General features: G+C 51.9%; 86 protein-coding genes and 2 rRNA genes (2 of these 88 cut by a window edge). 44 read left to right on the plus strand and 44 right to left on the minus strand.

Features of this window, described 5'->3' with window-relative positions; all coding sequences use genetic code 11:
- The 8 genes from hisC to SH302x_RS03560 form a co-directional block, all read right to left on the minus strand.
- Positions 1-787 carry the 5' portion of a histidinol-phosphate transaminase gene (gene hisC, locus SH302x_RS03525; protein ID WP_479367365.1) on the minus strand. Its footprint begins 308 nt before the window's first position, so only the first 787 of its 1,095 coding nucleotides appear in the window; the start codon lies at positions 785-787; its stop codon lies off the left edge, out of view.
- A gap of 1 nt (position 788) precedes the next feature.
- Positions 789-2,147: a histidinol dehydrogenase gene (gene hisD, locus SH302x_RS03530; protein WP_479367366.1), complete on the minus strand. Its 1,359-nt coding sequence runs from the start codon at positions 2,145-2,147 to the stop codon at positions 789-791.
- Between the two features lie 41 nt (positions 2,148-2,188).
- Positions 2,189-2,935: a YebC/PmpR family DNA-binding transcriptional regulator gene (locus SH302x_RS03535; protein WP_479367367.1), complete on the minus strand. Its 747-nt coding sequence runs from the start codon at positions 2,933-2,935 to the stop codon at positions 2,189-2,191.
- A 100-nt stretch (positions 2,936-3,035) separates the two neighbouring features.
- The gene (locus tag SH302x_RS03540) at positions 3,036-4,145 is read right to left on the minus strand and encodes a hypothetical protein (protein WP_479367368.1); all 1,110 of its coding nucleotides are present in this window, start codon (positions 4,143-4,145) and stop codon (positions 3,036-3,038) included.
- A 76-nt stretch (positions 4,146-4,221) separates the two neighbouring features.
- Positions 4,222-4,692 (minus strand): 30S ribosome-binding factor RbfA, encoded by a 471-nt coding sequence (rbfA, locus tag SH302x_RS03545; RefSeq protein WP_479367369.1) that lies wholly within the window; start codon positions 4,690-4,692, stop codon positions 4,222-4,224.
- 41 nt (positions 4,693-4,733) lie between these two features.
- A complete protein-coding gene (gene infB / locus SH302x_RS03550) occupies positions 4,734-7,673 on the minus strand; it encodes a translation initiation factor IF-2 (protein WP_479367370.1) in 2,940 nt (979 codons plus the stop codon).
- A gap of 243 nt (positions 7,674-7,916) precedes the next feature.
- Complete coding sequence (gene nusA / locus SH302x_RS03555; RefSeq protein WP_479367371.1) at positions 7,917-9,311, minus strand: transcription termination factor NusA; 1,395 nt, start codon at positions 9,309-9,311, stop codon at positions 7,917-7,919.
- Positions 9,312-9,508: 197 nt separating this feature from the next.
- Positions 9,509-10,666: an ADP-ribosylglycohydrolase family protein gene (locus tag SH302x_RS03560; RefSeq protein WP_479367372.1), complete on the minus strand. Its 1,158-nt coding sequence runs from the start codon at positions 10,664-10,666 to the stop codon at positions 9,509-9,511.
- A 502-nt stretch (positions 10,667-11,168) separates the two neighbouring features.
- On the opposite strand from SH302x_RS03560, the gene SH302x_RS03565 reads away from it, so the two are divergent.
- The 8 genes from SH302x_RS03565 to SH302x_RS03600 all read left to right on the plus strand — a co-directional run bounded on the left by SH302x_RS03565 (position 11,169) and on the right by SH302x_RS03600 (position 20,222).
- Positions 11,169-12,428, plus strand: a complete 1,260-nt coding sequence (locus tag SH302x_RS03565; RefSeq protein WP_479367373.1) for a c-type cytochrome — start codon at positions 11,169-11,171, stop codon at positions 12,426-12,428.
- Entirely contained in the window at positions 12,425-13,477 is a 1,053-nt protein-coding gene (locus SH302x_RS03570) for a COX15/CtaA family protein (RefSeq protein ID WP_479367374.1), read from the plus strand. Before SH302x_RS03565 ends, SH302x_RS03570 begins: the two co-directional genes overlap by 4 nt.
- A 38-nt stretch (positions 13,478-13,515) precedes the next feature.
- Positions 13,516-14,547, plus strand: a complete 1,032-nt coding sequence (gene cyoE / locus SH302x_RS03575; RefSeq protein WP_479367375.1) for a heme o synthase — start codon at positions 13,516-13,518, stop codon at positions 14,545-14,547.
- Between the two features lie 39 nt (positions 14,548-14,586).
- Entirely contained in the window at positions 14,587-15,540 is a 954-nt protein-coding gene (locus tag SH302x_RS03580) for an ABC transporter ATP-binding protein (protein ID WP_479367376.1), read from the plus strand.
- A gap of 41 nt (positions 15,541-15,581) precedes the next feature.
- Positions 15,582-16,088, plus strand: a complete 507-nt coding sequence (locus SH302x_RS03585; protein ID WP_479367377.1) for a DUF420 domain-containing protein — start codon at positions 15,582-15,584, stop codon at positions 16,086-16,088.
- A gap of 34 nt (positions 16,089-16,122) precedes the next feature.
- Positions 16,123-17,040 carry an ABC transporter permease gene (locus tag SH302x_RS03590; RefSeq protein ID WP_479367378.1) on the plus strand — a complete coding sequence of 306 codons (918 nt, stop codon included), beginning with the start codon at positions 16,123-16,125 and terminating at the stop codon, positions 17,038-17,040.
- On the plus strand, positions 17,037-17,777 hold the full coding sequence (locus SH302x_RS03595) for an SCO family protein (RefSeq protein WP_479367379.1): 741 nt from the start codon (positions 17,037-17,039) through the stop codon (positions 17,775-17,777). The genes SH302x_RS03590 and SH302x_RS03595 overlap by 4 nt, the downstream gene beginning before the upstream one ends.
- Positions 17,778-17,894: 117 nt before the next feature.
- Complete coding sequence (locus SH302x_RS03600; RefSeq protein ID WP_479367380.1) at positions 17,895-20,222, plus strand: outer membrane protein assembly factor BamB family protein; 2,328 nt, start codon at positions 17,895-17,897, stop codon at positions 20,220-20,222.
- Between the two features lie 44 nt (positions 20,223-20,266).
- Here SH302x_RS03600 and SH302x_RS03605 read toward each other — a convergent pair whose 3' ends face one another.
- Positions 20,267-21,640 carry a protein-L-isoaspartate(D-aspartate) O-methyltransferase gene (locus SH302x_RS03605; RefSeq protein ID WP_479367381.1) on the minus strand — a complete coding sequence of 458 codons (1,374 nt, stop codon included), beginning with the start codon at positions 21,638-21,640 and terminating at the stop codon, positions 20,267-20,269.
- A 316-nt stretch (positions 21,641-21,956) separates the two neighbouring features.
- Here SH302x_RS03605 and SH302x_RS03610 point away from each other — a divergent pair, with 316 nt between their 5' ends.
- The gene (locus tag SH302x_RS03610) at positions 21,957-22,475 is read left to right on the plus strand and encodes a hypothetical protein (RefSeq protein WP_479367382.1); all 519 of its coding nucleotides are present in this window, start codon (positions 21,957-21,959) and stop codon (positions 22,473-22,475) included.
- Between the two features lie 2 nt (positions 22,476-22,477).
- On the opposite strand, the gene yidD is transcribed toward SH302x_RS03610, so the two are convergent.
- Positions 22,478-22,750 (minus strand): membrane protein insertion efficiency factor YidD, encoded by a 273-nt coding sequence (yidD, locus tag SH302x_RS03615; protein WP_479367383.1) that lies wholly within the window; start codon positions 22,748-22,750, stop codon positions 22,478-22,480.
- Between the two features lie 113 nt (positions 22,751-22,863).
- Between yidD and SH302x_RS03620 the strand changes: the two genes are divergently transcribed.
- A complete protein-coding gene (locus SH302x_RS03620) occupies positions 22,864-23,658 on the plus strand; it encodes a hypothetical protein (RefSeq protein WP_479367384.1) in 795 nt (264 codons plus the stop codon).
- Here the strand turns inward: SH302x_RS03620 and SH302x_RS03625 are convergent.
- Positions 23,655-25,172: a CehA/McbA family metallohydrolase domain-containing protein gene (locus SH302x_RS03625; RefSeq protein ID WP_479367385.1), complete on the minus strand. Its 1,518-nt coding sequence runs from the start codon at positions 25,170-25,172 to the stop codon at positions 23,655-23,657. The two genes, SH302x_RS03620 and SH302x_RS03625, sit on opposite strands and share 4 nt — an antisense overlap.
- On the opposite strand from SH302x_RS03625, the gene SH302x_RS03630 reads away from it, so the two are divergent.
- The 3 genes from SH302x_RS03630 (at position 25,171) to SH302x_RS03640 (ending at position 28,219) form a co-directional block, all read left to right on the plus strand.
- Positions 25,171-26,130 (plus strand): DnaJ C-terminal domain-containing protein, encoded by a 960-nt coding sequence (locus tag SH302x_RS03630; RefSeq protein WP_479367386.1) that lies wholly within the window; start codon positions 25,171-25,173, stop codon positions 26,128-26,130. The two genes, SH302x_RS03625 and SH302x_RS03630, sit on opposite strands and share 2 nt — an antisense overlap.
- Before the next feature lie 41 nt (positions 26,131-26,171).
- The gene (rnpA, locus tag SH302x_RS03635; RefSeq protein WP_479367387.1) at positions 26,172-26,540 is read left to right on the plus strand and encodes a ribonuclease P protein component; all 369 of its coding nucleotides are present in this window, start codon (positions 26,172-26,174) and stop codon (positions 26,538-26,540) included.
- Between the two features lie 128 nt (positions 26,541-26,668).
- Positions 26,669-28,219: a lipopolysaccharide biosynthesis protein gene (locus SH302x_RS03640; protein WP_479367388.1), complete on the plus strand. Its 1,551-nt coding sequence runs from the start codon at positions 26,669-26,671 to the stop codon at positions 28,217-28,219.
- Between the two features lie 572 nt (positions 28,220-28,791).
- Here the strand turns inward: SH302x_RS03640 and SH302x_RS03645 are convergent.
- From SH302x_RS03645 to SH302x_RS03660, 4 genes are all read right to left on the minus strand, one after another.
- Positions 28,792-29,262 (minus strand): hypothetical protein, encoded by a 471-nt coding sequence (locus SH302x_RS03645; RefSeq protein WP_479367389.1) that lies wholly within the window; start codon positions 29,260-29,262, stop codon positions 28,792-28,794.
- A gap of 435 nt (positions 29,263-29,697) precedes the next feature.
- A complete protein-coding gene (locus SH302x_RS03650; protein WP_479367390.1) occupies positions 29,698-31,401 on the minus strand; it encodes a vWA domain-containing protein in 1,704 nt (567 codons plus the stop codon).
- A gap of 11 nt (positions 31,402-31,412) precedes the next feature.
- Complete coding sequence (locus SH302x_RS03655; protein WP_479367391.1) at positions 31,413-32,831, minus strand: magnesium chelatase; 1,419 nt, start codon at positions 32,829-32,831, stop codon at positions 31,413-31,415.
- A gap of 281 nt (positions 32,832-33,112) precedes the next feature.
- Entirely contained in the window at positions 33,113-33,580 is a 468-nt protein-coding gene (locus SH302x_RS03660) for a hypothetical protein (RefSeq protein WP_479367392.1), read from the minus strand.
- 495 nt (positions 33,581-34,075) lie between these two features.
- Here SH302x_RS03660 and hflK point away from each other — a divergent pair, with 495 nt between their 5' ends.
- A complete protein-coding gene (gene hflK / locus SH302x_RS03665) occupies positions 34,076-35,053 on the plus strand; it encodes an FtsH protease activity modulator HflK (RefSeq protein ID WP_479367393.1) in 978 nt (325 codons plus the stop codon).
- A gap of 64 nt (positions 35,054-35,117) precedes the next feature.
- Entirely contained in the window at positions 35,118-36,164 is a 1,047-nt protein-coding gene (hflC, locus tag SH302x_RS03670; RefSeq protein WP_479367394.1) for a protease modulator HflC, read from the plus strand.
- 35 nt (positions 36,165-36,199) lie between these two features.
- Here hflC and ilvD read toward each other — a convergent pair whose 3' ends face one another.
- On the minus strand, positions 36,200-37,879 hold the full coding sequence (ilvD, locus tag SH302x_RS03675) for a dihydroxy-acid dehydratase (protein WP_479367395.1): 1,680 nt from the start codon (positions 37,877-37,879) through the stop codon (positions 36,200-36,202).
- A 134-nt stretch (positions 37,880-38,013) separates the two neighbouring features.
- Between ilvD and SH302x_RS03680 the strand changes: the two genes are divergently transcribed.
- The gene (locus SH302x_RS03680) at positions 38,014-39,312 is read left to right on the plus strand and encodes an NAD(P)/FAD-dependent oxidoreductase (protein ID WP_479367396.1); all 1,299 of its coding nucleotides are present in this window, start codon (positions 38,014-38,016) and stop codon (positions 39,310-39,312) included.
- A 21-nt stretch (positions 39,313-39,333) separates the two neighbouring features.
- Here the strand turns inward: SH302x_RS03680 and SH302x_RS03685 are convergent, their stop codons facing one another.
- On the minus strand, positions 39,334-40,524 hold the full coding sequence (locus tag SH302x_RS03685; protein WP_479367397.1) for an NAD(P)/FAD-dependent oxidoreductase: 1,191 nt from the start codon (positions 40,522-40,524) through the stop codon (positions 39,334-39,336).
- Complete coding sequence (thiO, locus tag SH302x_RS03690) at positions 40,521-41,738, minus strand: glycine oxidase ThiO (protein WP_479367398.1); 1,218 nt, start codon at positions 41,736-41,738, stop codon at positions 40,521-40,523. Before thiO ends, SH302x_RS03685 begins: the two co-directional genes overlap by 4 nt.
- Before the next feature lie 236 nt (positions 41,739-41,974).
- On the opposite strand from thiO, the gene SH302x_RS03695 reads away from it, so the two are divergent.
- From SH302x_RS03695 to SH302x_RS03705, 3 genes are all read left to right on the plus strand, one after another.
- Positions 41,975-43,564 (plus strand): serine/threonine protein kinase, encoded by a 1,590-nt coding sequence (locus SH302x_RS03695; protein WP_479367399.1) that lies wholly within the window; start codon positions 41,975-41,977, stop codon positions 43,562-43,564.
- Positions 43,565-43,689: 125 nt separating this feature from the next.
- A complete protein-coding gene (locus tag SH302x_RS03700) occupies positions 43,690-45,597 on the plus strand; it encodes a c-type cytochrome domain-containing protein (protein ID WP_479367400.1) in 1,908 nt (635 codons plus the stop codon).
- 81 nt (positions 45,598-45,678) lie between these two features.
- A complete protein-coding gene (locus SH302x_RS03705) occupies positions 45,679-47,277 on the plus strand; it encodes a Ppx/GppA phosphatase family protein (RefSeq protein ID WP_479367401.1) in 1,599 nt (532 codons plus the stop codon).
- 47 nt (positions 47,278-47,324) lie between these two features.
- Here the strand turns inward: SH302x_RS03705 and SH302x_RS03710 are convergent, their stop codons facing one another.
- Positions 47,325-48,635 carry a Gfo/Idh/MocA family protein gene (locus SH302x_RS03710; protein WP_479367402.1) on the minus strand — a complete coding sequence of 437 codons (1,311 nt, stop codon included), beginning with the start codon at positions 48,633-48,635 and terminating at the stop codon, positions 47,325-47,327.
- A 284-nt stretch (positions 48,636-48,919) separates the two neighbouring features.
- Between SH302x_RS03710 and SH302x_RS03715 the strand changes: the two genes are divergently transcribed.
- A complete protein-coding gene (locus SH302x_RS03715) occupies positions 48,920-50,032 on the plus strand; it encodes a glycosyltransferase family 4 protein (RefSeq protein ID WP_479367403.1) in 1,113 nt (370 codons plus the stop codon).
- A gap of 26 nt (positions 50,033-50,058) precedes the next feature.
- On the opposite strand, the gene SH302x_RS03720 is transcribed toward SH302x_RS03715, so the two are convergent.
- A complete protein-coding gene (locus SH302x_RS03720; RefSeq protein WP_479367404.1) occupies positions 50,059-51,195 on the minus strand; it encodes a lactonase family protein in 1,137 nt (378 codons plus the stop codon).
- Between the two features lie 210 nt (positions 51,196-51,405).
- On the opposite strand from SH302x_RS03720, the gene asnB reads away from it, so the two are divergent.
- The 3 genes from asnB (at position 51,406) to SH302x_RS03735 (ending at position 55,934) form a co-directional block, all read left to right on the plus strand.
- A complete protein-coding gene (asnB, locus tag SH302x_RS03725; RefSeq protein ID WP_479367405.1) occupies positions 51,406-53,322 on the plus strand; it encodes an asparagine synthase (glutamine-hydrolyzing) in 1,917 nt (638 codons plus the stop codon).
- Positions 53,323-53,532: 210 nt separating this feature from the next.
- Positions 53,533-54,867 (plus strand): glucose-1-phosphate adenylyltransferase, encoded by a 1,335-nt coding sequence (gene glgC / locus SH302x_RS03730; protein WP_479367406.1) that lies wholly within the window; start codon positions 53,533-53,535, stop codon positions 54,865-54,867.
- 14 nt (positions 54,868-54,881) lie between these two features.
- Positions 54,882-55,934 (plus strand): GGDEF domain-containing protein, encoded by a 1,053-nt coding sequence (locus tag SH302x_RS03735; protein ID WP_479367407.1) that lies wholly within the window; start codon positions 54,882-54,884, stop codon positions 55,932-55,934.
- Positions 55,935-55,976: 42 nt separating this feature from the next.
- Here the strand turns inward: SH302x_RS03735 and mch are convergent, their stop codons facing one another.
- From mch to lpdA, 3 genes are all read right to left on the minus strand, one after another.
- A complete protein-coding gene (mch, locus tag SH302x_RS03740) occupies positions 55,977-56,921 on the minus strand; it encodes a methenyltetrahydromethanopterin cyclohydrolase (RefSeq protein WP_479367408.1) in 945 nt (314 codons plus the stop codon).
- A gap of 29 nt (positions 56,922-56,950) precedes the next feature.
- Positions 56,951-57,448 carry an rRNA maturation RNase YbeY gene (gene ybeY, locus SH302x_RS03745; RefSeq protein WP_479367409.1) on the minus strand — a complete coding sequence of 166 codons (498 nt, stop codon included), beginning with the start codon at positions 57,446-57,448 and terminating at the stop codon, positions 56,951-56,953.
- An 88-nt stretch (positions 57,449-57,536) separates the two neighbouring features.
- Positions 57,537-58,934: a dihydrolipoyl dehydrogenase gene (gene lpdA / locus SH302x_RS03750; protein ID WP_479367410.1), complete on the minus strand. Its 1,398-nt coding sequence runs from the start codon at positions 58,932-58,934 to the stop codon at positions 57,537-57,539.
- Between the two features lie 279 nt (positions 58,935-59,213).
- Here lpdA and SH302x_RS03755 point away from each other — a divergent pair, with 279 nt between their 5' ends.
- From SH302x_RS03755 to SH302x_RS03770, 4 genes are all read left to right on the plus strand, one after another.
- Entirely contained in the window at positions 59,214-60,077 is an 864-nt protein-coding gene (locus tag SH302x_RS03755) for a leucine-rich repeat domain-containing protein (RefSeq protein WP_479367411.1), read from the plus strand.
- Positions 60,078-60,094: 17 nt separating this feature from the next.
- Positions 60,095-60,757, plus strand: a complete 663-nt coding sequence (locus tag SH302x_RS03760) for an NAD(P)H-dependent oxidoreductase (protein WP_479367412.1) — start codon at positions 60,095-60,097, stop codon at positions 60,755-60,757.
- 404 nt (positions 60,758-61,161) lie between these two features.
- A complete protein-coding gene (locus tag SH302x_RS03765) occupies positions 61,162-61,461 on the plus strand; it encodes a flagellar biosynthesis anti-sigma factor FlgM (protein WP_479367413.1) in 300 nt (99 codons plus the stop codon).
- 127 nt (positions 61,462-61,588) lie between these two features.
- Positions 61,589-62,116 carry a Fur family transcriptional regulator gene (locus tag SH302x_RS03770; protein WP_479367414.1) on the plus strand — a complete coding sequence of 176 codons (528 nt, stop codon included), beginning with the start codon at positions 61,589-61,591 and terminating at the stop codon, positions 62,114-62,116.
- Here SH302x_RS03770 and SH302x_RS03775 read toward each other — a convergent pair whose 3' ends face one another.
- The 3 genes from SH302x_RS03775 to pdxH form a co-directional block, all read right to left on the minus strand.
- A complete protein-coding gene (locus SH302x_RS03775; RefSeq protein WP_479367415.1) occupies positions 62,117-63,145 on the minus strand; it encodes an endonuclease/exonuclease/phosphatase family protein in 1,029 nt (342 codons plus the stop codon).
- A gap of 19 nt (positions 63,146-63,164) precedes the next feature.
- Positions 63,165-64,589, minus strand: coding sequence for an adenylosuccinate lyase (gene purB, locus SH302x_RS03780; RefSeq protein WP_479367416.1), 1,425 nt, complete (start codon positions 64,587-64,589; stop codon positions 63,165-63,167).
- A gap of 99 nt (positions 64,590-64,688) precedes the next feature.
- Complete coding sequence (pdxH, locus tag SH302x_RS03785; protein ID WP_479367417.1) at positions 64,689-65,339, minus strand: pyridoxamine 5'-phosphate oxidase; 651 nt, start codon at positions 65,337-65,339, stop codon at positions 64,689-64,691.
- Positions 65,340-65,615: 276 nt separating this feature from the next.
- Here pdxH and SH302x_RS03790 point away from each other — a divergent pair, with 276 nt between their 5' ends.
- Positions 65,616-66,218 (plus strand): YqgE/AlgH family protein, encoded by a 603-nt coding sequence (locus SH302x_RS03790; RefSeq protein WP_479367418.1) that lies wholly within the window; start codon positions 65,616-65,618, stop codon positions 66,216-66,218.
- Positions 66,219-66,231: 13 nt separating this feature from the next.
- Positions 66,232-66,567, plus strand: coding sequence for a cold-shock protein (locus SH302x_RS03795; RefSeq protein ID WP_479367419.1), 336 nt, complete (start codon positions 66,232-66,234; stop codon positions 66,565-66,567).
- On the opposite strand, the gene SH302x_RS03800 is transcribed toward SH302x_RS03795, so the two are convergent.
- The 4 genes from SH302x_RS03800 to SH302x_RS03815 form a co-directional block, all read right to left on the minus strand.
- Entirely contained in the window at positions 66,564-71,534 is a 4,971-nt protein-coding gene (locus SH302x_RS03800) for an SdrD B-like domain-containing protein (protein ID WP_479369235.1), read from the minus strand. The two genes, SH302x_RS03795 and SH302x_RS03800, sit on opposite strands and share 4 nt — an antisense overlap.
- A 51-nt stretch (positions 71,535-71,585) precedes the next feature.
- Positions 71,586-72,737, minus strand: a complete 1,152-nt coding sequence (locus SH302x_RS03805; RefSeq protein ID WP_479367420.1) for a WD40 repeat domain-containing protein — start codon at positions 72,735-72,737, stop codon at positions 71,586-71,588.
- 243 nt (positions 72,738-72,980) lie between these two features.
- A complete protein-coding gene (rph, locus tag SH302x_RS03810) occupies positions 72,981-73,685 on the minus strand; it encodes a ribonuclease PH (RefSeq protein ID WP_479367421.1) in 705 nt (234 codons plus the stop codon).
- Between the two features lie 99 nt (positions 73,686-73,784).
- Positions 73,785-74,777, minus strand: a complete 993-nt coding sequence (locus SH302x_RS03815) for a fatty acid desaturase family protein (protein ID WP_479367422.1) — start codon at positions 74,775-74,777, stop codon at positions 73,785-73,787.
- Positions 74,778-75,404: 627 nt separating this feature from the next.
- On the opposite strand from SH302x_RS03815, the gene rbp reads away from it, so the two are divergent.
- The 6 genes from rbp (at position 75,405) to SH302x_RS03845 (ending at position 79,108) form a co-directional block, all read left to right on the plus strand.
- Positions 75,405-75,761: an RNA-binding regulator gene (gene rbp, locus SH302x_RS03820; RefSeq protein ID WP_479367423.1), complete on the plus strand. Its 357-nt coding sequence runs from the start codon at positions 75,405-75,407 to the stop codon at positions 75,759-75,761.
- A 280-nt stretch (positions 75,762-76,041) separates the two neighbouring features.
- Complete coding sequence (locus SH302x_RS03825) at positions 76,042-76,674, plus strand: RNA polymerase sigma factor (RefSeq protein ID WP_479367424.1); 633 nt, start codon at positions 76,042-76,044, stop codon at positions 76,672-76,674.
- Positions 76,675-76,741: 67 nt separating this feature from the next.
- Positions 76,742-77,017: an anti-sigma factor family protein gene (locus SH302x_RS03830; RefSeq protein ID WP_479367425.1), complete on the plus strand. Its 276-nt coding sequence runs from the start codon at positions 76,742-76,744 to the stop codon at positions 77,015-77,017.
- 3 nt (positions 77,018-77,020) lie between these two features.
- Positions 77,021-77,440, plus strand: a complete 420-nt coding sequence (locus SH302x_RS03835) for a rhodanese-like domain-containing protein (RefSeq protein WP_479367426.1) — start codon at positions 77,021-77,023, stop codon at positions 77,438-77,440.
- Positions 77,441-77,682: 242 nt separating this feature from the next.
- Positions 77,683-78,015, plus strand: a complete 333-nt coding sequence (trxA, locus tag SH302x_RS03840; protein WP_479367427.1) for a thioredoxin — start codon at positions 77,683-77,685, stop codon at positions 78,013-78,015.
- A gap of 181 nt (positions 78,016-78,196) precedes the next feature.
- Positions 78,197-79,108 carry a PIG-L deacetylase family protein gene (locus SH302x_RS03845; protein ID WP_479367428.1) on the plus strand — a complete coding sequence of 304 codons (912 nt, stop codon included), beginning with the start codon at positions 78,197-78,199 and terminating at the stop codon, positions 79,106-79,108.
- Here the strand turns inward: SH302x_RS03845 and SH302x_RS03850 are convergent.
- A complete protein-coding gene (locus tag SH302x_RS03850) occupies positions 79,105-79,716 on the minus strand; it encodes an RNA polymerase sigma factor (RefSeq protein WP_479367429.1) in 612 nt (203 codons plus the stop codon). The two genes, SH302x_RS03845 and SH302x_RS03850, sit on opposite strands and share 4 nt — an antisense overlap.
- Positions 79,717-79,893: 177 nt before the next feature.
- On the opposite strand from SH302x_RS03850, the gene SH302x_RS03855 reads away from it, so the two are divergent.
- The 3 genes from SH302x_RS03855 (at position 79,894) to SH302x_RS03865 (ending at position 85,096) form a co-directional block, all read left to right on the plus strand.
- The gene (locus SH302x_RS03855; protein WP_479367430.1) at positions 79,894-83,148 is read left to right on the plus strand and encodes a serine/threonine protein kinase; all 3,255 of its coding nucleotides are present in this window, start codon (positions 79,894-79,896) and stop codon (positions 83,146-83,148) included.
- A complete protein-coding gene (locus SH302x_RS03860; RefSeq protein ID WP_479369236.1) occupies positions 83,148-84,188 on the plus strand; it encodes a glycosyltransferase family 9 protein in 1,041 nt (346 codons plus the stop codon). Before SH302x_RS03855 ends, SH302x_RS03860 begins: the two co-directional genes overlap by 1 nt.
- A 158-nt stretch (positions 84,189-84,346) precedes the next feature.
- The gene (locus SH302x_RS03865; protein WP_479367431.1) at positions 84,347-85,096 is read left to right on the plus strand and encodes a hypothetical protein; all 750 of its coding nucleotides are present in this window, start codon (positions 84,347-84,349) and stop codon (positions 85,094-85,096) included.
- A gap of 644 nt (positions 85,097-85,740) precedes the next feature.
- On the opposite strand, the gene SH302x_RS03870 is transcribed toward SH302x_RS03865, so the two are convergent.
- The 3 genes from SH302x_RS03870 to SH302x_RS03880 form a co-directional block, all read right to left on the minus strand.
- Positions 85,741-86,238, minus strand: coding sequence for a hypothetical protein (locus SH302x_RS03870; RefSeq protein ID WP_479367432.1), 498 nt, complete (start codon positions 86,236-86,238; stop codon positions 85,741-85,743).
- A 96-nt stretch (positions 86,239-86,334) separates the two neighbouring features.
- Positions 86,335-86,442 (minus strand): 5S ribosomal RNA (gene rrf / locus SH302x_RS03875).
- 120 nt (positions 86,443-86,562) lie between these two features.
- Positions 86,563-89,468, minus strand: a 23S ribosomal RNA gene (locus SH302x_RS03880).
- Positions 89,469-90,150: 682 nt separating this feature from the next.
- On the opposite strand from SH302x_RS03880, the gene SH302x_RS03885 reads away from it, so the two are divergent.
- Positions 90,151-91,395, plus strand: a complete 1,245-nt coding sequence (locus SH302x_RS03885) for a glycosyltransferase (RefSeq protein ID WP_479367433.1) — start codon at positions 90,151-90,153, stop codon at positions 91,393-91,395.
- Positions 91,396-91,540: 145 nt separating this feature from the next.
- Here the strand turns inward: SH302x_RS03885 and SH302x_RS03890 are convergent, their stop codons facing one another.
- Positions 91,541-91,903 carry a hypothetical protein gene (locus SH302x_RS03890; protein WP_479367434.1) on the minus strand — a complete coding sequence of 121 codons (363 nt, stop codon included), beginning with the start codon at positions 91,901-91,903 and terminating at the stop codon, positions 91,541-91,543.
- A gap of 957 nt (positions 91,904-92,860) precedes the next feature.
- Complete coding sequence (locus SH302x_RS03895; RefSeq protein ID WP_479367435.1) at positions 92,861-93,133, minus strand: hypothetical protein; 273 nt, start codon at positions 93,131-93,133, stop codon at positions 92,861-92,863.
- Between the two features lie 279 nt (positions 93,134-93,412).
- Here SH302x_RS03895 and SH302x_RS03900 point away from each other — a divergent pair, with 279 nt between their 5' ends.
- The gene (locus SH302x_RS03900) at positions 93,413-96,373 is read left to right on the plus strand and encodes a multiheme c-type cytochrome (protein WP_479367436.1); all 2,961 of its coding nucleotides are present in this window, start codon (positions 93,413-93,415) and stop codon (positions 96,371-96,373) included.
- A 138-nt stretch (positions 96,374-96,511) separates the two neighbouring features.
- Positions 96,512-98,341, plus strand: coding sequence for a CRTAC1 family protein (locus SH302x_RS03905; RefSeq protein WP_479367437.1), 1,830 nt, complete (start codon positions 96,512-96,514; stop codon positions 98,339-98,341).
- A gap of 28 nt (positions 98,342-98,369) precedes the next feature.
- On the opposite strand, the gene SH302x_RS03910 is transcribed toward SH302x_RS03905, so the two are convergent.
- Genes SH302x_RS03910 through SH302x_RS03920 form a run of 3 tightly spaced genes read right to left on the minus strand, consistent with a single transcriptional unit; the run spans position 98,370 to position 103,608 of the window.
- Positions 98,370-99,965 carry a hypothetical protein gene (locus SH302x_RS03910; RefSeq protein WP_479367438.1) on the minus strand — a complete coding sequence of 532 codons (1,596 nt, stop codon included), beginning with the start codon at positions 99,963-99,965 and terminating at the stop codon, positions 98,370-98,372.
- Positions 99,966-100,010: 45 nt separating this feature from the next.
- Positions 100,011-100,571: a hypothetical protein gene (locus SH302x_RS03915; RefSeq protein WP_479367439.1), complete on the minus strand. Its 561-nt coding sequence runs from the start codon at positions 100,569-100,571 to the stop codon at positions 100,011-100,013.
- Positions 100,546-103,608 (minus strand): tetratricopeptide repeat-containing protein, encoded by a 3,063-nt coding sequence (locus tag SH302x_RS03920; RefSeq protein WP_479367440.1) that lies wholly within the window; start codon positions 103,606-103,608, stop codon positions 100,546-100,548. Before SH302x_RS03920 ends, SH302x_RS03915 begins: the two co-directional genes overlap by 26 nt.
- Positions 103,609-103,893: 285 nt before the next feature.
- On the opposite strand from SH302x_RS03920, the gene SH302x_RS03925 reads away from it, so the two are divergent.
- Positions 103,894-104,136: a hypothetical protein gene (locus SH302x_RS03925; protein ID WP_479367441.1), complete on the plus strand. Its 243-nt coding sequence runs from the start codon at positions 103,894-103,896 to the stop codon at positions 104,134-104,136.
- 155 nt (positions 104,137-104,291) lie between these two features.
- On the opposite strand, the gene speA is transcribed toward SH302x_RS03925, so the two are convergent.
- From speA to SH302x_RS03945, 4 genes are all read right to left on the minus strand, one after another.
- Positions 104,292-106,190: a biosynthetic arginine decarboxylase gene (gene speA / locus SH302x_RS03930; protein ID WP_479367442.1), complete on the minus strand. Its 1,899-nt coding sequence runs from the start codon at positions 106,188-106,190 to the stop codon at positions 104,292-104,294.
- Between the two features lie 495 nt (positions 106,191-106,685).
- Positions 106,686-109,937, minus strand: coding sequence for an efflux RND transporter permease subunit (locus SH302x_RS03935; RefSeq protein WP_479367443.1), 3,252 nt, complete (start codon positions 109,935-109,937; stop codon positions 106,686-106,688).
- Positions 109,938-109,949: 12 nt separating this feature from the next.
- A complete protein-coding gene (locus tag SH302x_RS03940; RefSeq protein ID WP_479367444.1) occupies positions 109,950-111,326 on the minus strand; it encodes an efflux RND transporter periplasmic adaptor subunit in 1,377 nt (458 codons plus the stop codon).
- Between the two features lie 268 nt (positions 111,327-111,594).
- Positions 111,595-112,557: a class I SAM-dependent rRNA methyltransferase gene (locus SH302x_RS03945; RefSeq protein WP_479367445.1), complete on the minus strand. Its 963-nt coding sequence runs from the start codon at positions 112,555-112,557 to the stop codon at positions 111,595-111,597.
- Between the two features lie 159 nt (positions 112,558-112,716).
- On the opposite strand from SH302x_RS03945, the gene ilvN reads away from it, so the two are divergent.
- Positions 112,717-113,250 carry an acetolactate synthase small subunit gene (gene ilvN, locus SH302x_RS03950; protein WP_479367446.1) on the plus strand — a complete coding sequence of 178 codons (534 nt, stop codon included), beginning with the start codon at positions 112,717-112,719 and terminating at the stop codon, positions 113,248-113,250.
- A 333-nt stretch (positions 113,251-113,583) separates the two neighbouring features.
- The gene (locus SH302x_RS03955) at positions 113,584-114,282 is read left to right on the plus strand and encodes a hypothetical protein (RefSeq protein ID WP_479367447.1); all 699 of its coding nucleotides are present in this window, start codon (positions 113,584-113,586) and stop codon (positions 114,280-114,282) included.
- Positions 114,283-114,597: 315 nt separating this feature from the next.
- Here SH302x_RS03955 and SH302x_RS03960 read toward each other — a convergent pair whose 3' ends face one another.
- Positions 114,598-115,343: the 3' portion of a YceI family protein gene (locus tag SH302x_RS03960; RefSeq protein ID WP_479367448.1), read on the minus strand. The gene runs 43 nt beyond the window's last position; only the last 746 of its 789 coding nucleotides appear in the window; the start codon falls outside the window, past its right edge; the stop codon is at positions 114,598-114,600.

The raw sequence follows: 115,343 nt of genomic DNA on the forward strand, positions 1-115,343 counted from the left end.
ACCAAGCTTGGTCTGCCATGGCCGCAGTCGCTGCCGCATTCGATAATGCATCGGTGTTGTAGCTATCTTTGACCTTTCGCAGCATTGCGATCATCTGAGGATGCGCAACCAAAAAACCAAATCGCAAACCAGCCAAAGCATAAGATTTGCTCAGCGTTCTTGAAACCATGACATTGGGATAACGTGCTGGTAGATCCAGGCAATTAAAAGATGCGAAATCTCCATAAGCCTCATCCACCAAGACCGGACAATCCATACGATTTGCCAAATCGATAATCTGTTCGCGACTGACCATTGTCCCCGTGGGTGAGTTTGGGTTCGGAAGATAGATCAGTCGTAAACGATCTCGCGATTGCATGAACGCGGATGAGAGCGACCAGTCTTCAGCAAAATTGATCTCTTCGATATTCGCGTCTTGGATATGTCCTAAAGTGCGGTAAAGAGTATAGCTGGGGTTGGGGAAACGAATCCAATCCCCTTGTCCGACAAAGGCCCGCGTGATGATGGTCAAGATGTCGTCGCTGCCATTTCCGCAAAGGATCTGATCTGGGGATACCCCTAAAACCTCTGCGGCTTGATTTCGAAAGCCAGTCGCCAGCGGATCTGGATACCGCTCTAAACGAATCGCTTCCTTTTGAACCGCTGCCCACACCCTGGGGCTTGGTGGATACGGATTCTCGTTCGTGTTGAGCTTGATGGTTTGCGCGTCTGCGGACTGTTCGCCGGGGATGTATGCCGCCATCTTTTGGATGTTGTTGCGAAAGTATCCCTCAATTGGTTTTGACATGCTATTCTTCCCTTCGGATCGCAACGCTTTGGCGATGGGCGGTGAGGCCTTCTTTGGTGGCCAACAGGCAAACATCTGGCGCAATTTCCGTTAGTCCTTGGCGATCAAATTCAATTACGCTGCTGGATCGCAGGAAATGGTTGCTGCTGAGCCCTGAGGCCCAGCGCGCGGTTCCCCCAGTCGGCAGGACATGCGATGGACCTGCGGCATAATCGCCTAACGCTACTGGTGAGTATACGCCCAAGAAGGTCGCGCCTGCGTTTCGAATCTTCGGCAACAACTCCCTCGCATTCTCGATCGCGATGTGTAAATGCTCCGGTGCCATCAACCGAATGATCTCACAAGCTTGATCCGCATCGCGGACATGGATATACGCCCCGTATTCGTTTAACGAATCAATAATCAGGTCGCCGCGGTCCAGTGCACTGACTTGCTGCTGCAGTTGGTCATCAATGGCCTGAATGGTTTTCAGATCCCAACTTACTAGGACACTGCTGCCTGGCGAATGTTCGGCTTGAGACAGTAAATCGGTGGCAGCAAACGCTGGCGGTGTCGAGGCGTCGGCCACCACAATGACTTCGCTGGGGCCGGCGATTGAGTCGATGTCGACTTCGCCAAAGACGTACTTTTTGGCTAGTGCGACAAACAGATTGCCGGGGCCAACAATCATGTCGACTTGGGGAATCGTTTCGGTTCCATACGCCATCGCCGCCACTGCTTGGGCTCCACCAACCGCATACAATTCGTGCAAGCCTAACTCATAGCACAACGCTTGGATGTCGGGATTGAAGGCTCCCAGTTTCGTCGGCGGAGCGACTACAGCAATCTCCGAAACCCCGGCTGCTTGAGCGGGAACGGCTGTCATTAGCAGCGATGAAGGATAGGCTGCCGCGCCGCCTGGAATGCACAAACCGACCCGTCGTAGCGGCGTATATCGCTGTTGCAACGTCACGCCTGTTGTTGGGGTGGTTATAACGTCGCGGTGAAGAATGGCTTGTTGGAAATTGAGGATACGCTCGCGAATGCGTCGGACGGTTGCCAAGAAAGCGGGATCGCATTTCGCATGAGCTTGTTCGAGCTGGTCCAAAGGAACTCGATAGCCGTTGCCAGCAGCATCATACTGGTCAAGCTCGCGACTATAGTGCAGGACTGCATCGTCACGACGCTGTCGAACATCTTGGCAGATACGTTCGACCACTTGAATCGGCGCTAGCGCGGCACCAAAGACACGCAGTGTCAGTTCGCGCCCGCGCGGACTAACGATATCTCCACTGGGTGATAATTTTTTACGAAGCAGATTTAACTGAGGTGAAACGTCACTGGAGGTTGCATCAAGCAAAGGGATTCGAAGGTGCGACACAGTTATTCAACTTCAATAGCGAAGGAAAGTAGCCCGACACATCAGGCAAACGAACTTAATTGCAAGTCAGTGAAACTGACATTGGACGAGACCGATTGGACATCATCATGGTCTTCCAATTGCTCCAGAAGCTTTGCGATCGAAGTTGCCGTTTCATCATCCACCTCTACCGTAGTGCTCGGGATACGAGTGATCTCCTTCATTTCGATGGCGAATCCGGCCGCTTCGATTGCATCGGTCAAATCTGCATACACTTCGGTCGCACAGACGACCTCCAATTGTTCTCCATTTTCATTGACGTCATCGGCACCATTTTCCAGGGCGAGTTCCATCAACGTCTCCAGCGAAACGGTGTCACGCTTCAAAACGATCACTCCCTTGCGTTCAAATAAGTACGCGACGCAATTGGTCGATCCCAGCTTTCCACCCGCATTATCAAAAATCTTGCGGACTTCAGACGCGGTTCGGTTGCGATTATCGGTCATGATATCGCATAGGACCGCAACGCCCCCGGGACCGTAACCTTCGTAGAGGATTTCTTCGACATCCCCGCCGTCTAGTTCACCGGTTCCTTTTTTGATAGCGCGTTCGATATTGTCTTTGGGCAGTGAGACTGCTTTTGCATCGAGAATAGCTGCACGCAAACGAATGTTTGCAGAGGGATCTCCTCCGCCCATTTTAGCGGCCACGATAATGGCCTTGCTCAGCTTGCTCCACAGCTTGCTGCGTTTGCTATCAACGGCAGCTTTGCGATGCTTGATATTGGCCCACTGGGAATGGCCGGCCATTACCGAACTCCTTTATTTCAATGAATGCACGTATGCAGAAAAAGGGGAAACATTTGTAACCAGCATAGTCTATTGCTCGATTCAAATTGGATAAGAGCAATTATCGCGGCTTTTTCTTGGTCAGCGACTGAGCGGTTTTGGAAGGTTTCGCTGGAGCCTTCTTGGAAGCCGCCGGTTCTTTTTTGGCAGGGGGCTTCTTCGCAGGCTTGGCGGCTGGAGCGGGGCGACTGGTCGCTTTCGCTTTCGCTGGTGCGGCTGGCTTGTCCTTGGCAGGCTTACTGTTTTTCGCCGGTGCCGGTGCCGGTGCGGCTGGCGGCTCTTCTGGCTTTTTCTTGGTCGCTGGCTTGGCTGCCGGTTTGGTCACTGCTTCGGCCTTCGGTGGGGCGGCGGCTTCCGGTTTGCTCGCCTTTCCTTTCTTGGGCGGTGCGCTGACAGGCTCTACCTTCTTGGCTGCAGTTGCCGAAGCTTTACCTGCGGCTGGCTTTTCAGCATGGTCGGCCTTTGCTGGAGCTGCGGGCTTTTCTTGTTTCTCAGCTTTGGCGGGAACCGGTGGCTTGTAGGTGATCTTCAGTTCTTTAAAGACGGCCGCGACAGTCGCATGCTTTGGATTGTTCTTGAAATCAATTGCCAACTGGTGCAGCAATTGAGCGAACTCGGTCCCTTTGCTTTTCGGTATGGTCCGTTCCAATCCTGGAATGGAGCCCTTCTTGGCTTCCGCTTCTGTGAGCAGTTCTGTAACTATTGCCAAATGAAGCTCTGCAGGACCGACAGGAATTGCATGCCCGCCAAACGCATTCTGGCTAACATAGCTGCTCACAAAGTGGGTCATGCCTTTCAACCCAGTCAGGAACTCAACCGACTTTGCGAGGTTCCCTTTCTTCAAGTCTTCAACATCAAACGCGTATCTGGTTTCATACAGTGATTGCAGGATACGTTTGAGCCGCTGTGCGCATCCGACGCCAACGGGACCAGCCGATATCAATTCGGACAGTTCGATGGCCGTGGTAACGCGGATCTCATTGTAATCGACGTACATCTGCAGGATCTTGGCAAAGCCTTCGTCTGCCTGCTCGAATGTCGTGTCTTCCAAAATACAGCCGTAGACCAAATGGTCCATGACGGTACGTTCGGAAGCAACAGAAACGGTCTTGTAGTGTTTGCGAAGCGACTTAAAAAGCTGCTCGATCTTACCAGAACGAGAAGTACTCATGTTTGCAAGCTTGTGCGGGTTGAACGGTGTGGCGGATTAAAGGGGGAATAAACGTTAGCTCTTGGCGTTGGCGATTCTAAGTCTCTTCCAGATTGGATTTGTTAGCCGATGAATGGTCGTCTAAGTCTGTATCTTCAAGCTCCTGGTCGATTGCTGATTCGGTTGGTAATTCTTCGGACACCGCAGGAGCATCCGCGCCTTGACGTTCTTCAGCAATCTGTTCCAAGATTTGCGTGACGGCCAGTTGCTTCTTCACGCCGTCGTCCAGCATGAAGGTCAGCCGCGGGGTGTAGCGAGTGTCGATGCGTTCGGCGATTCGTTGCTGAAGGAAACCTGCGGAATTTTGCAGTCCGCGCAACGCCGTTTTTTGCTGGACCGGACTGCCCATGATACTGACATAGACTTTGGCTTCACGCATATCAGGCATGACTTCAACGCCCAACACAGTAACATTCTGGACGCGAGGGTCCCGCAATTCGGTGAGGATACTCGTGGAGACAACTCCACGAATCGCTTCACCTGCCTTTAATAATCGACGGGAACTCACAGGACCGCTAACCTCTCGTGTAGTGATAGTTGGCTGGATGCTTAATCCAGCTTACGTGCGACAGATTCGATCTTGTAAGCTTCCAACACATCGTCTTGTTTGATGTCGTTAAAGTTGGCCAGCTTGATACCGCATTCCATTCCGCGAGGAACTTCTTTGACGTCATCTTTATGGCGTCGCAGAGTGTCCAATGCGTAATCCCCGATAGTGCGTCCGTCGCGATTCAAGCGAATTCGACAACCGCGTTCGATGGCTCCTTGAGCAACATAGCAACCGGCAATCGTTCCCACCCGTGATACGCTGAAGACTTGTTTGACCAACGCTCGACCAAGCTCCACGACTTTTTCTTCGGGACGTAGTCGGCCTTCGACCAACGCTTTGATGTCTTCCGCCAGTTTGTAAATGATGTCGTAGCGACGGATTTCGACGCGACGAGCTTCGGCCATCTGTCGGGCAGCTTCGTCCGGGATGACATTGAACCCGACGACTACCGCATCAGAAGCTGACGCCAAAGTTACGTCCGCCACGCTGACACCACCCACAGATTTCTGCAAGACCTTGATCTCGACTTCCGGGTGTTCCAGTTTGGATAGTTCTTTTTCGATCGCTTCCAACGAACCACGCGTATCGGCTCGGATGATCAAGTTCAGCGGTACTAGATCTTCGCCTGGACGAAGCTTTCCGGATTGCAGCAGTTCTTGGAAGGTTTCAAACGAAACCTTCGTCGAGGAGCCAGACAAGTTGTCTTTACGAGCACGATTTGCACGCGCTTCGGCAATCTCGCGGGCTTGGCCAATATCGTCAATGACGTAGAACCTTTCGCCAGCCTCTGGAGCAGTTTCCAGGCCGGTGATATTCACTGGCACCGAAGGACCTGCTTCCGACATTTGCTTGTTGACAAGCAGCGTGTCGTACAAGGCTTTTACGCGACCGAAACTCGAACCGCAAACCACGACATCGCCGACGCGTAACGTTCCGTTTTGAACAATGGCTTTCGCGATCACACCACGATCGGCCGCTTGTTCGCTTTCAAGGCAAATACCGGTGGCGGCACGTTTGCGATTGGCGCGATACTCATGAAGCTCTGCTACCGTCAGCAGCGTCTCCAAAAGTTCGTCCATTCCTTGACCGGTGATGGCACTGGTTCCAACGACTTCGATGTCACCACCCCAAGCACTTGGCGTCAGTTGATGCTCTGTCATTTGAGTCATCACGCGATTGAGGTCAGCGCCAGGCAAATCGATCTTGTTCGCTGCGACCACGATAGGAACGCCAGCCGCTTTCGCGTGAGAGATCGCTTCTTCGGTTTGTGGCATGATGCCGTCATCGGCGGCGATGACGAGCACTGCAATGTCGGTGACATTCGCACCGCGAGCACGCATCTCCGTGAACGCTTCGTGACCTGGAGTATCCACAAACGAAATTTTTCGGCCATCTTTGTCGACTTGGTAAGCGCGAATCGATTGAGTGATCCCGCCTGCCTCGCCGCGAACGATCTTTGTGCCGATCAGGTAATCCAGCAGCGATGTCTTGCCGTGGTCAACGTGGCCCAAGAAGGTAACAATCGGCGATCGAGGCTCGAGGTCTGCCTCTGCATCTTCGGTCGCTTCGTAATCGCTGAGCAGTTTCTCTTCTACGTTCTCATGTTCTCGGAACTCAAGGTCCAAGCCCAAATCGGTCGCCACCATAACTGCCTGTTCGGCATCTAGTTGCGCGTTGATGTTTAGCAAGTTGCCTAAGGTCATCAGGGAGCGGAGCACGCGAGCCGCAGGAACCCCGGCAGCCTCGGAGAAGCTTCGCACGGTGCAAGGCAATTCAAGAATCACCTTCTCCTTTCGCGAGATCGTGCCAGCAGGCTTACGTCGGATCGGTTTCATGCCGCGGCGTGGCGAATCATCATCCGCGTCTTCGACGCTTAGGATTCTATTGGAGCGACTTTTGCGTTCGCGACGCATGTCGGCTAGCGAAGCAGTTTTACCGCCTGCGCGTTCTTCGGCTTCGTCGACGACAGGACCGCGTTTGCTTTTGACTTTTGCTTTATCCGCGTTCGCTTTGAACTCGGTCAATGCACCTGCGCCCGTCTTCGCTTGGGCCGCTTTGGCGTTCTCTTGCTTGACGAAATTTTCAAGCGGCGCGTTCATGCCCTTTCGCGATCCCGCAATCATATCGGGAGTCAAGCGAACATCAGGCCGCATCGGCGCGGGTTCTTTGGATACGGGTGGTGGAGGTGGGGTCGCGCCCTTGGGGATACGCGTTCCAATATTGATGATAGGTTCGCGAGCAGGTCGCTTCTTGCGTTCAATCGGCCCTTTAGCACCGCTGTCAGCAGGGCGGTTACGAGAACTCAAATCGCGAACAGGACCGCCGACTTCGGGAGCGACGTAGTCGCGACGGGCACCAGGGCCGCCCGAACTTTCGCGTCGTACGGGAGGCTTGGTCGATCCCGTGGCTTTTTCCGGCGCAGATTCCGAGACAACCTCAGGTACCGCCGTGCTCGTCGCAGCATCGTCCGCTGGTGGTTCCGAACTGGCCGCTAGTTCCTGTGCGGGCGCAACCTCTTTTTTGGCCGCTGTTTCCGCTGGAGCAGAGCTTGTGCTGGATTCTTGCGTTGCAGAACGATTTGTGGTCAGCGGCGCTGCGCTGGCCGCGGTACGTTTGGCACCGGGTTTGGCACCCAGTTGCCGCATGGGATTGGTATCCCGAATCGTTGGCCGTTCGGGCACAACGGCGGGACTAACGCTCTCCGAAGTCCCAGGTTGGGCAGTCGGGGCAGCAGTTGCAGCTTGCGGGGCGGCGGGGGTTGGAGCGTTACCGCTGCCAGACTCGGCCGCACCAGCGACGTGGCGACGAATGCGATCCGCTTCGTCGTCCTCTAAATTGGCAAGAGGCGACCCCTTGTTGGCAATACCCAACCGATTACACAGTTCAACAACTGCTTTGGAGTCTAAATTTATTTCTTTGGCGAACTGAAAAATACGCATTGCGTAAGGCGCGACCCTTAGACTTTTATCTTGAGCGATTCGCAACTTGGGGAGAAGATCTAACGCGTGCAATCTGGTTGACGCATCCGCTCGCCGAGGGCAGGAATCACTGCTTGAACTATTCAAAACACTTTACATAAATGCCTCCAGAACAACCGCTGCACTGAAGATTGCCCGCCACGAAGCTGAAGCTTGCAAGCGGGTTGGGATGGTCGCGGCATGTGTGTCGCAACCATTTAACTGTTAGGCCGCATCATCTTGGTCGGTCGACCCCCCATCGGACGGCTTTTTCTTCTCGTCTACTTCCTCTTCTGATGCGGGCTCTTGTCCCGCAGGCTCCTCTGCTGCTGACTCTTCCCCTGAAGGCAGTTCCGCCGCAGGCTCTTCCTGAGGTGGTGGACTGGCTTCAGCAATTGCCTGCGGGCTGGCGGCACCGCGGTAAGCATTCTCTTTCTCGTGCTTCTCGACCCGCTTTCGCTCGGCTTCTGCTTCTTCTTGCTCTTCAGCTCGAAGCTCAGCCTGCTCCACTAACGCGTCCACTTCCTCCTCGCTCAATCCACCCATATCCATCAAAACGTCGGGCTCAATCACCGATAAATCATCGTATGACAAATAGCCCTGCTCCACTAGGCTTTGCGCCAGTTCGTCGGTCATTCCGTCCAGCGCCATGAAGTCGCCCACAGCTCGCTCGATTTGCTTCTCAAGCTCGTCGGCCGTCATGATCTCGATATCCCAGCCGCACAGCTTACTGGCCAGCCGAACGTTCTGACCATATCGACCAATTGCCTGAGAAAGATGATCTTCTCCAACCAAAGCAATCGCACGACCAATCATATCGCACAGCAAAACCTGATCGACTTCGGCTGGCTGCAACGAGTTCGGTATCAATACTTTAGGGTCGTCACTCCAGCGGACAATGTCGATGCGTTCACCGGCTAGTTCACTGGTAATATTTTTAATTCGGTTGCCACGCATCCCGACGCACGCACCGACACAATCCACTCGCTGGTCGCTGCTGAAGACCGCTACTTTCGAACGGTAACCAGGCTCGCGAGACACCGATTTGATCTCGATGACGTTCTCGGCAATTTCGGGGATTTCTTGTTCAAACAACCGCTGGATCAAAGTCGCTTTAGTCCGGGAAAGGATGATTTTGACCCGATTGCCGGACGCTTTCACTTCATAAATAACAGCTCGAATCCGCTCGCCGTTATGGTAGGATTCACCAGGGATTCGCTCACTATTTGGCAAAATCGCTTCGATGTTTCCAAGCTGCACCACCGTGACACCGCGTTCAACACGTTGCACAACGCCAGTCACCAATTGCCCCACTTGGTCCTGAAACTCATCCATCCGGGCATCGCGTTCGGCCTCGCGGACTTTTTGAATGATGACCTGTTTGGCTGTCTGTGCGCCAATTCGACCGATTTCTTCTTGGTCCAGCGTTTTTCCATCGACGGTCGCGGAAATCACTCCGTTCTGTCGGCCGATCGCAATCAAGATTTCGGCGGTTTCACCGAACAACTTTTTGAAAGCAGTCACCAGCGCTGACTCGATCGCCTGAAACACAAACTCGCTATCGATATTCTTCTCGCGATGTAGCGAATCGACGATTCTAAGCAGTTCTTGAGGATTCATGCGCAATATTCGCAGACGGTTGACGCCTGCGACGATCCAATCGTTGGTTGGGCAATTGTTATTCTATTAGTACACCCCTAGCTGGCCTCCCACTTTCATCAATTGCTGTCAATGAAACTAGACTCCCGCGGCAGCCTACAAGCATCAGGAATCGAGCAAAATTATCGGCGGGAGGCCAATTTGTCAACCGCTGAGGGCTATTTGCGAGCGAATAAAGACGAACTGGACGTCAGAATCTTGCGCATTAGAGTACGCAGTCCGATCAGATGGTGTGAAAGCAGCAGGCTGGCGGCGGGCGACCGAACTCCATGAGCATTGACTAGATCGTCTTCGCCGTGCGGCCACTGCAGCAACCGGTCGATGAAAGCGTCAAGCCATACTGCGGAGACGGGCCACCAGTGGTGTCGCCGAACAATTTCAACCGGCAGGCAGCGTCCTTCGCTTGAAAGTGTCGCTAGTCCGCTATAAATCGAACAACGGGCTGCTGCCAGTCCGCCCAGTTTAGCCGCTTCCACCATGCCCGTGCTCCATTCGGTTGAGTGGAGTAGCCAAGTGTAAATCGCGGAACAGACCGCAAACCGAGGGTCTTTTGCGACCACAGCCCAGTCGCTCAATGGCTGCAAATATGCGGATAAGTTTTCAACGCCTTCGCCGGCCGAAAGGGCTTCGTGCATCGCCTCTAGCCACTGCAGGACCGTCTTTTCATAAGTGCCTTCCGTCAGCCAAGCGAGGGTGTCCAGGGCGTTGCACTCGCCTGGAGTTTGCTCAAATGTCGCAAATTGCGTCGCCCTGGCCGCCAATTTGATAAATCCAGCCAAGTCCAATGTCTCGTTTTCAGCATCGACGCCTGCCGCTTCCAGCAAGCCCTTGGCCCACGTGGAAATACGATTGGTGGTGCCCTGAAGCGAGGTGCTCATGAAGACAATTGCTGGCAGCAGTCGATCGACCGAACCGGTCTTGCTCGAGATAAACGGGTTCTTGATCTGCATCGTGATCAGCCGCTGGACGCTTTCGACGCAAAACGGCAGGATTCGGGCAAGCCGGTGGCCTGACAATCGCCAGCTCAGCGAGGTCGAAAATTGGGTCGGGTTGGATCGGCATTCCAGCAGCGATTGGCCAGCAGAAATCGCGATGTGCGTCATTATTCCATGTCGCCGCGGAAAGCTTCGCAAAAACGCTAAATCGTTCCCGCACATCGTGCTCAAAAGTCGCCCGGCTTGCTCTTTAGTGCAGCCTTCAAATTGCAATCCAAAGGCCTCGCCAATGGCAATCGCAAACAACGAAGATTCAATGGCCGACTCTCTCAGTGCAGAAGCACGAGGTATAGACCACGCGTCGCTGGAAGGGGAGAGCATCTCCGGCCAATTCTCTCTACTAGGATTCTTTCGCTTTAACATCTAGCAGTCCGCAAGGCGGCTTCTTCTATTAAGGGGCACTAGTCTGCATCTGTTCAACAAAAGTCGCCTGAGCAAGTTTCGGACCGCCTCTTGTGGAATACCCACAAAACCGCAAAATGCTTGCTTACTGAACAGTTTACTATCCTAGTTCTCAAAAAAGCGGCACGCACGACGATTTTTACTGAACGGCCGTAAAAACGTTGCCTGCAGCAGCCTTTAACGGTTGTGACTGCTCCGGCAGTCCTGCTGGTTCCACTTCCACTGATGAACTATCGGAAGTGTGGGCTGTCACTGCCTGTCTCGTTTCTCTAGGCGTGCGACCATTTACGCCTAGGCATGCGGTGGTTACTGTTCAAAATGATATTTGTCTCTGACGGTCACAATGTTTGGTCTTAAAACATCTTTTCCAAAGATTTTCGAAGAAATGATGGGGCGGCGCATTCTTCAACCAGTTAACGCGATGCGGTTACAACGAGTCTTGCTCGTTTTGGCGTCAGCGATCATCTGCGCGGGCTGCTCCCCAGAACCTCTGGCATATCAAGATCACCTGCTTGCCAAATTCCGCGCCGAGCACGAGTCGAGTTTGGAGCTCTCGGCTGCGACTCAATTTGTTTCCAATGTTCTTGAACGCGAGTTCGGGACATTGGACCAGCCGAAACTGCCAACTGTGATAGCCAAATCGGAACGTTATCGCTCGCTGATCAATATGGATTTCGTGCGTCGGTCTGCCGGCCCCGTCCGTCGCGAAAAGGATCGCGTCGAATACGGACTGTTCCGAAAGCACTGTGCAGTTTGCCATGGCGTGTCGGGAGATGGTTATGGCGCAACTGCTAGCCTTTTAGATCCTTATCCGCGTGATTTCCGCCGTGGAACATTCAAGTTTGGGGTCCAAGGTTCTGGTAAACCTCCCAGCCATGCAGATTTGGTCCGCATCATTTCACAAGGGATTCCCGGGACTGGGATGCCAGCCATGGCGACGTTGGACAATAGCACTCACTTCCAAGACGATTCCGAAACGCTCGCTCACTATGTGCAGTTTTTGGCTATGCGGGGAGAAGTCGAGCGGTTGATGTGGCTGAAAGTCGTGCCAGAGTTGGACGAAGACCAGTGGATGCCGCTGCGGGAGCTCCGCGCCGCCCAGCCCTTTCCGGCCAGTGTTCAGGACGAAATCGATGGCGTGACGACCGCTGTTGCCGACAGATGGCAGGCGGTAGTCGGGGGCGAGTTTAAACCCACTCCCAACGAACTTGCGTACCGATGGCCGGAGGATCTAAATGGGCCGAAGCGCGACCCGATGTTGGCCTCAGCTAGTCGTGGGCAAGAGCTCTTTCAAAGCGAAATAACGGCTTGTGCGCAATGCCACGGGGTGGATGGCAGTGGCCAAGGTCGGTTGCTGGACTATGACGAGTGGACCAAGGACTGGACGATTCGAGTTGGCATTGATCCAAGAATCAAAGAGCAATGGCAACCGCTCAAGAAACTTGGGTTGCTCAAGCCAGTAGCGGACAAGCCTCGTAACTTAAAGTTTGGCGCGTTTCGAGGCGGAACCGACCCGGACTTTATCTTTCATCGGATTGCATATGGTGTAGACGGTACTCCGATGCCCGCAGTGCCGAGGGCCGCTTCTTCGCCGATCGGTTTGACTGATGATCAGATTTGGGACTTGGTTAATTATTGTCAATCGTTAGCCTACGATGACGTTGTGGAGGTTGCACCATGAGCGCCTCGGACGTGAAAGCCAAGCCAACTTTGGTCGGTGCCAACGATACTCTTTCCTCTTCAGAAGAGGCCGGAGGCAATTCGCCGCGGAGATGGGCTTTGGCGGTCGCTTTGACTATCTTCCCTTTAATTTGGATGGGTGGTTTGGTTACGACGCATGACGCGGGTATGGCTGTGCCTGACTGGCCAGGCACCTTTGGATACAACCTTTTTCTATATCCGATCAGTACTTGGGTGTATGGTCCGTTCGATTTGTTTGTTGAGCATGGTCATCGCTTGCTGGTCGCGCTGACCGGGTTTTTAGCGATTGGGCTTGTGTGGTCGACGTTTCGTCATGGCTCTTCCGCGAGCTTGAAACGTTGGTCAATTTTGTTGCTGCTGGCAATTATTGCTCAAGGCACCTTAGGCGGAGTGCGTGTTCTGCAAGTGAACCGAGTGATGGCGATGGTTCATGGTTGTACGGGCCCGCTGGTGTTTGTGCTGGCTTGTTATGTGGTGGTTTTGGCGGGTCGCGAGAGATCCGCGGCCGCTCGTCGGGCAGCGGCAAGTGGTTTGACACCGAAACCGCTTTTTCGTGGTTATGCGCGGTTCGCAAAGCTGGTTACATTATTGGCGTTTGTGCAATTGGTCTTGGGGGCATCACTGAGGCATCTCAACGTGAACTTGAGACCGGTGCAGTTTATGAGTTTGACGCATCTGCATCTGACGGGGGCCTTCTTGCTGACCGTGGCGATCATGCTGCTGTTCATCCTGTGGGCCTTGAGCGCTCGGCGTCCTGTGCCTCCGCTGTCGGGCAGATTGACGAACTGGCTGCTTTTGTTGGTGATTGTTCAAGTTTTATTGGGTTGTTTAACGTGGTACGTAAATTATGCGTTGCCATGGAGCGGCTTGTCGCCGACACTATCGACTCATGTAAATCACTTGAAAGGGATCTGGGAAACGATGATCGTGACGGCCCATCAAGCCGTCGGGTCTGTGATTTTGGTGTCTGCTTTTAATTTGGTGCTTCGTATTCAGGAACGCTCGCAAGCTGCAACGACCGCTGGCTGAGCCTGATTTTAGGAACGCTTGGAACGACCTTTATTACTATGAATAGTCTAACTTGCACAATGGACGAGAGTGTCGCAACCAAAGCGTATCCTGGTGAGCCAGCGCGGCTCGAAATAACCTTGGCCGATGCGTCTGCGAGCGCGGTGCAAGATCCATTTTTGAAAGCTCCACAACCTGTTGTGCAAGCGGCATCGATCTCGTGGCAGCAAGACTATCTTGCACTGACCAAGCCAAGGATTCTGATGATGATCCTTATCACGGTCGGCGCTGGCGCGGTGTGTGTACCCGGCTTTGCTTTGACATTTCAAAACTCCGTTACGCTGCTTGGAACTTTGATTGGTACGATGTTTGTCGCGGCTAGTGCGTCGGTGCTGAATCAAGTGATCGAAAAGAATAATGATGCCGCGATGCGACGTACGAAGAATAGGCCCTTGCCAGCCGGTCGCTTGACGGAGTTTGAAGCGACCGTGTTCGCTTTTGCCTGCGTCGCATTCGGGCTCGTGATTCTCGCAACAGGCACCAACGCGGTTGCGACGTTGGTGGCGTTCATGACTTGGTTGCTCTACGTCGGCGTATATACTCCGATGAAGACCACTTCGGTCTGGAATACAGCGGTGGGAACGTTGCCCGGTGCAATGCCTGTACTGATTGGTTGGTGCGGATTAAACGGTTCATTGGCGGATTGGCGCGTCTGGGCGATCACAGGCATCGTTGTCTTATGGCAATTTCCACACTTTATGAGTATCGCTTGGCTGTATCGCGAAGATTATGCTAACGCTGGCTACCGGATGTGGACCACAGAGGAATCCTCGGGCGTTGTCGCAGGTTGGCACGCTTGGATTGGAGCCGCGGCCCTTATTGCCGTAAGCGTTGCTGCGATGTTGCCTGCCTCAGGGCTGGGGTGGGTATTGGTTGTAATCTCCTGTCTAGTCAGTGGCCAGCAGTTGCTTGCGGCCATTCGCTTTCATCAACATCGCAACGATGTAACGGCTAGGAAGCTGCTGCGTAGTTCGCTGCTTGTCTTACCATTGCTGATGTTGTGCGTTGTCCTGCAATCGCTGCTGGGTTAATTCTTTTGGTTTTAGTGTAAGTTTGATAGGACGATAACAATGGTTGATCCAGCCGACGCTGCAATTCTTATTCGCAACCTGACTTATCGCTACGGTGAACGTGTTGCCATCGAAGCTTTAACGCAGTCGATTCCGCGGGAGCAGGTCTTCGTGATCTTGGGGCCCAACGGCAGTGGAAAATCGACGCTCTTTAAGTTAGTTTCGACCTTGATACCGTTGCAAGAGGGCGAAATCTTCGTTGATGGCATTTCTGTTGGCCAACGTCCTGCTGAAGTACGACAGCGAATTGGAGTCGTCTTCCAGCATCCAAGCTTGGATCGCAAATTAACGGTTCAAGAAAATATCGAATGTCAGGCTGCCTTAGTTGGTTTGCGAGGCGAGAAGAGGCGCAAGCGCATCGCGGAGTGCATGAAATTGATGAAGTTGACCGATCGTGCAGATGAGCGAGCCGAGAAACTTTCAGGTGGATTGAAGCGTCGTGTGGAACTGGCCAAAGGGATTTTGCACCACCCTGCCCTGCTGCTGCTGGACGAACCAAGCACTGGATTAGATCCAAACGCCAGACTCGACTTGTGGTTTGCTTTGCAAGAACTGCGCGATCAACACGGAACAACTGTCGTAATGACCACACACTTGTTGGAAGAAGCGGAAAAGGCGGACACGATCGCGATTATGAATCACGGGAAACTTGTCGCACAGGATGCGCCCGAAAGCCTTCGACGCGCGATGGGGCAAAGTGTCCTGACGCTTCGCAGTCGCAATCCGGAAGGTACTCAAAAGTTGGTCCAAGATCGTTTTGGCTGGGCCAGTGAGATTGTCAATACGGAAGTTAGAATCCAGCAATCGGACGCGTCGGCACGAATCTCGGAAGTGGCTAGCACACTGGGCGATTCGGTCGAAAGCGTGACGTTGGCTAGGCCCAGCTTGGAAGATGTGTTTATTGCGAAAACTGGCGAGAGTTTTGTCCGATCGTCGGTAGATCGAGGAGCATGATGTCGGCCGTACCCACCAAATCCGTCGATGGAAAGTCGACGATGTTGCTGATTAATCTGATTTCGATTGTGGTTCCCATCCTCGTGGCATTACTGCTGGGGATTCGCACCAAAGTGAATCTTGGGGCCTGGACGGCTTGGCTGCCCCATGGCATCGGTTTGATCAACACCTTGACCACGCTGGTGTTGATAGCTGCTTGGGTGGCTATCAAGAAAAACCGGTTTCAGTTGCATGGTCTCTTGATGACGACTGCGGTCGCTCTGGGGGCCATATTCTTGGTTTGCTACGTCATCTACCATCTGTCGAATCCTTCGACGGCTTACGGCGGGACAGGCATATGGCGTGGTGTATACTATTTTACTTTGATCTCGCACGTGCTATTGTCATTGGTCGTATTACCTCTTGTGCTGCGAGCATTTGCGTTTGCCGTGACGCGGCAGTTCAATCGCCACCGATCACTGGCAAAGTATGCTTTGCCAATATGGTTGTACGTATCGAGCACTGGAGTCATCGTTTATTTGATGATTTCCCCTTACTATCCGAAGTAGTTTTACTTCCTTTGCTGGACTAAGCTGGTTTTTCATGAGCAATTCGACTCTCGCTGCAGACCAAGATCGCGACACGCCGCAAGTCGGTTCGACGAGGTCCGCAAGTTCCTCGCGGCCATCCGCGGCGATTTCTGCTGGCGTACCGCGGGCATTGGATGTTGCGTGGATGTTGGCATGGCGAGAATGGATTCGTTTTTTTCGCCAACCTCATCGTGTGATCGCGGCTTTGGGACAACCCATTTTGCTGTGGATTTTGTTTGGGACTGGTCTGCACGGCGCTTTTCGCAGCGACGGTGACCAGGACTTCATGACGTATTACTTGCCGGGCACGATCTCGCTGATTTTGTTGTTCACCGCCATTTTCGCAACTATTTCCATCATCGAAGATCGCCGCGAGGGGTTTCTGCAAAGCGTCCTGGTCTCGGCAGCACCGCGATGGACCATTGTGCTGGGCAAAGCAGTAGGGGGTGGGGCTATCGCTTGGGTTCAAGCACTCGTTTTTCTGGGGTTGGCTCTGTTGGTGGGTACGGCCCAGTTCTCCACCGATACGCTTTGGTTGATTCTCTTGATGGCTGTGGCTGCTGTGGGCGTAACGACGCTTGGCGTTTGCTTCGCTTGGCCAATGGACAGTACGCAAGGCTTTCATGCGGTGATGAACCTTGTGTTGATGCCGATGTGGTTGCTTAGTGGTGCGTTTTTTCCAATCCCTGCGATGGCTGCCGATCAATCGATTGGGCAAACAATTATTCATTGGTTGATGCGACTTAATCCTATGACCTATCCAGTCGCTGGTATGCGACATCTGTTGGTTGAGCCATCGGCCGTTGCTTCGACATCGACCTGGGCTCCCTCGTTAGCTGCCGCATGGGTGGTTACCATCCTGGCTGCCATCGTCGGAATGTTCGCAGCGACGATCGTGGTAAAAAAGAACAAGTTAGGAGATGCACAATGAGACGTTTGGTCTTGGTGGTGTTGGGAGCGATTGCTGGAATCGCCGTCGTGTTAACGACAAATTATCAACGTATCTTTCGCGGTCCAGAGGATAACCAGCCGCCGCTGGCTTACGTCGCCTCGAACGATGATGGACAAATGACGGCTCTGGTTGATCGACCAGCCGATCCCGGTCAGCGCCGTGAAATTGCCGAAATGATGAAGGAGATCTCCGCTTTGGACGACGACAAGTGGACTAAACGTTTTGTGCTGACCGGAAGCGATGGTAAGGAGCTTTCGTCGGACGATCTCAAAGGCCAGCCCTATGTCGCCAACTTCTTTTTTTCTAACTGCCAAGCGACCTGTAAACAACAGACGGACCAAGTTCGATTGTTGCAGCAGAAGTACAAGCATGACCCGCTTCGCTTGGTAAGCATCTCTGTGGACCCAGAGCACGATACACCGGAAGCTCTGGCTGCTTATGCCGTAGCCGCCGATGCGATTCCGGGCAAATGGCTGTTCCTGACCGGAGATATGAAGCAGATCTCGAAAATTGGCGGCGAGATGTTTTTGATCGGTGGCATGCGCCAGTACATTCACCCCGACCGATTGTGTTTAGTGAATGCAGAAGGAGTTCTGGAAGGCAAGTATAACTGGCATGACCTGGGAGAGATTCAAGCCTTGCATCAACACATCGATCAACTGCTTCAGAAGACTGGTTCTACAAACACGGCATCAAAGCTCCCGGTGGCCGAGTGATTTCGCCCCAGTGATTTAACCACAGCGATTCAACCCGACTACCGGAACTGGACATCGCGTGGTTTGATCCGTGGCCTGCCTCCCATGTGCCTTCTCCTACGTTGGAAGAATCTGGTAATGTCGATTCGCTCCAAAACTCTTGCGACCCTTCTTTTTAGCTGGTTTTGGCCTGCGTCAGACTGGTGCCCCACTCACGCCCAGCAATCGACTCAAGGCATTTCGGTACCGGACGCATTACGACTGGATATGGGCACCGCGGCGATCCTGGCTAGGGCACAGTCTGCGGACGTTACTGCTTCCGACGATTTGAGTTTGTCTAGCTTGGAGTCGGTGGCCGCGAACGCCGATGCGGGTTTGGTCCCTGTGCCCGATCCGTTGTTGCCAACACAGATGGCGATGCAACGGTTTATCAATGGTCGCTATCTGGCGGCCAGTCAACTCATACAATTAGCCTCGAAGCATCCAACGCTGCCGCTCGCTGCCGATGCACCGCCGACGGGGACTGGTTGGCTTGAAGTCCCATCGCTGTATCAACTAGCGGCCCGCGGCACCTCGCAAGCAGAACCACTTCGAACGATTGACCGCTACCTTGAGATCGGCTGGACCAAACGAGCGCGAGCCCTGCTCTACAACATGGAACCCAGTTTGCGATCAACTATACCAGCCAGTGGCAGTGATGAAGCCAATGCAGCAGCAGGCGTAGAAGACGCAGCCCTGCACCGCTGGAGGGCGATTTCTTGGGCGGAGGCGCAGTCTCGATTTGTGAAAGCCCCGCCAAAAGGTTCCCTTGAAGAATTCAATACCCGAGCGTCGACGCAAATCTGGCAAGCCATAAGCCGTTCTGAAAGTAGACAAGCGCTTGCTGTACAGTGCTGGCTGCGATTGATTTACTGCTCCGTGCTAGAACGCGATCTTCCGCGTTTTACAATTGAATCGCAATTGGTCAAGCTTGCTATGGGCCAACTGCCGTTCGCGCCAGACGCATTGTTACCAGGATTCAACTCAAACGCTTCCTTGCCAACCGTCGCGGATGTCGTTGACGGCTGGCGCGATCGATTGAGCCAAAACTCGCGGCTTCAGGATGCCATTGAAAGGGAAGAATTCAATAAGGATACTGGCACAAAACGACCGGGACTGGGATTATTAGCTTCCATTGCCGAACCTTTGTGGGAGTATCGTTTTGAGGATCAAAACTACAATGCGCCCAAGGCCTTTTTGCCAGGCTATCCGAGCCCGCCATTGATTATTGCCGCGTCTGGAAAGCCCGAAAGGCAACTCATGGCGGTTCGTCGTAACAACCAAATATACTGTCGCATCGACGACAAAGTGTTCCCTGGGACGACGGGAGCCACTGCAACCAGAGCTTTGCCAAACTCGTTGCGATCTGGCGGACTGCCATTGAGTTTGGTCGATGACGCGTCGATGGGCGGATTGGCTTGCGACGGCGAAATCGTCTACGGACTCATTGATTCCGGTCTGCGTTCATCTGCTGCATCCGATGTGCTGCGCCAAAGCGAATTGATCGGCGTGGACTTGAGTCGTCATGCAACGCAACTGCCGCAGACACCTTTGACTTATCAAAGCCTCGTCACAAACAACGCAACAGAACGAGCGCAGCGCCGCTTTATTGGAACACCGCTGTGGGCCGATCAGAAGTTGTACTTGCTTGCTACGGAACTGGATGCGAAGTCTAGATCCTCGTACAGGGTTGTTTGTGTCAATCCAATAACCATGCAGCGGATATGGAGTTCAGTCGAGTTTGGATGGAGCGGCGCGATAGCCAGTGCGAGCGTCGCCAACAACGTGTGCTTGATGCTCTGTGATGGACGCTTGTTTGTTGCGACAGGGGCAGGTACGATCGCCGCGTTAGAAGCCAAAAGCGGGGAGTTGCTGTTTCAGTGGAACTATGTGGACAAGAGCAGCAGTTCCTTTCGTCCCCTGTTGATTCATTTTAGGCGAAGTACGTTAGTGGCAACTCGAGATCTTGTGATTTGCAGTCCCAGCGATAGTCAACATACTTTTGCCATCGATTGGAATGATGGGCACCTGCACTGGAGCAGCGACGATGAACTGCTTGAGCGAAGTCCGCAAGTTGTTGGCGTTATCGATCACCAAGTCGTTTGTATTGGCGATCGGATCAGTTGGCTGAACGTGGATACGGGGCAAGTCGAACGAGTGGCCGAATTGCCTGCCGTCAGTGTTCCGCCCAGCGGCCATGCTGTGCTTTATCTCGATCAGATTGTTTGGACTAATGGTGAGACGATCTTTTCTCATCCCGCAATTTCTGCGGAGCCTACGCAACCGTACTCGATGCGACGCATGTCAGAACTTGATCGGATGAACTTCAAGTCGGCAGAGCCGCTTTCTTTTGCAATAAGCGACTCGGTGCTCAGCATCGTAACGCCATCGCTCTGGCAAGCGTATCGGCTCCCTGAGGCGCGTTAGCAATATCAGACAGAGCGACCTATTCAAGCGACGATTGATTGGAGCTAGCGGCGGTTGGCTTCAATGGAAATACCGTCAAAGCGGACAGTGCCTGTGGCACCAAACAGACCAATTTGGACAATCGCTTCTCGACATCGGGGAGGGACTCGGACGACTTGTTGATCCACTTTCCATTTCGTTGTCCCCGTGTAAGGTCCCAGCCAGTAGGTGCCGATTTGTTCGCGATTCTCGTCCAACAACAGGATGTTGATGATAGGCACATCGGTAACGGACTTGCCAGGCTTGACGTCTTCAGCGATCGCTGCACCTCGGATCTTGATCATTGGCGTTTCGCGTCCATCTAGCTTGAAGCCCTGGATCAAGAGCGACGGGAGCTCTCCCTTTTGGCTGCTGAATTCCACGCAACGTTTGCCGAATGGGGATTTGGGGTCGTCGACCAGTTTGGCGTTGAACTCGTAATACCAGCCTGGGATGTAACCGGGCGTAACCACTTTTTCCTCGAAGTCGCCGTTGACAATCTGCACGCCTTTGACGTCTTTTGCTTCACGTTTTGCTTCGGCTTCGCCCGTCATGGGAACAAACAAAGTGGGCCGGACCGAGAGGCTCTCCAGCTTTCCGTCACGTTTTCGGAAAAGGTGCAAGAGTTGTTGATGTCGCTTGCCGACCGGGATGATCATGAGCCCCCCCTCCTCTAATTGTTCCAGCAGCGGTTGCGGGACCTTTTCAGGCGAACAGGTCACAATAATTTTTTGGAAGGGTGCCTTCTCTGGCCATCCTAAATAGCCGTCCCCGATTCGGGTGTAGATATTCTCATAACCTAGGCCTTTGAGAAACTGACTCGTTTCGATTCCTAACTGTTCGACAATCTCGATCGTGTATACCTCTTTGACCAACGGCGATAAGACGGCAGCTTGATAGCCACTCCCGGTGCCAATCTCCAACACTTTGTCGGTGGGCCGCGGATCGATTGCTTCGGTCATCACCGCAACGATGTAAGGAGATGAAATGGTTTGGGCTTCGCCGATCGGTAATGCTTTGTCATGGTACGCTTGATCGCGAAGCGCGTCCGGGATGAAGGTGTGGCGAGGCGTAAAGCGAATCGCTTCTATCGCGCGTGGGTCTTTCAATCCGCCCGGAATCAAGATTCGGTTGATCAGCTCGTCACGCTCTGCCTGCAACAGGCCTAACTCGCTGCGTACTAGCGAAGGCAATTTGGCCTGAATGCGTCCGGCGACTGCTTCCACCGACAAATCTAGCTTCTGCTCTTTGACCGGCGCAGCGGCCGGAGGCTTGACGGGTGTTTTCTGAGCTGGCGGCTTGGTTGGCAATGCGGATTGAGGGGGCTGTTGGGCCGCCGCTGGCGAGCATTGGCAGACCAGCGATACCACCGTTAATCGCAATATTTGTCGAAAGTTCATAAGAAAATGCCTCGCGAATGTTTAAAGTACCAACATCACCAAGTCTATCATAATTACCTGAGTTTGGATCATCACCCCGCATGCCCCAATCCGCAAAGAACTGGAAGTGGAATGAGGTGAGTCGCAATACCGTCAAGCTTTTGGTCCGGTGCGAATGCCTGTTGCAATATCAACGTTCCTCGCACGGAGGAGGTTTGTATCGATTTTACGGTTGAGGTTTAGCAGCTTGAGAAAACGTGGCAGGGGCAAGCTGCAAATACCGATGCTGGACAATGCGGAAAAGGGAGTTTCCATTCTATCACATGGCGCAAGTTCTATGAGTACGTTCACGACGCGGATCCACAGCAAGCTCGTAAACATTTTGACCACGACACGTCCAGGAATCAGGCATCGATTTCTGCTGGTCGGAGGAGTTGCCACCGCAGTCATGCTGACGTCGTTATCGAGCGTTCCCGCACAAGAACGCTGGCATACGAGCGTTCCGTTTTACAACCCTTCTAATCCTAGACCTGATTTGCTGCCTCGCGGGTTGTACAACGCCTGGGTGCCTTATCGCAAGGAGTACAATCGCCCTTCCTACTTGGGTGGACTAGCGGCTCATGTGATTGAACCCACCAGTCAAGAAGCAATGTCCTGGGAAGAGAATCATGCGTTGGGTTACTACAAGACCCACCGACCGACTCCGGTTCGCGGCTATTACTATCCTAAGCCTTGGGAAGTGCTCAATGTCGGCGCCCGGCCCTCGGGGGAAGAAGTAGACGATCGCTTCAAGCCCGCCGAAGAAAAGAATGAATTGGTGCCATCCAACCCATCGCCGGCGATTCAGCGTTACTAGGCTCATGGTGGATCATAGCCACCTTTGCTGAAGGGGTTGCAGCGCAGAATTCGCCATATCCCTTTGAGTGTGCCGAGGACAAAACCGTGCTTTTGCAACGCCTCGAGCGTGTAGGCCGAACAGCTCGGATAGTACTTGCATCGCGCTCCCAACAGTGGACTGATCCCACGTTGGTAAAACCGGATCGCGAATATCGAGGCGGTCACAAATAGTTTATTTAGCAAGCTAATCAAACGCATTCTTGAAATCATCTGGACGTAGGCAGTCGAATCCATTTACGATGCGGTTGCCAACAGGCTTTGGGCATTTCAGCAGCGCAAAACAAGGTCATTTGGCACGTTGGTTACGCAGCTTGCAATGGTTTTTTCTCAAGCGGTCACGATACTAGATGTTAAAGAAGAAAGCAGATCAAGGCAAATACGAGTCATTTCCGCGGCATCGGCGGATTGTGCTAGACATTTGCGACGCTTCGAAGACGGTCCCCAAGTTTGCGGTGGATCGGAAGATTCAGTTGGAACGAGTATTCCAAGCGAGGAAGTCTGCTCCAACACGAATCGGCTGGGCCGCTATTTTCGCTCGAGCGTACGCTTTGGTTGCTGCTGACGTACCCGAGTTGCGTCAGACTTATATTTCGTATCCATGGCCGCGGTTGTACCAGCACCCAACTAGTGTGATTAGCATTACGGTAAATCGATTTGACGAGAAGATCGGCTGTGACCGTTTATTGTGGGCTCGTATTCGCAATCTGGAAACGCTGTCACTGGCAGAAATTCAGGCCGCGATTGACCAGTATCAGCATGGGGACACAGCAGATTTGTTTCGCGACGGGCGTCGTTTGGAAGCGATGCCAGCGCCCCTGCGAAAGTTTTCATGGCATTTGATGATGCGATGGATGGGGCGTAAGCGGGCTCGTTTGTTAGGCACGTGCAGCTTGTCGACACTAGCGACTTACGGCACAACGAATCACGCGCATCCTTTGATAGTCACCACTTCGTTGAGCTACGGTCCGCTAGATGATAACTACTGTAGCCAAGTGACCTTGCAAGCGGACCACCGTGTTGTGGATGGAGCTGTTGTGGCTCGTGCGTTGGTAAGTCTGGAAGAAGTATTGAACAGCACCGTGGTGTCCGAGCTTACCAAACGAGTGGGGCAACAACGCAGCGGGGCGCGTCTTGCTGGCTAGGGTGCATTGGCCTGCAGCGATTGTTGCAACCAAAAACGTTGGGCTTTGGTCAACCATGGCTGATACTGCTGGGCAAGATTGGGATCGGTTTCGATTTGTTTCTGCGCGGCGGCCAGCCAATCTTGAAAAAACTGGACGGCTTGTCGACTGATGCGACGTTGCTCGTTGAATTCGATATAGGTTGGAGCCGTGCTGGCGATGCGATAGCTGTCTGGATAAGCGGTCACGACGCGTACCAACATCCACCCGCTTTCTTGGTAGGGTAGCTCAGGGAATTTTCCTCTCCGTGCATGTTCTTCAAGTTTCGCTTGATACATGGTCTGCCCATTGAAGATGACGTCCAAATAATCGACCTCTTCACGAACCGTCAGGTCCGCTTGCAAGTCCGCGTAGACGCTTTGACCGCCCTGCCCTGGCAAAATAGTTCCTGGGGGTAGGCCATTGACGGTCAGCCTAAGCAGAGGCCCGTTGGTCACAAAGGTGAAGCCATGTTTGAAGTTCTTCCACCAGGTTTCCGGGTTTTTGGGTTGGTCTGGGTCAATCCAGGTGTAGACGCGATTGTAACCCGCGATGGTTTTGCCTTGGGCATCGAAATGGCTGCCTGCTGACGGGGTAACGCGAAATCCGGCTTCGAGTAGTTGCCAATAGATGAACTCGACCAGCCGTCCCAATCCTTTGACTCCAGTAAACCTTTTGGGGTCAGGATTATAAAAGGCGTGTTGAACGTTCAGCGAGGCACTTCGCTGCAGATGACTTGAGAGGATTTGAACGGCGTCAGGTGGAGCGACGGCCAGCAGAATGGGCAGATCGCGTTGCCACAGTTCCGAAAACTCGACGGTCCACTGTTCTCGATCCAAGTCCTGGAAGTGTTCCAGGAAGTCGAGGGCGTTTGTGGCTGCCGCGATCGATTCCGGCAACTGCGCGTCAGCAGATGCAGGATGCAAAACGATCGACATGCCGCCGCTGGCGGTGGGGATGACAAACGAGTTCAGGGTCGCCGCCAGCGTGTCGGACGTTGCTGCGACGACTTCCGCATCGGCCGAAAGGTCGTTTCTCGCCAAGCTGACGCTGAGGTTGAGTGCATCGGCGGCCGCCCAACGACGTAGTTCCTTGTTAGGCAGCGGGCTGGCTAAATCGCCGCTGAACCAATTCAGCTTGTTCATTTTGGTAGAATGGACAAACATGACGTCGAATTGGTCTTGAGCGTACTTATCGAGCTGAAAGCCGCCTTCGATATCGGCGAACTCGATCCCGCGTGAGGCCGTAAACTCATATTCACCGGGAGCCGGCTTGAGTTTTACGGTATCTTCGAAGAGGATCGTAAAACCGCTGACAAGATTCGCCCTTGATTTTGGAAATCTTTTGGGAGCTTTCGTCGGTTCGACTCGGCAAGAAACCGGCTGGCCCGTATCTTTGTCGATAAAATTTAACTGCAGCGATTGAGCTCGCAGGCTGCTTGCGATTAAGCTTACGGCAGTTAAGACGACTATTGATTGTTTTCTGAAAACGTACATGGCAGACGACTACTACAAAACGTTAGGTGTATCGCGAAGTGCTTCCAGCGAGGAAATAGCTAAAGCATACCGCAAGCTAGCGCGGAAGTACCATCCTGACTTGAATCCTGATGACGCTTCGGCAAAAAAACGATTTCAAGAGATTCAAACTGCGTACGACACGCTCAATGAACCCGAGAAACGCAAGCTTTACGATCAATTCGGGCCGGCTTATGAACAAATGGGTGCTGGTGCAAATCCCTATGCTGGCGGAAATCCGTATGCGGGAGCTGGTGGAGGTGCGGCGTTTGATTTTGGTGACATCTTCGGCGGCGGCAAACGCAGTGGCGGCGGCGGATTTGGCGGTATCGATTTGGAAGATTTGATGCGGCAGTTCGGCGGTGGCGGCGGGCGCGGTTCAGCTCGCAATGCGGCTCCGGCCGGCGGCGATCTCAATGCAGAGATTGCGATACCACTCAAACTAGCTGTCTCGGGCGGTACCACTTCGTTGCAAATCGATCGCGGCGGCAAGCTGGAATCGATCGAAGTCAAAATACCCGCAGGGATTCGCGATGGGAAAAAAATCCGATTGCGTGGGCAAGGTGAAAAAGGGCTAGGTAGTCGAGCGGGAGATTTGCTGCTGACGGTTCGTTTCCAGCCGCATCCTAACTATCGCGTGGACGGGGATAACCTAGAACTTAAGCTGCCCATCACGCTGGGAGAAGCCATCCACGGCGCCGCGGTTGATGTTGCCGCTCCAGGCGGCACCGTTACCCTGAAAATTCCTCCGAACTCCTCCAGTGGCAAGCGATTGCGGGTCCGTGGACAAGGCTTGCCTAAACGAGAGGGGGGAGCGGGAGATCTGTACATCGAGCTGATGATCAAATTGCCAGAAGCCCTGGATGCTCAGGCACTGGAAGCCATTTCGATGGTAGAAAAGTCATACTCGCAATCGGTCCGAAAAGACATCGCATGGTGATGCGGCATCTAACCATGCATGCCATCGCGACATAGAAAACAATGATGAATCCCAAGGGCGATGAGCGTTTTCCGGCTAAGCTGCGACTGAAGTTAAAGCGTGATTTTGACCGCGTATTCAAGGCGGGCAAAGTGGCAGCCGACGGCGTGCTTGTAGTCCATGCGGTGGCGAATGAATTGGACTACAGTCGGATCGGTATCTCCATCGGCCGCCGATATGGAAAAGCTCATCAACGCAATCAGTTCAAGCGTTGGTGCCGAGAAGTCTATCGCAAACATCGCGGACAACTACCTGTCGGGTTGGATTTGGTGGTTCGGGTGAAGGCACATGCCAAGCCGAACTATGGCCTGATTGAGCACTCGATGCCGGGCTTGATCCGGAAAATAGCTAAGCGTCTGGCCCGAGAATAGTTTTCAATGGAGGGTTTCTCCGACTAGTCGGAATAATCGATCTATTCCGTAAAGCTTGCCGACAAAATGGTCGCGAGTTGTTGCTCACCACAGGCCTACGGATTGTTTATGAGGCAAAATTGGAAACTATGCCTCATCGACAAAATGCTCTGCAGACCGATTCTCTCGCAAAGGGGATCGGTTTTCTCGCCGTCGCGAACCTAGCGCAACGCGCTATCGGTTTTGCGCGGAATTTGGCATTTTGCTACTTTTTAAACAAAAGCGAAGTTGGCGTTTGGGCGTTGGCCAGCAGTTTTTTCGTGCTAGCTGCACCGCTATCCGTTCTCGGTCTACCAGGTTGCTTTGGCCGTTACGTGGAAACGTTTCGCCAGCAAGGACAACTCTATAGCTTTGTCCGTCGAGGGTTAGCGATATCCATCGTCGGCGTGCTGCTACTGAGTTTTATTCTGCTGGGTTTTTCCAGCCCCATGTCTAATTTAATCTTTGGGCATGAAATCGAGTTCAGCCAGATGCTGCTGGTCATCGTGACGCTGGTTGCCGTTGTCGCATTCAACACCGTGATGGAATTGCTGAGCGGATTGCGTCAACCGACGGCGGTCTCGCAAATGCAATTAGTAAGTTCAATTGGCTTTTCGGTCCTCAGTCTTCCGCTGGTGATATGGCAGCCTCAGTGGACTACCGTCGTGGCCTGCTTTGCCATCTCGATGGCCATTGGCATTGTGCCTGGGATTTACCGTTTGCGTAAACGCTGCCATTCTGCCTTTCAAGCCAAAGATATCGTTCATCATCGAACCTTTTTACTGCGAGTGGCCCCTTTCGCAGTGACGGTCTGGCTAACCGATTTATTGACTAACTTATTCGATGTGGTGGATCGATATATGTTGCTGCATATGGCTAGTAACGACAACGCGATCAATCAAGGGCTCGTAGGTCAGTTTCACACCGCTCGCATCTTGCCCGTCCTCTTCTTGTCGTTGGCGTCCATGATGGCTGGTATGTTGCTGCCGTATTGGAGTAGTGACTGGGAATCGGGGAAACGCGATAAAGTTGAAAGGGATTTCAATATGTCCGTTAAAATGGCGTCGCTGTCGAGCTGGTTGATTTCATTGATCGCGATCTTCTTTTCGCCATTGTTGTTTGAGTTCATCTTTCAGAATCGTTACACGATTAGCCAAGTGTGCTTTCCGTTGGCTTTGACGCACTGCGTTTTTGCAGCGATCGTGATGTTGCAGTGCTCCGCGATGCGCTGCGTAGAGGCTAACCGTTATTCGGTGATTGTTCTCCTATTTGCCTTTAGCGTCAACGTCGTCGCCAACTACTATGCAGTCCCGGTGTACGGAGTGGCCGGGGCGATGCTGGCTACCTTGGTAGCTACTATCGGAATGATGGTCGTAAATGCCAGTGTGCTGTCCAAGTTCGCTATCAAGCCGGACCGGCAGACGGCTATGCTGATGTGCCTGCCTATCGCAATCGTTTTTCCATTTCTGCTGAATGTGTTTTTGTTGGCCGGACTTTTATTGATCGCAGGTCGAACCGATTGGATTCTTGATGCTAAAGATCGAGAGTCGTTAGATTCGGCCTTACTGCCGCTGCTAAATCGATTTGGCATTCGGCTGACATCTTTGTGGCCTGTGAGCCTGGGCGATCATCCTGAAGCGGTATATGAGGGGTCTTCCTAGGTCCGTTCCCAGCGGATGACCTTGTTTGGCGAAATCAGCTTCTATCTGCGAGAAGCGAGGGCTGAAGACTGGTGGGCAGCGATGCTACTACCCGGGACTGCTGTTACCCGTGAAGGAATATACTTTTCAGAGCTATCATGTTTCAGTAAACATAGAGGTCGCAGCCGAATCGCGCAAGCCATCCGATGTTTCCAGTTAACCACAGTTCTTTGCCGTGCAGTTCGATCTGCCCAGTAAAAATCGGTACGTCGTTTTCCTAAAGAGAGCGTCGCTCGGTTGCAGGAATCGCAAAGTGCTACTCTTGCGCAAATGGTAAACTGCTGACTCAGATCAGCGGCCTAAGCATTAAAACCGCTTGCTTACCCAATTCGGCGAGTCGTGGGTTATCCATGAACTGGATTGACGGTGGTAGAGGCTGCTATGAGTTGCATCGATCCGCTCGCAGCACCAGCGATAAGAGGGCAGACAAACTCGAGGTTCTGCAAACGTGCGATGGAGTTTGTCGAAAGTTGTGTGCTTGGTGTGATATGACACCACAGGTGCCATATGCTCTTTCAAGAACGCCCGACTTCTTAGAAGGCGGTGATTTCGTCGCAAGTAGCTAGCTCGCAATTGGAGCTAAGCGGCCTTTGAAAGCCTAGGGAGCGAACGACTTCGAGGATCTCGCTGCAAGTTGGGAACATGCGCCCGTTCTTGCGTTTGTATTCATCCATAGCTTTGATAAATACCTCGTCGATATCGGCCCCTTTGCCTGGATTGGTGTAGCCCAGAAGATCGATGACCTCGAGGATTTCACTGCAGGTTGGGAACATGCGTCCATGCTTGCGTTTGTAGTTATCAACCGCCTTCATGAATTCGACTTCATCGTTGGAGTAGTCGCGTTCACAAGTCGTTGGGTCGATTTGTCGGCGGCGGTCTTTTCTGCGCTTTTCGACGTTGCCTGAATTGCGAGTTACATTGACCACTCCATGTTCGTCACGACGTTCGCCACGACGACGGTCAACGGTAACGATACTTTCACCAGCGCGAAACTCAGTAGACATGAAAAACCTTGCGAAAAGTCAGGGTGATGAGTTGATCGGGCTAAATCCTGTAGATTGATTTACCCATCAGAAGTTACCAGCGCGGAAAACTTGAAGCCTTCGTGGCTTTAGAAAATCTCGTTAAAGCTTCGCTAGCCGGCTCATCTTTGGCTGGCTGTGAGGGTGGTAACGGTTATTCGCCCAGCTTTCCGGTAGTCCAGCAGCTAGGCCGCGGCGTTTAAGCCAGAGTCGCGTGATTTCAGTCCGCAGTGAGTCCAAGTCCGGCAACGTTAAATGCTCTAGTGCTTTGTCACAGCTAATTTTCAGGGTACGACGGACTTCCAGCACGTCGAAGTTAACAACATTTCACCGACGGACTGGAAGTCCGTTGTACAATTCGACGCTCACTTCAAGCTGTAGCAAAGCACTAGGATGCACTTTAGGGCATAGAATGAACTAACGCAGAATCTCGCGTTTGCGGCTGACATAATCCCAGACAACAAAGCGATCGAGGTCGTTGCCAGAGGTGAAAAAGACTCGGCCTTTCGTTGATTCGGCTAGTCGATAGGCAAATCGGATATCCTCTTCGCTTTGCGACCAACTGGGAACCAGGAACATGTTGATGGTAATGCCATCGCGGGCGCATGCGATTCCTTCCTGCATCGTGGCCTTTTCCGTTCGTTCGTCGGGTGGATACAGCAAGTACAGCATCTCGTCTTCGAAGTGGGCTGTCGGCAGCCCATCCGTGATCAAGATGATTTGCTTGTTGACTGTATCGGCGGTAGCCAAGTTTTGCCGAGCCAGCCTCAGGGAATGTTGGATGTTGGTAAAGTGTGGGTGGATTTGAAATTCATTGATGCTTTCATCGCTCATATCCGCCTTCAATCGTACCCACGGATTATGTACCGTCACCGGTTTGGGCATCAAATCGATGATGGCACCAGGCTGGCACATTTTGGCGAACGTGTACATTTCAATGAATCGCAAAAAATCACCCGGATACTCGCGACTGATTAGGCCTTGAAGTGCCAACGCCATGCGTTTTACGTTCATATACTGACCGTCATATCGCATGGAGCCGCTCATATCCATGATTACGACTGTGGCGCATTTTGGATTATTGCGAGTGCGATGGACTTCAAGATCCCCACTGCGCAGTCGCACTGGATTGGCGGTTGGATCGCGAAGCAAGGCATTGATTACCGATTGTGTTGTGTCCAGGTTGGCCAACGAGTCTCCAAACTCGTATTGCTTGGTCGATGGCAGTTCGACCGCGCCGTCCCCGACAATTCGCCCCATATGTCGGCCACTGCGGGAAGCCTGCAGATCACTGAAAATTCTCTCAAGCAGTTTCGCCTGGAAAATCTTGTACGCTTTGGGAGTTAACCGATAGCCACCGTCGCTTTGCCGGTCGAGACCTTGGCGTTCGGCAAGCTCACGGACGTAGTTCTCAATTTGGTTACGCAGTTCTTCCAACTGTTGCATGTCGCCTGGTTCAGCGTACTTTGCCATGGCCTCCATATCGATGATACCGATTTGAGCGGTCTTCTCGGCTTCCTTTAATTGCCGCAGTAGTTCGTCGATCTCCTCCAGTTCTTTTTTGATTTCCAACGCTTGCGGAATCGTCATTGACTCATGTCCGAAGAAGGCGTATTTCGATGCGAGTTCTTCGATCTGGTACTTGTTGCCAAGTGCGTCAATTGTCCGCATGATATCGCGAGCGGCTGTTCCTGCGTCGTTATCCGACTGGTACCATAATCGTTCCAGTTGATAGATTTGCTCGCCACGAACTGCAGATTGAAATGGGCCGCGCAGTGGCTTTGGTAGCTGAGCAGCACTGGCGGTTTTGCGAAACTCCTTGTCCACTTTTTTCACGACGGAATCGGTTTCGTATTTCTCTAAGATCGCTCGTTTCCGCTGTTCCAGCATTGCCGTCAGCATGTCGATGCTAGGCCCTAGATTGGCGATTTGACTGGGATCTAGATGAACGGCACGAGCAAGTTCTTCATCGGTCAACTCTCGTTGCTGGCCGAATGCCAACGCATGTTCAAACGCTCCAGAGACCAAGTCTGGGGGGGGCTCGGTTGGAGATGGAAATTCGGTCGGGTTGTACTTCTGATAAGTGTGAACTACACCGCCTAATGTGTTGCGTTTTGCCATGCTTGTTCTCGTTAGAATTCGTAGTGAATTTTGCCGCGTTTGGCGGCTCTGGAGATTCGATCCATGCTGTAGAGGCCGGCCAGGACGAATTCAACGCACGATGCGCGAACGGCAGGGTTCTCGGTCGCATTGACATCGAACGCTTTGTCCCAAACTGGCGGTACATGTTTGAGGCGTTCGGCGTATCCTTCGCTGGGCAACATGTCGCCGACTTCGACACGAACACCCTTACTGAAGATCTCGGAAATCTCATCCAACCCAAACTCATCTACATACTTTTTGAAGACTTCCTTGATCGCATTGGCAATTAAGGCATCCAAGATTTGACGTTCGCTCATTTGATGCGAGCCCATCATATCCACTTCAAGTTTGCCCAGTGACGATGCGTATAGATGGCCAAGGTCGCTAATACGCGGCACTGCAACGGTTTCACCGAGCACCGCTGCGCGTTGACGTGCCGATGCGATCATAACGCGATAGTTGGCTAAGGAGAACCGAGCCGAAACACCCGATGCTTGATCCACGTATTTGCTACGTCTCGCTTGCATCGTGATCTCCTCAATGATCTCCGCCATAAAGTAAGGGACTTGCACAGGATAATCGCCCGATAATTCGTGCGAGACCTCTTGTTGCAAGATCTCGATTCCCATATCGCGGTCGTCAGGATAGTGCGTTTGGATGATACTGCCAATTCGATCCTTCAACTGTGGAATGACCTTGCCACTGCGATTGTAAGTCGAAGGATTCGCTGAGAATAAAATGAATACGTCTAAATCGAAGCGAATTGGATAGCCGCGAATTTGAACATCACGCTCTTCCAGAATATTGAATAAGCCCACCTGCACCAGTTCATCCAATTCGGGCAACTCATTCATGGCGAAAATGCCGCGATGCATGCGAGGGATCAGTCCAAAATGCAGGGCTTGTTCGGTACCCATCCCCACCCCTGCGGTTAGCATCGAGGGGTCGATCTCACCGATGATGTCAGCGAATTTGGTTCCGGGACTGAGACGCTCAGCGTAACGGTCGTCACGATGCCACCAACCGATTTGAACATCTTCTGGTGAGTGATTGGACAGATACTCTTTGCCGGCTGATGTAATGGGAGCCAGTGGATCTTCATGTACCGGACAGTTAGGTGCTTTTAAGTAAGGCACCCATTCATCCAGAAAACGCACCAGCAATCGCATCAGACGACTTTTCGCTTGACCCTTCTCTCCGAGAAACAACATGTCGTGTCCCGAAAGGATAGCGATGTTGATTTCTGGAATCACCGTGTTGTCATATCCAACAATGCCCGGAAAAAGCTCTTCGTTGGCCGCCAGGAGGCGCAGGAAATTATCCCGCATTTCTTGCTTAACAGTTTTGCTTTGCCAACCACTAGCGACCAGTTCAGATAGGTTTGATGGCAAAGACTCAACAGATGACATAGTCTGGCTCACAAAAGACTCCTTGTAGCCTGTTCGAAAATACGACGGCAAACGACGCATGCACACAACGATAGAGGCTGGCAACCGAAAAGCAACTCGGCGAATCCGCCACCAGCAAGAACCGTAGCACTCCTCTAGTCTATCATGCTTGGCTAGTCTCCGTTCCAGCAATCGGTCGGCTGTACACAAAACCGATGCTGTTTTCTAGCCGCTACATTGATTGCATTGCTGAATTCCACCTCGACCGGCGGTAACCGCAACCTGGAGTCGCCAGCAGATCGCTAAGCGTATTTAGAGTGTCCGTCGTGTGCTTTGATCATGGCCAGCATCCCACGGATCTCGCTGAGCGTGGGGTCGGTCGAACTGTCCCGAAGAATTGCGGTGTCTGCCAAGGCCGACGATTCATCGGGGCCATTTGCTTCAAAGGCGAGAAGCGGTTCGGGGGCAAGGCCAAGGGATTCTTCGTCGTCACGAACCAGCAATGGCGACAGATTGACTCGCTCGGAGCGAGACCTGCGTCGTCGGGGATCAAGCAACCGATAGGCCGATGTTAATATGGAGGCAACATGCGAGCTACCATCGTAAAACATCATGGACATCGCGAGTTCGCGGCGTTTGCGAACCTGTCTGGTCGCTGCATTGCGAATCGATTCAACCGACGATTCACGCGTGCGGACTTCCAGCAAGCGATAATCTTGGAGCGATTGAGCAGGATTAGGACGAACAACTTGTTCTATAACGGCGTTCATGATGTTTTCTTTATTTGGTACCTCCTTACACCAGTGGGCTTCAAACCCAACGGCCGGAAAAAAGTTCCGAGCCGATTCCGGGCAGACCAAGACGCGAGGCCTTTCGACGCGAAAATTGGGTCTGCTACAACAGTCATATCGACCAATCATAGTTCGATTAAAGACTGAATTGGTTCACTGGATTAGCCGCAAACCGGTCGCTTCTGCTCAGAGGGTGTTTAGTTTGCCATTGAATGAATTCTGCGAGTTATTCGCATCCCCGTCGCGAATATTTGCCACACGCAATTTTTCTTTTTGACAGTCCGGCAAAATGCGGATTTTGACCTGAGAGGTTAGTTTTCAAGATTTGGGCGCTTTACGCGAACTAATTTGGCCTACAGTGTGTAGGTAGAAGAATCAGGAGCCCCCCCAGGTGGGCGCCCGCTCCCAAATGGCTACTGAGATTCTGTTTATCTATCCAACGTTCACGTCGATTCTTTTTTGTAGTGCTTCAACATGAGTCAACAAACTCCCCAAATCGAGCTCACGCCACAACAAATGGGCAGTCTCCTGCTGTTTGGCTTGGCGGCAATGCTGATCGGTTACGTCGTGGTGACGGGCATGTACTCGGTTTCCGCTTCTGAGCAGGCTGTCGTGCTGCGTTTTGGAAAGTACCATCGTACGGTTGGACCAGGCTTGCACTTTAAAGCCCCGTGGATCGATCAAAGGATTGTCGTCGATCAATCCGAGCGGTCGTTGCGACTTCCTCATCCCGACGCTGGCCCCGATAATTTTCGCAAGACTTCCACCGCTTACTCCGACCAAGAAGACAAACTGATCCTCACGGGCGACCTATTCGCCGCAGTCGTCGAGTGGACCGTCGTGTGGCGTGTCACCGAACCCAAAGACTACGTTATCAATTTTGCTGGCGATGAAGGTGAGGTAAAAGATGTGATCGTGGCGGTTTCTCGCAGCGTGATGCATCGCGCAGTGGGCGATTATTCCGCCGAGGAGCTGCTAACCGGCAAACGTGAAGAGATCACTCAAATCGCGCTGAAGTCCCTGTCGGAAAGATTGGCCAGCTTTGGTAGCGGAATCTCGATTACTGATCTGCAAATGCAACGCGTGACCCCTCCTGAACGCGTGCGTCCAGCATTCGACGATGTCAACGCTTCGATTCAGCAGCGAGATCAGTCGGTCAATGAAGCCTACCGCGAACGCAATCAGTTGATCCCTACCGCGGAAGCTCAGCGAGATCGCTTGATCCGCGAGGCGGAAGGCTATGCATCGCGTGAACTGGCTGAAGCTCAAGGGGAAATCTCTGCACTGCTGTCGAAATATGAGAGCTACAAACTCGCTCCCGAGATTACTCGCAAGCGAATGTATATCGAGATGATGGAGAAAGTGCTGCAACAAAGCGGCCCGAAAATCATCCTCGACAGTAACGTCAACAGCCCGCTACCGCTGTTGAATTTGTCACCCAAGGCCCAATAAAAAACGGCAGGGCTCGTACTGTTAGAAATACCTCCTTCCAAGTCGTCATGGATTCCAAGTCATCATGGATCACCCCTTTATGAAATATGTCGTTTATTCCCTAGCTGCGTTGGCGATCGGGTTAATTATTGCGCCGTTCTTTGTGTTCATTGTCGATGAACGCGAAATGGCTGTCGTGCTACGTTTTGGGAATCCAAAGGAGTCATATACCAGTCCAGGCATGTATTTCAAAATGCCTTTTATGGATTCGGTGCAACGCATTCCAAAGTACTTGCAGTTTTGGGGCGACGATCGCAACGATTTCTTGCCGGATCTGCCTACCAAGGACGACAAAAAAGTGGAACTGATCCCGTGGGCCGTTTGGAAAATCAACGATCCCAAGATCTTCGTGCAGCGTTTGCGAACGATGGACAATGCAGAACAACGTGTGGCTCAGATCGTGCGCAGTTCGATTCGCGATATCGTAACTCAGTATGATTTGGAAGAGATCGTGCGCAGTACCAATCGAGCGATCGAGACGGGCGAATCGGAAGTGGCGACGCCCGTCGAGGAACTGCCAGAAGGTATCGCCGCAGATTTGATCGAAACGGTGGCCGATAGTAGACCCAAAGGCGTGCGCTTTGGTCGAGCGGAGATTTTAAATCGCATCAAGATTGAAGCTTCACGTCGTTTGGCATCTACCGGAGGCGATACCGAGGCCGTTGGGCGAGGGCTTGAACTGATCGACGTCGGTATTTCAGAAATCGGATTCGTGGACAGCGTTCGCAAGAAAACATTCGATCGATGGGTCGCCGAACGCCAAGCGATCTCGGCTAAGAACATCAACGAAGGCGAACGGCTGAAAGCCGCAATCATTAACCAAACGAAGTCAGAGGTTGCGAGAATCGAGGGCGAAGGCCAGCAACGCTCCAGCGAAATCCGAGGGAAGACCGACGCCGAGGTTATCAAACGCTTTGCAGAAGCGATCGAGAGTACCGGCGACTTTTATGTTTTCGTACGTACATTGGAAGCCTACGAGAAATCGTTTACAGCCGATACCCAAATCATTCTTTCCACCGACAGTCCATTCTTTGGTTTGTTCAAAGAAATGGAAACTCAATCGGCACCGTGACGCTAGGGCAGCGACATTGCAACGCTCTACGAGTCTTACTCGTCGGTGACGCAGCCTTCCGAAGCGCTCTTGACGTTCTTGATGTACTTATAGAGTGTGCCGCGAGAAACCTTTAAGGGGGGGGCTTGCCATTGTGCCAGACGGGACTTCATTTCTTCGTCGCTGACGGCAACGGAGAGTTCGTTCTTGGAAGCGTCCAGGGTCACGATATCGCCATCTCGAACTAACGCCAGTGGTCCGCCGACTTGCGCTTCGGGAGTCACATGTCCCACGATGAAACCATGAGAACCGCCGGAGAATCGACCATCGGTCAATAACGCGACGTGTGCTCCCAAGCCTGCTCCCATGATGGCTGATGTGGGCGTGAGCATCTCTGGCATTCCGGGGCCGCCTTTAGGCCCTTCGTATCGAATGATGATGACATCACCCTTTTGGATTTGTTTCTGTTCTAAAGCCGCCAGCATGTCTTCTTCACTGTCATAGCAGCGGGCTGGTCCGGAGAAGCGAAGGCCTTCTTTGCCCGTGATCTTGGCTACGGCACCTTCCGGAGCGAGATTCCCTCGCAGGATTTGAATGTGTCCGGTAGGTTTAATGGGGTTATTAACCGGTTGCACGATCTTTTGGCCTTCTTTCAAGCCAGGTAGATCTTCAAGATTTTCGGCTAAGGTTTTTCCTGTCACGGTCATGCAACTACCATCCAGGAATCCTTCGGCCAACAAATACTTCATGACTCCAGGCGTGCCGCCCACGCTGTGGAGATCCTCTTGAACGAACTTCCCAGAAGGCTTGAGGTCTGCGAGATAAGGAACGCGGTCGCTGACCTTCTGGAAATCATCGATAGTCAACGTTACGCCGACCGAACGAGCCATCGCCAACAAATGGAGGACGGCGTTAGTGGAACCGCCTAAAGCGATGATCACTACAATTGCATTTTCAAAAGCCGCGCGAGTCATGATGTCACGGGGCTTTAAATCCAGTTCCAGTAAGTTCAAAATCGCTTTGGCAGCGCGTTTGCATTCATCGACCTTGGCAGGGTCCTCGGCGGGAATCGAAGCCGAATAAGGCAGTGCCATCCCCATGGCTTCAATAGCGGAAGCCATAGTGTTGGCCGTATACATCCCACCGCAAGCGCCAGCTCCCGGACAGGACCGCCGAACGATTTCCGCGCGCGTGGCCTCGTCGATCTCGCCAGATAGGAATTGTCCATAGCATTGAAACGCCGACACAATATCCAACGATTGTCCGTTCCAGCGACCGGGGCGAATGGTACCACCATAGACCATCAATGCGGGGCGGTTTAACCGTCCCATGGCCATCAAGCAACCAGGCATGTTTTTGTCGCAACCCGGAAGCGCGATCAAGGCATCATACCACTGTGCTCCCATGATGGTTTCAATGGAGTCAGCGATCAGATCTCGCGACTGTAACGAAAAGCTCATGCCGTCGGTACCCATCGAGATACCATCGCTGACGCCCACTGTGTTGAACCGCATGCCGACCAAGCCGACTTCCGTAACAGCCGCTTTGACATGATTGGCTAGATCCAGCAAGTGCATGTTGCATGGATTGCCTTCGTACCAGACCGAGCCGATTCCCACTTGTGCCTTATTCATGTCCTCGCTGCTCAGACCGGTGCTGTACAGCATCGCTTGAGAAGCGCCTTGACTTTTGGGCTGAGTGATACGACTAGAATAACGATTGAGAGCTTTCGACATGGTAGGAAACTGGTCTGATGGTAGAAACGTGGTTTGTTCGGTAATTCGCCGATCGGATAAGATAAGTAGGATAACTGTTGCTTGAGCAAGCTCAATAGGCATCCCAACTAGAGAAGGACCCACGAGGAAAGTTCATGGCAAAAGATAGTCAAACGAAAAAAAAACAGGTCGTCATCATCGGCGGCGGGTTTGGCGGCTTGGCCGCAGCGAAAAAACTGCGTCACGCAAACGTCGATGTCAAACTGCTGGATAAAAGAAACTACCATCTCTTCCAGCCACTTCTGTACCAGGTAGCGACCGGTGAACTATCGCCTGCCAATATCGCTTCTCCGTTGCGGGGAATCCTTCGGAAACAAAAGAACACACAAGTCCTCATGGGGGAAGTCTGCGATGTGGACCTAAGGGCCAACACACTGAAACTGACTGAAGGGCAAGTAATTCCCTTTGATTATCTGATTGTAGCGACCGGTGCGACCCACAGTTACTTCGGCCGAGATGAATGGCAGCCTTATGCCCCAGGACTAAAAACAATCGAAGATGCCACAGAAATACGTAAACACATCCTGTTTGCGTTCGAAGAAGCCGAGAAAGAAAATGACCCGGTGAAACGCGACCAATGGATGACGTTTGTGATCGTGGGCGGTGGTCCGACTGGCGTGGAGCTCGCTGGGGCGTTGTCGGAAATTGCCAATCATACGCTGCGCTACGATTTTCGATGCATGAACCCAACTGATACAAAAATCCTATTGGTCGAAGCTTCCGAGAATCCGCTGGACATGTACCCTGAGGAATTAACGAAGAAGGTGAGGCAAAACCTGACCGACTTAAAGGTCACTTTTGTCAATAATTCGAAAGTCACAGATGTTTGCGCGGACCGAGTGCTGATTACCGCCAAGGATGGAACTGTTCGCGAAGTGTTGACCAAGACGGTGATTTGGGCTGCTGGAGTCTCCGCCACACCGCTTGCTAGAAAGCTGGGGGAGGCGTCAGGCGCGAGTGTGGATCGTGCGGGGCGGGTGAGTGTGCAGCCTGATTTGACGCTGCCCAATCATCCGCATGTGATGGTGATAGGGGACATGAGTCATTTCCCAACCGAGGAAGGCCGACCATTGCCCGGACTTGCTCCCGTTGCGATGCAGCAAGGCCAATTCGCCGCTCGGCGAATCGAAGATCTGATCCGAGGGCGAACCTCCGCAACGAAATTTGAATATAAGGACCGTGGATCGATGGCCGTTATCGGGCGGTATCATGCCATCGCACTAGTAAAAGGATTCAAGTTCAGCGGCCTGTTTGCATGGTTCCTATGGATCTTCATTCACATACTCATGATCACGCAGTTCCGCAATCGTCTGCTTGTCGCGATGCAGTGGGGCTGGAACTTTTTTAGTCGCGATCGCTCGGCACGATTGATCACGGGGGAAGCTCCGGAGTGACTCGAAGGCCCTGGCGTTGGCTTATGCTTGGCTGGAGATCACTGCGTAAAGATTTAGGTCTTCGCGGCCGCCCAGTAGTGCAAACAATTGTCGAATCTTTTCATGAGCGCCGCTTAACTGCGTAGCGTAGTCATTGGGACTGACCGACGGCATGACGTAGTAATGCGGTTCGGATGTCGTAAACGATAACTGCTCTTGCGGAGATGCTGGCAGAGGCCAGCGGTCGGATTGATCTGACAGATTCACATAGAGGCTTTGGCGTAAAATCGAATCATCAAACAACTTGGCGTTCGAGTTGAATACGTGATCAAAGACAATTTCAACGGTTGAATCATCGGCCAGCAGCAGCGTTGAATGGAGTTGTTCGCCCAGCGCTTTGATTTCGGTAACGCCATAACCCACTAGCACGTTGGCAGCTACTTTTGGCTTGCTGGCCGCTTGGGAGATGTCTTTGAGAAACGAGTTGGCGGCGGATTGTTGATGGGGGCGTACTAGCCAAATGAGTGTTGTCGGGCTATCCCAATTCAGTTGGTAATACTCCTGGAAGAATCGCTGGCTGTCCTCGTGGAAGTCAACGAGCAAAGTTTTCTTCTCCAAAAAACGACGTTGTTCAAATCGGTCATCGAGTGGGAATTCGTTTAGCAAATTTGCTTCGCAGACCGATTGTCCAATAGCCTGAGTGCCTCCTGGTCCAAGCCCTTTCTTGCAGCCCGCATAGCCTCGGCAGTCAATGATGACGTCGGCACGCGAGGTGTAGCGTCCGCGATTTCTCGAGTCCACCGCAACATAAAATTCATCGTTGCATCGTTCCTGGATGTCAGTTAGTTCGTCGAAGTGGAAATTAAGCCGCCCGACGGTTGTAACGGGAGTATTGAATTGTACGTGGTCGTGCAATAGGTCCGTCTTGGCCAGGGGCGTTAAATAGCGAGATTCAAACTCAGCTCCAGTCCAGACAGCGTTGCCATCGGGTTTAACGATGGATTCATCTTGAGCGGCCAAAGCAGCCCAACCCAGCGGGGTCGTTAGCTGATCCACGCTGGCCTTTAGAGTGCGCTGGTGCCAACGTTTCATGCGGCGCGCCGGACGGCCGTTATCAAAGAGCAGTACATCATAGCCCAAAAAACGAGCGTATAACGCCGCTTCGATACCGATTGGCCCGGCCCCTATAATCGCGATGGTGGCGGGCGATTCGACTTCTGCATCCCAGTTCATATCGATTGTTGTTCCGTAACGGTGTATGTTGAAGAACGCATAGCTGTACCGCGGAGGATAGCACCGCGACTTACATGGAACGGAGCTATGTCCAAAGGTGGATTGGTTTTATTGATAATCGCTTCCACAATCTGTGCGGTGGCTGGGGCTAAATGTAGCCCGCTGCGAAAGTGCCCTGAGGCAATGACAATTCGATCTTGATCGGGAAGTTGTCCAATGTAAGGCAAGCCATCAAAGGAGCCAGGACGCAAGCCTGCCCAAGCGTTAACAAAACTGCGTTCATTGCAAATCGGCATGGTGGCAGCAACCCACTCCTTTAGTTCCGCTACTTTTTCCGGAGTGGTGGTCGCATCAAAGCCCACTTCTTCTTCGCAAGAGCCAGCCAGTACGTGACCGTCGAGACGCGGTACAAAATAGCGATGGCCGTCATTGATGATACAAGTAAACGGTGGCTTAGCGAACTTGTACAGCAACATCTGGCCACGGACTGGCAAGATGCCAGTTTGGATGTTCAGATGCGCGAGCAGTGTTTGAGCCCACGCCCCGTTCGTGATGCAGACAAATTGCGACTGCCAAGCACCATCGAGCGTTTGGATATTGACTTGTTTGTTTGAATCCTGAGTCACACGAGTGATGTTGCAATGCTCCACCAGTTGAACACCACGTTGGCGGCAAGCGGCCACGAGTCCTTGGACAAGTCGTGGATTGCGAACGGTGCATTCGTCTAGAGTGAACCATACGTTCATCTGTGCGTTGTTGGCACGCAGTTTTTCAACCATCCCAGACAAATCAGGGTGGAGCGAGCTCAAATGTCCAAGTTCCCACCGCATATGCTCAATGCCCAATTCGTCCCAGTGCTGCTGTTGCGCCAGCAATGTGGCGGCTTCGCCAAGCGATCGGGCCAAATAGACCCCGCCGCATCGCCGAAACTCAGGATCAATACCGGTCTCACGTTGGATTCTCTGCGTCCATTGCGGGTAAAGTTGGTGCGATATGGACCTGAGTTGGTCGATTGGCTCAGAAGCTGCTACATGGTTTGCTGCGGCGGCAGGCAATATTCCAGCACCAGCCCAGCTTGACCCACCGCCAAAAAGTCCTTGATCGATCACGCGGACTTGTCGACCACTGCAAGCAAGCTGCCAAGCGACCGCAAGGCCAATCACACCGCCACCCACCACGGTGACTTCGCACGGAGTTTCAACGGAATAGGACATGGTTGGCGGAATGGCGCGGTGCAATACGTGGAATTTACGTGTATGCTAGAATTTCGGAACAAGCAGGATAGACTAATGAAACTTGACAGACGACGATAGCATGTTCAAGTCGGTTGCGAAGAGGTTTATTCCGCGAATCGCAAAAAACCGCAAGTGAAGGATCCCCTTTTTGGAGGCTACGGAATTGGTTGCCGCGTTTCTTTTGACGCGGTAGCAATTTGGTATAGTGTAGAACCATGGCCAAAGTTACCAGCGCACAATTTGTTGAACTCGCACATAAAAGTCAGTTGGCGGCTGAAGATGCGATCAACAAATGCGTTAATGAGCTGAAGGCGGTCAACCAAGGGGAATTGCCCGCTGATCCCGTGGAAGTGGCCAAGGCGTTCGAGAAAGCGAACTTGCTGACACGATGGCATTGCGAAAAGATGCTTCAAGGCAAATACCGAGGCTTCTTCTTAGGCAAACATAAGTTGCTAGGGCATCTTGGCTCGGGCGGTATGAGTACGGTCTATCTCGCGGAGCACATGGGGATGCATCACAAGCGAGCCGTCAAGGTTCTCCCAAAAAGCAAGCTGGGAAATAATTCATATCTGCTACGATTTCAGCAAGAGGCGAAAGCGATCGCTTCGTTGAACCACCCCAACATTGTTCGAGCCTACGATATCGATAATGAAAATGACACGCACTACATCGTAATGGAGTATGTGGAGGGGGCCGATATTCAGAACGTTGTCAAAAAAAATGGCCCATTGAGTTATGATCTGGCGGCAGATTACACGATGCAAGCGGCCGCTGGGCTGCAGCATGCTCATGAAATGGGGCTGATCCATCGCGACGTGAAGCCAGCGAACTTGTTGGTCAATCGCGAGGGGAAGGTTAAAGTCCTGGATTTGGGCTTGGCTCTGTTTGCTGATGAAGAGCAATCTTCGCTAACCATGGAGCATAACGATAAAGTGTTGGGCACCGCGGATTATTTGGCACCAGAGCAAGCCATCAATAGTCACAATATTGACTATCGCGCCGACATTTATTCGCTGGGCTGCAGCATGTATTACATGTTAACGGGACGCCCCCCCTTCCCCGAAGGAAGTATCGCGCAGCGGATTGCAAAGCACCAGAAAGTAATGCCCGACGATATTCGAAAGTTCCGTCCCGATTGTCCGGGTGAACTGGACGGAATCTGTGTCAAGATGATGCAGAAGGATGCTCGGTACCGCTATGCCGATTGCAATCAAGTAGTCGAAGTCTTGCAAAAATGGCTGACCAACTATCGCCAAAACGTGATGCCGGCGAAGGCAAGTTTGGGGGCTAGTGCAGGTGGTGGGACAGCCGTCCTCACGAAGATGGGTGACAGTTCAAACAGCATCTCGGGCACCTCGCTTTCCAGTGGCCGTAATCTGGCCTCCAGCAGCAGTGGCATTAATCCCCTGACGACATTATCGGCCAGCGACTCCGGCGTGCTGCGAAAGATAGCGGAATCTAGCGGCTCGTTCATCAGCAGCCAGATTGACTTGGAGAAAGACACCAATGCTCCGCTCGGTCACCGTCGGAAGGGCGGCTCGTCTAAGGACATCGCCAAAGAGCAGCAGAAGTCTGTTGAACGAATCAGCCAAATTGCTCAGGCCAATGCCAAACGCACACAAGCGGTACAGCAAAAATCTGCCTCCATCTCGCCGGGCCACTCTAATCCCTTGACCAAGCCCATTGGAGCTGGGGCGGCTGCCAACCAGCGGCCCTTCCCTACTTTACTGGTCACGCTCGCGGCGGTCGGAATGTTGATCGCCGCGGTGGTGCTTGGTTTCTTTATTGCCAAGTGGGTCGGTTAGCTCCAAAAGTTTTGGAGTATAATTGAGCAGAATCTTCGGTCCAAATTTGACCACAAGATCGTTCTACCTTTGGGAAAAGTGACGCTTATCAACGCCGGGCAAGTCGGGAAATCATGGTTAAATTGATGATGCAACCAAACTGGGCTGTCAAGTTTGCAATGATTCTTTTGACGTCGGCCGCAAGCAGCGCAGTTTGTCTCGCTCAAGCCAATACCGCATTGCAGCAGCAGTTTGCGGCATATCAGCAAAGTTTGGCGAAAGCCGGGGAAGCATTTCAAAAAAAGGCTTTTGATGATGCCGGCAAGGAGTTGGCCGGTGCCCAGGCGGTCATGAAGCAACTGTTGCTGGCCACGAAATCGACCTCTCAACGAAATGGCTTGAAGCCCCATTACGAACGCCTGTTGCAGGCGGCCTCAATGGTCAAAGGTAGTGGCGGTCAGGTACAGGATTTTCCTACCTGGGCTGATTTCGTAAAACAGTCTCTCGCGGAAAAGGAAAAGACCGATGACCAGCCGCTGACACCGGCAACGTCGACCGCTGGCGTTAGTTTCACCAAGGATATCGCGCCGATTTTGGTGCAACGCTGTGGGAACTGCCATATTCGTCGTACTTCAGGCCAGCTTTCGATGGCAACTTTTGAAGCGATCCAAAGGGGGGCTCGCGGCGTGCCGTTGATTACGCCAGGAAATGCGTCGGCTTCGCGAATCATGGAGGTCATTGAAGATGGAAGTATGCCTCCTCAAGGGAATCAAAAGATGACCCCGCAAGAGTTAGCGGCGCTTCGCAAATGGTTGGACGACGGAGCGGCCTTTGATGGCACCAGTTTGACGGCAAACATCAGCAATTTAAACGCTGCAGCCGCTCCCGAACGAGAAATGATGGCAGATGATTTTAAAGCGCCGGAGAAATTAACGGTCAGTTTCGCCCGCGATATTGCTCCTGTGCTCGCGGAGAACTGCAGAGGTTGTCATGTTGAAGCACAGATGGTCCGCGGGAACTTTAATATGAACACCTTCGCTCAGATGCGAAACGGTGGTGCTAGCGGAGTGGTGTTTCAGCGAGGTAAGCCCCAGGAGAGCCTTATTGTCCAGAAGCTGAGAGGTACCGCTGGGCAGCGCATGCCTGTGAATCGGCCCGCTCTATCTGAGGAGGTAATTTCTAAGTTCGAAACTTGGATCGCAGAAGGAGCAAGCTTTGACGGTCCAAGTGCTGACATGGCGATGGCTCGTGTCGCAGAACTGGGTTGGGTCGCCAGTGCAACGCCGGACGAACTGCGAGCCAAGCGATTGGAGACCGCACTAGCAAATTGGAAACGAGTTTACGGGGCGAGGGAGGCGTTTTCCTCTAGTGGCGATCATTTTGTGGTGCTGTCTGATACCAGCACTCAAACGGCTGAAAGAATCCAATCAATCGCTGCCGCGTTGCACGACAATTTGGCAGGAGCACTGGGCGTCAAGAACAAGGTCCTTTTCCCCAGTGGAGCGACGATCTTTGTTTTTGAAAAACGATACGACTACAGTGAGTTTGGAAAGATGGCTGAAAACCGTTCCTTACCTGCTAACTGGACTGCGCATTGGCGTAACGAAGGTGTCAATGCCTATGTCGCACTGACCATTGGAAGTTCAGACGATTCGGCGATCCAGCGAGACTTGAAAATCAACCTCGCATCATTATGGGCCAGCTCTTTTGAGGGCATGCCGCGATGGTTTGCGGACGGGATGGGGGCGTATGCTCATGCCGCACGAGCCGCCCGCAATGACGCTTTGGTGAGCAAGCTGGAGCAGAACGCACAACGTACCATTCCCACGATGAAGACCGTTCAGCCGTTGCTCCAAAACAGCATCAATGAAGAGGACGCAGCCGCGATTGGTCTTTTGACTGTACGAGCTTTGAATCAAGGTGCGAATCGCAAACGTTATGATGCCTTCCTCAAGTCGATGCAGAACTCCCGCAGTTTCACTGACGCCTTCTCGGCCACTTACGGCCCACTAGATATTGCCATTGCGGGCTTTTTGGGCTTGCCGCCAAAGTAGGTTGACCAATTCGGTTCAACAAGCCAAACTTAGTGGCTCCATAAGCATCACCAAGCATCGCTCCTGTCGATAGAGACCTTCATGTCCGCTGTCTCAGTCCCTCGTAGTCCAACTCGCGAAGAACCAACCGCAACGCCAGTGGCAGTCATCGACATCGGTGCCACCAGCATTCGCATGGCGATCGCTGAGATTTCCGCTGGCGGTCGTGTGCGTTTGTTGGAGAGCCTAAATCAAGCGGTTGCGATTGGAAAAGACACATTTACCACCCAGCGGATCCGACGCAGCTCGATTGAGGAATGTGTGCGCGTGCTGCGAAGCTATCGGCGCGCCATGCAGCAGTATGGCATCAATCGTCCTGAGTACATGCGCGTCGTCGCAACTTCGGCGGTTCGCGAAGCGATCAATCGGTTGGCTTTCATCGATCGAATTTATATTGCGACGGGGTTAGTGGTTGAAACCCTGGATGAGGCCGAAGTGAACCGCATAACCTACATGGGCATCCAACCGCTTCTGCAAACCGATCCCTCGCTGGCCAATACCAAAAATGTCGTTGTGGAAATCGGAAGTGGTAGCACGGAGATCCTGGTTGTCCGGCATGGAAACGTATTGTTTTCTAATTCCTATCGACTTGGATCGTTGCGGATGATCGAACAGTTGGATCGATTGAAGACGCCGGGCGCCAAGTATCGATCGATTATGGAAACGCAGATTCGCCGCTTTGTGGAACTGATGCATGATCAAGTGCACGGTGACTCGAAAGTTGAGATTGTCGCGATGGGCGGCGATATCCGGTTTGCGCTGAAGAATCTAAAGAGGGAAGAAGATGTCCACGCTATGGCAACATTGTCAGTGGCCGCTTTGTCCCGATTGGCCAATGAAGTGTTGGATAAGACCGGCGAAGAGGCCGTTCAACAGTATGACATCAGCTTTCCCGACGCGGAAACGGTAGGCCCTGCCCTGCTGTGCTATGTTCGACTAGCAGAACGATTTGGATGCACCCAAGTGCACGCGGCACCGACGAACTTACGCGATGGACTGTTATCGGATTTCGCCAATCTTGAAAAGTGGACGGCTGAGTTCCGGAATCAAATCATTCGTTCAGCGATCAATTTGGGACGCAAATTTGGGTTCGATGAAAAGCATGCCAAGCACGTCGCAATGTTGGCTCGCAAGATTTTTGCGGAACTGCAAGAAGAGCACCAACTGGATCAACGGATGGAACTGGTACTCTATCTGTCCGCTTTGCTGTATAGCATCGGGCAGTTTATCAATGTGCGTTCCAATCACAAGCATGCGATGTATCTGATTCGCAATAGTGAACTGTTTGGACTTTCACGAAAAGACGTGTTGTTAGTGGCTTTGGTTGCACGTTACCATCGTCGGTCCAGTCCGCAGTCGGACCACGAAGGCTATGCAACTTTGGAGCGATCGGAGCGCGTTGCGGTTTCCAAGCTGGCTGCTATCTTGCGGATTGCTATTGCGCTGGATGAAACGCGGTCGCAACGCATTGTGAACTTTCGCTGTCGACGTGAAAGTGATCGGTGGATTTTGACCACGACCGACGTCGAGGATCTGTCGCTGGAACAGTTGATGGTGCGTCAAACCGGTAACCTATTTGAAGAGGTTTTTGGTATGAGCATCATGCTGCGTGCCATCCGCCGAAATACCAGCGGGCAGTAAGATTCAGCGGGCAGTAATACAGCGTTTGGTTCTGCGCAAACAGTGCACTAGACCGCCAACTCCCAGGGCTTGCGATACTCATAATGCAGCAGACGATTGGCCTCTTCGTCATTGACGAACTGCTCGTTGGCTGCGTCCCATTCCAGTCGGCGACCTAAGGCTAGTGAGATGTTGGCAATGAGCGTAAAGGACGTGGAGCGATGGCCGACTTCAACATCCGCGTTAGGTCGCTTGCGGGATTTCACGCAATCCAGAAAGTTTCTGGCGTGGAACACGGTCAATTCGTGGTTGTTGCCACCCTTACGTCCGGTTTCGGGTTTGCTCATCGGCCGAGCGGTTTGGAATTGCCCAGGCTTTTCTGCGATGATTTCGTAGTCTTGTTCGCCAATGTACGCAACGCCGGTGGTGCCTCGCAGTTCAACGTCCCCACGTGGGAGCATGGGGATGCCACTGGCTTCGTACTGGCCGAAAATAGCCAATGCTCCGGATGCAAATTGAAAGGTCACTTCGAGAGTGTCAGGAATGGTTCGGTCATCATCCACGGCAAACCTTCCGCCCATGGCGCAAACGCTTTTGGGTGCCTCTTCACCCATGGCCCAGCGGATTGCGTCCAGGTAGTGAACGCCCCAATTGCCCATCTGTGAGGAGTAGTCTTGCCACCAGCGAAACTTATAAGGAGCAATGTTGTCTTGGTAAGGTCGCTCAGCACGCGGTCCGAGCCAGGTGTTCCAATCGAGTTCAGCGGGAGGTTCGGTGGGCTGCAATCTGCCAATGCCGATTGGAGCCATGTTGCTGACGCGGTAAGCGCGAGCGACACTCACTTTGCCAATCAAGCCTTCGCGGATGCGCGGGGCCATTTCCAAGTACAGAGGACTGCTGCGACGGTGGGTGCCGACTTGAACGACACGGTCATACTTGCGAGCCGCATCGACCATCGCTCGGCCTTCCCGGATCGTCATCGAAAGCGGTTTTTCCACGTAGACATCTTTGCCAGCGGCGCATGCGTGAGTGGATTGGATTGCATGCCAGTGGTCGGGAGTGGCGATGACTAAAGCATCGATATCCTTGCGGTCTAGCAGCGTACGGAAGTCACTGCACAGTTCTACTTTGCCGTCCACCTTGGCGGCGGCTTTTGAAAGTGAGCGAGTGTCGATATCGCAGAAGGCGACGATATCCGCGTCCGCGAGTTCCTTGAATGCATCAATCAGTTGACCGCCGCGGTTAGCGGTCCCAATAAATCCCAGTCGAACTCGTTCGCTAGCATTGGCTCGAGCTTTGTGTGTAGCAAGTGAAAGCAGTGAAGCGCCGGCCAGGGCGGTGGTTTGGAAGGTACGTCGATTAGGGGCGGGACTTGTCATAATGGATGTGCTCCTTGTTGGCGGCAGAAATGCTGGGTGGGGCTAACAGTATAACAGGAAAAATCGCGGGCGGTCGGCCTGGAACGACTGCGTGTTTGCTGGCATTTCAGGTTTGCGAAGCGTTAAAATGGGGAAAGGATGTTCATTCTGGGCTGGACATCGCCATGCGATCTGCCGTACTTTCATTCCGGTCGTTGGGGTTCATCGAAATGAACTCGGATTGGAAGCTGGTCACTTGAAAAGGACGCCCGCGGATGTCGTTCGCCCCCATGAGAATCGCTCTGATGTCCTCCCAGAAAGATTGGGGAGGTGGAGAGCAATACCTCTGGTCTTTAGGTCAGGGATTGATCGAGCGCGGACATGAGATTCTGTGGGTTGCTCCGCCGCAAAGCAAATTGAGTGAACGAATTCAGCAGCATCATTACAATCAGCTCAACTTGGTCGGACGCAAGCCGTCGCCAGTTGCTCTGTACGGGCTAAGACGAGAGCTGCAACAACAGAAGATACAGGTTCTGCACGCCAATGATTCGCATGCGGTTCTATGGGGGGCGTTGTCGGCGATCGCACGAACCAACATTAAGCGGGTCGGGATGAAGCATACGGTGTTTCCGATTCGCTCTAGCGTAAAGTACAACTGGTTTCTGGACAAAATGGTCTGCGTATCTCGCGCTGTAAAAGAGTTATGTCTGGAGTCCGAGATTGCCCCCAAGCGTTTGGAGGTGATTTACGGAGGTATCAATCCACCGGTCTATGATCGATTGCAAGAGCGGTCCAATGTCTGCAAGAAGCTTGGGATCGATCCCGGCGTACCGCTTTATTCTGCGGTTGGTAGTTTGATTTCCTGCAAGGGCTTTGACACCTTGATTGAGGCGGCTCGTCATTTAAGACTTCGGATACCGGAGTTCTGTATGGTCGTTTGTGGTGAGGGGCCGATGCGCGGAGAACTGGAGCATCAGATACGTCAGCACGGTTTGGAGCGTCATGTTCGCTTGATTGGTTTTCAGGATGATCCAACCTCTTGGATCGCAGCGTCCGACGTATTTGTGCATCCAACCAGATCGGAAGGGCTCTCGCTTGTCACCATCGCAGCCCAGATGGTATCGACTCCGATCGTAGCGACAGAAGTAGGCGGATTGCGAGAAGTGATGCGTTGTAGTGAGACTTCTCGTCCATTGGGTTGGATACTTGGAACGGACAACCCTTTGGACTTGGTGGAATTGTTGGAGCAGTCCTTGTCCCAGGTAGCGAAACGTCGATCGTACGTTCGTGAGGCTTATCGCTCAGCTACCACCCGATTTCATTTAAGCCGCATGATCGACCGATTTGAACTTCTGTATGCAGATCTCTTAGGTCTTAAAATCAAGCAGCGTGGTCAACCCCACCGATTCGCTGCGTAGCGTTTGGTCGGTCAAAGTTCGCTGCATCAATCAGGAATGAATTTAATGCAAGCTGGGGCTGGAACGGTGATGTGCTTGCCCGTGTTGGTAAGGTCGCCGGAGGTTGTGTCTAGTTTCAAGATGTAGATCGAATCGCTTTGCTGGTTTTCGGCAAGGATAAACTTGCCGGTGGGATCAATCCGAAAGTTGCGGGGCGTACGACCACCCGTTTTGCAATGACCGATTAAGCGCAGGTGGCCATCTTCTGGATTCACCGCGAAGGTTGCGATCGAATCGTGTCCACGGTTTGATCCAAAAACAAATTTGCCATTGGGGTGAACTAGGATTTCAGCGGTCGAATTTCCATCTTCAAAATCTGATGGGAGCGTAGGAGCGATTTGCTCGATCTTTGAACTGCCAGAGTTTTCATCCCAGCGCACGACAGTGATCGTGGATAGAAGTTCATTGATGACATAATAAACGTTTTGCGTGGGATGGAATGCAAGGTGGCGGGGGCCTGAACCGCCTGGCAGCCTCAAATTGCGTTCTGGATTGGCGATGAGCTTCTTATTGACTCGGTCAATTTCGTATACGACGACTTGGTCGATTCCCAAATCGGCGAACAACGCGTACTTGTCAGATGGATCGACGACGGCGCAGTGGGCATGCGGTTCCTTTTGACGTGAGGCGTTGACACTGCTGCCCTCATGTTGGATGGCATGAGAGCATGGAGCCAAGGAACCATCGTAGTTGATGGGGAACATGCAAATCGATCCGTCGCCATAGTTAGCAACGAATGCGAAAGTGCCTTGTGAGTCGGTTCCGACATAACAGGGGCCTTGGCCTTGAGTGTCTTGTCGATTGATTTCTTCCAGGCTGGATAATGGCTGGTTGGCACGTAGAGCAATCAGAACCGGTGCGGCTTTAGCGCCGTCATTTCTGGCCGCTTCACTGACGCAGTACCAAACTGGCAACGAAGGGTGTTTGCAGAAAAATGAAGGACGATCTAACTCGATCAGCAGTTTGGGATCCGCAAGAGCAGGCTTTGTGACATCGAGTTCCGAGAGGTATAAGCCTTTGCCATAACCGCCGATCAGAAACGGGAAGACGGTCGTCTCCGATGATTGTTGTGTGTTGGATGTTGGTTGGGCCGAGGTTGTTTGCTGTGCTGGGGCCGATGACATTAGGGGAGCACCTCCAAGAATGATCAAGCAAAATAAGGCGAGTGGACTTAGTGATCTTTGTGGCGTTGGGCTAAACTGCGGCATACATGAACCTGAATAAAATACTAAAATGAAGAAGGTGCCTTGCAGCACACCCAGTTTGGGCAGTTCCCTATTGTAGGGAATCCAGTGGGCTTTGTGGGATGGGAAGGGATGAGTTAGTAAAGCAATATGTGCGGAATCGCCGGAGGAATTTGGGCATCGAACCAGTACGCTATCAGTCCGGCTTTGTTGGATCGAATGACAGATGCTTTGGTGCATCGCGGGCCGGATGACCGTGGGATTTACCGCCAAGAATTGCCGTCGGCTAGTTCGTTGAACCCCCATCCGCTTGGGGTTGGGCTTGGTTTTCGACGATTGTCGATCATCGATTTGGCTGGTGGGCATCAACCGCTGAGCAATGAAGATGGGACGATTTGGATCGTTTTCAACGGCGAAATCTACAACTACCGTGCTCTGCGAAATCGGTTAGAAGGAGCTGGGCATCAGTTTTCTACCCACTCGGACACCGAAACGATCGTGCATTTGTACGAAGATCTAGGCACGGAGTGTTTTTCGCATTTGAATGGCATGTTTTCGATTGCGATCTGGGACTCCAGGAAGAATCAACTGGTGCTTGCGCGTGATCGCGTTGGAAAAAAACCGCTGTTTTATGCTCAGCAGAAAGAACGTTTCAGTTTCGCCAGCGAGTTGAAGAGCTTGGTGGATGTGCCGGGCATTGATTTGGAACTTGATCCAACGGCTATCGACCATTATTTAACCTACCAGTACGTGCCACATCCGATGACGATCTATCGCGGGGTTCGCAAGCTGCGGCCAGGTAGTTTTGCGGTGATCAAGCAAGGAGAGTTTCAAGAACAATCGTTTTGGAATGTGGACTGGGCCGTTGATAGTTCCTTGAATCGCCAGCAGACGATTGAGGCGATTCGCGAAACATTCATCGATAGCGTGAAAGTTCGGCTTCGCAGCGATGTACCTATTGGGGCGTTTCTTTCTGGAGGCGTCGATTCCTCGTTGGTTGTCGCTGTCGCTCAGCGGGAGTTGCAGGAGCCATTGCACACCTTTGCGATTGGATTTCCAGAAGCGGACTTTGATGAGACTCGCTACGCTCAAATGGTCGCGGATCACGTTGGGACAAACCATCAGCGTTTTGAGGTTACTCCGGATGCTGTTGGTATCTTGGACCAGCTTGTGTACCACTACGATGAACCCTTTAGCGACTCATCGGCGATACCGACATGGTACTTATGTCAAAAGACACGCGAGAAAGTCACAGTAGCCCTCAGTGGCGATGGTGGAGACGAATTGTTCGCCGGTTACGAGCGTTATCAGGCGTTGCTATTGTCGCAACGCTACCGACGTTTTATTCCGGCAAAAGCGTTGCTTGCAACTGGTATCTTGCAACGGTTTCCTGATCGCGGCAAGCAACGTTCGTTTGTCCGCAGGTTGCGTCGGTTCTGTGAAGCGATCGATCAACCCGCGCCGCTACGTTACCTCAACTGGCTGCAAATCTTTGGTGAGAGCATGAGGTCGGAGTTGTATCAGGAGGGATTCCTGTCATGTTTGCCGCCACAGGATCCATTCGGTTTTCTGTCGCAAAGCTGGAATCGAATAGGCAATCGAGGGTTGGTGAGCCAAGCGTCGCTGGCGGATCTGCAAACCTATCTCCCTTGCGATTTGATGACCAAAGTGGACATTGCTTCGATGGCTCATTCTTTGGAAGCTAGGCAGCCTTTTTTGGATTATCGTTTAATGGAATTGGCAATTGGCATCCCCGGTGATTGGAAGATGCGCGGGGGACGCGGGAAAGTCCTATTGCACGAGGCATTCTCGGACCTATTGCCCAAAGAAATTTGGACTCGCAAGAAAATGGGGTTTGGCGTTCCCATCGCGAAATGGTTCCGTGGCGAACTGCGTGAGAAGCTGCAAGCGACTCTTTGCGGAGCTGATTGTCGCTTGAATCAATTCTTACGGCCTGAGGCGATACAGCGTTTGGTCCAAAGGCACCTCTCGGGAGCCTCCAATGAGGGCTACCGATTGTGGAATCTTTTTGTACTGGAATTGTGGATACGCAGGTGGAAGGGTTAGTCGTCTAAGAAAAAATTGTTACAACTGTAAGAGTCGATCCATGCGTTACTGCTTTCTCAGAATGCATTTGACATCGGAAGCATCGTTTAAGCATGCAAGCTGCCATGAATCGCCACATAAGAACTGCTTCTAAGTCCGAATGGAATTAGGACAGTCAGATCAGCGTCGCCCGATAGCAATCTGCAGGCATGGACATGATGGAAAGGCTTGATGACTATGAAGGATACGTTAGCCGTAATTTTGGCTGGTGGAAAAGGAACTCGCTTAGAGCCTTTGACATTAGACCGTGCTAAACCAGCGGTGCCATTTGGCGGCTGTTACCGAATCATTGATTTTGTATTATCGAATTGTCTGAACAGCGGATTGCGTAAGATCCTTCTTCTGACGCAGTACAAGGCGGTAAGTCTTGATCGTCATATCAACGCAGGCTGGCGGCAGTATTTTTGTCGTGAACTTTCCGAGTTCTTGGATATCTTGCCGCCGCAGCAGCGGATTGATGAGAGTTGGTATCGCGGGACTGCAGATGCAGTCTATCAGAATATCTATTCGATAGAGAAAGAGGCCCCAAAGCACATTATCGTGCTGGCCGGTGATCACATCTACAAGATGAATTATCGTTCCATGTTGGACTTCCACATTCAAAGCAAGGCCCAGCTAACGATTGGTGCTTTGAAGGTAGATCCCGAGTCCGCGACGCAATTCGGTGTCATGGAAATCGACTCCGACAGTCGCATTCGGGGCTTTGCAGAGAAGCCAACGCACCCAAAGACAATCCCCGGCGACGAAAATGCCTGTTTGGCATCCATGGGGATCTATATTTTCGACGCCAAATTCCTGATGGAACAATTGTGCGCTGATGCTGCCAAGCCCGACACTGATCGTGATTTCGGAAAGAACATCATCCCTTCGGTAATCCATAGCCACCGCGTATTTGCCTATCCCTTCCGCGATGAGAATGGCAAGCAAGACGCTTATTGGCGCGATGTAGGCACCTTGGATGCCTACTACGAAGCAAACATGGATTTGGTGTCGGTTGATCCCTTGTTGAACTTGTATGACCAAGACTGGCCGATTCGAACTTTTCAACCCAATCTGCCACCACCAAAGTTTGTTTTTGGTTCTGCGCAGGACAGTGATCGCAAAGGGGTCGCTATCGATTCGATGGTCTGCTGTGGTTGTATTGTCAGTGGGGGAATCGTCGAACAAAGTATCTTGGGACCAGGCACTCGGATCAACAGTTACGCTTCGGTTCGAGAAAGCATTTTGTGTGATGGAGTGAATGTGGGCAGACACGCTCAGATTCGTCGAGCCATTATAGACAAGGGCGTGAAGATTCCACCCGGCGTCTCGATCGGTTTCGACCACGACGCAGACCGTGCGCGAGGCTTCACCGTAACGGAGTCGGGCATTGTCGTGGTCCCCAAGGCCAGTCGATTTGGAAGCTTGAGCAATGTTCACAATGACCAACATCAATTGCATATGCACTTGAATTCAACAACAATCGACATGAAGTCCGCGCAGCATGCAGACTTTCCAGCGACCTAAACAGGGATGAATGTGTGAACGTCGATCCAGCGGTCTTCTTTACGGGCGTTTTCATTGGAACTGGGCTGCTGATAGTCGGCTTGGCCATTGGCTGGTACTTAGGACGCCGCGCTGTTGGTTTAGCCACGGTGGAACATGAGTCGCGTGAACAGCGGCAAGTGTTGGACTTTATTCGTAACTTCGCTTCGTTTACCAGTGAGTTTGCGGGCGATTTCTCGAAGTACCAAGCCAAATTGACGACGTTGTCGCAGCACGCTGAAGCAAAAGCAAACGGAGCGACGTCCGACGATGTCAAATCGCTGATTGGCGAAATTTTGGATGCTAATCGCAGTCTGCAGGCTCGGCTGGATTCGGCTGAAGTTCGTTTGGAAGAGCAAACACGCGAATTGTCGGAGTACCTTACCGAAGCTAGGACGGACGCACTGACGGGTCTGGCCAATCGACGAGCATTCGATCAAGGTATCGATGAGATCTTTAAAGCTTGGAAGGACAAGAAAGTCGTTTTCGCGTTGGCTCTGTTGGATATCGATTTCTTCAAGAGTGTCAACGACAACTTAGGGCATCCCGCCGGTGACGCGGTGTTGGTCGAAGTAGCCAATCGCCTGCGAAGCTTTGCTGGTACGGAATTCAAAGTGGGGCGTTACGGTGGAGAAGAATTCGCGATCCTGTTGGTTTGCAATTTGAAGACAGCCGCGGCGCATGTCGAGCGTTTGCGAATTTCGATTGCTCAAGCACCTGTGGTGATCGAGCAGCAGGACGTGCGTGTGACGGTATCGTGTGGCGTGGCGGAGATTCGTTCCGAAGAACGCGTTGGAGATGTCTTTCGACGCGCCGATGAAGCCCTTTATGCTGCAAAAATGGCCGGACGGAATCGCGTGTTTTTGCACAACGGTAATATCTGTGAACCGTATGGCAAACCAGGCGATCCCGAGAAGGCTCGCTTTGCCAAAAGCGAGGAAGTCAAGTCACGTGACTTGCCTGAGCCAGAGGTTTCAGCTATCGAAGGTGCCAAGCGAAAACTGCAAGCTCGCTTTGATGAAATCGTGGCTAAAGAATTGCAACGATAATCAGGCGATATTGGCGGAGTTTTTAATAGCAAGTAGCAAGTTCTAAAACGACCAACCCGTCGACAGTCTGCCAGCAGTGTGCGACTGGCCTGTCTTCATGTCGTTGATTGTGACCATAGCCGGTGCAAAAAGATTGGCATCGACCTTGTAAAAGTCATGGCCATACGCCGCGAAGATCTCGGCAAATGGCTTGCCATAGTCACCTGAGGCACTGCTTGGAATCCGATCGAGTATGGGTATCAGTTGACTTGCATCTTGTGCCCATAACGTCACATGTCCGGTGTACAGGATAGCGTCGTTGGTTCTGCCTAGAGCGGACAAGAAGTCGCACGCGGTCGGTGGGATCGGTGCCCATCCAATCGCTGATTCGACAGACTTGATATCACCGCCCAGGGTGTGGATTTTGTGTAAAGCCGTCTCGATACTCCTGGCCACAATTTGCATACAGCCAGCGATCGATGTTGTGGGGGCCACACAAAGAATAACTTGTTGCGGTTGTACTCCACACTGGTCGGCAATTTGGCTGACCACTGAATCATCTGGCAACTTTTCCGTTTCCAGAACTCCGACGATTACGTTGCTGGTGTCGGTCACTTGGAGTTCCTGCAATACGGCCTCGCGTCCTCTTTTCAACCGCATCGGTCCTGAGCCCATGGCGAAGAATGAATCGGACTTAATCGGCCAGCCTGCGTACTGAGCGCCCATGCAGGCGAGCCATGCGTGGTCGGTAGTTACTTGCAAAATGGGAGCGTTGGAAAGGCTGTAGTTGGGTGCAAGCACTTGTACTTTACCGAGATCTCCCATGCAAACGGTACTCAACAAGATGCCCGCTTGGATCGATCCCAAAGCTTGAATTCCGAAATCGTATAGCGTCGCGCCGGACTTCAGGACATGCTTGTTGACTCTTAATTCGGCAAGGTGGTTTTCGGCCGAGTCGAGTAGTCTGGCAACTTGGCTGTTCAGAGACACGGTGGGCGAGTGGTTCATGCTGGTTGTACTTTTACTTTCGATAAAGTCTAAGCTTCATCTGCTGGGTCAAATTTCGCGCGTTCATCGAAGTGAGGGTGGTTCGCTGCTTCGGTGATCCCTTGCGATAACAAATAAGCTCGCTCTTGGGCACGCATGAATTGGATGTCGGTTTCGTTGTCGTCGTCGTAACCCAGAAGATGCAAAGTACCATGAATAGCATAAAGCAAAAGTTCTGTGTCCCCATCCCAGGGCAATTCTTTCGCAACCTGGTCGGCCGTTTCGCGGCTAATCAACAGTTGCCCATCCAACATTTCATCTTCTTCGGACAGCAAGAAGGAAATTACATCGGTCGGGTAATCGTGTTCCAAATACTTGCGGTTATAATCTTGGATGGTGGTATCATCGAGCACAGCAATCGAGATTTCGCCTTCGTCGAAACCGTGGTCGGCAGTCAGTTGCACCAGCACGCGTTGGATGCGATCGAATTCGGCTGGTGAAACAGGCCGTTGCGTTTGTTGGTCGACAAAATGTATTTTGACTGGCATGAACGATCGAGTCGAATAGTAAAGGGGATCAAGCCAGGTGCCGTATAGAGTGCCGCTGGCTCTGGTTCGTTATGGCGTGTGGCTGGTCTTAGGCTGAATGTATTGCTCGACCGTCGACAGCCAAAGCGGCTTCGTGCACAGTTTCAGCAAGCGTAGGATGAGCGTGGCAGGTCCGAGCGATGTCTTCACTGCTGGCTCCGAATTCAATCGCGGTTGCCGCTTCGGCAATCAAGTCCCCTGCCCTGGCTCCAATGATGTGGACACCTAATACGCGATCAGTTTTTGCGTCGGCCAAAATCTTCACGCGACCTTCGACATCGCCCAGAGTGCGAGCGCGGCCGTTGGCCCCGTAGGGCGAAACGCCTTTGCGGTATTCTATCTTGGCGTCGATCAACTGTTCTTCGGTCTTGCCAACGGTGGCGATTTCTGGATGAGTGTAGATGATTGCCGGTATGCAGTCATAGTTGATGTGCGAGTTGATACCTGCAATTCGTTCGACGCAGACGACGCCTTCTTCCATTGCTTTATGAGCTAACATGGCTCCGCCGATCACATCGCCGATGGCAAACAGATTTTTGACACCGGTTTGAAAGTTGTGATCGACTGCAATAAAACCACGCTTATCAGTTTCTAAGCCAACGCTTTCCAGTCCTATGTTGTCGCTGTTGGGAGATCTGCCTGCGGAGAGCAGGACTTTGTCGCATTCGATTGGGTCTTGATCCTTGCACTTCACAACGCAGTGATCGTCAACCACTTTGGCACTTTCAACCCATGAGCCGAACTGCACTTGTAAGCCCTGCCGAGCAAAGATGCGCTGAGCGATTTTCGCAATTTCTTGGTCCATGGTGGGAAGCATACGATCCATCGCTTCCAGGATAGTGACTCTTGAGCCCAGGCGACTCCACACGCTGCTGAGTTCCAGGCCGATGTAACCGCCGCCGATGACGACGAGTCGCTCAGGGACTTTGTCAAAGGACAAGGCCATGGTGCTATTTCCAATATGGACGCCATCTTCTTCGATCCCACGCATGCTGGATGGGCGAGAGCCAGTGGCGATCAGAGTGTGTTTGCCTCGCAGCAAGATGCTTTGGCCGTCGGATTGTTCGACCACCACCGTGTCGATGTCTCGCAACTTGCCACGGCCATGGAAGCCTTGGACTTTGTTCTTCTTAAACAGCATGCCGATGCCCTCGGTCAGCGTTTTGACGATTTTGTCCTTACGTTCCATCATCTTCCGGAGGTCCAGTTGGACCGTGGGGGTATGGATTCCATGTTCATCCATACCGTGTGCGATGTCATGGTACAGATGGCTGGATTCCAGCAGCGCTTTGCTAGGGATACAACCGACGCGAAGACAGGTACCACCAAAGACTGGGTTGTCATCGATGCAGGCGACCTTCATCCCAAGTTGCGCACCTCGGATGGCTGCCACATAGCCAGCGGGGCCACCACCCAATACCACCAAATCAAATTCGTTCGTATTCATTGCTTTAAATCAAAATTGCAAGGACAATTCTAGTTCTGACATTTAGCGTTCAGCATAACGGGCCTAGGGCATAATCCAAAGGTATGGACCGGATTTTATGCGTAGCTTGGACGGTCCGAGCGTCGAGCAGCTATCCTGAGGGTAGCAAAACGCAGCGTCCACAACTATTATGCAAGGATTGATATCGGATTAACGGCCTTTTGGGCTCATGCCGCCGCAGTATGTCGGCTGATTCGGTTCCCCGCCCTGCCTATCCTCCCGCCAACCCTACCCGCAAAGATGATTAGCAAATTACTCGGTTTCTGTTGTCTGAGTCTCGCGTCGCTATGGACCATGTACAGCGCCACAGCCGAATCGGTTTTTCCTGACAAAAATCTAGAGGCTGCCGTTCGCCGCGAAGTTTTCGAAAAGCGACATAACAGCGAACCCTTGACTGCTGAGGATGTGAAGCGGATATCGCAAGTGGTCGCTGGCAACGCGAGTATCGAATCCTTGGAGGGCTTGCAGCACTGCGAAGCATTAATGCGGATTGATCTTCCCAATAATAAAATCAGCGACTTGAGCCCCCTGGCCAATCTAAATCGGCTGCAATCGATCAATTTGGCCGATAATCAAGTAGCTTCGATTGAACCGCTGCGGTCCGCAAAAAACGTCCAGTACTTGAAGATCAGCAACAACAAACTAGCCGACATCGGTGCCTTGGCTGAAATGTCGAACATGAGAGCGCTCTACATCGATCACAATCAGATCGAAAGTTTGGAGCCTATCGCTGGTTTGGCAAAGCTCACTTCTTTGTACGCGGGCTCTAATCCAATTCGCGATTATGCAGCGATCGGAAATCTCCCTTGGCTCAGCACGTTGGACTTGCAACATGGCAATATTGCAGATTTGCATTTTTTGATGCCACTGCAGCAGGTGCGAATGCTGAACCTTAGCCACAATTCACTGACGGATCTTTCAACCTTGATCGAAATGTGTCGCGCGGATTTAGAGGATCGCCGACGGTTTGCGCCTTACCTTCGCCTATATATTGAAGATAATCCGTTGCCTGAAGCCACCAGGAGCCAGCAGCTCAGTGAACTGAAGGAAGCTGGCGTGCGGATTTTTGATGGTCACGAGGCTGTTCCACCAAGCCAGCAGTAGAAAGATGTCAGTTGTCTATGGATCAAGAGATTCGACGTAGCCACTTATTACAACAATTGAACTGGCGTTATGCCGTCAAGAAGTTTGATCCTGAGCGTAAGATTCCTACTGAAGATTGGTTGATCCTGAAGGACTCCCTGTTGCTGGCTCCTAGCAGCTTTGGTCTGCAGCCCTGGCAGTTCGCCTTAGTAACCGACCCGGTGCTCAAAAACCAATTCGTCGAGCATTCTTGGGGGCAATCGCAACCCAAGGATTGTTCTCATCTGGTAGTTCTCTTGGTCCGGAAGCAAATCGATGCAGATTTTGTCGACCGCTTGATGCATCGCACGGCGCAATTGCGAGACTTGCCGGTGGAAAAGTTAAGCGCTTATCGTAGCGTCATCTTGCAGTTCCTTGACCGTTTGACCGCTGATCAGAGGGCGGCTTGGATGACTAGGCAAGTCTATATTGCGCTTGGCCAATTGATGGCCTCCGCTGCCATGCTTGGAATTGACGCGTGCCCTATGGAGGGGATTAACCCGCAGGAATATGACAAGCTGCTGGGGCTGGAGTCCGCTGATTACTCGACGGTCGTCGCTTGCGCATTGGGCTACCGAGACGCCTCCGATTACACCAGCTCATTGAAGAAGGTCAGGTTTGAACCTCGCGAAGTGTTTCTGGAGTACGGAGCTGGCTTGTAGCGACCGATGCGCCTACCGAAGGGGAACAGTATGGGGCTTGGCCCATTTAGATATGCTGCGTTCAGCTCAGCTTTCGAACCCGACTCGGAATAGGTTCGCCAATACGACGGCGAATTGAAAAATCTTCCACCGATTGTAAGGCTTTGACAAAAGCGTCTTTTTCAGAACCTTTATCCAGCCTGCCTGTCTTATCGCTATTGACGCCGACGGGCTTGATTTGAGATATTTCCAGAGGATTCCAGAAGCGGCGAGAGGAATTCGCGGCGTTGTTTGAGCAACTTGCTGGAAGAAACACGGATTGGCACGCAGGCTGCATTACAGTTGCAAAAGAATCGCGGCTGCCAGATAGGTCAGTTTGCTGTAGAATCAATGTCTTGGAAGACAATTCGAACACAGGGGAAAGCATGATGCAAATCACCAACAATTTCGGACTCAACGCGCTACAATCTTTGCAGAACACCAATCGCGCGGCAGGTGCGGCAGGTGGAGCCGAATTAGCGGCCCAAGCTACTGGCATTTCCAATCCGACAGATCAAGTGGAATTCTCATCCGAAGCGCAAGCGATCTTGGCGGGCGAAGCAACCGACACCGAAAATCGCACGCAGCGAATCGCTGATATTCGTCGGCAGATTGCCGATGGCAGTTACGATTCTGACGAAAAAGTTCTGGCTGCGTTGGATCGTTTTATTGACATTTACGGCTAATTTTTAATTCGCGATGGCCGAATGATTTCGCCCTTGGCGAATTTGTTGGTTGGAATTCGGGGGATCAGGGCGTAAAATACCGTGGTCCAAAAAGAAGCCAATCAAACATAAAATGAAATACCCGCTGATGAACGATCCCGCAATCGTAACTGAAGATAGTTCGGCATCCTTGGGAAGCGTTGATGTTGCATTAACTCCGCTTGCCCGATTCGAAGAATACTTGCAGAGCCGTGGCCTGCGCAATACAGAACAACGTAAGTTTTTGGTGGAGCAGGTTTTCTCGCAGCACCAACACTTTGACGCTGACCAACTGATGGACCAGCTACCGCGAAAAGGTCGCGCGAATTATGTCTCGCGTCCAACGGTATATCGAGCCTTAAAGGAGTTTGTTGACGCGGGGCTCCTCCGCACATTCGAATTGGACGGTCGAGCTGTCTATGAGCACGACTATGGTTACCCGCAGCATGATCACATGTATTGCGTCAAGTGCCAGACGCTGATTGAATTCCAAAGCGAAGAATTGCTTGAGTTACGAAACGCGGTTGCTCGTAGCCACCGTTTTCGAGTGCAATCCCATCGCTTTGTGATTGAAGGTGTTTGCGAAGACTGTTCACGCAGTCGCAATCGAACCCGTCGTGCTCAGGATCGCGTGTGATCAGTCGTCATCTTCGCCGATTTCGATCACAGTGTAGACCAAATAGTGATCGGAAAACTTGCGACGATAGCCTCGGATTTCGTCATCGCTGCTTCCCGCGCGCATCACCGTGAGAGTGGACTTTTGGAATTCAGGCTGACCCTTGGGGATGAAGATTCGGTCGAAAGGTGCGCTTGAGTAGCCTTCGCCCCAATTGGCCGTTGTGCCTTCATCAGCCTCATTCAAGTCTTCGAAACCGCCCTCTTTCAGGATCGTCGGGCCTACATCGTCATCAGCGAGGAAGTTAAAGTCGCCCAACAGAACAATGTCTTCGTCTTTGAGTGCCTTTTTAAGGCTGTCCATTTTCTCTATCAGAACCTTTGCCTCTTCGGCCCTGTGTTTCTTCGTCCAGTCGGGATCGTCTTTGTTCTCGTTTCGGTTTGACTTAAGATGGATTGGAATAAAGACCACATCGGTCTTGTTTTCGCCGAACGAAAGCTTGACGGCGTTGGCCCGACGTTCCCAGAATTTGTAACCGAATGTTTCGTTAGGCTCGAACTCCACTGCGTAAGGTTCGCCAACCAATGTGGCTTTGTCGGTGCGCCAGGCAAGTCCGATGTGTTGGCCGCGGACAATAAAGTCTTCCATCGGCTCGGTGTATTTTGTTTTGGGGAATAGTATGTAAGTCCACTTTTGGTCATACTTCTCCTGCATGACCTCGAACGTGGCATCGAGCTCTTTGCTTCGGAGCGTCTCGGTCGATTCCACGCCAATCTCTTCCAGCGCCAGGACCGCGACCTCCGACTTGTGAATCCATTCGGCCAAGTCCGCTGGTTTCTGAGCAATGTCTTTGCTGGGGCGTCCACGCATGTTGGGATACCCAAGCCATTCGATATTCCAAGCGCCAACCTTTATTTCTTCGGCTTGCGATGTTTGGGGAAGAGCTCCAAAAGTTAGGGTGCAGAACATACAAGCCGAAATGGCTTGGAGCAACCGGCTGAAGTACTTTTGGGATATCGAAGGGTTGAAGTTCATTGCGTGACTTGGCATCGTTTGGTTTCTGCTTTCATTAAACATGAATTTCGATCGAAAGCTCATTTGGCTCTTCCGATCGCAAGGGATCAACAATTTCTTGCACAAATTCTATAACCTGCTGCGGAGCTCGGCCAACGAACAATTCAGGTTTAGCCAAGGCGTCAATATCCACACCAGCAAATGTTTGGTCGGCTTTGATACGTTCCAACAAATCATTCGGGCGACCTTCTTGTTTTACGACGGCGGCTGCTGCGTGCGAGTGGACGCGAATGGCTTCGTGCAGTTCCTGGCGGTCGCCGCCCAGCCTGACGCCTTCCATCATAATTGCTTCGGTAGCCATGAAAGGCAATTCAGCGGCTAAGTTTGCATGAATTGTCTTGGGGTATACGACTAGACCGCTGAAGACGTTCTGCATCAGCATCAAACACGCATCGATCGCCAAAAACGCTTGCGGAATGACTAAACGACGATTTGCACTATCATCCAAAGTTCGCTCTAGCCATTGAGTCGCCGCTGTCATAGCGGGCGAACTCTGCAGGCTCATCGCAAACCTAGCCAGAGAGCATATTCGCTCGCAACGCATCGGATTACGCTTGTAAGCCATCGCAGAGGAGCCGATCTGATCCTTTTCGAACGGCTCTTCAATCTCCTTCTCGTGTGCAAGCAGACGCAAATCGGTCGCAATCTTATGGACGCTCTGCGCGATCTGCGATAGGCAATCCAAAATCTGGGCGTCGATCTTGCGAGGGTACGTTTGACCGGTTACTGCGTAAGCGCTTGGAAAACCGATTGCCGCTGAGACACGTTGTTCTAACTCGCGGACTTTTTGATGGTTGCCGTCAAAGATTTGCAGGAAACTGGCTTGCGTCCCAGTGGTTCCTTTTACGCTGCGCGCTAGCAGCGAATCGAGACGATGGTCTGCTTCTTCCAAATCCAAAACCAAATCATACGCCCACAATGTCGCTCGCTTTCCAACGGTCGTGGGCTGCGCTGGCTGATAGTGCGTGTACGCCAGGCAAGGCAGGGACGCGTGCTGCAGCGCAAAATCACTAATCGATTCGATGCAGCGCACCAATCGTTTGCGAACCAGATTCAATCCATCGCGGATCATGATCAAGTCGGAATTGTCGGTGACATAGCAACTGGTCGCTCCCCAATGGATAATTCCTCGGGCGTTTGGGCATTGGTCACCATAAGCATGGACATGAGCCATCACGTCATGCCGCAGTCTCTTTTCGTGCTGGGCGGCGACATCCAAATTCAGGTTGTCGCAATGTTGTTCTAGTTCCTCGATCTGGGCATTGGTAATGGGCAGCCCTAACTGCTGTTGAGCGCGGGCCAAAATGATCCATAAACGCCGCCAAAGTCGGATGCGCCGAGCGTTGCTCCACAGGGAGGCCATCTCGCGCGAAGCATAGCGAGTGATGAGAGGGTTACTGTAAGTTTCTTCGCCTGACAAAATAGTGCGCTTTCAAAGAGAGCTGAGGTGCGACGCTGATGTTGTTGTGCCCTGCGAGTCGCCTTCGTATGGGCCATTGGGTATCGAAGTTTGTTTTTTCTAGGGAGCTAGTCGTTCAATGCTCCAGCTTTGATCTTTTGCCAAGCGGTAGCGATAGCGGTCGTGCAAACGCGAGGGACGCCCCTGCCAAAACTCAAATCGTGTTGGTTTGACACGCCACCCACCCCACCAGTCTGGGCAAACCAACGGCTCTTCACCTCGCTGGACCGCCGCAAGTTTCGCATCGCGAATCGCTTCCAAGTCCAGTTCAAAGTCAATGACTTCCGACTGGTTGGAGACGATCGCACCAACCTGGCTGTCTTTGGGACGAGATTCAAAGTATTGGACCGACGTTTCGCGACCAGTTTTTTCTGCGACGCCATCGATTCGGATTTGGCGTTCAGCGTGCGGCCAGTGAAAATTCAGCGAAACCACCGAATTGATTTCGATTTGTTTCGATTTTTCGGAGTTGTAGTTCGTAAAGAAGTAGAACCCCTGCGAGTCAAAGTGTTTCAGCAGTACGATACGGCTAGAAACTTGGTTGTTGGCCGAAGTTGACAAGGTCATGACATTTTTTTCGAACCATTCAGGCAACTCTTGCGTCTGAAGCTCTGAGAACCAGGTGTAAAACTGATCGAATGGGGATTTTGCCAAGTCTTCGAACTTTAAGTTTCCGAAGCCGTAGTTGCGACGCAATTCTTGGATTTTCATAACGAAAGCTATATCCGTTAGTTAAGTTCTAGTCGGGATGACCGTTAGAGCTTACGTTGTACCGTAGAGATCGCGAATCGCAAACTAGCAAACCGCCGCAGCAGCACTGCCCGAAGGTGATGGGACCGCTTAAAAAGCAGGCGCTTCGGTCCGCAGTTTGCATCTACGATAGGAGGCGAAAGCTCGGAGTGTCAAAAATGTTCTCAACTCTGATTGTTTGATGATGTATATTTGGTTCATCGGGAAATTGGTTAAGGGAAGGCAAAACGGCAAAGCATGAATACACGTGTGCCAAACACTCCGCAAGCAGCCAACGTTCGGTTCCAACTTTCGGGACTCCTGCTGGTGGCTGCACCTATGCTCACCGATCCAGTTTTTGGACGATCGGTGTGCCTAATTTTAGAGCATTCAGATGCTGGCAGCGTCGGGATTGTTCTCAACCGAGCGTTTTCATCGGATGTAAAAGAGCTGTGGAGCCACTTAACCGAAGGGCAAGACAAAGTATCTTTGCCCCCAAACCACCTGAATTTTGGTGGTCCTGTATCGGGACCAGTGTTGGCGATTCACGACCAAGAAACATTGGCGGAAGCTGGCGGCGGTGCGGGCGTCTACGTGGCCGCGCAAGTCGAAAACCTGAAGAAGCTGACGCAACTCTCACCGGAGCATTACCGGTTATTCGTCGGCCACGCCGCGTGGAAACAAGGCCAACTGGAAAATGAAATTGCGGAAGGCTACTGGTATCCGATTGGGCTGGATAGCAACTTGGTTTTTGCTCACGAAAGCGAAATGTGGCCAATAGGAATTCGCTCTGTGGGCACCGCGGTGATACAATCTGTGTTTGCTCCAGAACATTTGCCCGAATCCCCGCTGTTGAACTAAGGTCCCGTCTCGTATGCGAATTGGTCGCGTTATCCGTGTTTTCCCTGAGAAAAAGTTTGGTTTTATTGAAACCGACAATTTACGCGAGGATGTCTTCTTTCATTTTTCGACCGTCGAAGAAGGGGTTCGGGCCGATTATTGGGAGTTCGGGCAAGAAGTTGAATTCGAGCTGGACGAACTGAAACGCATGGAAGGCGAACAATTGCGAGCTACGCTCGTACGTCTTTCCGACCGCCCACAAGAAGTAAAAATTGAAGAAGGCGTTCTCAACTCTTTCTCGCACAAGCACCACCCCCGCGCCAGGCAACGCAAGCCATCCTGGCGGGGTGAAAAAGGAAAACAGGACTAGCGAGTCGATGGTGTGGACGTCGATCCACCTTCAACCACACGCAGTTGATCGACAATCGTTTGATCGCGATGCAAGGCCGCTTGGTCAATACCATCGCCATCAAAGTCGCCGATCACGTATTGTCCAACTTCTGACTCCAGTTCAAATACGCGGTCGGTAACGTCTTCAATTCCATTGTGGTTGGAATCCACAATCAATTTGTTGCCGCGAATGACTGCGATTTCATCGATGCCGTCGCCATCGAAGTCGCCCACTACGGGCACATCGCCAGGGCGTCCAAATTGGAACAAGTCGTCGGTTTCGCGGTTCCATCTGCCGTCGCCGTTGCGGTCGATGCGCCAGGTTCCGTCTCGGAAAACGCCTACGGTGGAGATGCCGTCACCGTTAAAGTCACCAGCGATAGGCTTATCGCCACGTACCCCATGACGGAAAGTGTGATCGATCACGTCAGTACGTCCAGGGCCTTCAGTGCCACGTTGTAACCAACGCTCACGCTGCTTGTTTGCGACCTCTTCCTGAGGAATGTTCTTCGGACGACGCTGCAGTTGGTTTTCAGAATCTGGCAGACCGGACTCTCGTTCGATAGCCTCATCATCGCCCGCCCATTGTGGGCCGAAGACGCCGATGTCATCCTTGCCATCTCCATCCCAATCGCCGATGACGGGAAGGTCACCTTTCTCGCCAAGCTTGACCCACATGTCTTGATCGTCCCAGCGGCCATTGCCATTGATATCGATCAGCCATTCGCCTTCCAGGTAGAGGGCTAGTTGATCAACGCCATCGCCGTTGAAATCGCCCGCCAGCGGAATCGCATTTGGGACATCAAATGCATTGCGCGAGACCAATCGCATTTTATTGGATTCTGTTGACACGAACGACCAGTTCGAATCCTTCATCTTCGCCACCTTCCAGTGGTACACATCCAGCATGCTTGCCACGTCGGCCAGTTGTGCTTTGTTGATAAGTTTCGCGTTTAGACTACCGCGAGGTGTCCCCGCATTGATGATGCTCAAGTGCCACGTATATTCCGCTGACGCCATACCCGCGATCAAGAGATCTGGAAGATAGCCTGGAGGCAGAGCGGGCGGAATCTGCAGGATTGCTTGTGGAAAAAGCGCTGGCGAGTAAGGTGGCACAATGAGCGGAGGCGGTGGATTGCTGATCGGCGGAATCGGAACTGGAGGCGTATTCTTGACGATCAAGACTTCCGAGAAATTGTTCTCAATAGAACGCTGGCCGGGTTGTACGGTAATCAGCAAGATGGCATCGCCACGCGGATCAGTCGCTTCATCAAGAGCGAGGAACGAAAGTAAAGCTGCTGCTTGAGGATCATTAGCGATGTCTTCCGCATTGACGGTGATACCACCTGTCGAGCCTGCGGTGTCCAGTCCATCGACATAGCCGTCAGGTTGGATCTGATAGACGCTATAAACACCACCTCGCAAGCCGGTGAACTCAAAGTAGCCATTGGCGTCGGTGGTTACGCGGATGCGGTCGCCGCTGTAAACACCTGGCAGCGTGTTTTCAATGGGGAATGGCTGGCCATTGATTAATCGCAGCTCCAACACCACGTTTGCAATCGGGATATCGCTTGGTTTGCGGCTGCCATCGCGGAAGGGTCGAAGCGCGTCTGGAACTTCTCCCGTTTCATTGACCAGTGCTGGTCCATCCTGGAACACATAGCCTGAAATGGTCGCCGGTGGGACCTCGCAGAAATTGAGGTCTTCCAGCGATTCACCGCCTTGTAGATCGATATCGCTCAGTAAGTCTGCGACGCTGGTGTTGGCTCGGCCCGCAGGAGCGGTTTGACCGCCTTGAAAGAATCCATTCGGTTGAATCTGTCGAATGGTGTAGCGCCCGGGCTGAAGATTCTCGAATCGATAGTTCCCCTGGCTGTCGGTAATTCGAAACTCGATGACTTGCCCGGAACCATCTAGCAATTCAACACGCACCCCGGCAAGTGATTCTTCGTCGGGATCTTGAAAGCAATCGCCGTCTAAGTCGGCAAAGACCGTACCGCTCAACGATGCAGGCAGGACCTCGCAAAAGTTGTAGTCGACCAGGTCAGCACCACCAAGGATGTCGATCGAGCTAATTAGGTCAACGATGGATGCATCGCCTCCGCCGCTACCGGCTCGTTGGCCGCCTTGGAAGTAGCCTTCCGGTTGGAACTGTCGGACCGAATACCGGCCGGGAGCCAGACCTGTAAATTCATACGAACCATCGGCACGAGTTCTCGTGGTTTGCAGCACAAAGCCATTGCTGTCGATCAGATCGACTCTTACGTTGGCGATGCCCGGTTCACCGGGTTGCACCAGGCAATCGCCGTTGCTATCGATGAAAACATAACCAGCGATTTGAGCGGGAGGGATTTCCGTAAAGTCGTAATCGGTCAGCACCGCGCCGCTATCGATTTGAAAGCCGCGGATGTAATCCAACTGCGATGTATCGCCGCCTCGACTGCCTGCATAGGTTGCCCCATTGAAGAAGCCTTCAGGTTGAACTTGATGCACGCTGTATTGCCCTGGACGAATATTAGTAAACTGGTACTCGCCGTTGGCATTGGTCGTAGTTGTTTGAATGATACTGCCGTTCGAATCCAGTAGATGGATCGTGACGCCACCCAATGGTCTTTCGACAGGCATATCAATCAAGTTGTTGTTGTTTACGTCGACTATCACGCGTCCGGAAAGAGTGGCAGGTCGAACTTCACCAAAATCATAATTGATGCCTGCTCGTCCGAACGGCAACTCAATTGAGCTGATCGTGTCATTGCCAGTAAGTACACCGACCTTTTGGCCATTGATTGTGCCCACGCTATCACGCCCGTCCAGATAGCCTGCAGGCTGGGTCTGACGCAGTTCGTAGACCCCCGGCCCAAGGAAGCTGAAGGAGTAAAAACCATTCGCATTGGTCGTCACGGTCTCGACTAGTTGTCCACTACTGTTGTAAAGATCGATGCGCACTCCAGACAGCAGCGGTTCGTTTGCTTGGCGGATACCATCATCGTTCAAGTCTTCAAAAACGTGTCCTGACAGTTGGGCGGGCGGTAGCTCGCAGAAATTGTAGTCTGTACCGGTTTGCCCCGGACGCAGTTCCACGGCGCGTATCTCGCTGGTGCCAAACACGGATCCCACAGCCGATCCATTGATCCGTCCGACCGATGCGCTGCCATCGATGACGCCAGCGGGAGTGACCTGTCGGATCTGATAGATGCCAGCAGGAAGGTTGTCGAACTTGTAAGCTCCTTGTGCATCTGTCTGAGTTGAAATAACAACAACACCGTTGATGTCAACCAACTGAACTGTTACGCCTGCCAATGGGGTCTTAGCGCCAGGCTCGGTCGAATCACAACTAAAGCCCGGATTCACCAGGCAAACAAACCCTGAAAGTGCGCTGGGCGGTAGTTCGCCGAAATTGAACTCAATTCCTTGCTCATTTCCGAACAGTTGTATTTCGTTGATAACATCGTTGACGATTGTTTGGCCACGTGTTTGGCCGTTTACACGACCAGCAGTGTCCTTACCGTCAAAGAACCCCGCGGGTTGCGTGACTTGAATCACGCGATAGCGGCCCGGCGGCAAATTGTTAAAACTGTATGCCCCGTTGGCGTTCGTCGTGGTGTTCCGAACAATGACCTCGCCAGTGATCGTGGAAATCGACTCCAAACGAATAGGCACCCCGCTGATGCCTGCTTCGCCGTTGTCACGATTTCCATCATCATCCAAATCTTGATAAACAAAACCGCTGATTGTCGTCGGTTGAGCTTCCGCAAAATTCAGTTCCGTCGCATGCAAATCGCCAAGTAGAATGTCGATTTGAGTCAGAACATCCGCGTTGGTTAAAACGGTGGAACCTACGCTAGCGCCGGTGTTGAGACGACCAGGAGTTGCGCCGACGCTGTAGTAGCCGTTAGGTTGAGTCTGACGGATCTCATAAGTCCCCGGCATGAGGTTGAGATCAATACCGAACTCATAACGTCCGTTATTGTCGGTTGTCGTGCGATGGCCCGTACTGATGAACAGGCTGCCTTCTTTGCGATACAACTCCAGGCTAACGCCGCCTAGTAACTGCTCACCTGCATCTCTTACAAGATTCAGGTTGTTGTCGACATAGACAATACCAGCGATCGAAATGGGCTTGGGGACCTGGGTGACACTAAACGCTGTGCCTGTCGTACGATCGCGCAGGCCATTGAAGTTGTCTTCCGGCAGTTGCAGGTTGCTACCCACCAAGTAGGAATCGTAACGATTCCAGAAGAGTGACTGCCCGTCGATATCTTGGTAGTGAGGCGCTTCGAAGTAAGCTTTAAATTTGCTCGATTGAAATTCAAGACCTGAGGTGATTGGATCGAAGCCGTCATTAATCACTGAGAGGTCGGTTTCATTCGGATCGTAAAATTCGACTTCATCGACGTCGATCTCAAAGACCAACAGGTCGCCAGCTTGAAAGTTCTCGAAGTGGAGTACAAGTAAAGTCGAGCCATCCTCGACCTGCGCGGTAACCTTGGCATTGGGATTGGCCGTTTCCAGTCGCACGATTTTAAAGGGGTGACTGTAGTCCGCCCCATAACCGGTAGGAAGCGTGTCAAAGAACACATCGCCCACACCAAAGCCAGGTTCGCGTTGGTCGCCATCAATAACAATCTTTTTTAGCGTGGTACCAGCAGCCCCGCCTGTGAAAGAGATGTAGAACGTGTCCGGATGTAGATCGCTTCCTTGGTCTTCTTCGATGTAGACTCCTCCAACCCAGATTGGGTCTACATTAAATAGATTGCGTTGCTCCATGCGTTCCAGTTGGCTGATACGATTGAGCGGAGCGCGTTTGCGAACGTCATGCCGCGTTGGCGTTGTCTGCTTCACTGCCGCAGGACGCACGATTACGTCATTGGCCACATCGTCGCGAATTGCCTTGCGAAGATTAAAGCTTGAACGCTTGCGATTTGAAAAAAGCGAAGGTAATCGCATCACTGTCGCACCTCCATGTGCGAAACGGAAACAGGAAAAGTTGTTTCAGGATCAATTCGTTGCTTCAAGAACACCTGAGTCCATGAATCTACCGTGAATTGGGTGTTGAATGAGCCGCGTTTCTTGCGAGCCGCGTTCAATCATGTTGTCGTCTAAGTTCCAAACTCGAATGGTGGTATCGAACCCGGCGGTGAATAAACGCTGCTGTTGATATAACAAAACAGCAACACTGCCGTCATGACCAACTAGGCGGTTTAAAGCTTTACCTGAGGAGGTATCAATAATTTGAACCGTATTGTCCGCACTTGCGATTGCCAAACGGTTGGGATTCAGGTGCTCTACCGCTAGCAGTTTGCCTGCGGATAATCGCATCGACAATTTGGTGTCGCCTGTTCTCCAATCTATGCAGTGGACGAAACGGTCTTCGCCGACGCTGCTAAGCGTGCGGCCATCTTCGCTTAAAGCCAGTGATCGCAGGCGACCGCGATGTACAGCGAATTCGTGGATCGTGCTAGCTTTCTCAACATCAATGACATGTACGATGCCATTGCGGCCTCCAGCGAAAAGGTGGCTGCTATCGGCCGAGAACAAGATTGCACGTTGATCACCACAGGTGCAACGGACTGGCCTGACTTGGTTGGTTGTCGAGAGTTTGCCAAGATAGATCTCGTGGCTGAAACCTCCTACTGCATAAGTGTCGTTGTCGGGCGAAAGCGTAAGGCAAGCCAGAGTATGCTCGCATTCAAACACGTTTTTTCTTGTGACACTTGGGCTTGGTGATTGAAGGTCCCACTCCCACCGATATAGCTTGCCATCATCGCCGCAACTGAGCAATTGCATGTCGCCGATTCCAGATTCGACAAACCTCAACTGTCGCACCCAGTCGCGATGGCCTTCTAGAACCGCGAGCGTTTGGCCCGTCCGCAAATCGATCCATCGAATCGCATGGTCATCGCCCGCAGCAGCCAAAGTCTCGGAAGCCTTGTGCAGCGCCATCGCAGTCACTACGGGACTGCGTGTCGAATTGGCCAGCGGTTCCAACTGGATGAGGCTGACTGCAGATTCCACGAGTTGGTTGGCGCTAGATGGCTGACTGATCGACGCGAACTTGACTAGGTCGTCTGCTAGTAGACTCAATTCACTAACCGGTGAAACCGCTACCGCGATACCAACAAGCATGAATGCGCGGCGAGAATTTTGCATGGCACAGTCCAATGACGACGATGGGAGAAAAACAACGGCCCATCGTCTTCATCGACATCCGGAAGCTTTGAGTTTAGGCAAACCTTTCCGATTGGTGAGACTTTTATAGTTAAGCTGAGAGGGCTGGCTCGTTTAAGCGGACCAGGAAGAGTTGGTAAGCCAATCCGCTTCGAAGTACATCTGAGAGCAGCCAAAGCGAGGGGCAAACATATCCATCGTGAAGTTTGTCTTTTTGGATGTTCGCTATTGAAATGGCCAGAGATCGCCCAAGACTTGCTTTTGGATCGCAGTAATTTCTCGGATCCCTTTTTTGGCGGAAACCAGCAATTGGCTTAGTTGCTCATCATCAAAGGTCGCTTCTTCGCCAGTACCTTGGATTTCAATAAAGCGACCTTGTCCGGTCATCACTACATTCATGTCGACGTCTGCAGCGGAATCTTGATCATAGTTCAGATCCAGCAAGACCTCGCCCTGAAGCAATCCAACACTAATGGCCGCGACGGAATCTACCAGCGGAAATGCATCGCGATTACTGGGTGGGAAAACTTCTGCCAAAGCGTCGACCATGGCGATGAATCCACCGCAAATGCTTGCTGTACGCGTGCCGCCATCGGCCTGCAGAACGTCACAATCAATCGTGAGGCTTCGTTCGCCCAAAAGATCTAGTTTGGCAATGGATCGAAGCGATCGTCCGATCAGTCGTTGAATCTCAATGGTTCTGCCATCGGTCTTGCCAGCTCGTTCTCGAGCTTTGCGAGGGGAAGTGCTGTGGGGCAGCATATTGTACTCGGCGGTAATCCAACCGCGTCCCGATCCGCTCATCCAGCCTGGAACTTGATCGCTCAGGCTGGCTGTACATAGAACAACTGTGTCCCCGCAGCGATACAGAACGCTGCCTGCGGAATGTTTGGTAAAATGACGTTGGACAGAGATAGGTCTAGTTTGCATCAGGCAAGTTCAGTCGTGGAGGAACGAAAGCGAGATCTTCTAAGGTAATCGATCATCGCATGGTTCGTCTACCACTGAGAGCCTGAAGCTCAAGTCACACTAAGCGCTCAGAGTTTGGAGGGCTTGATGATAAGGTATGAACTTTTGCTGTTCTGCATCCCAGACGTTCTGAGCGAAACAACCGTAAACATCTGACAATCGCAGGGTTGTAGAAGGCGGTTTTTGTAGCTCGGGTAGTCCCTTCATCGCTTCGGGAAGTCGATAAAAGGGAATCTTTGCATTCAGATGATGGATGTGGTGATAGCCGATGTAGCCAGTGAACCATTCCATGATCGGGTTCATCTTTAGATAGCTAGATGATTGCAAGGCGGCCGAGGTGTGCGTCCAGTCTTCACGCTTTTCAAGTTTGCAGCCGGGGAAGTTGTGCTGGGCATAAAACAAGTAAGAGCCTAATGCACAGGACAACAAGAGCGGAATCACGAAGCATAAAACAAAAGCGTCAATCCCAAGCATCAGGAACCCGGCTCCGACCGCCAGATGCATTACCAGTCCGACCGCTGCATCGAAGTGCATGCGAGGATTCGTCAACATGGCTTTGATGCACATACCACCCAAGAAAATAGTGAAGTAGCCTAAGCCAATTGTGAGTGGATGCCGAGAAGCCGCGTAGGCCCATCGTTCAAATCCAGTAGCCCGTTGATATTGTTCGACGGTCATGATCGGAAACGAGCCGATCGAATTCAGCGTCGTTTCTTTCGAGTTGTGTTTATGGTGATGATCGTGAGATCGGTTCCAGACGCTAGGCGGGCTGAGGACCAGCATGCCGTACAAATTCATCACCGATTTTGCGACCCAGGACTTGGTCAAGATCGCTCGATGTTGGAAGTCGTGGTAAAGAATAAACATGCGGACAATCAACAGACCGCTAAGAATACTAAGCGGAATGCGAATCCAAAGCGATAAATTCAGCGCGCACAGCAGTGTGACTGCACCGTACAACGCGAGAGTTGACCACAGCACCCACCAACTCTTGAAACGAATCTCGCTGGCGTAGGCCTTTGTCGCAATTAAAAGATCTTTCTCTGAACGCATCCAACGCGTCTCCTTACTGGCTAGCATTTCCATGGCTGAATGTCGTAGCAAGGAATTGCCATGCGTTCACGCATTCAACGTACGAAGCTATGGCGATTCAGGTTCAGCGAAGTTGCATTTTGCCACAACCCCAATACGCCAAACTTGCATAGAATACCCAATAAATTTTTTTTCTGGCATGCCGCTGCAAATCTTTGTTTGAACTTGCCTTCGTTCTCGAGACGGTTGAGTCCAAGTTGAGTGAAAGCGGAGGATTTCCATCTGAGCCGCTTATTCCTCCGAATTGTGAGGCAAGAATAACATTTCGAAGGAAGTTGCAAGATCGTGAAGTCTTCTCTTGACTTTCCCCTTCGAGCCGTAGATACTTGCCAAAGTTGGTGCTCGCATTTCTCAAGCAAGTTTTGATCTCTAGCCAGTTCTATTTTCCTGCGTGGTTGTTTTAGCGAGCGTTTTAAGTCTACACGCGATATTCTCAAAGCTTTGGTTTTAGGATTCGCCCTGGTAGCAGATTTTATGGTTTTGTTTCGCGAGCTTGCTTTGATTTGATTTTGCATGGGTTTTGGCTATCCATGACCCATGAGAGACGCAGTATCCTTGCATGCGCCGCGGGAAGTTTAGGTTTTTGTTGTGACAAATATTTATGTCGGAAATCTGTCGTTCCAAGCGACAGAAGGCGATTTACGTGATGCTTTCAGCCATTACGGTGAAGTTTCCAAAGTTAGTATCATCGTAGATCGAGATACCAATCGACCACGCGGTTTCGCATTCGTTGAAATGCCAAACTCTCAGGAAGCCCGATCAGCAATCGCTGGTCTTAATGGAACTTCGATCGCAGATCGTAACATCGCCTGCAACGAAGCACGCGAGCGTGAAAGTCGTCCATCCGGCGGTGGCGGTGGTAGCCGTTACGGTGGTGGCGGCGGCGGCGGCGGTGGAAGCCGTGGCGGCAGCGGCGGCGGCGGCGGACGTGGTTCGCGCTACTAAGCCTTGCCCGACACCCTTGGTCAGTTGATCGTAGGACCAACGACCTCCTTGTAGTAACGTAGCTGGATATTCCTTACGTAATTTTAGACAGTCCCCGTTTCCCAACGTGGACTGTTTTCGTTGGTACACTGTTTTCGTTGATACACTGTGCAATAAGTCTCATTGCGGGAAGAGAATTGATAGCGTGGTAGCAAAGGCACCACTCGATGCGTTACAATGTGGACGCTCCTTGGAGCACTGACTTGGTACCTCTGGTCAAACAAGGGAAATCGACAATTGAATGGATGGTGACTTAGTTCAAGAGCCAACCCAAATAGAGTTGTTGCATCTCGCCAAAGCTGGCGACTTTGACGCATTTCACAGCTTGATCCAGCAATTACAGCCCCGCGTCTATGGGCTTTGCTACCGCATGCTGCGCCAAGTCCAAGATGCCGAAGATGCAACGCAACAAACATTCGTCGCTCTGATAGAGCATCTTGAAAACTTTCGCGAGGAAGCTTCTCTGACGACTTGGGTACTCAAGATTGCAAGCAACAACGCGCTGAAGATTCTCAGGAAGAAACATGGTCTAAAAATGGCCGAAGTTGCTGGAGCCGAGGATCGATATGGCGATATACCTCATCCAGAATTTATCGCGCCTTGGCGTGATTCGGTGGACGAGATTGTCTCGCGTGCTGAAATTCAACAAGAAATTGATAAGGCGGTGTTGGACCTTGATGAAAAGTATCGGTCCGTCTTTTTGCTGCGTGATGTGGAAGGATTGTCGATTCGGGAAACTGCAGAAGCCCTCGATTTGACTGAGTCCACCGTTAAAGTTCGTTTGCTTCGCGCGAGACTCGCACTTCGCGAAGTCCTGACGCGACGGTTCGGGGATCCGGAGCAAGTTGTCGTCCCGGACCACAATCATTCCTGAAATTTTGTAACTTTCCCCGGCGGCATGGATCATAATAAAAACGTGACCATACGTAAGGAATCCAACAATGACCTGCGAAGAACTGCTAAAAGCTCTCAATGACTACGTAGATGGTGCGCAGCTCACGGAAATCTGTGATGAGTTTGCTGAGCATCTGGCGGGATGTAACCCATGCCAGATTGTGGTGGACAATATTCGCCAAACCATTTCGCTCTACAAGTCAGGTGTTCCTTACGATATGCCAAAGGAGTTCAAGGATCGATTACAGGCCAAATTGAGGGTAGAATGGGAACGGAAGTTCCGATCGAACCTTGATCAAAATGTACTTACCAGTGGAGACTGAGAAATGATTCGTGTTTTTTCGTTAGTAACATTATTAGGCTTGTCACTGATCGCACTGACGTACGCGCAAGCGAAAGAAAAGGGAGCTGAACTGCAGCACACTTCCGATTCCCTGCCTACCGTTAAGGAACGCGTGCAGGAGAAAAAAGCGGTGCTGGTTGATGTCCGTTCGATCCCAGAATGGAACGACGGACACATCAAGGATGCTATCTTTCTGCCATGGCGAGATTTGCAAGATACATTGACTGAAAAGGACGTTCTCGCGAAGATTCCCAAAGATGCAATCGTTTACACTTACTGTGCCGTAGGCTATCGCTCACTACGAGCTGGTAAAATCATCGCGGATTATGGTTTTGAAGTAAGGCCGCTCAAGCCAGGCTATGACGAACTGGTCAAGGCCGGTTTTCCAAGCGAAAAGAAGTAACAATCATAACATCGAAGCGCAACGCTCATCGCGTTTTATTGACATGTGGTTGCTTCTGGACGATCAGCGAAGCAATCGCATTCCCAACAGGCTTATCTTGCCCCGCCTAGATTCTCCGCTTCGCTGAAGTTCTGGCGAGTGAACTTAACGGTTCAAGAGCATTTGATTCTTTGTAACTTCTAGGCTTGTCGTGGGTCCAATCTTGTATACCGAACCCGCCCGCAACTCTTAGGAGCAAAAATATGAGCCACGCATTAGAAGTTTCACTTGCCAATTTTGAAGAAGAAGTCATCGAGTCCTCGGTCCCAGTCATTGTCGACTTTTACGCCGACTGGTGCGGACCGTGTCGTGCATTGGGACCAATTCTAGACCGTGTTGCTGCCAAGAACGCGGGAATTGCAAAAGTGGTCAAAGTTAATGTTGACCAAGAGCAGGACTTGGCTGGCCAGTTTAGCGTCTCGTCCATTCCGCACTTGGTTTTCATTCATAAGGGCGAAATTGTTGGTGAATCCACCGGGGTAGCCTCGGAGGCTGCATTGAACAACGCGATTGCACAACTGATCTCGGCCAACTAGAGGCGACATTTTTGTAATGATGCCAGTGACTTACTGTTTGCTGGACGCAGGCCAATCGCAACGGCTGCAACGACGCCGCGCGGATGTGTCGCCATTGCTGACACCGAAGTCTCGAAGAACTTGCTATAATGTTAGTCTCGCCGAGATTACTTTCTTACGCCTTCCACCAAGAGGTCCCGCCATGCGTTGTCTGCCTACTGCTTTTCTTCTTCTGTCTGCATTGCTAACTAGTCACTCTACAATCTGCGCCGACGAAGATGGGAAAGTTCGAGTGATTGTATTCGGTGCTCATCCTGACGATGCGGAGTACAAGGCAGGCGGGGTCGGCGCAATGTGGGCCAAAGCAGGTCATCATGTGAAGCTAGTCTCGGTAACCAACGGTGACATTGGACATTGGCAAATGGCGGGTGGCCCGCTCGCTCAGCGACGCACAGCAGAATCGAATGAAGTTGCAAAACGCCTTGGCGTCACTTACGAAGTACTGGACATACACGATGGAGAATTGCTTCCCACGTTAGAAAATCGCAAGCTGATCACGAAGACGATTCGTGAGTGGAACGCGGATGTTGTGATATGTCATCGACCTTGGGACTATCATCCTGACCATCGCTATGTCGGCGTGCTAGTGCAAGACGCCGCTTATATGGTTGCCGTCCCCTTCTTTTGTCCCGATGTGAAGCCACTCGATAAAAACCCTGTCTTCTTGTACTCCAGCGATCGTTTTCGCAAGCCCTACCCCTTTCAAGCAGATATCACTGTTGGCATCGATGATGTATTTGAACAAAAGGTCGATGCGTTGCTGGCTCTTGAATCACAAACGTTCGAAGGCGGGGCACTGGGAAGCGAAGCTTTCATGAAAAGTAATCCCGCAGCAAACGACCCAGAAGCACGCCGCAAATGGCTCTGGTCGCGGTGGAACAACCGCCAAACCAGCGAAGCGAACCTTTATCGCTCGTCCCTAGAGAAATGGTACGGTAAAGACGCCGCGGCAAAGATCACCTACGCTGAAGCTTTCGAGATCTGCGAATTTGGACATCAACCAACGGACGACGAAATTCGTAAGCTGTTCCCTTTCTTTCCAGCAACTAATTAAGGCTCGGCTTTCGGCGGTGCCAATTCGCGGCGGATGCGGCGAAGAATCCGACTGCGAAGTTGTCTGACTGCGACGGTGGTCATCCCAAACTCGATGGCCACTTGATCGGTAGGCCAACCGTCCATTGCGGAACGCACAAAGGCTTGCCACGTTCGAGGTTCGCAGTCATTCGCAATCCGCTTTAAGATTTGCTGCAAGTCGCTGCGAAATTCGCTCGGTCCATGGGCCGAATGACTTGCGTTGCTAGAGTCCGAATCCAGTTGTGCGGGAACATCCGCTAAACGGCCAAGCATGGTTGAGCCACCGATTCCAATCGGCGATCGAACTTGCTGCCGACGGTAATCAACGATTCGACGCTGCAAAATGCGCCACATCCAGGCTCGGAATGCCCCTCGTCCTACCGAAGACGAGAAATGTGGCAGCGATTTGGATACCGACATCCAAAGTTCTTGCAGGATGTCATGGGCAGCGGCTTCATCCAAACCAGAGGTTCGGCACAACGCTACCAAACGGGGTTGATAGCAAGCTACCAAGCGTTCCCAAGCCACTGGATTGCCAGCCCGAACACCTTCCACTAGCGAAGGTCGTGTGCCCGTGGATGATGTCATGTCAGGCCTCGGCTGATATGGTGGTTCGGAGTTTTTAGGCGTGGGCATCTAGCAACTCAAAAAAATCGAATTTGGTGTCACGTCCAAAACGACTCTCTATTAAGCGGCATTCTGGAAAGCTCGATTTTACGCCGTCTCGACACGTATTCCAATCATCTACAGGATAAAATGGTCACCATGAAACTGCCAGCGTCCAATTTATCAAGCCACCAAAGCACCTGTCCCAGCAAGTCGGTCTTGAGTGACTACTTGCAAGGCGCAGCGGATGAAGCGACGTCCGAAAGCGTCGATCTACACTTGGAATCCTGCGGTGTATGCAATGAGGCACTGAGTCGACTGGAAGTAGAACTGTTACCTACGATCGACCAGATTCAAGACGTCACCGACATTGATTTATTGAAACAAGCAGAGGGCGACGAGGCGCAAATTATTCGTGACGCCATCGCTTCAAGCAAAGAGCCCGCCAGCAGAGAGCATTTGGCGTGGCGTTCTGGCATGCTGCATCATGTCCCGAAAAATGTTGGGCCCTATCGCTTGCTTCAAGCCATCGGTTGCGGTGGCATGGGTAGCGTTTATCGAGCAGAACACAATAAACTTCATAAAGAAGTGGCTCTCAAGTTGTTGCCGCTGGGTTTGGCCAGCGCTTATGCGGTCGAACGATTTGAACGGGAGATCCAAGCAGCAGGTAAGCTAAATCATCCGGCCATCGTCACGGCAACGGATGCTGGGACGGATGCGGATTTTCTTTACCTTGCCATGGAGCTAGTTCAAGGTTTAGACCTGGGCAAAATAGCGAGACAACTCAAGCCTTTGGACATTGCGGATGTGTGTGAGATCGGTCGACAAATCGCACTAGGCCTGGCTCATGCTCATCAGAAAGCCATGGTGCACCGCGACATCAAGCCATCCAATGTCATGCTCGACCAAAACGGTAACGTAAAAGTGCTCGACTTTGGACTGGTGCTATTGAGTCCTTGGGACAGCCCGTTGGGCGAGCTAACAACTGTCGGACAGTTCCTGGGAACGCTTGATTACATGGCACCTGAACAAGCCGAGCGAAGTGCCAGCGTCGATCATCGCAGCGACCTTTACTCGTTAGGGGCAACGATGTTCCGGTTGCTATCGGGCCAACTACCGTTGGCTATGTTGCCGCACCAATCGCCACTCGAAAAACTTCGCATATTGGCAAGACATGAACCGTTGAAGATTAAGACCTTGCGGCCTGATGTTCCCGACGGGTTGGCGAAATGGATTGACCAATTGTTGAAATCCGACCCGAGTTCTCGCCCCGCCAGCGCCGCTCATGTGGCCGAAGCGCTTATGCCATATTGCGGCGGGGCAGACCTGCAGCGCCTCGCCTCACTTGCGATGCAAATGCCCAGCGAAATACCGGATGACTTGCTTACACCAAAACCTCTAAGGTCGCTTGACGACGTTGATAACAAGGTAAGCGGCGGGTCGAAGCGAAAAGCTCGGTGGGGGACTACCATCGCGGCGGCGCTGCTGCCTTTTCTGGTGTACTTTGGATGGACGGTGATTATCAACGACTCCCATGGCAACTTGGTCATTCAGTCAGAGTTGGACGATTTGCAGGTACATATTACGAAACTTGACGGAACCAAGTCCGACTCCCTCACAATACAACAAGGCAACTCTTTGACCAAATTGAATGCTGGCGAGTATCAAATTCAATTGGATAGCCCCGCCGATGGAATCGAGATGGAACCTCAAACGATCGTGTTGAAGCGAGGAGAAACCGTGATTGCAAAGATTCGTCGTGAAGTGCAGTCGGAGGCTATAAGCCAAACGAAGATGGACACGAAGGAATGGTTGCCGGCAGGGGTTATCTCCGAAGAGTTGCTCAAGGCGACGTACAAAGATAAAACAATTTTGGACCATTTACGACAAATCCACTTAGAACGCGATTATCAAACCTGGCTTGCTTCAGTACGCATACTTGAGAAAGCGATTCCGGAAGATGCCCAAACAAAACTTGCCTCGTTTATCGAAATGGCAGCAGATCGGAAAGGCTTCCTCGCAGGGCTTGATTGTTTGAAGCTCACGCATTGGCTTTCCTATGAATTCATGGACCAGCGGATTGCGGGCTGGCTGCATGACGATGATGATCGCATCTTCGCTTTTTTAGCGGAATGCACTTTGAAAGTAGATCCCACTCGTACTCCCGTTGATGATGTTCAATGGACGCAGCTTGCATCGACCTGGCAAAATATCGAAGATTGGTTTGTAAACGACCATGATTTGCAACGGCGATTGATGGTGCAAAAGGCAAAAACAATGGGAGGCAATATCGTAGATGTCAAAACCGAACACCCTCTGAATAATTTCCTCTATTCCAACTTTCCGAATACGGCGTTCAGCATTGCTCAGTACTACACGTATCCCGCCAATTCTTACTACCACTATAGTTCTGGAAAGGCTTTCCTGGCCGACAAAGATCGCCTAAACGCTCGTCTGACATTGGCTCGTAATGCGATTGCCAATGGCAGCGCTGAAAACGTGTTTTGGCAATTGAAGTCGGTTGACGTGCAAGCTAAAAGCGAAGAATCCGAGTATTGGAAGCTTGTCGTAGACTTTATTGACCAGCGGTTGACTCGGTGGGCTGAATCAAACCAGGCACTGCTTGGCGACATGATCCAAATTCAATTGAGTTCTTATGGGAATGATTCATGGAGCGTTCGATCGCAGGCCGCCAAGCAAATTTATGGATATGGAGGCATGGGAGGCGGTGGCATGGGAGGAATGGGCCAGGCGTTTACTAGCGGGTTGCCCCCAGGGACTGATGCTAAAGTCTCTGAATCGATTGAACTGCTATTCGCATACCAACGATTACCGGAATCAAATCGCCCTAAGGCTTCTTTAGCGAGAGTTAGAACGATGCTCGAAACTAAAGACCTCGTTCTAACCCCTAAATTAAAGGACATTTTTAGCGGAGAATGGTCAAGCCTATCATGGACTTACGATATGAAGCTTCAACGTTCCATGAACGATGGCTCGCTGCAAGTGGTCGCAAGCGAAGACCAAGAAATCGCGATTGCCTTTATCATGCACCGCTGGATTGATGGCATCTTGGAGTCGGACTTGCTCGATCCGTCGACGGTCGTGCAATTGTTCTTTCAATCATTATCTGCAAGCTCTAATCCAAAATCCGACGAACAAACTGCAACGCATTGGATTCACTCAAGCGTGCGAGAGAAAAGGTTCAAAAAAGAGTTCGTGACTGAGGGGCAATCCAGTTTCGACACAAACATGGTGAACTATACCGTCGACCAAGCCACTGTTGTTGGCAAGTACGATTCACTACCCGGCCAATCATCAGAACTCCGAGTTCGATTAGGCCTCCAGAGCGAGGGATGGCGAATATTGTCGATCGAATCTTTTGCCAGTGGAAAACGAGAAGTGATTTTCGAGTGATGCGCACGATCTCGAGAGATAACTATCGATTTTTAATCACGCGTATGTCCGCGATCGGCGATGTGGCTCATGCACTGCCGTTGCTCGAGGAACTCAAGCTACATTATCCGCAAGCGCCGATTGCCTGGGTTGCGGAACTAGGTCCTTCACAAATACTGCAGCACCATCCTTTGATCGATCGTTTGATCGTTGTCCCCAAGAATTGGAGGAAATCGCTGCGTGCGATTCTTCAATTGAGACGCCAGCTCAGGGAATTTCGTCCGACCGTAAGTATTGACCCTCAAGGGTTGTCGAAAAGCGCTTTTGTTGGCTGGCTTTCCGGGGCCAAGCTTCGTATAGGATTCGCAGGAGAAAATGCCCGTGGGTATAGCAAGCTGTTTAATAACTCGTTGCATCAACCCGTCTCTCAGCATATCGTCGATTGCAACCTTGAATTACTGAAGCCGCTTGGAATAGTTCCGCAGAACGCAAGGTTTCAAATTGCAGAAACTCCTCAGGAAAGTCAGGACGCGAGCAATCTACTATCGTCGCTTAGTATCCACGACTCTTATGGAGTGATTAATGTTGGAGCTGGTTGGAAATCCAAGCTTTGGCGAGCGGAACGATTCGCGGAAGTGGCAACTTATCTTGGAACAGAACATAAGCTGGAGGTGCTAGTGCTATGGTCAGGCGAGAATGAAAAGCTAACTGCCAGTAAAATCTGCGAGCTGACTCCCCACGCAAAACTAGCGCCGCCGACAACATTACGCCAAGTTGCTGCGATTGCGCGTCGCAGCAAAATCTTTATCGCTTCCGATACGGGCCCGCTACACATCGCGGTAGCCGTCGGTGCGCGGTGCGTGGGTTTGTTTGGACCGATGCCTGCGGAACGGAATGGCCCTTATGGCGATCATAACATTGCGGTTCAAAAGGAAATTTTCAATGGCCCTAGATCTCAACGCCGCAGAGCTCCAAAAGAAATTATGGATTCAATTTCTGTTTTGGACGTCTGCCAAGCTTGCCATCGCCTCCTGTTGGATTGCGCAAAACGGACCAGCTAAGGTACGAAACGTCAAAAACTCGAATTGCTTTTGAAGTTTGTACGCAAACTCTAATCATCCGAACGGGCTCGTACCTTTACGGTCTCTTTAGGAACCGTAAATTTTGACTTAGCAGAGCGAATCTGCTGGACAACTTTCAGGAACTAAGGAGTGGGGATATGGTTAAGTCGGATCACAAACGTCAACAAAAGTTAGCTCGCAAGAACGCGAAGGATCGCAAACGGCATCAGCAGGAAACTCGCAAACGGCAGCAACTGGCGTCTTTGCAGGGACAAATGGTTCATAGCGCACGTGGAGAAATCACCTTCTGCGGCGTGAGCGCAGGGATAAAAAGTGGCCTGGGCTACGTCGCATTGGCCCGCAGAGCTCCCGGAGGAGCAATTGCCATCATGATGGTGCTGGTCGACACATACTGCCTTGGGGTAAAGCAGGTAATGGGTGGCCTGCGATCTCCTGAGAGTGTTCGGATGACCATCGAGCAGTCCAACCTGCAACCTGAGGAACCGTCTATTGCACGCGGCTTAGTCGAGTCAGCCATTGAGTTTGCGAAACAGGCGGGGCTTTCTCCTCATCCTGACTATCAAAAAGTAGCACCACTTTGGGGTGACATTCTCAGGGGTTCCATCGAAGGGCATTATGAGATGGGCCATCAAGGTGAGCATCTTTACATGAACGGCCCATTTGAAGACGAAGCCAGACAATATGCGATCATTGCAACTATGAATGCCCATCTTGGCGAAGGTAACGTCCGAGTTGCTGCCAACAACCGCAACTATACTGTTGACGGCATGGATTGGACCGACTCGGAAAGCATTATCGGCGACGATGAAAACTTCGGCGAAGAAGATGACGCGGAGAGCACTATTGATTCGCCAGACTATCGACGCTTGGATGGTCCCGAACTTTAACGTTGCGACCGTTCATCTGATAGCTTGTCACTTGGCAGCTCAGCCATCAACTTGTGGAACAATCTTGCGATGACTCCAGCGGGCTGGCTGGAATTGATTGGATAATCAATCGGAATACGGTTGATTGCCAAGATGTTTCAATCGTTCGTGGAGAAGTTCCGACGAAGCATATTTCTTGTGCTCCGAATCTAGTTTGCGAAATCACATCGGCGACAACTGCCCATCGTGATTGGGGCTAAAAAAAACGAGCTGTATGCTGGCGAGGAAGTTACGCACTACCTGATTGTTGATCCAGAAGCACGCAGAATCGAATGGTTGTCCATAAAACTAGACAGAGGTTACGAGGTACAGATCCGAGCCAGCCGCATCAGCTACATGACTCATGCGAACTTCGAATCGACATGGAATAATTATTTCGCAAGCTGAATTAGTTCGACGACCTGTTTCGGGCTACACGTTGTTGCGTCTCCCAGTCGCTCACGAGCTTAAGCAGAATCTTTTGCTCGGCCAACCTTGCTTCTATAGTGCACTTGCGCTGATAGGCAACGGAGTCTGGAAGCGAAGCAAGCAGTCCATCGGCCCAAGCTTGCTTTTGTTCAGGCGAGATTCTCCTATCCCGTTTGTCGTGTTCATATCGAAATTGGTCATGCATCTTTCTTCAGCAACTCCTGGAGATACTTAACTCGGTCACGTCTGCGATACTCCTCTGGGATTGCGAGTTGACAAGCCAACAAATCGGCTGCAGACAAAAGGTGCGACTCGCTTGATGATGCATAGTTGTACCGAACCGCGGCTCGCTTTGCTTGAGCATACGAATCGATACCTGGAACCGATAAAAAGACATCGAGAGGGCCGAACTCCGTTAGCATGCAGAAGACATTCTGTTTGGTTAGCCAACCATTTGGCTTATTGCAAACCAGCTCCCAGTCGTCATCTGAGTCGCCCCATTCAGCCTTCATGTCGCAAAGTGCTTTTTCGCACAAAGACACGTTCTCTGCAGACGACTTGATCAAGATATCGACGTCTTGAGTAGATACGGACTGGTGCAGTAAGAAGAAGTTCAGTCCACCGATCAATAGGTAGTCGACGCAATGCCGGTCGAGTATTTCGAAGATTGCTCGATAGTCAAATGGTAAGGTCACGGGCGGAGTAACGGAGGAATTCAATGGACAATGGTTGACCTGAAATTATACCAAAAAAAAAGCTCCTTGAGTTTGCACTCAAAGAGCTTTTTAAAAACCCGGCGATACCTACTTTCGCATTGGTATACACTATCATCGGCTCAGAAAGCTTAACTACTGTGTTCGGAATGGGAACAGGTGGACCTTTCTGATATGGTCACCGGGAGAGCTTGGCAAGCCGTATTCCCGCTTGCCAAGCTGTTGAAGTGGATTGTAATGATCAATCTTTGATTGCAATGACGAGTCATCGGATCTGATCTTTGCTGGGCAAAGTGCAAGATACCGATGGTCAAGCATTCGTCCGTTAGTACCAGTAAGCTGAACACCTTACGGTGCTTACACATCTGGCCTATCAACCACGTCGTCTACATGGGGACTTTCGCTTAAAAAAGCTTACGAAACCTAATCTTGGAGAGGGCTTCACGCTTAGATGCTTTCAGCGTTTATCCTTTCCGTAGTTAGCTATCCAGCCGTGCCGCTAGCGCGACAACTGGTACACCAGAGCTACGTCCAACCAAATCCTCTCGTACTAAAGTTGACCCTCCTCAAGTTTCGTACGCCCACGGCAGATAGGGACCGACCTGTCTCACGACGGTCTGAACCCAGCTCACGTACCACTTTCATTGGCGAACAGCCAAACCCTTGGGAGCTTCTTCACCCCCAGGATGTGATGAGCCGACATCGAGGTGCCAAACCGCATCGCCGCTGTGGACGCTCGGATGCGATAAGCCTGTTATCCCCAGAGTACCTTTTATCTGATGAGCGATGACCCTTCCATTCGGAATCACCGGATCACTAAGACCAACTTTCGTTCCTGCTCGACTTATTTGTCTCGCAGTCAAGCACACTTATACCTTTACGCTCTTTGCCTGATTGCCGACCAGGCTGAGTGTACCATTGCGCTCCTCCGTTACTTTTTAGGAGGAGACCGCCCCAGTCAAACTGCCCAACTGACAATGTCCTAAGCCCGGATTCACGGGACAAAGTTAGAATTAAAGCATATACAGGCTGGTATCTCAACGATGGCTCCCTGAAGACTTGCGTCCCCAGTTCACAGCCTCCCAGCTATTCTGCACAATACATACCTCAACCCAATATCAGCCTACAGTGAAGGTTCATGGGGTCTTTCCGTCTAACCGCGGGTATGTGGCATCTTCACCACAACTACAATTTCACCGGGTCGGTGGTTGAGACAGTGCACCAGTCGTTACGCCTTTCATGCAGGTCGGAACTTACCCGACAAGGAATTTCGCTACCTTAGGACCCTCATAGTTAGGGCCGCCGTTTACTGGGGCTTCGGTCGCGAGCTTCTCTACTCAAGGTAGATAACCCTCTTCCTTAACCTACCAGCACCGGGCAGGCGTCAGTCTCTATACATCCTCTTACGAGTTCGCAGAGACCTGTGTTTTTGATAAACAGTCGCTAGTGCCGATTTTCTGTGGCCCCCAAAAGCATAAACCATCGGGGGCGCTCCTTATCGCGAACTTACGGAGCCATTTTGCAGAGTTCCTTAACCACCGTTCTCCCGAGCGCCTTAGAATACTCTTCTCACCTACCTGTGTCAGTTTTAGTACGGTCAATTCCACTTCAAAGTTTAGAAGCTTTTCTTGGACGTCCTTCCAACATCATCCAGATCTTAAATGCTGTTAGCTCGGCTCCTTGAACCTAATGGGGCGGATTTGCCTACCCCCATTCTTAGAGCCAAGCAACGGACATAATCTAATAGTCCGCATGCTTTTCGGACGCCGTCCCTCCATCACTCCATGGAATCGGCGAAGGAATATTAACCTTCCATCCATCGTCTACGCCTTTCGGCCTCGACTAAGGTACCGGCTAACCCTGGGCGGATTTACCTTGCCCAGGAAACCTTAGGTGTTCGGCGAACAGGATTCTCACCTGTTTAATCGTTACTCATTCCGGCATAATCACCTGAAGGGCCCGACAACGCTCCTCACGGTACGTCTTGTATCTGCCCTTCAGCGCTCTCCTACCGCTCTAACTTGCGTTAGAACCCGTAGCTTCGGTGTTCCATTTACTCCCGTTCATTATCGGCGCAGAATCTCTCGACCAGTAAGCTGTTACGCACTTTTTAAATGGTGGCTGCTTCTAAGCCAACATCCTGGCTGTCTCAGAGATTCAACTTCCTTAGTGACTGAATGGAACTTCGGGACCTTAGCTGACGATCTGGGTTGTTTCCCTCTTGACCACGGAGCTTATCCCCCGCAGACTGACTCCCGAGATAGTTACAACGGTATTCGGAGTTTGGTTCGGTGAGGTACCCAGGAAAGGGCCCCCATCCAATTCAGTCTCTCTACCCCCGTCGCATAGTTCCTCAAGGCTATCCCTCAAAATATTTCGGAGAGAACGAGCTATCTCTGTGTTTGATTAGACTTTCACTCCTCCCCACAAGTCATCCCCTCGGTTTTCAACCCAAGTGGGTTCGGTCCTCCACGCAGTTTAACCCGCGCTTCAACCTGCTCATGGGTAGATCACACAGTTTCGCGCCTAGTACCCGCAACAATAAATCGCCCTATTCAGACTCGGTTTCCCTCTGGCTTCGGCCCGTAAGGCCTTAACCTGCTGCAAACACTAACTCGCCGGATCATTTTGCAAAAGGCACGCCGTCACACTCTATATAGTGCTCCGACCGCTTGTAAGCACACGGTTTCAGGTTCACATACCTCCCCTAGTAGGGGTTCTTCTCATCTTTCCATCGCTGTACTGAGTTCACTATCGGTCATCAAGGAGTATTTAGCCTTACGGGATGGTCCCCGTGGATTCAGACCAGGTTTCACGTGACTGGTCCTACTCAGGTGCCTCTACAGTGTGTCAATATTTTCGTGTACGAGACTTTCACCCTCTATGGTGGGCCTTTCCATACCCTTCCACTAACACGACACAATCCGATATTGAGGTCCTACAACCCCGAAGAGGAAACCCCTTCGGTTTGGGCTGTTCCGATTTCGCTCGCCGCTACTGACGGAATCGATTTTTCTTTATTTTCCACCAGGTACTTAGATGTTTCAGTTCCCTGGGTTTGCCACATATGCCTATGTATTCAGCATATGTCAATTCGGGTATCTCGGGATAATAGCTTGTTTGTCAGCTCCCCCAAGCTTATCGCAGACTTCCACGCCCTTCGTCGCCTCTTGATGCCAAGACATCCCCCGTGCGCCCTTAGTAACTTGACCATCGGAATCTCAAACTTTAACTTCACAGCAAATTTCAAGTCCCGTGGTTCGCCATTGCGCTCGTTCGAATCGATTAATAATCTAATATTCAAATCGACCTCGAACCTTAATATTGAATGCACACTCACCCCAATTCCCTAAGAAATCAAAGGCTTCATGCATCAACTTAAGATGTCATTACTACCACTTCAACCATGTTGTCAAAGAACAATTTCCCTCGCAATTTGCATTACTGCTCGTTGCGAAGGGTCCACCATCTTAAGAAGGTGTTTGACTCGCGTCAAGCCATCTTCAAAAAGATTTTTCATCTGGGTCAGGTTCCGACTCGCGTCGTTTCCTGTCCCACATGGGAGGCAGAATCATCCAGAATTTGGTCGCGAATGCAATAGGCTACGCAAAAGTTTTCCGGATTTATTTTCCCGCCTTCGGTGTCGCACTGTTTTCGGCATTTTTCACCGGACTCTTTAAGCATACCGGCCAACTTCACCTGCCGCGGGCAATGCACGGATACGCGATTCTCCAGACGTCGATTTCTCAGAGCTGCCCGCTTTGGCTAAAGTATCTGGCTGACTAACCACTGTTTGCTTTCCTCCGCTGGGGTCAGTTGGCTTGTGTTCTGCAAGGGCTCTGGCAAAGGTAAAGTTTGCAGTCACCGCAATCGCTCTGATTAGGTCGCTTAACTATGAATGTCTTGTTGTGCCCGATGGGCAGCGCCGGAGATGTGTTCCCCTTTCTGGGCATCGGCCAAGAACTTCAAAACCAAGGGCACGCAATCACGTTGTTGACTTCGGACTACTTTGCCACAGATGCCCAACGGCTTGGGTTTGCATTTCAACCACTTGGGCTGCCAGGGGTCTACCAGGAGTCGATCAAGCACCCGGATTTGTGGCATCCCACGCGTAGCTTTCGCTACCTTTACCAACGCATGTGCCTGCCATGCCTCGAACAGCAATACCAAACTGTCGCGAACTGGTGTGCCAATGACCATAGCGTAGCCCTGCTGAATTGCTTTGGTTTCGGCGGTTTGTGCGCCAGCGATCGGTACCCAGGAGCAAACATCTTCAGCATTCATCTTCAGCCTTCGGTGCTTGCCAGCTATCAGGATCCCCCTGCCCTGCCGCAAGTGGCTGGTCCCAAATGGCTGCGCCGATGCCTGATATGGATGGGAGGCAAAATTGCGATTGATCCCGTGGTTTGCCCCTCCCTGAATTCCTTTCGAGCGTCCAAGAATCTGCCGCCGATACGAGACGTCTTGCATTGGTGGACCTCCAGGCGTCTCAATGTGTTGATGTTTCCCAATTGGTTCGCACGGCCCGCTAAAGATTGGCCCCACAACTCGGTTCAAACCTCTTTCTCCCTTTGGGAACGAAACTCCAACGAATCTTTGCCAGTTGATTTAGTACGGTTTCTCGACAGTGGGACTCCGCCCATCGCCCTCACTGGCGGGTCGGCGAATCTGCATGCCAAGAAATTCTTCGAAACGGCCACGGTCGCCTGCCAGGCTCTGGGACTGCGACCGTTGTACCTAGCGGCCGCGCCCGACCAGTTGCCGCAACCGATACCGCAAGATGCGTACGCGTCTCCATTTGTCGCTCTGAGTTCGCTGCTGCCGCGATGCGCTGGCCTTGTCAGCCACGGAGGGGTCGGCACTGTGGCTCAGGCCATTGCGGCTGGAATCCCTCAGGTCGTAGTGCCTCTGGCTCATGATCAATTCGATAACGCCGAAAGAGTTTCCCGATTAGGCATTGGCCAATGGCTGCCCGCGGCCAAGATGACCACCCGCGGCTTAATGAATAAAATGAAGTTGGCATTCTTTGACCCACAGACTGCCGCCGAAAGTAAGCGTTTCTCGCGACTCTTGCAGCAAGACAATGGGTTGAGTCAAGCGGCCGCCACTATTGTGCGGCAAGCCGAAATCGCTAGATGAATTCGGTAAATAATAAGCACCGAAAAACACTTGTTCGTTGTGTTGCCGACAACACAAGTGCCCTTCGGCCAATGACCACAATCGCGATTAATATGAGAATTGTGTATCGCGCAGAGAGTTAACCATTGTCGAGCAAATTAGCCAGTTAGCTTTTTAGCATTTGCGACACTTTTTGAATCACTTGTAGAATCTCTATTGCTTGATCGACGCCGCCAGCTTGTTGGACAAACTGCAATGCAGCATCGTAAGCGGCTGAAGCATTGCTCGAATTGCTAGTCGTGACTTTGGTTGACGCAACCTGATATTTTCGAGGTCTTCCACGGCTTTTGGATTTGCTAGGAGTTGCTGGAGAGCTTGCCTTTTTCAAAGCATTTCGGACGTTCGCAATGTCATGATATTTGACTCCAGACTTGCCTAATGCTTCGAGTACCTCTTTGTTTGCGGCCTCAGGATGAGCCCCAAAGTAGTCTCGAATCAGCTTGCTTTTGTTACTGCTTTTTTTCGCCATTGTTCTCAGGTTGCTTTGTAATCTAGGTGGAGGGACGTTAAAAATTAAACTCAATTTTGACCGATAATTTGCGTGCGAGGCTAACTTAACAAGATTTTTCAATCAGCGTTTTAGCTTAAGAGAGCTTGAGCAAAACCGTCAATTCTGTGTTAGCAACGTCACAAAACTACTATAGGTTACTCAAACTCTAATAGCAAATATCAAGGCCAATCCTCCATAATGGTCGATGACGCCGTATTGTCAACGGATCGGTTGTTCATTTGCTTGCTGGTACTTAATTGTATTTAACGTTCCCGCATCGCTTCCGTCGGGGTGCTAGTGGCAATGTGGACTGTTGCATGTCGGCCGCAATAAAGGGTGGCTACAGTCGCGTTCACTGCCCTGCCCTGCCAACGTCGCAATTAATTTTATTGCCAAAGAATGAGCTTGAGCGTTGGTCTAGCGCTCGCTTAAGCCAAGTGTTTTTTGTTTGTGGGGTGTTCTCATGATAGGTTGTCTCAAACGACAGATTCAGCCGGGCTGGACGTTGGTCGCGTTAAGATTAGAGTCTTACCTACGGTGCCGCACGGCTCAGTTTGCGTTCAGGCTGCGATCTGGGGCCTTGGATCGCTGGGGCGTTCGGAGAGCTTTTTCAAGGGCAAATCGCGACGATCTGTGAAATGCAATCGCTTGACTGATCCCTACCCTGGCCCTATTATTGAACTAAGGGCGTGTTAGTCCGCCCTTCTTATTGTGTAGTGACTTTCTCTCGTTCGTTTCGAACAAATCGCCATGCTAATGCTTGAAGCAAGTCGAATGCAAAGCCCACGTCGGCTCGCGCTGCTGAAATGCTTGAGCGTGTGCCTCGCGATTTTCCTGGGCTGTTGCGGATGGCTCGAGCGAGCGGAAGCACGTTGTGGGCTGGTCAACCCTGACGCCCTCTTAATTGATCTGCCCAAAGTGACTGGATATGCCAAGTCACAACTGGTTCTCATGCCCTCCATGCACCTCGTTTACGATGAAGGTACGATCAAAGCTGTCTACGGGGGTTTGCCCAAGCCATGTAATGGCCCAAGTTGCAGGCCGCAACCGCTCGGGCACTTTTCGACTTCGTGCTTGGCGGTTGATCATTCGTCTGGCCCAAGCGATGGCATGTTTTTTCGAGGCAGTGGTTGGCGACCCAGCCTTTTGGATTATCAACCAATAGTAGCTGGCGATTTCTTCTATCCCCAGATGCCAGATCAGCCGCAATTCAGGCCTCCAATTCTCTAGCGCTTTCAGACGCCCACGATCGTACCTGCTACTCTCCTGGCTGGCCAAGCTTTCGATGATTCGAGAGCAGCGGGCCGTCCAGCCATTGGCAGAATGATTTGACCAATAGTGGGATTACTTGTGCTTGCCAATCGCATTCGCAGGCCAAGAACCAACCTTATCTGGAGCAACAGCAACACACTTTGGCGGTTGCTGTGAGTTCCATCCTTGGAAAGCCTTTGTTTAGAGCTACCTTTATTTGAAATCGCATTGAATCTGATGAGCAGAGAAGAAATCGTTTCGGCGCAAGATGATATAGCACACCCTAAGCCCATATTGGGCAAGAAGCCTCAACGAGCCGTGGGGCCGCGTTTGCGCGTGGTGTTGATCATAGTTCTCACTATGTTTTCACTGTTGGCTGCCAATGGTATTTACTTGTCAGCAATTACGCTGGTGCAGTGGTGGCGCGGAATTGTGATTGAGGACTATTTCTATCAATTTATGTTCCTTGCCCACTTGGTGTTAGGTTTCTTATTTACGGTACCCGTAATCGTCTTCGGACTGGTGCACTGGAATTCCTCGCGACATCGGCGGAACAAACGAGCGATTCGCATTGGTTATGCGCTTTTTGCCATTGCTATTGTTGTTTTGGTTTCAGGTGTTTTACTAACGCGGTTAGGCAGTTTTGAATTCGCCGCTGGGGCTACCAAACGGCAATTGATCTATTGGGCGCATGTGGTTTCGCCGCTACTGGCCATTTGGCTTTATTGGCTGCATAGACTGGTTGGACCTCGCATCAAATGGCATGTCGGACGGAGAATCGCGATCGCGACGGCCGTTTGCGTGGGGGCCATGGTGATGGCGCAAATGCAGGACCCTCGCGATTGGAATACGGCAGCGCCCAAGGAAGGCGCGAAATACTTTGAGCCGTCGCTTGCACGGACTCGAAGTGGGAACTTTATCCCTGCCAGCGTGCTTCAAAATGACGACTACTGTAAGAAATGCCACGCGGATATTTACGATGATTGGTTTCACAGCGCGCATCACTTCAGCTCGTTTAATAATCCGGCTTACCTCTACGCCGTTCGCGATACCCGTCAAGCGGTCAGTACGCGAGATGGGTCGATCCAAGCGTCGCGTTGGTGCGCGGGTTGTCACGACCCGGTCCCGTTTTTTAGTGGTGCATTTGATGACCCCAACTATGACGACGTGAATCACCCCACCAGCCAAGCTGGAATTACTTGTACCGTTTGTCATGCAATCTCCCATGTCAATTCCGTTCGCGGAAATGCGGACTACGTCATTGAGGAACCCGTGCATTACCCTTTTGTTTACAGCGAAAATCCCCTTTTGCAAAAGGTGAACGAGTTGCTGGTCAAAGCCAAGCCGGGTTTTCACAAGAAGGAAATGCTCAAGCCTGTTCATAAAGATGAAAAGTTCTGTAGCACCTGTCACAAAGTGTTCCTGCCGAAAGAGTTAACCAACTACAGGGAGTTTTTGCGCGGTCAAAATCATCACGATTCTTACCTGTTAAGCGGTGTCTCAGGGCACGGTGCACGCAGCTTCTACTATCCGCCAAAAGCGGAAACTAATTGCAACGGTTGCCACATGGAATTCAAAGAGTCCAATGATGTGGCTGCGTTGGAAATCAATGGGAAACGAGTCGTTCATGACCATTTCTTCCCGGGCGGAAACACGGCCCTGCCCTACTGGCGAGACGATCAGGAGATTGTCCGACGTGAGCAAAAAATCCTAGAAGGCTGTGCTCGTGTCGATATCTTCGGGGTTCGGAAAAATGGCGAGGTTTTTGGCGAACTGCTGGCTCCCATTGGTCCGGAAAATCCCACTTTGGTCGCGGGCGAAACCTATTTGCTTGAAACCGTTATTCGAACTTTGAAACTAGGGCATCACCTTACCCAAGGAACCGTCGATTCCAATGAACTTTGGCTGGACGTAACCGTGAAAAGCGGCGATCGCCTAATAGGTGCTTCTGGACAGATCGACTCGCGAGGGGAAGTTGACCCTTGGTCGCACTTCGTCAATAACTTTGTCATCGATCGCCATGGTGATCGCATCATACGACGCAACGCTCAAGATATCTTCACGGCCGTTTATAATCACCAGATTCCGCCAGGCGCAGGCCAGATAGCTCACTATCGCTTGCAAGTACCGGACGATATTCAAGACCCAATCACTATTCATGTAGCGTTTAAGTATCGCAAGTTTGCACAAAGCTATATCGATTATATGAATTCTGCATTCAAAGAAGGGGATCGCCCTTTTGTTAATGGTCCCCCTCATGCTGACGGCAGGAATACGCTGCCAGTTACCGTGATCGCAGAGGATACTGTCGTGTTGAGCGTTCAACGCAAGGATGGCACGATCGCCCAGTCCGACTATAACAACGACCAAAACTCGCCAGACTTATGGCAACGTTGGAACGATTACGGAATCGCTTTACTGCTAACAGGAAACGCACAATTGCGCCAAGCCGGGGAAGCGTTCCGAGAGGTGGAGAAACTGGGGCGATTTGATGGGCCTTTAAACAGTGCGCGTGTCTTGTTGGCCGAAGGGAATCTTGACGGCGCGACCGAAGCATTGTCGCGAGCAGAAAAGATGGACCCGCCACCTCCAGCCTGGACGTTTGCTTGGCTGAGCGGTGAAATTGCTGTGCAACAAGGCCAGTTCGAGCTTGCGGAGAAACTATATCGAAGTGTTCTGTACGATCAAACGCAAGAAAGGATTGATCGCGATTTTGATTTCAGCATGGACTACATTGTTCGTAATTCACTCGGAGGTGTGCTTATCGATTTGGCGGACAAAGCTGCGTCTCGTAAACAGCCAGATCGAGCTGTCGCTTTGCTGCGTCAGGCACGTGCTGAATTTGAGTTTGTTATCCAGGAACATGTTGATCCTGATAACAATACGGCTTACGCGAATCTTCGCGAGGTCTACTCTCGCTTGGCAGAATTCGCTGCCAGTACCGAGGAAGCAGCGAACCTGATGCTGCTCTCGAAGCGAGCGGAAGCTAACAATATCAAGTACAAGCCGGATGATAACGCATCCGATATCGCTATTCCAAAAGCTCGCCAAAAATACCCACCAGCCGACCACGCGGCCGAACGTGTCGTGATCTACGACCTGCATCGCGATAACACACAAGATTTGCCAGCGAAATCGCAAGTTGGGCAACAGTCAGCCGCCAACATCAACCCGGAGGCTGTTCACTTGGAACCATAGCCCAACGCGAAACCCCCGTTCACGAATTTTGTTTAAAGCGTATCCCACTTGAGCTTAAGTAAACATCTGCCTTACCAAATCTGTGGGCAGGCTATACTAGGAACCAAAGCAGTGCCATCACTCGGTCAGAAAACAGTTATGAATCCAGATAGTGAAAACGAACAAAACGATGAAGTCATCGGACGCGCGTTTTGGAGATCGCTGGTCGTTCTCGTCGCGTTTGCATGTATTGTCGGTGGAGTCTTCTTGATCGCTTCATTCAATCGACAGCCCTTAGAAGAAAGACGAACCGAAATCATCGTCCCCACCGTGCGCGAATCCATCGCTGAAAGCGAACTGCCTGATATTCCGCTGGTGGATGTCACGACCGCTGCTGGAATCCATTTTGCACATGTTAACGGCAAAGCTGGCGAGCGTCTGTTGCCTGAAACGATGGGGGGGGGCGTGGGCGTGTTGGATTTCAATAACGATGGCGCCCAAGATCTCTTCTTCGTAAACTCATGCCCTTGGCCTTGGTCGCAACAAGATGGCGCGCCATCTTCGATGCAAATGTACCGCAACGATGGACGCGGGAATTTCACAGACGTCACTCAAGAAGTGGGATTGGACGTCACTTTCTATGGCATGGCTCCTGCATTTGGAGACTTTGATGGCGACGGCTGGACCGACATTTTCATTACTGCAGTCGGCAAAAATAGGTTGTATCGAAATATCGAGGGACAAAGGTTCGAGGATGTCACCGACCAATACGGATTGGGAGGCAGCGATGACCAGTGGAGCTGTCCTGCGATGTGGTTTGACTATGATCGCGATGGACGCTTAGATTTGCTCGTTGGTCAGTATGTGAAGTGGGACCGCCAGTCCGATCTGCAGCAGGGCTTCACGCTATCTGGAATTGGGCGAGCCTATGGCCAGCCAACCGCGTTTGGTGGCACTTTCCTGACTCTCTATCGCAACATGGGTGATCATTTTCAGGACGTCAGCCAGGCGGCCGGAATTCTCGTACGCGATCCAAATACCGATGTGCCTGTTGCGAAAAGTTTAGCTTTTGCACTGCTGGATGCGAACCAAGATGGCTGGCCGGATGTGATCGTCGCCAATGATACTGTGCAGAACTTCTTACTGATTAACCAGAAAGACGGAACGTTTGTTGAAAGCGGCTACACTGCTGGTGTGGCTGTTGATCGAAACGGGATGTCGACCGGTGCGATGGGCGTCGATGTCGCGCATTATCGCAATGACGATCGCGTTGCGATTGCGATTGGTAATTTTGCGAACGAACCATCCAGCTTGTACGTTTCGCGTGGAGCGATGCCCTACTTCCGCGATGAAGCCGCTCTAACGGGGTTTGGTCCGCAGACCAAGCTTCGTTTGACGTTTGGCTTGTTCTTTGCCGATATGGACCTGGATGGCCGACAGGATATCGTCTGCGTCAACGGTCACTTGGAAGATGAAATCGCAAACTTCCAACCCACACAACACTACGAGCAATCTCCGCAATTGTTTTGGAATGCTGGCCCGGAGGCTTCCACGGAACTGATCGAGCTAAATGAAACAAAAGTCGGGCGAGATTTCCCGCGGCCTTTCGTCGGCCGAGCGGCCAGTTATGCCGACCTGGACGGTGATGGGGACTTGGATTTGATTTTCGTCGGCAACGGCCAAGGAGCTGTCCTCTATCGCAATGATCTCGCCGCCGGGAAAAAGTGGTTAAGGGTCAAACTGAAAGGACGGCCTGGAAACACCGAAGCCATCGGAGCCGTCATTTCTATCAATAACGGTTTTGAAACTTACCGACGCATTATTTCACCGACTCGAAGCTACCTGTCGCAATGCGAGTTACCTGCTACTTTTGGCTTTGGCAGTCAAGAGCCGAAGGAAATGAAAATTCAATGGCCGAACGGGCAGGTGCAGACCGTAGCCATCCCAAGCTTGAATACCATGATGGTCGTGCAGCAGCCCGATGCATGATTGCCCAATAGCGGCCAAGCTCCCTGAATCATCGCTTCGCTAATCGATAAAATGTTGCACTTCGGACAAACAAGTATTGGGGGACAAAGAAGATCGCGCCCAAGCCTGTGGCCGAGATGACGATCAGCGGAAACATCTCGATTGCGAGCATTGCGATGAAGACCCCAAAGTTTGCAAATACCGATTGAAACGAAATGCTGATAGCTTTGCCAACAGGTTTGCCATCAGCTACCGCGCACGCACCAATCAGAATAATCGCGTATAAGATCGTGCCTACAATCGTCTGAAGAACGATCACGAAGAACAATAAAGCCACAGGTGGCTGGCCGTTGCCCCTGAACATCGCCGCCAGAAGTAACGGCGAATAAATGATCAAGAACACCGGCATGAACATGATGATCTGCAGGAAGAAATACCCAATGATCCCCAGCCGTATCTCTGTGGGCACAATAACCATCTCGGCATCGATGGTTCTGCCACGTGCTGCATTGATCGCTATGTAGCAACTAGAGGTGATCAGAATGATTATTCCAACGAGGTAGGAACCGAAAAATGCAATCAATGCAATCGTGCCGCTAATAATTTTCACCCATGGATCCACATCGGTCAGCCATTCTCGGTTGATGTAGGCAATCCCGTTCAGGAATCCAAACCCTAACCCCACCACCACGACGCAAACCAGCAACGGCAAGTACATGTAGAAGATAGCCGGGAAGAGGTTATCAAACGTCTTTTGGAACAGCTCTCCAAGTCGTACTTTTCCGCTTTGCGATGATGGCACAAAACTAGGAGCCGAGTAAGGCGATGCACCGTGAGCCCCAAATTGGTCATTAGGTAGTCCTGCCGTAAGGTCGATAGTATCCCAGGTCGTTTGCGCCGGGACCGTAGAATGAAAGTCGCTGAGACTGTCAGCGATCGGCATGGCGGTAGTGAACGCCTCTGCCGAACTGGGCGTGCGCCCCTGAGGACTGCTTGCCGGGGCATAAGGATCTGCCGCGGCATACGGATCGGCTAGCTTGGTTTTCGCGGCTGGGGGGAGGGCCCTGGTCGGCTTTTCCGAGGTTACTTTAGGTTTAGCAAGTTCTTTTGCTGAGCTTGTCGGGCCGGGAGGTTTGTTTTGGAAGCTCGAACCGGAGCTTGGACGGCTGGCAGCTTGTTTCACCAAGTTTGTCTTGGCTGACGAGGTGGCTTGAGCTGCTCCTGAATCTTCGGTCGGCTCTTTGGGTTCAATTGCTACAATAGGGAAGACCGTTGCGCAGTTGGTGCAACGCCCTTTCCGGCCTACCTGTTCACGCAGGCCTTCAAAGAGTTGCAAGCAACTAGGACATTCAAAAGCGATCGCGTCAGCGGCTCGTTTCAGAATCGTGGCCGATTGGCCTGCAGGTGGTAGCACAAAGAGTTCGTGGCAGTTGCGACAGAGGCCTTTTGTGCCTACCAGTGCGCGAGCATAATCCAACTCCTTGGCGCACCGCGGGCAGGCAATCGAAAGTGTTTGCGTAGCGGGCTTTTTGTTTGAGGGCGTCGGCGTCGGCTTTTTGCTTTGTGAGTTATCACGAATCGTTGTCTTCTTGCCACACGACACGCAAACACACTGCAGCCCGAGGGCATCTGATGATGTCTGCATTTGTGCATTGCAGAACTCACAGTTGAAAATGATGTTCATAAAGGTTTAGCGATCGCGACTATCGAGGATGGCATCGACAACACAGTACAACTCCAACCAGGCCAATTCAACGACGGCGTGGGAAAAAGCGTTGTCAGTTGCAGCAAGTTTACTTTGAACGGCCGTGCGATGCCAATCAGTCAATTCGCAAGGGTCAAAAGCCCAGGCCGATTCCCCTTTGGCAATCAACAATTGTCGTTCGTTCTCTGCAAGCTCTGCGGTGATGTGTTGAAAAAAGTCAAAATTCCCTGCTCGGTGAAACCAATACTTGGCATTTCCAAAGTCGCCTTCACGTCGATGCATGATCCCGTGCAAGTACGAACCAATAGGTGTCTCCAAGTTTTGGGAAATTGAATGCGACGCATCTAATTGGTTGCCAACCAGAAGTAAAGCGGCTTGAAGCGATCGTTGCGCGAGCGTTCCGCGGCAAATCAAGGCTAGCTCGCCAACCAAGTTCGATGTGACCTGAGCGTCGCTCTCATTTGGATTTAGTGGGTCTTGCGCATGCTGTTGGAAGAACCTTCGAATTTCTTCCGGCCAATTAGTTTCTCTTAACTGCTTCTGCATTCGGAACCTTGGTTGCTAGAGGAACATGGGTGACTAATTTCCAGCCTCCCCAGAATATCGGCATCTTGCCGCTAAGCAACCGTGCTTCTCCGCGGCGATTGGCCTGTGAAAACCTTGGCTCTTGGTAGGAAGTTAACTCATATTCCCACAAGCTTAAGATGCTACTCTGAATCGTGGACGCTAGTTTTCGATCCGACCTGTCAAGCAGTTCGCGTGTTACTACGGCCGTGCTCTCCCCATTAACTGGCCATTGTTTCCAAAGGAGTTGCTGAGTCCCCACTTGGCGGTGGAATTGCAACCAGGCTTGGAGTTGTGTCGTGTCGCGATACATCTGCGTGGCGGTCGCATTGTTGATATCCAGCGCAAGTACAATTTTCGGTACGCTCAGTTCTATGTGTTCCACAGCATCTAGCCGCAGCGTTTGGTCTTTTGTCCGCAGGAAGTCTGCATTTCCAGAGGCTAGTATCAAGTCGCTGGCAATGACAACCGTATCCGCGTTTCGAATCGAGAACGGATAGTTTTGGATCGGATCTTTGGGTAGCCGCACGACGCTGCTGTGCTGCGCGGGTAAAGCTGCGATAACTTCGGCAGTCAGTTGTTCGTCCACAGCATTCTCTTGCGAGAAAAAATTCTGTCGCGCAAACAGCGTGATCTGTCGAGTATCGGCCATGGTGAGTTCCGAGAAACCCGCTGATGCGAGGCTGATTGCATAGCTGATTTGAAACTTTGCTTGCCAACAATCTTTAATGCTCGCTCCTGGACTGAGCAAGACGCCAAAAGGAAGTAACCACAATTGCGAGTGAGGTACGATTCTAATTGCCGTTTTGCCATCCAATGCTTCTTGGACTTCTGCAGGGACTAAGCTTTGGCTTAAAGACATCGAGATTTCGATCCAGTTGCTTTTGTCGAGATTCGCCAAGAGCGTGGGTATATCCGCGTAAGCATTGATTGCGTTGAGCAACTGGTTCTGCGTTTCAGCTTGCTTCTTCGCATTGGGGATTTGCCAAATCTGAGTCATCGACTTATCCAGATAGTAGCCCCAAAGAAGGTCCTCATGCCTGAAAAAACCTAAAATGGCTTGCTTCTCATCGAACGCCTGTCGGATGGACTCAAAATCTAAGCGACTTGCGCTTGAAGCAGGCAATCCAATCAAACTGGTGGATTCGATTGCATATTCCTGATACTGCTTTGCCGACATGGCAGTCAATTGTTGCCATTCTCGGAAGTTCTCTTGCTTCCAGTTGGAACCTGCTGGATCTGAGTTATCTCTCAGGTTTTTCCAGCGGGTTTCGATGTCGGTTAACCTGTTTTTCAAGTTGGCATACCGAGTTTGAAAGGACAGTAACTGCTTCTTGCTTTCTTCATCCCAGTTCAATCCGTCATTTCGAAGTTGGTTTCGAAATGTAAGCGCCCGATCTTGTAGGGGTTGGTTGATTCTTAATTGCCTCTCATGCCAGTCATGTAGCAGTTGGATAAAGTCCTCCGCTGGTTGAGTTTGATAGGAGTCGTTGGCCAGAATTACAAACAAATCATTGAGAGGCAAGTTGTCCCAAACGATCGCTTGCCAAGGATTGCTGAGCCAGTCTGCGAACTGCGGTCGCTGGACCAAGCCTGCCAAACGCTCCATCAAAGTACGCTTGGGCATCCCCCCCTCGCGCATAGCGATTTGAATCGACGTCGCTTGCAACAGCTTTGACAACAACGGCGACGGGGATTCGGAACCGGTGCCCAGTGAGACTAATTGTTGCAATGCATTTTGCGATGCGGTCATGTTGCCACTGGCCGCAAAGTGCTTGATTCGCACGCCTTGCACAGCAGCCCTCAAATGCGGTAAACGCAATTCGCCGCTGCGTGTGAGCCGATCGAACTTCGATTCGAAGGAAGTAAATGATGTCGCATTGCGAGCTCGCGAAGCCGACTCGCAACCACTTGCTAGAACCGTGAGATACATCAACCCAAAGCGAGTATCAACCCATCTCATCATTTTGTCGGTGACGACTAGCCCCTGCCCTGGTGTCAACCAGTCGGTGGCGCGCGTAAGGAACATCGCCGCCTCGGCCAAAACATCGATTTGATTAAGGCGTGCTGCCAATAGTGAGGCCTGGCCAGCTCGTAGTTCAACTTGGGCCACATTGCCTTCGGTCGCGGCTATCGAGGCCAACTCCAACAGGGCAGTAGCCGTCAACGGGTGGTCGAATCCGCTGTCCAACGTCAGGTTCTGCTCTAGTAAGCTTTTGGCTCGTCGATGATTCCCGGATCCTCGCAAAGCGATCGCGTGGCAAACGTTTTGGCATCGCTGCAACAACTCGGGCATCGTCGGTCGAACGTCTGCATACATCGACTCAAGTTGGCGAGTCAAGTCATAGTGCTGTGCGAGCGGGCCTAGCATTTCATTTCGCAACCGAAGCGCTGTCGCTTGGCTAAGGAACGTTTCAATAGCGTCAATCCAAATCACTTCCGTGGTCAATACCAATCCCCGAGTTGGATCTTGTGTTTCCACCAACATCGCTTGAGTGCCGATGGCAACCGGCCATGCGTCGGGGTAAATCGCTAGTCGCGATACGCGTTGCTCTGGATACCACCCAATGCGACCATCCGACAATTCAATGGGCCGCAGCGTGATCGGTATCCGGTCAAGATAGGCCACCCAAAAGCGCGACGCGTAGGCCAGCGACAACCCAGCATTGATGTTCGATAACGCTGCCGGAAGATCCCCTGCCAAATATAAAGCTTGGCCATTACGACACAGCGATGGAACGGCATCGATCCCATGCTGATCATTCAGGGTCCGGGATAGACGATACGAGGTTTCAAAAGTGTGGGATGCAGCGGCAGTCAGACCTTCAAACAGCAATCGCTTTCCAACTTGATAATCACCGATCGGGTAGATGATCCGAGCCGCAGGCGCTTGCGCTCGGCAATGGGCCGCGTCAATTAGTAGGACACCAATGATCGCAGCAAGTGCGCTAGCGATCCCTCGATATCGCCCTGCGAACTGACGCAGGTAACTGAAAATGGGCAAGGTTCTGTTCACCATGGGAATCGCTATTGGACGAGGGAGAAAACGAAGCGCTGGGACTACTATTCTATGATACTTCTGCCTCGATGGTTGTTCAGGAAAAATCAAATCCTTGAAACTAATTGGCAAGGTTCATTCAAGCGTTTCCATCCCTGTAACCGATACAAACTCCAGAACAAGCCTCAGTCGCTTTGAACGGACCGTAGCCCGGTTGTTCAAGGCATTCGCTGCAGGTTTAGGAGTTTTAGGCGCTTTGCGAGTCTTAGCAAAGCTTGTGGTAACTAAGGGTGGAGCCTTCGAAGTATGGCTAGTCAGAAAACAAACAAAGCATTTGCGGCAGTTACGCTCCTGGTTACCGTCGCGTCGGTCTTGGGCTCGGCTACCGGTTGCCAAGTAAGTGTCGCGGGGCAAACGTTGCCTAGCGCTTATTACTTGTATGATGACATTCAGTACTTCCCAGCCGGACCTGAGAATAAACTAGCCAACGAAACCGCTGCTCTAAAAGCGGCTCGTGAACAAGCCAAGGCTGCCCAACAAACTCGCTAAGCAGCGGTTGCTGCAACGAGAAAGCCTTACTCGCCAGCAAATCAGCCGATTGCCGCAGCCATGCGTTCGCCGATTGCCACGCATGCTGTCTCGCCTAGTGTTAAACTTCACGGATAGCTCACGATTCCGCTTGCTATCCTTCGCTAGCTTGGGCTCTACTCCAAATAAGTCCGGTTGTTTGCGGCCTCTTTGTATTGTGCCAACAGCCTTTCTGCCGTCGCTCGCTGAAGTTTGCCTTTGTCGCATTGCGTGTTAAGCTGCTCTCCGAATTCATCGGCCAACGTTCCCGCATCATATCGCGCAAAGCGGACCATGTCCTCGATCTTGCTACCGCGGATGGCAGTCCGAATGTGGAATCCTTGGTCATCGATCTCTACCAAGGCTTCGTCCGGGATTCCGAACAAATTGTGATGCGAACCCATCACTTCCTGATAGGCACCCACCAGGAAGATACCCAAGAAATAGGACTCTCCGTCCCTCCATTCGGGCAATTCTAAAGTCTGACGGACATCGCGCAAGTCGACGAACTGATCGATCTTGCCGTCGGAATCGCAGGTTACATCAACCAGTGTAGCTAAATCCGTCATGGGATCGGTCAACCGATGCAAGGGGACAATCGGAAACAGTTGGCCGATGGCCCATGAATCGGGGCAAGATCGGAACAGGGAGAAGTTACACAGGTATTTTGCCGCCAGGACCTTCTCCACATCTTCAAACTCTTCATTGCGGAAGCGAGCGGAACCCGATTCATGCAAAGCTCGGTCGCAGATCTCCCAGAACAAGACTTCCCCCTTCGCGCGGTCCTCCAAGGATATCAAGCCAAGGTTGAATTCGGTATGCAGGTCGTCTTTGTGTTCAAGCGCGTCGTGATAGTACTCTTCGTAATTCTTACCATTGATGTCGTCCAGCAAATATTTCAATTCGCTGATTACCTGCGGATCATCTTCATCAATGGTGACTTCTGGCTCGTCGTCGGCAAACGTTTCAATTTCCTCGCGAATCGAAACCACCAGAACGCTGTGATAAGCGGTCATCATGCGACCCGATTCGGTGACCAAGTGCGGATGCGCGACTTCTTCATCGTCGCAGACACCTTGAATGGTGTAGACGGCCGCATTGGCGAACTCTTGCAAAGTATAATTCATCGACGACTCAAATCGTGTTTTGGAACCGTCATAATCAACTCCCAAGCCACCGCCAATATCTAAGAATTCAATTTGAAAGCCCAGCTTGGTCGTCTTGGCATAAACCCGAGCCGCCTCGCGCATCGCATTTTTGACGCGTTTGATATCGGTGATTTGCGATCCAATGTGAAAGTGCAGCAACTTCAGTTGGTCGACTCGGTTGGTCTCTTGTAGCAACTGCAGCGAGCGCACAATTTCAGAAGTGGTCAAACCGAACTTTGCGGAATCGCCGCCGGAAGAAGCCCACTTCCCAGAACCGCGTGAATAAAGTTTGGCCCGCAGACCAATCCAAGGACAGACGCCCGACTCCTCCGCGACTCGCAACAGCATCCGCAATTCGTTCAGTTTCTCAACCACGATCACCACCCGCTTGCCAATCTGTACGGCCAACGTAGCCAGTCGCATGAAGGTTTCATCCTTGAAGCCATTGCAGATCAATAAGGAATCATCGGATTGCACTTGAGCAATGGCCGCGTACAACTCCGCTTTACTGCCACACTCCAGGCCCACCCGCAGTTGCTGGCTGTGGTCCAAAAACTCGTGCACCACTTCTTTTCGGGGATTCACCTTCATGGGGAATACGGGATAGTGCAATCCCTTGTACTCGTATTCCGCAATGGCGCTGCTATAGGCCTGGGAAAGAAGTTTTAATTGCTGCTGCAGGATTTGCGGGAAACGCAGGACCAGCGGCGTGGCAAGCCCTTTTTCTTCAATCAAATGTTTGGTAATTTCCAGCAGTTCGCCCGTGGCTGAAGATTCCAGATCAGGACGCACCACCACATTACCTTGGGCATTCACATCAAAATAACCCGCCCCCCAATTCTCGATGCCGTAGGTCTGTTGAATCTTTTGGAGGGTTTGGTCTTTCATTCTCTGCTTTGTCTTCCAGCGAAGGTCTCGGATAGAATCCCGACGATTTTAGGCTCTCTTGGGGCTTTGTACCACCAGCTTGCCAGTCAAATTGCTCCAGAAAACGTAGAGAAAACGTCCGGAAAGTCGGCACCTTCAACGCTGACAACGACGACGGTGCGGTCGCTTCCAATGAAGTCGACCGCCCGTAGTCGATAGTCAAAGACCCGCTGACCTCAATCGACCTGAATGACCCAGAGATCAAGTCGAACCGCAGGCTGTTCACCTGCGAGTTATTGGCTGCTCAAGCATTCCCGCAAATCCTCGAACATCAGCCGATCCATGAAGACGCGTAAGACGTGAAGTCGTCTCTAAAACGACATCAATCTCTAACGTCGGAGTGTCTTTACACATTGCCCCAAGTCGAAGTCAAGGGCGATGCCAATACTTAGCAGGTTGGCAAACTTGAGAGCTGAGATGTTGCCGCTTATAGAACTTTTAGAGGCCATCCAAGAACTACTTAGCTGGTGCCGCAGCCATTTCGGGTTGTTCGGAAGTGACCTTCTTCTTCTTGAAGACACGGGCGGCAAGTTCGCTCAGGTCGTCTAAGTACGAATAGATCACAGGAATCGCAATCAACGTTAACAATAATGATAGGCTTTGACCGCCAACGGCAAGGACCGCAATACTGCGACGTTCCTCTGCGCCCGGTCCACTCGCAATCAACAACGGCATCAAACCTGCCACGAACGAAATTGTGGTCATCAGAATTGGTCGCAAACGATCTCGGTTGGCTTGCAGAATCGCTTCCGCGCGTGGCATGCCCTGCTTCCGCAACGCATTGGTGTGGTCCACTTGCAGAATGGCCGCTTTCTTGACCACCCCAAAAAGTACCAAAATCCCTAACGCTGAATACACATTTAACGACTCCCCACCCAACCATAGACTGATAATACCAAACGGAATCGCCAGTGGCAGCGACAATAGGATCGTGATCGGGAACAGCAAGTTCTCGAACTGCGCCGCAAGCACAATGTACATAAAGATAAATGACAAGATAAACGTCGAATTAAACTCTTCCAGCGTCTTGTCCAACTCACGGCCACGGCCCAAGACTCGTGTTTCAAATCCAGACGGAACACCTAGCTCATCGGCTACCGCTTGCAAGGCTGCAATGCGATCCGACAAAGCATATCCGGCCGCAATGTTACCGCGGACAGCGACCATCCGCTGACGGTCTAAGCGGTCGATCCGCGCTGGGGCGTTCGAGAAATTAAACTCTACCACATTATCCAATCGCGTTAAAACTTGCGAACTCCCCATCGCCGATGTTCGCGGCGCGGTGGTCATTTGCGTTGCTTCAGGGCGCGCGGCTGCAGGATTGGCACGTACATACAATTGGGATATGGCATTGACGTTACTGCGATCGATGCCGACTAATCGCAATTCAACATCATACGCATCATCGACGCTTACGTCGCGATAGCGAGATACACGTTCATCGCCTCCGACAGCGACTCGCAGCGTATCGGCAATTTCACGCACGCTGACTCCCACTGACGCGGCCCGCTCTCGCAAAATGGACGCATGCAGCTCGGGTTTGTCCAGTCGCAAAGTGGTGTCGAGATCAACGATGCCGGGGATCTTCATGGCCGCATTTCGTAGATCTTCGCTGAACTTCGAAAGCTTCGCTAAATCAGGACCGGTTATTGAAAAATCGATATCAACATTCGCGCCTTGTCGCAGCGAAGTTAAGTTTCGGACCGCAACACGTAAGCCACCGATGCCATTAAGCTTCTTTCGCATCTGCCCCATGATGTCTTGTTGACTGAAGTTCCCTCGCCAAGCCGCTTTGGGGTCGCCAGCAAGCAGTCCCTTCCACAAGCGACCGAAACTGAATGTTCTTTCTTCAGCATCCACCAAACGGACGAAAGTCTCGCCCCGGTTCACTCCTCCGAATCCTCGAGTTCCCACCGTCGTAAGAATGAATTCAACGCCCTCCGTATCCAGAATGGCATTTTCGACCGCCTGCATCGCTTGGTTCATCGATGTAAGCGTTGTGCCCTCGTTGGCGCTGATGCTGACTTCAAACTCGGACTCATCAACATTGGTCGGAATGTAGTCCTTCTGTACAATTTGGTAGAGATAAAGGTTGGAGCCGAGGACCGCGAATACGATGAACAACGTGACCAGCCGAAATCGCATCGCGCCACGCAGAATGAACATATAGCTTGCTTCGATATAACGATAAAAGCCTTGTCGCGATTTCGCTGTCGCCCCGGTTTGTTTAATCGGTACCAGCAACTTCGAACACATCATCGGTGTTAGTGTGAAGCTGATAAACATGGAGATCAAGATCGCAACGGTAGCCGTCACACCAAACTCAAACAGCAATCGTCCCGTGACGCTGGATAGAAAGGACACCGGCAAAAACACAATGACCAATGAGATCGTGGTTGCCAAAACAGCCAGCCCGATTTCGCGTGTACCTTCAATCGCAGCATCGTAAGGGCTCATGCCTTTCTCTTCGATGCAATGGAATACGTTTTCCAGCACGACAATCGCGTCGTCGATGACAACACCCACCATCAAGACCAACGCCAACATGGTTACATTGTTCAGCGTAAAGCCAAACATTTTCATGAACGCAAACGTTGCGATGATCGACGCCGGAATCGCAATCGATGCAATGATGGTCGAACGCCAAGACCGCATGAAGAGGAACACTGTAATACACGCCAGGATCGAACCAGAGACCAAGTGACCTTGGATTTCGTGCAACGCCGCCAAGATGTATCGAGATTGATCTTGGATGACTGTGATCCGTACATCGTCAGGCAGCAATGACGCACAGCGAGGCAGTCGCTCTTTGATCGCGTCGATGACAGCAACGGTGTTTTCTCCACTTTGCCGCTGGATTTGTAGCACTACGGCGGGCTGTCCATTGAGTCTCGCCAGAGTTCGGACTTCTTTCGTCGTATCCTCGACTCGACCTACGTCGCTTAATCGAATCGGCGTGCCGTTGACGGTGTCGATTACCAAGTCTGGGAAATCGCGACTGTCTTGCACGCGACCCAAGGTGCGCAGCGAACGTTCGCGAACGCCTTCATCGACACGCCCGCCCGGCGATTCAGCGTTTTGCATCGCCAAAGCATCTCGCACTTGCAAGATAGACATTTGATAAGCTGCTAAGCGACTGGCATCTATTTGAACTTGAATGGCGCGTTCAGCCGCACCCGCGATGTTGACCGCTCCCACCCCTTTGCTCGATTCGATCACTCCTTTGACATAACGATCCGCGTAGTAGTAAAGTTCCGTGGCTGATCGCGGACCAGAAACCGCCAAGCTCATAATCGGTGAGCTTTCTGTATCCGATTTGGCAACGATCGGCGGGTCAATGTTCGGAGGTAGTCGATTAACAATGCCTGCTACTCGGTCGCGAACATCTTGGATCGCAGCATCGACGTCGCGATCTAATTGGAACGTGACGATGACAAATGAAGATCCATCCGAAGAGATGCTGCGCAACTCATCAATGCCAGCCACCGTGGCCACCGCATCTTCGATGACTTGCGTGACTTCCGATTCCACCTCTTCGGAAGCGGCTCCAATGTAACTGGTGCGAACAAACACCGTCGGCAAATCGACGTTAGGCAAACGGTCCACGCCTAGCATTGGGAAGGCGACAATGCCAGCCACAACTAAAGCGACAATCATCATGGCCGCAAAGACCGGTCGTTGCACGCACAGGCGAGCTAATCCATACATGGTTTCGTTTCCTTAGGTCGCTGGTGTAGTAGAAGCTTTCGCAGCGGGCTCAGTCGTCTGCGGCGTGTTGTCACTGGCCGGCGCCGATTTGGGAGCGGCCGATGATGCGTCTTCTTGGAGCTGCGAGACCGGCTTGGTATTCTTCGGCGAAATCTTCGCCAGGCGACCGCGGGCAGCATCTTTCAATACCATGTCATTGGGGGCCAGACCGCTGAGAATCTCTGAATAGTTTTCTGTTTGACGGCCAATCCTGACCACTTCTTCACGAGCGATCCCATCGCTTAACTTCCAGACTTTATCGATTCCAGCAAAACGAATCAGCGCCGTGTTGGGCAGAACAAGCGACTGCGCCTGAGAGTCCAGCGTAATTTCTGACTCAGCAAACAAACCAGGTCGAATCGCTTCGTCCTCATTAGGCACATAAGCTTCAAAATAAAGCGACCGGCTCTGTTGGTCCAGTGTCGGCGCAATCCTAGATATGGTCGTCTCTCGCAGCGAAACGCTTCCTACAGGCATGACACGCACCGTTTGGCCAATCGACAAACTCTGGGCATACTTTTCAGGGACCGAAGATCGATATCGCAGCAGTTGCGTGACCGCGATCGTGAACATCGGCTGACCTGGACTAACAAAGTTGCCTTGAGCAACAGTACGTGTTTGGATACGACCATCTACCGGAGCAATGACGGACGTCCGAGCTAGACCTTGTTTGGCAATGTCCAGTTCTGCCGTTTGCAACTGGATCGCCGCCATCTTCTCACGCACGCCATTGAGAGCCGACGCATAACGGGCTTCGGCCACACGCTCGGCAGCTTCCGCCGCGTCCAGATCGACATCGGCGATCGCTCGCTGCTCGTACAATTGCCTAATGCGGGCCACTTGCTGTTTGGCCTCATCCCACACCGCTTTGGCTTCGCGGCTGGGCGGAGCGTTGAGTGGATCGAGCGATTCTGTGCCCTGGTCTGGCCTTAATCCAATCGCCGATTTGGCTTGGTGAAGTCGCGCGGTCGCCTGCTCAATGACTAACTGGTAATCCGACGGGTCGACTCTGGCGATGACGTCGCCGGCCTTCACCTTGTCGCCTATGTCGACCAGCAATTCAAGGATCTGGCCATTCACTTCGCTGGCCACCGTCGATATTTGATCGGCCTCCAACGAACCCTGGGATCTGACAATGCGGGGCCAATCTTGAAGATTGACGGTCAGCACTTCTGCTTCAATCGTGTCGAGCAAGGCGTTGGCAGCAGCGACCTCTTGAGCGGTTTTGGGTTTAGGAACCGACGTGAACTGGGAATCCAATTCTTTTGAGCATCCACTTAAGAACACAACAGCGGCCACTGGATGAAAGACCCAGTGCCGGAGAGCAGACGGAATACGAAGCGAAAGCATAGGGGCAGTTGTTGCTTTAGGTGGGTTTGCGGAGTAGGCAGGCGGGTGGCCGGGAAACTATTTCCAATTGATTGGTTACTTTGACCCGAAACAGGAAAGAAACCCAAACAATTTTGAATTGCTTCGCGTGCGACTTAAAAAATCTCAACGCTCATTTTGACTGCAGCGGTAGGCAAAAACTAGCCTAGCCAGCAATTTTAATTGGTCATTATGGTCGCTGGATCAGCTTAACGGTGTAGTTATTCGTCAATCTAAGCCAAAAAACAGCCTAGCCTTGATGCCACAGTTGGCAGTGCCCGGCGTTCAGTTTACCGCCGCATACGCTAGGAACATCCACCCATCGGAACTCAGTCTGGTCAAACCGTGTCGTAAGTTCTCCGAGCACCGGAGATTTCGTGATCATCTCCTGAAACAGCTCTGGATCACTGTGCCCAGATATCAAAACACCGACCGGATCAGAGCTCAGCAATCCTAGCAACACGGCCACCATGCGCGGTAGATCCCGTTCCAGCCGCCAAGCTTTCCCCTGAGGCCCATGACCATAGGCTGGCGGGTCTAAACAGACCATATCGTAAGTGTTTCCTCGCCGCTGCTCCCGCTGGCAGAAGGCCATCGCATCGTCAACGATAAAGCGAATCGGTAGCGATCGATTATCATCCGTGTCTGAAGGTACGGGATTCTGTTCAAAACCAGCCGATTTGCCTCTGGCCATGTGTTCAGTTTGGTTTAGTTCCGCGTTACGCTTAGCCCACTGCACCGCGGGTTTGGAGGCGTCGACATGCGTTACCTGAAAGCCAGCCGCCGCACACTGGAGCGATCCGAATCCGGTGTACGCGAAAAGATTCAAGACACGGGGCCGAGAGCCTGGACTTAAAAAACGGCAAGCTTTTTCCATCATGCCATCAAAACTGGCCCGATGTTCGGGAAATAAGCCCACGTGGCCAGCCGGCGTGCTGCGAAGCAGGACCCGCAGTTCGGTTTGAGCTGTCGGAATTGTCGCTACCCAGCCATTCTTCAACGCATCCTGGCCGGCGGCGGAACAAGCCGTCCAGTGGTCTTGGTAAATTAGGTCCGCTTGCTGCCAAAATTCGCCCGCCTGGGATGAAGATTTGCGACGGCGACCGGCTGCAACGCTCGGCCTATCGATCACCAGCGAACCAAACCGCTCCAGCTTGCGTCCCTGGCCAAAGTCGATGAGTTCGTAGCCGTCAGAAGCTTTCAAAGGTGCCATGCGAGCATCAAATAGGTTTGGAAATAGGCGATCCAGCCCTCGATGGACTTGAGAAAGCACAGCGCCGGAGCTATCATCGCGACTTGAATTTAGGTTTCGGAGCCCCACGTGCCCAGACGGCACGTTCGCTTCGCTTTATTTTGGAAACGGATCAGTCTAATGCGACATGTATTGTCTGCGGTAGTTCAAAACGTACCCGGCGTCTTGGCCCACATTTCCGGTATGCTCGCTTCCCGAGGTTACAATATTGACTCCCTCGCGGTGGGCGAAACCGAAGACCCCCAGCTATCTCGCATGACTTTGGTGGTGGCTGGTGACAATCGCGTTCTGGAACAGGTCCGCAAACAGCTTGAAAAAATTGTAACGGTTGTCCGCGTTCAGGACGTCAGCTCGCACGATTACGTCGAGCGCGATTTGATGCTGGTCAAAGTAAAGTGTGATGCTGGCAAAACTCGCAGCGAATTACGGGAATTAGTCGAAATATTCCGCGGTCGCATCGTAGACGTTAGCGCGTCGGACATCATGATCGAAATTTCGGGTCGCGAATCGAAGGTTGAAGCCTTCATTGAACGAATGCGGGCCTACGGAATCATTGAACTGACCCGGACGGGCCGAATTGCGATGGTTCGCGGCAGCCATCCCCTGACGCAGGAAGCGAGCGAAGAGCCTGCTTTGACGGGCGTCGAAGCCTAGCCAACGCCTTTGTTTGTGTTGCCTCTGACTTTCTTGGCGGTTTCGCTCTACCGATCCGCCAGCGAGCAGTAGTTATGGAATTATCGGGCCGCCCGCGTTTTTAGACGGCAGCTCTGTTGCCTTCAAGTTAACTGCAATGCTATAGATAGCCGCGTCAGCCGTTCTGGTTTCCGGCATGGGAGCGGTTTGCGTCTGGCATTTCCAGCGACGTTGGCTTGGATATCTCGGGTACGAGCACTCGCCAAGCGTTGGGCTGCAGCTTCCTATAGCAATCGATCAAGCATTATGAATTCACGCGGCGTTATCATTCCACTTTTTTGTATCTGTGCCAGTATGTTGATATCCGGTAGCGATTTCTCCGTAGCCTCGGCTCAGCAAGCTCCAGCCGCTTTTCGCGTCGATACCGATATCTACGTCGATCTAAAGCAACCGCCGGTCAAGCGAACTGTGACGCTGTTTTCATCCGGAGTCTACTATGATTTCAGCGGCGACAAAGACGGCATGATCACGGTCATCAATCCGCGCCTGCAAAATGTCGTAGTATTGGATCAGAAGAAGAAGGTGAAGGTCGAAATTCTACTCAGCAGCTTGCAAAGCGAGATCGACCAAGCGGCCAGCCAAGTGCCCGCATCGATGCGTCAGGTCTCCATCGAGCAGTGGCAAGCGGCGGATGCTAGTGAGCCAACGTTGACAGTGGGTAACGAAGACCTCAGCTACATAGCAACTGCCGTGACAGCACCACTGGATGGGGCCGCACAACAGTTCGCTTCCTTTGCCGACTGGTCTGCTCGTCTGAATGCCGTTCATCCTCCCAAACTACCTCCGTACATACGCTTGCACCTCAACGCAAAACTAGTTGAGAAGAACCTGATGCCTAAAAAGATTATTCGAACGGGTCGTCAGTCAGCCGTATACGCGATCTCGACGCCATCATGGACATTGAGCGACGACGATCTCAAGCGAATTCAAACGGCCAACAGCGCCATCGAACAATTCATGCTTGTGCCACCTGCAAATTTTTGGCAGCAGTAAGGCGATTGGCTCCAGCAGCAGAGGGGTGCGGTTGACAGCACGAGCCGAGCGCACCAATCCTATTGCGACGCGTTGGGGCAAGCCCAACGGTCGCCCAGAACTCGCGATCTCAGCACGATGTGCCTTGGTCTTCTGTCTTTCAAATGCTTCCGGCTTGCCCAGGAGATCCTTCCGTTTCTTGCTAGAGGTCCTGTAGCAAGAAACCCAACGATCCACTGGACAAGCCAGTGGGATTCGGTTCACGCTGTGGCGCAAGCATCGCCGCGAAGCTGGGCCTTGTGCCAGTCTTCGCAATAGGATTGGTGCGTTAACTGTTTAGCGATCGAAATGCAGTGTCGCTGTAATATCGACGTCGTTGTTGACTTTGCCTTGGCCGTAATTCATACCCCACTTGGTCCGATCCAGCTTGAATTTGGCGACGACCACGATTTGGTCGCCATCGGCTTCTACGGTCACGGGCACTTCTAGTGTTTCCTCTTTACCAAGCATCGTCAGCATGCCGATGATCGTGGCCGTGGGCTGCTCTGGATTCTTCATCTCGATCTTCTTGCTTTCGAAAGTGATCGAGGGATATTTTTTGACGTCGAAGAAGTCGGGGTTTTTCAGGTGAGCAGTCAGACGTTGGTCGTCTGAATAAAGCGATTCGGTATCAATGGTAATCTTCAGCGAGCCCTTTTCTGGGGCATCTTCCACAACGGTCGCTTCGGCGGTGAACTTTTTGAAGCCGCCGGAATGCTCTCCGTCAGATTTTTTTCCAAGAAATTCGATCTTCGACTTCTCGGTGTCTGCTTTCAGTTTTTCTTCTGCCTGAGCACTGCTCAGCAACAATCCAGAAGCGATCGCGAACATCGCTACAATCCGATACAACATAATGAATCCCTTAGCTAACTTGCCTACAATATTATCACCACCTGCGAGCTCCAACGGCTCTACGTCACTAAAGTTGTAAGCGTCGTTGGTACCGATGACAAGACAGGCGGAATTAGGAAGTGCGACTTGGACAACCGGGCCGCCGCCCAGAAAACTAGCCGAACCAAGCGAATTGCCGATGGCAAAAACGA

Source organism: Njordella calcicola (assembly GCF_056494125.1).

Excerpts from the sequence above, each read along its gene's own strand:
- SH302x_RS03535 (WP_479367367.1), bottom strand. The coding sequence starts at position 2,935 with ATGGCCGGCCATTCCCAGTGGGCCAATATCAAGCATCGCAAAGCTGCC.
- SH302x_RS03540 (WP_479367368.1), bottom strand. The coding sequence starts at position 4,145 with ATGAGTACTTCTCGTTCTGGTAAGATCGAGCAGCTTTTTAAGTCGCTT.
- infB (WP_479367370.1), bottom strand. The coding sequence starts at position 7,673 with ATGCGTATTTTTCAGTTCGCCAAAGAAATAAATTTAGACTCCAAAGCA.
- nusA (WP_479367371.1), bottom strand. The coding sequence starts at position 9,311 with ATGAATCCTCAAGAACTGCTTAGAATCGTCGATTCGCTACATCGCGAG.
- SH302x_RS03560 (WP_479367372.1), bottom strand. The coding sequence starts at position 10,666 with ATGCTCTCCCCTTCCAGCGACGCGTGGTCTATACCTCGTGCTTCTGCA.
- SH302x_RS03565 (WP_479367373.1), top strand. The coding sequence starts at position 11,169 with ATGCGGTTACAACGAGTCTTGCTCGTTTTGGCGTCAGCGATCATCTGC.
- SH302x_RS03570 (WP_479367374.1), top strand. The coding sequence starts at position 12,425 with ATGAGCGCCTCGGACGTGAAAGCCAAGCCAACTTTGGTCGGTGCCAAC.
- cyoE (WP_479367375.1), top strand. The coding sequence starts at position 13,516 with ATGAATAGTCTAACTTGCACAATGGACGAGAGTGTCGCAACCAAAGCG.
- SH302x_RS03580 (WP_479367376.1), top strand. The coding sequence starts at position 14,587 with ATGGTTGATCCAGCCGACGCTGCAATTCTTATTCGCAACCTGACTTAT.
- SH302x_RS03585 (WP_479367377.1), top strand. The coding sequence starts at position 15,582 with ATGTTGCTGATTAATCTGATTTCGATTGTGGTTCCCATCCTCGTGGCA.
- SH302x_RS03590 (WP_479367378.1), top strand. The coding sequence starts at position 16,123 with ATGAGCAATTCGACTCTCGCTGCAGACCAAGATCGCGACACGCCGCAA.
- SH302x_RS03595 (WP_479367379.1), top strand. The coding sequence starts at position 17,037 with ATGAGACGTTTGGTCTTGGTGGTGTTGGGAGCGATTGCTGGAATCGCC.
- SH302x_RS03600 (WP_479367380.1), top strand. The coding sequence starts at position 17,895 with ATGTCGATTCGCTCCAAAACTCTTGCGACCCTTCTTTTTAGCTGGTTT.
- SH302x_RS03605 (WP_479367381.1), bottom strand. The coding sequence starts at position 21,640 with ATGAACTTTCGACAAATATTGCGATTAACGGTGGTATCGCTGGTCTGC.
- SH302x_RS03610 (WP_479367382.1), top strand. The coding sequence starts at position 21,957 with ATGAGTACGTTCACGACGCGGATCCACAGCAAGCTCGTAAACATTTTG.
- yidD (WP_479367383.1), bottom strand. The coding sequence starts at position 22,750 with ATGGATTCGACTGCCTACGTCCAGATGATTTCAAGAATGCGTTTGATT.
- SH302x_RS03620 (WP_479367384.1), top strand. The coding sequence starts at position 22,864 with ATGTTAAAGAAGAAAGCAGATCAAGGCAAATACGAGTCATTTCCGCGG.
- SH302x_RS03630 (WP_479367386.1), top strand. The coding sequence starts at position 25,171 with ATGGCAGACGACTACTACAAAACGTTAGGTGTATCGCGAAGTGCTTCC.
- SH302x_RS03625 (WP_479367385.1), bottom strand. The coding sequence starts at position 25,172 with ATGTACGTTTTCAGAAAACAATCAATAGTCGTCTTAACTGCCGTAAGC.
- rnpA (WP_479367387.1), top strand. The coding sequence starts at position 26,172 with ATGATGAATCCCAAGGGCGATGAGCGTTTTCCGGCTAAGCTGCGACTG.
- SH302x_RS03640 (WP_479367388.1), top strand. The coding sequence starts at position 26,669 with ATGCCTCATCGACAAAATGCTCTGCAGACCGATTCTCTCGCAAAGGGG.
- SH302x_RS03645 (WP_479367389.1), bottom strand. The coding sequence starts at position 29,262 with ATGTCTACTGAGTTTCGCGCTGGTGAAAGTATCGTTACCGTTGACCGT.
- SH302x_RS03650 (WP_479367390.1), bottom strand. The coding sequence starts at position 31,401 with ATGGCAAAACGCAACACATTAGGCGGTGTAGTTCACACTTATCAGAAG.
- SH302x_RS03655 (WP_479367391.1), bottom strand. The coding sequence starts at position 32,831 with ATGTCATCTGTTGAGTCTTTGCCATCAAACCTATCTGAACTGGTCGCT.
- SH302x_RS03660 (WP_479367392.1), bottom strand. The coding sequence starts at position 33,580 with ATGAACGCCGTTATAGAACAAGTTGTTCGTCCTAATCCTGCTCAATCG.
- hflK (WP_479367393.1), top strand. The coding sequence starts at position 34,076 with ATGAGTCAACAAACTCCCCAAATCGAGCTCACGCCACAACAAATGGGC.
- hflC (WP_479367394.1), top strand. The coding sequence starts at position 35,118 with ATGGATCACCCCTTTATGAAATATGTCGTTTATTCCCTAGCTGCGTTG.
- ilvD (WP_479367395.1), bottom strand. The coding sequence starts at position 37,879 with ATGTCGAAAGCTCTCAATCGTTATTCTAGTCGTATCACTCAGCCCAAA.
- SH302x_RS03680 (WP_479367396.1), top strand. The coding sequence starts at position 38,014 with ATGGCAAAAGATAGTCAAACGAAAAAAAAACAGGTCGTCATCATCGGC.
- SH302x_RS03685 (WP_479367397.1), bottom strand. The coding sequence starts at position 40,524 with ATGAACTGGGATGCAGAAGTCGAATCGCCCGCCACCATCGCGATTATA.
- thiO (WP_479367398.1), bottom strand. The coding sequence starts at position 41,738 with ATGTCCTATTCCGTTGAAACTCCGTGCGAAGTCACCGTGGTGGGTGGC.
- SH302x_RS03695 (WP_479367399.1), top strand. The coding sequence starts at position 41,975 with ATGGCCAAAGTTACCAGCGCACAATTTGTTGAACTCGCACATAAAAGT.
- SH302x_RS03700 (WP_479367400.1), top strand. The coding sequence starts at position 43,690 with ATGATGCAACCAAACTGGGCTGTCAAGTTTGCAATGATTCTTTTGACG.
- SH302x_RS03705 (WP_479367401.1), top strand. The coding sequence starts at position 45,679 with ATGTCCGCTGTCTCAGTCCCTCGTAGTCCAACTCGCGAAGAACCAACC.
- SH302x_RS03710 (WP_479367402.1), bottom strand. The coding sequence starts at position 48,635 with ATGACAAGTCCCGCCCCTAATCGACGTACCTTCCAAACCACCGCCCTG.
- SH302x_RS03715 (WP_479367403.1), top strand. The coding sequence starts at position 48,920 with ATGTCCTCCCAGAAAGATTGGGGAGGTGGAGAGCAATACCTCTGGTCT.
- SH302x_RS03720 (WP_479367404.1), bottom strand. The coding sequence starts at position 51,195 with ATGTCATCGGCCCCAGCACAGCAAACAACCTCGGCCCAACCAACATCC.
- asnB (WP_479367405.1), top strand. The coding sequence starts at position 51,406 with ATGTGCGGAATCGCCGGAGGAATTTGGGCATCGAACCAGTACGCTATC.
- glgC (WP_479367406.1), top strand. The coding sequence starts at position 53,533 with ATGACTATGAAGGATACGTTAGCCGTAATTTTGGCTGGTGGAAAAGGA.
- mch (WP_479367408.1), bottom strand. The coding sequence starts at position 56,921 with ATGAACCACTCGCCCACCGTGTCTCTGAACAGCCAAGTTGCCAGACTA.
- ybeY (WP_479367409.1), bottom strand. The coding sequence starts at position 57,448 with ATGCCAGTCAAAATACATTTTGTCGACCAACAAACGCAACGGCCTGTT.
- lpdA (WP_479367410.1), bottom strand. The coding sequence starts at position 58,934 with ATGAATACGAACGAATTTGATTTGGTGGTATTGGGTGGTGGCCCCGCT.
- SH302x_RS03755 (WP_479367411.1), top strand. The coding sequence starts at position 59,214 with ATGATTAGCAAATTACTCGGTTTCTGTTGTCTGAGTCTCGCGTCGCTA.
- SH302x_RS03760 (WP_479367412.1), top strand. The coding sequence starts at position 60,095 with ATGGATCAAGAGATTCGACGTAGCCACTTATTACAACAATTGAACTGG.
- SH302x_RS03765 (WP_479367413.1), top strand. The coding sequence starts at position 61,162 with ATGATGCAAATCACCAACAATTTCGGACTCAACGCGCTACAATCTTTG.
- SH302x_RS03770 (WP_479367414.1), top strand. The coding sequence starts at position 61,589 with ATGAACGATCCCGCAATCGTAACTGAAGATAGTTCGGCATCCTTGGGA.
- SH302x_RS03775 (WP_479367415.1), bottom strand. The coding sequence starts at position 63,145 with ATGCCAAGTCACGCAATGAACTTCAACCCTTCGATATCCCAAAAGTAC.
- pdxH (WP_479367417.1), bottom strand. The coding sequence starts at position 65,339 with ATGAAAATCCAAGAATTGCGTCGCAACTACGGCTTCGGAAACTTAAAG.
- SH302x_RS03790 (WP_479367418.1), top strand. The coding sequence starts at position 65,616 with ATGAATACACGTGTGCCAAACACTCCGCAAGCAGCCAACGTTCGGTTC.
- SH302x_RS03795 (WP_479367419.1), top strand. The coding sequence starts at position 66,232 with ATGCGAATTGGTCGCGTTATCCGTGTTTTCCCTGAGAAAAAGTTTGGT.
- SH302x_RS03800 (WP_479369235.1), bottom strand. The coding sequence starts at position 71,534 with ATGCGATTACCTTCGCTTTTTTCAAATCGCAAGCGTTCAAGCTTTAAT.
- SH302x_RS03805 (WP_479367420.1), bottom strand. The coding sequence starts at position 72,737 with ATGCAAAATTCTCGCCGCGCATTCATGCTTGTTGGTATCGCGGTAGCG.
- rph (WP_479367421.1), bottom strand. The coding sequence starts at position 73,685 with ATGCAAACTAGACCTATCTCTGTCCAACGTCATTTTACCAAACATTCC.
- SH302x_RS03815 (WP_479367422.1), bottom strand. The coding sequence starts at position 74,777 with ATGCGTTCAGAGAAAGATCTTTTAATTGCGACAAAGGCCTACGCCAGC.
- SH302x_RS03825 (WP_479367424.1), top strand. The coding sequence starts at position 76,042 with ATGGATGGTGACTTAGTTCAAGAGCCAACCCAAATAGAGTTGTTGCAT.
- SH302x_RS03830 (WP_479367425.1), top strand. The coding sequence starts at position 76,742 with ATGACCTGCGAAGAACTGCTAAAAGCTCTCAATGACTACGTAGATGGT.
- SH302x_RS03835 (WP_479367426.1), top strand. The coding sequence starts at position 77,021 with ATGATTCGTGTTTTTTCGTTAGTAACATTATTAGGCTTGTCACTGATC.
- trxA (WP_479367427.1), top strand. The coding sequence starts at position 77,683 with ATGAGCCACGCATTAGAAGTTTCACTTGCCAATTTTGAAGAAGAAGTC.
- SH302x_RS03845 (WP_479367428.1), top strand. The coding sequence starts at position 78,197 with ATGCGTTGTCTGCCTACTGCTTTTCTTCTTCTGTCTGCATTGCTAACT.
- SH302x_RS03850 (WP_479367429.1), bottom strand. The coding sequence starts at position 79,716 with ATGACATCATCCACGGGCACACGACCTTCGCTAGTGGAAGGTGTTCGG.
- SH302x_RS03855 (WP_479367430.1), top strand. The coding sequence starts at position 79,894 with ATGAAACTGCCAGCGTCCAATTTATCAAGCCACCAAAGCACCTGTCCC.
- SH302x_RS03860 (WP_479369236.1), top strand. The coding sequence starts at position 83,148 with ATGCGCACGATCTCGAGAGATAACTATCGATTTTTAATCACGCGTATG.
- SH302x_RS03865 (WP_479367431.1), top strand. The coding sequence starts at position 84,347 with ATGGTTAAGTCGGATCACAAACGTCAACAAAAGTTAGCTCGCAAGAAC.
- SH302x_RS03885 (WP_479367433.1), top strand. The coding sequence starts at position 90,151 with ATGAATGTCTTGTTGTGCCCGATGGGCAGCGCCGGAGATGTGTTCCCC.
- SH302x_RS03890 (WP_479367434.1), bottom strand. The coding sequence starts at position 91,903 with ATGGCGAAAAAAAGCAGTAACAAAAGCAAGCTGATTCGAGACTACTTT.
- SH302x_RS03900 (WP_479367436.1), top strand. The coding sequence starts at position 93,413 with ATGAGCAGAGAAGAAATCGTTTCGGCGCAAGATGATATAGCACACCCT.
- SH302x_RS03905 (WP_479367437.1), top strand. The coding sequence starts at position 96,512 with ATGAATCCAGATAGTGAAAACGAACAAAACGATGAAGTCATCGGACGC.
- SH302x_RS03910 (WP_479367438.1), bottom strand. The coding sequence starts at position 99,965 with ATGCAGACATCATCAGATGCCCTCGGGCTGCAGTGTGTTTGCGTGTCG.
- SH302x_RS03915 (WP_479367439.1), bottom strand. The coding sequence starts at position 100,571 with ATGCAGAAGCAGTTAAGAGAAACTAATTGGCCGGAAGAAATTCGAAGG.
- SH302x_RS03920 (WP_479367440.1), bottom strand. The coding sequence starts at position 103,608 with ATGGTGAACAGAACCTTGCCCATTTTCAGTTACCTGCGTCAGTTCGCA.
- SH302x_RS03925 (WP_479367441.1), top strand. The coding sequence starts at position 103,894 with ATGGCTAGTCAGAAAACAAACAAAGCATTTGCGGCAGTTACGCTCCTG.
- speA (WP_479367442.1), bottom strand. The coding sequence starts at position 106,190 with ATGAAAGACCAAACCCTCCAAAAGATTCAACAGACCTACGGCATCGAG.
- SH302x_RS03935 (WP_479367443.1), bottom strand. The coding sequence starts at position 109,937 with ATGTATGGATTAGCTCGCCTGTGCGTGCAACGACCGGTCTTTGCGGCC.
- SH302x_RS03940 (WP_479367444.1), bottom strand. The coding sequence starts at position 111,326 with ATGCTTTCGCTTCGTATTCCGTCTGCTCTCCGGCACTGGGTCTTTCAT.
- SH302x_RS03945 (WP_479367445.1), bottom strand. The coding sequence starts at position 112,557 with ATGGCACCTTTGAAAGCTTCTGACGGCTACGAACTCATCGACTTTGGC.
- ilvN (WP_479367446.1), top strand. The coding sequence starts at position 112,717 with ATGCGACATGTATTGTCTGCGGTAGTTCAAAACGTACCCGGCGTCTTG.
- SH302x_RS03955 (WP_479367447.1), top strand. The coding sequence starts at position 113,584 with ATGTTGATATCCGGTAGCGATTTCTCCGTAGCCTCGGCTCAGCAAGCT.